Source organism: Spirosoma pulveris, from assembly GCF_054781875.1.
On the sequence record NZ_BAAGTO010000002.1, the window covers coordinates 519,045 to 634,387 of the forward strand.

Annotated in this window: 86 protein-coding genes and 2 pseudogenes (2 of these 88 cut by a window edge); 44 read left to right on the forward strand and 44 right to left on the reverse strand. The window is 51.3% G+C overall.

Annotated elements, in window-relative coordinates:
• Both ACYVJM_RS10415 and ACYVJM_RS10420 read left to right on the forward strand, forming a co-directional pair.
• Positions 1-54, forward strand: a pseudogene (locus tag ACYVJM_RS10415) (HsdM family class I SAM-dependent methyltransferase); it begins 2,112 nt to the left of the window's first position.
• Positions 55-56: 2 nt separating this feature from the next.
• Positions 57-1,565 carry a restriction endonuclease subunit S domain-containing protein gene (locus ACYVJM_RS10420; protein ID WP_461148162.1) on the forward strand — a complete coding sequence of 503 codons (1,509 nt, stop codon included), beginning with the start codon at positions 57-59 and terminating at the stop codon, positions 1,563-1,565.
• 259 nt (positions 1,566-1,824) lie between these two features.
• Here ACYVJM_RS10420 and ACYVJM_RS10425 read toward each other — a convergent pair.
• Positions 1,825-1,974: pseudogene (locus tag ACYVJM_RS10425) on the reverse strand (Gfo/Idh/MocA family protein); the annotation flags it as partial.
• Between the two features lie 68 nt (positions 1,975-2,042).
• On the opposite strand from ACYVJM_RS10425, the gene ACYVJM_RS10430 reads away from it, so the two are divergent.
• Positions 2,043-2,291 (forward strand): UPF0175 family protein, encoded by a 249-nt coding sequence (locus ACYVJM_RS10430; protein WP_461148163.1) that lies wholly within the window; start codon positions 2,043-2,045, stop codon positions 2,289-2,291.
• Positions 2,263-2,730, forward strand: a complete 468-nt coding sequence (locus ACYVJM_RS10435; protein ID WP_461148164.1) for a DUF3368 domain-containing protein — start codon at positions 2,263-2,265, stop codon at positions 2,728-2,730. The genes ACYVJM_RS10430 and ACYVJM_RS10435 overlap by 29 nt, the downstream gene beginning before the upstream one ends.
• 332 nt (positions 2,731-3,062) lie before the next feature.
• On the opposite strand, the gene ACYVJM_RS10440 is transcribed toward ACYVJM_RS10435, so the two are convergent.
• From ACYVJM_RS10440 to ACYVJM_RS10450, 3 genes are all read right to left on the reverse strand, one after another.
• The gene (locus ACYVJM_RS10440; RefSeq protein WP_461148165.1) at positions 3,063-4,238 is read right to left on the reverse strand and encodes a Gfo/Idh/MocA family protein; all 1,176 of its coding nucleotides are present in this window, start codon (positions 4,236-4,238) and stop codon (positions 3,063-3,065) included.
• 4 nt (positions 4,239-4,242) lie between these two features.
• Positions 4,243-5,619 carry a putative oxidoreductase C-terminal domain-containing protein gene (locus ACYVJM_RS10445; RefSeq protein ID WP_461148166.1) on the reverse strand — a complete coding sequence of 459 codons (1,377 nt, stop codon included), beginning with the start codon at positions 5,617-5,619 and terminating at the stop codon, positions 4,243-4,245.
• Between the two features lie 142 nt (positions 5,620-5,761).
• Entirely contained in the window at positions 5,762-7,177 is a 1,416-nt protein-coding gene (locus tag ACYVJM_RS10450) for a Gfo/Idh/MocA family protein (protein WP_461148167.1), read from the reverse strand.
• A gap of 210 nt (positions 7,178-7,387) precedes the next feature.
• Between ACYVJM_RS10450 and ACYVJM_RS10455 the strand changes: the two genes are divergently transcribed.
• From ACYVJM_RS10455 to ACYVJM_RS10475, 5 genes are all read left to right on the forward strand, one after another.
• Complete coding sequence (locus ACYVJM_RS10455) at positions 7,388-8,770, forward strand: OmpA family protein (protein WP_461148168.1); 1,383 nt, start codon at positions 7,388-7,390, stop codon at positions 8,768-8,770.
• A 111-nt stretch (positions 8,771-8,881) separates the two neighbouring features.
• Positions 8,882-9,067, forward strand: coding sequence for a hypothetical protein (locus ACYVJM_RS10460; RefSeq protein ID WP_461148169.1), 186 nt, complete (start codon positions 8,882-8,884; stop codon positions 9,065-9,067).
• A 181-nt stretch (positions 9,068-9,248) separates the two neighbouring features.
• Positions 9,249-12,701, forward strand: a complete 3,453-nt coding sequence (gene ileS / locus ACYVJM_RS10465) for an isoleucine--tRNA ligase (protein ID WP_461148170.1) — start codon at positions 9,249-9,251, stop codon at positions 12,699-12,701.
• 195 nt (positions 12,702-12,896) lie between these two features.
• Positions 12,897-13,298 carry a hypothetical protein gene (locus tag ACYVJM_RS10470; protein WP_461148171.1) on the forward strand — a complete coding sequence of 134 codons (402 nt, stop codon included), beginning with the start codon at positions 12,897-12,899 and terminating at the stop codon, positions 13,296-13,298.
• An 89-nt stretch (positions 13,299-13,387) separates the two neighbouring features.
• Positions 13,388-15,712, forward strand: coding sequence for a metallophosphoesterase (locus ACYVJM_RS10475; protein WP_461148172.1), 2,325 nt, complete (start codon positions 13,388-13,390; stop codon positions 15,710-15,712).
• A 48-nt stretch (positions 15,713-15,760) separates the two neighbouring features.
• Here ACYVJM_RS10475 and ACYVJM_RS10480 read toward each other — a convergent pair whose 3' ends face one another.
• From ACYVJM_RS10480 to ACYVJM_RS10495, 4 genes are all read right to left on the reverse strand, one after another.
• A complete protein-coding gene (locus tag ACYVJM_RS10480) occupies positions 15,761-16,654 on the reverse strand; it encodes a 1,4-dihydroxy-2-naphthoate polyprenyltransferase (protein WP_461148644.1) in 894 nt (297 codons plus the stop codon).
• A 102-nt stretch (positions 16,655-16,756) separates the two neighbouring features.
• On the reverse strand, positions 16,757-17,377 hold the full coding sequence (locus ACYVJM_RS10485; RefSeq protein WP_461148173.1) for a glutathione peroxidase: 621 nt from the start codon (positions 17,375-17,377) through the stop codon (positions 16,757-16,759).
• Positions 17,378-17,444: 67 nt separating this feature from the next.
• Positions 17,445-19,244, reverse strand: coding sequence for an arginine--tRNA ligase (gene argS, locus ACYVJM_RS10490; protein ID WP_461148174.1), 1,800 nt, complete (start codon positions 19,242-19,244; stop codon positions 17,445-17,447).
• Between the two features lie 72 nt (positions 19,245-19,316).
• On the reverse strand, positions 19,317-21,710 hold the full coding sequence (locus ACYVJM_RS10495) for a penicillin acylase family protein (protein ID WP_461148175.1): 2,394 nt from the start codon (positions 21,708-21,710) through the stop codon (positions 19,317-19,319).
• Between the two features lie 264 nt (positions 21,711-21,974).
• On the opposite strand from ACYVJM_RS10495, the gene ACYVJM_RS10500 reads away from it, so the two are divergent.
• The gene (locus ACYVJM_RS10500) at positions 21,975-22,520 is read left to right on the forward strand and encodes a hypothetical protein (protein ID WP_461148176.1); all 546 of its coding nucleotides are present in this window, start codon (positions 21,975-21,977) and stop codon (positions 22,518-22,520) included.
• A 70-nt stretch (positions 22,521-22,590) separates the two neighbouring features.
• Here ACYVJM_RS10500 and ACYVJM_RS10505 read toward each other — a convergent pair whose 3' ends face one another.
• Entirely contained in the window at positions 22,591-23,184 is a 594-nt protein-coding gene (locus ACYVJM_RS10505) for a hypothetical protein (RefSeq protein WP_461148177.1), read from the reverse strand.
• A 208-nt stretch (positions 23,185-23,392) separates the two neighbouring features.
• Between ACYVJM_RS10505 and recQ the strand changes: the two genes are divergently transcribed.
• From recQ to ACYVJM_RS10525, 4 genes are all read left to right on the forward strand, one after another.
• A complete protein-coding gene (gene recQ, locus ACYVJM_RS10510; protein WP_461148178.1) occupies positions 23,393-25,516 on the forward strand; it encodes a DNA helicase RecQ in 2,124 nt (707 codons plus the stop codon).
• Between the two features lie 188 nt (positions 25,517-25,704).
• A complete protein-coding gene (locus tag ACYVJM_RS10515) occupies positions 25,705-26,772 on the forward strand; it encodes a lytic transglycosylase domain-containing protein (RefSeq protein WP_461148179.1) in 1,068 nt (355 codons plus the stop codon).
• A gap of 238 nt (positions 26,773-27,010) precedes the next feature.
• Complete coding sequence (locus ACYVJM_RS10520) at positions 27,011-28,255, forward strand: lytic transglycosylase domain-containing protein (protein ID WP_461148180.1); 1,245 nt, start codon at positions 27,011-27,013, stop codon at positions 28,253-28,255.
• Positions 28,256-28,383: 128 nt separating this feature from the next.
• Entirely contained in the window at positions 28,384-29,628 is a 1,245-nt protein-coding gene (locus ACYVJM_RS10525) for a lytic transglycosylase domain-containing protein (protein ID WP_461148181.1), read from the forward strand.
• A 4-nt stretch (positions 29,629-29,632) separates the two neighbouring features.
• On the opposite strand, the gene ACYVJM_RS10530 is transcribed toward ACYVJM_RS10525, so the two are convergent.
• The 5 genes from ACYVJM_RS10530 to ACYVJM_RS10550 form a co-directional block, all read right to left on the reverse strand.
• A complete protein-coding gene (locus ACYVJM_RS10530) occupies positions 29,633-30,670 on the reverse strand; it encodes a DUF4249 domain-containing protein (protein WP_461148182.1) in 1,038 nt (345 codons plus the stop codon).
• A gap of 2 nt (positions 30,671-30,672) precedes the next feature.
• Positions 30,673-32,973 carry a TonB-dependent receptor gene (locus ACYVJM_RS10535; RefSeq protein WP_461148183.1) on the reverse strand — a complete coding sequence of 767 codons (2,301 nt, stop codon included), beginning with the start codon at positions 32,971-32,973 and terminating at the stop codon, positions 30,673-30,675.
• A 230-nt stretch (positions 32,974-33,203) separates the two neighbouring features.
• Positions 33,204-34,520, reverse strand: a complete 1,317-nt coding sequence (locus ACYVJM_RS10540; RefSeq protein ID WP_461148184.1) for a cryptochrome/photolyase family protein — start codon at positions 34,518-34,520, stop codon at positions 33,204-33,206.
• Positions 34,521-34,645: 125 nt separating this feature from the next.
• Positions 34,646-34,993, reverse strand: coding sequence for a hypothetical protein (locus ACYVJM_RS10545; RefSeq protein WP_461148185.1), 348 nt, complete (start codon positions 34,991-34,993; stop codon positions 34,646-34,648).
• 465 nt (positions 34,994-35,458) lie between these two features.
• Positions 35,459-36,166: a GNAT family N-acetyltransferase gene (locus tag ACYVJM_RS10550; protein WP_461148186.1), complete on the reverse strand. Its 708-nt coding sequence runs from the start codon at positions 36,164-36,166 to the stop codon at positions 35,459-35,461.
• A 366-nt stretch (positions 36,167-36,532) separates the two neighbouring features.
• On the opposite strand from ACYVJM_RS10550, the gene ACYVJM_RS10555 reads away from it, so the two are divergent.
• From ACYVJM_RS10555 to ACYVJM_RS10565, 3 genes are all read left to right on the forward strand, one after another.
• Positions 36,533-37,876 carry an MFS transporter gene (locus ACYVJM_RS10555; RefSeq protein ID WP_461148187.1) on the forward strand — a complete coding sequence of 448 codons (1,344 nt, stop codon included), beginning with the start codon at positions 36,533-36,535 and terminating at the stop codon, positions 37,874-37,876.
• A gap of 81 nt (positions 37,877-37,957) precedes the next feature.
• Positions 37,958-38,755, forward strand: a complete 798-nt coding sequence (locus ACYVJM_RS10560; protein ID WP_461148188.1) for an ion transporter — start codon at positions 37,958-37,960, stop codon at positions 38,753-38,755.
• 71 nt (positions 38,756-38,826) lie between these two features.
• Positions 38,827-40,818 carry a DNA polymerase III subunit gamma/tau gene (locus ACYVJM_RS10565; protein WP_461148189.1) on the forward strand — a complete coding sequence of 664 codons (1,992 nt, stop codon included), beginning with the start codon at positions 38,827-38,829 and terminating at the stop codon, positions 40,816-40,818.
• Positions 40,819-41,011: 193 nt separating this feature from the next.
• Here the strand turns inward: ACYVJM_RS10565 and ACYVJM_RS10570 are convergent, their stop codons facing one another.
• From ACYVJM_RS10570 to ACYVJM_RS10580, 3 genes are all read right to left on the reverse strand, one after another.
• The gene (locus ACYVJM_RS10570; protein WP_461148190.1) at positions 41,012-42,688 is read right to left on the reverse strand and encodes a RagB/SusD family nutrient uptake outer membrane protein; all 1,677 of its coding nucleotides are present in this window, start codon (positions 42,686-42,688) and stop codon (positions 41,012-41,014) included.
• A 57-nt stretch (positions 42,689-42,745) separates the two neighbouring features.
• A complete protein-coding gene (locus ACYVJM_RS10575; RefSeq protein ID WP_461148191.1) occupies positions 42,746-45,799 on the reverse strand; it encodes a SusC/RagA family TonB-linked outer membrane protein in 3,054 nt (1,017 codons plus the stop codon).
• A gap of 318 nt (positions 45,800-46,117) precedes the next feature.
• A complete protein-coding gene (locus tag ACYVJM_RS10580) occupies positions 46,118-47,236 on the reverse strand; it encodes a tetratricopeptide repeat protein (RefSeq protein WP_461148192.1) in 1,119 nt (372 codons plus the stop codon).
• Positions 47,237-47,335: 99 nt separating this feature from the next.
• Between ACYVJM_RS10580 and ACYVJM_RS10585 the strand changes: the two genes are divergently transcribed.
• The 11 genes from ACYVJM_RS10585 to ACYVJM_RS10635 all read left to right on the forward strand — a co-directional run bounded on the left by ACYVJM_RS10585 (position 47,336) and on the right by ACYVJM_RS10635 (position 56,367).
• On the forward strand, positions 47,336-48,577 hold the full coding sequence (locus ACYVJM_RS10585) for a M16 family metallopeptidase (RefSeq protein WP_461148193.1): 1,242 nt from the start codon (positions 47,336-47,338) through the stop codon (positions 48,575-48,577).
• Between the two features lie 18 nt (positions 48,578-48,595).
• Complete coding sequence (locus ACYVJM_RS10590) at positions 48,596-48,949, forward strand: nucleotidyltransferase domain-containing protein (protein WP_461148194.1); 354 nt, start codon at positions 48,596-48,598, stop codon at positions 48,947-48,949.
• Positions 48,946-49,188, forward strand: coding sequence for a HEPN domain-containing protein (locus tag ACYVJM_RS10595; protein ID WP_461148195.1), 243 nt, complete (start codon positions 48,946-48,948; stop codon positions 49,186-49,188). Before ACYVJM_RS10590 ends, ACYVJM_RS10595 begins: the two co-directional genes overlap by 4 nt.
• Entirely contained in the window at positions 49,185-49,664 is a 480-nt protein-coding gene (gene ispF, locus ACYVJM_RS10600) for a 2-C-methyl-D-erythritol 2,4-cyclodiphosphate synthase (RefSeq protein WP_461148196.1), read from the forward strand. Before ACYVJM_RS10595 ends, ispF begins: the two co-directional genes overlap by 4 nt.
• A gap of 33 nt (positions 49,665-49,697) precedes the next feature.
• Positions 49,698-50,825 carry an amidohydrolase family protein gene (locus ACYVJM_RS10605; RefSeq protein WP_461148197.1) on the forward strand — a complete coding sequence of 376 codons (1,128 nt, stop codon included), beginning with the start codon at positions 49,698-49,700 and terminating at the stop codon, positions 50,823-50,825.
• Positions 50,826-50,899: 74 nt separating this feature from the next.
• Positions 50,900-52,000 (forward strand): mandelate racemase/muconate lactonizing enzyme family protein, encoded by a 1,101-nt coding sequence (locus ACYVJM_RS10610; protein ID WP_461148198.1) that lies wholly within the window; start codon positions 50,900-50,902, stop codon positions 51,998-52,000.
• Between the two features lie 7 nt (positions 52,001-52,007).
• Entirely contained in the window at positions 52,008-52,574 is a 567-nt protein-coding gene (locus tag ACYVJM_RS10615; RefSeq protein ID WP_461148199.1) for a GNAT family N-acetyltransferase, read from the forward strand.
• A gap of 60 nt (positions 52,575-52,634) precedes the next feature.
• Positions 52,635-53,276 carry a cysteine hydrolase family protein gene (locus ACYVJM_RS10620; RefSeq protein ID WP_461148200.1) on the forward strand — a complete coding sequence of 214 codons (642 nt, stop codon included), beginning with the start codon at positions 52,635-52,637 and terminating at the stop codon, positions 53,274-53,276.
• Between the two features lie 110 nt (positions 53,277-53,386).
• Complete coding sequence (locus ACYVJM_RS10625; RefSeq protein WP_461148201.1) at positions 53,387-54,433, forward strand: aminopeptidase; 1,047 nt, start codon at positions 53,387-53,389, stop codon at positions 54,431-54,433.
• A 36-nt stretch (positions 54,434-54,469) separates the two neighbouring features.
• Positions 54,470-55,261 carry a DUF3108 domain-containing protein gene (locus ACYVJM_RS10630; RefSeq protein WP_461148202.1) on the forward strand — a complete coding sequence of 264 codons (792 nt, stop codon included), beginning with the start codon at positions 54,470-54,472 and terminating at the stop codon, positions 55,259-55,261.
• 236 nt (positions 55,262-55,497) lie between these two features.
• Positions 55,498-56,367, forward strand: coding sequence for a DUF5694 domain-containing protein (locus ACYVJM_RS10635; RefSeq protein ID WP_461148203.1), 870 nt, complete (start codon positions 55,498-55,500; stop codon positions 56,365-56,367).
• Positions 56,368-56,394: 27 nt separating this feature from the next.
• Here ACYVJM_RS10635 and ACYVJM_RS10640 read toward each other — a convergent pair whose 3' ends face one another.
• Both ACYVJM_RS10640 and dnaA read right to left on the reverse strand, forming a co-directional pair.
• Positions 56,395-56,790, reverse strand: coding sequence for a GNAT family N-acetyltransferase (locus tag ACYVJM_RS10640; protein ID WP_461148204.1), 396 nt, complete (start codon positions 56,788-56,790; stop codon positions 56,395-56,397).
• Positions 56,791-57,462: 672 nt separating this feature from the next.
• A complete protein-coding gene (gene dnaA / locus ACYVJM_RS10645; protein WP_461148645.1) occupies positions 57,463-58,872 on the reverse strand; it encodes a chromosomal replication initiator protein DnaA in 1,410 nt (469 codons plus the stop codon).
• A gap of 305 nt (positions 58,873-59,177) precedes the next feature.
• Between dnaA and ACYVJM_RS10650 the strand changes: the two genes are divergently transcribed.
• The 3 genes from ACYVJM_RS10650 to ACYVJM_RS10660 all read left to right on the forward strand — a co-directional run bounded on the left by ACYVJM_RS10650 (position 59,178) and on the right by ACYVJM_RS10660 (position 64,244).
• Entirely contained in the window at positions 59,178-60,527 is a 1,350-nt protein-coding gene (locus tag ACYVJM_RS10650; protein ID WP_461148205.1) for a methylmalonyl-CoA mutase family protein, read from the forward strand.
• Positions 60,528-60,549: 22 nt separating this feature from the next.
• Complete coding sequence (scpA, locus tag ACYVJM_RS10655; protein ID WP_461148206.1) at positions 60,550-62,733, forward strand: methylmalonyl-CoA mutase; 2,184 nt, start codon at positions 60,550-60,552, stop codon at positions 62,731-62,733.
• A 194-nt stretch (positions 62,734-62,927) separates the two neighbouring features.
• A complete protein-coding gene (locus ACYVJM_RS10660; protein WP_461148207.1) occupies positions 62,928-64,244 on the forward strand; it encodes a DUF3472 domain-containing protein in 1,317 nt (438 codons plus the stop codon).
• A gap of 84 nt (positions 64,245-64,328) precedes the next feature.
• Here ACYVJM_RS10660 and ACYVJM_RS10665 read toward each other — a convergent pair whose 3' ends face one another.
• Positions 64,329-66,350: a tetratricopeptide repeat protein gene (locus ACYVJM_RS10665; RefSeq protein WP_461148208.1), complete on the reverse strand. Its 2,022-nt coding sequence runs from the start codon at positions 66,348-66,350 to the stop codon at positions 64,329-64,331.
• 125 nt (positions 66,351-66,475) lie between these two features.
• Between ACYVJM_RS10665 and ACYVJM_RS10670 the strand changes: the two genes are divergently transcribed.
• On the forward strand, positions 66,476-67,345 hold the full coding sequence (locus tag ACYVJM_RS10670; protein ID WP_461148209.1) for a DNA/RNA non-specific endonuclease: 870 nt from the start codon (positions 66,476-66,478) through the stop codon (positions 67,343-67,345).
• Between the two features lie 97 nt (positions 67,346-67,442).
• On the opposite strand, the gene ACYVJM_RS10675 is transcribed toward ACYVJM_RS10670, so the two are convergent.
• Both ACYVJM_RS10675 and gnd read right to left on the reverse strand, forming a co-directional pair.
• On the reverse strand, positions 67,443-68,525 hold the full coding sequence (locus tag ACYVJM_RS10675; RefSeq protein ID WP_461148210.1) for a fatty acid desaturase family protein: 1,083 nt from the start codon (positions 68,523-68,525) through the stop codon (positions 67,443-67,445).
• Positions 68,526-68,674: 149 nt separating this feature from the next.
• On the reverse strand, positions 68,675-69,571 hold the full coding sequence (gnd, locus tag ACYVJM_RS10680) for a phosphogluconate dehydrogenase (NAD(+)-dependent, decarboxylating) (RefSeq protein WP_461148211.1): 897 nt from the start codon (positions 69,569-69,571) through the stop codon (positions 68,675-68,677).
• Between the two features lie 310 nt (positions 69,572-69,881).
• Here gnd and ACYVJM_RS10685 point away from each other — a divergent pair, with 310 nt between their 5' ends.
• The 3 genes from ACYVJM_RS10685 to ACYVJM_RS10695 all read left to right on the forward strand — a co-directional run bounded on the left by ACYVJM_RS10685 (position 69,882) and on the right by ACYVJM_RS10695 (position 70,789).
• Positions 69,882-70,106 (forward strand): hypothetical protein, encoded by a 225-nt coding sequence (locus ACYVJM_RS10685; protein WP_461148212.1) that lies wholly within the window; start codon positions 69,882-69,884, stop codon positions 70,104-70,106.
• A gap of 117 nt (positions 70,107-70,223) precedes the next feature.
• Positions 70,224-70,379: a hypothetical protein gene (locus ACYVJM_RS10690; protein ID WP_461148213.1), complete on the forward strand. Its 156-nt coding sequence runs from the start codon at positions 70,224-70,226 to the stop codon at positions 70,377-70,379.
• Between the two features lie 170 nt (positions 70,380-70,549).
• Entirely contained in the window at positions 70,550-70,789 is a 240-nt protein-coding gene (locus ACYVJM_RS10695) for a hypothetical protein (protein WP_461148646.1), read from the forward strand.
• A 73-nt stretch (positions 70,790-70,862) separates the two neighbouring features.
• On the opposite strand, the gene ACYVJM_RS10700 is transcribed toward ACYVJM_RS10695, so the two are convergent.
• From ACYVJM_RS10700 to ACYVJM_RS10745, 10 genes are all read right to left on the reverse strand, one after another.
• A complete protein-coding gene (locus tag ACYVJM_RS10700) occupies positions 70,863-71,219 on the reverse strand; it encodes a VanZ family protein (protein ID WP_461148214.1) in 357 nt (118 codons plus the stop codon).
• Positions 71,219-71,941, reverse strand: a complete 723-nt coding sequence (gldF, locus tag ACYVJM_RS10705; protein WP_461148215.1) for a gliding motility-associated ABC transporter permease subunit GldF — start codon at positions 71,939-71,941, stop codon at positions 71,219-71,221. Before gldF ends, ACYVJM_RS10700 begins: the two co-directional genes overlap by 1 nt.
• A gap of 47 nt (positions 71,942-71,988) precedes the next feature.
• On the reverse strand, positions 71,989-72,510 hold the full coding sequence (locus tag ACYVJM_RS10710) for a DUF4199 domain-containing protein (RefSeq protein ID WP_461148216.1): 522 nt from the start codon (positions 72,508-72,510) through the stop codon (positions 71,989-71,991).
• Positions 72,511-72,522: 12 nt separating this feature from the next.
• Positions 72,523-73,074, reverse strand: coding sequence for a DUF4199 domain-containing protein (locus tag ACYVJM_RS10715; RefSeq protein WP_461148217.1), 552 nt, complete (start codon positions 73,072-73,074; stop codon positions 72,523-72,525).
• Entirely contained in the window at positions 73,071-74,366 is a 1,296-nt protein-coding gene (locus ACYVJM_RS10720) for a dihydroorotase (RefSeq protein ID WP_461148218.1), read from the reverse strand. Before ACYVJM_RS10720 ends, ACYVJM_RS10715 begins: the two co-directional genes overlap by 4 nt.
• Positions 74,367-74,465: 99 nt before the next feature.
• Entirely contained in the window at positions 74,466-74,849 is a 384-nt protein-coding gene (gcvH, locus tag ACYVJM_RS10725) for a glycine cleavage system protein GcvH (protein ID WP_461148219.1), read from the reverse strand.
• Between the two features lie 107 nt (positions 74,850-74,956).
• Entirely contained in the window at positions 74,957-76,033 is a 1,077-nt protein-coding gene (locus ACYVJM_RS10730; protein ID WP_461148220.1) for an aldo/keto reductase, read from the reverse strand.
• Positions 76,034-76,147: 114 nt separating this feature from the next.
• Positions 76,148-77,302: a BamA/TamA family outer membrane protein gene (locus ACYVJM_RS10735; RefSeq protein WP_461148221.1), complete on the reverse strand. Its 1,155-nt coding sequence runs from the start codon at positions 77,300-77,302 to the stop codon at positions 76,148-76,150.
• Between the two features lie 204 nt (positions 77,303-77,506).
• Positions 77,507-85,132: a T9SS outer membrane translocon Sov/SprA gene (gene sov, locus ACYVJM_RS10740; RefSeq protein ID WP_461148222.1), complete on the reverse strand. Its 7,626-nt coding sequence runs from the start codon at positions 85,130-85,132 to the stop codon at positions 77,507-77,509.
• A gap of 264 nt (positions 85,133-85,396) precedes the next feature.
• On the reverse strand, positions 85,397-86,923 hold the full coding sequence (locus tag ACYVJM_RS10745; protein ID WP_461148223.1) for a cellulose synthase family protein: 1,527 nt from the start codon (positions 86,921-86,923) through the stop codon (positions 85,397-85,399).
• Between the two features lie 202 nt (positions 86,924-87,125).
• Here ACYVJM_RS10745 and ACYVJM_RS10750 point away from each other — a divergent pair, with 202 nt between their 5' ends.
• The 3 genes from ACYVJM_RS10750 to ACYVJM_RS10760 all read left to right on the forward strand — a co-directional run bounded on the left by ACYVJM_RS10750 (position 87,126) and on the right by ACYVJM_RS10760 (position 89,677).
• Positions 87,126-87,926 carry a Rossmann-like and DUF2520 domain-containing protein gene (locus ACYVJM_RS10750; protein ID WP_461148224.1) on the forward strand — a complete coding sequence of 267 codons (801 nt, stop codon included), beginning with the start codon at positions 87,126-87,128 and terminating at the stop codon, positions 87,924-87,926.
• A 151-nt stretch (positions 87,927-88,077) separates the two neighbouring features.
• The gene (locus ACYVJM_RS10755; RefSeq protein WP_461148225.1) at positions 88,078-88,587 is read left to right on the forward strand and encodes a hypothetical protein; all 510 of its coding nucleotides are present in this window, start codon (positions 88,078-88,080) and stop codon (positions 88,585-88,587) included.
• 64 nt (positions 88,588-88,651) lie between these two features.
• On the forward strand, positions 88,652-89,677 hold the full coding sequence (locus ACYVJM_RS10760; RefSeq protein WP_461148226.1) for a WD40/YVTN/BNR-like repeat-containing protein: 1,026 nt from the start codon (positions 88,652-88,654) through the stop codon (positions 89,675-89,677).
• 88 nt (positions 89,678-89,765) lie between these two features.
• Here ACYVJM_RS10760 and ACYVJM_RS10765 read toward each other — a convergent pair whose 3' ends face one another.
• On the reverse strand, positions 89,766-90,752 hold the full coding sequence (locus ACYVJM_RS10765; protein ID WP_461148227.1) for an aldo/keto reductase: 987 nt from the start codon (positions 90,750-90,752) through the stop codon (positions 89,766-89,768).
• A gap of 165 nt (positions 90,753-90,917) precedes the next feature.
• On the opposite strand from ACYVJM_RS10765, the gene ACYVJM_RS10770 reads away from it, so the two are divergent.
• From ACYVJM_RS10770 to ACYVJM_RS10780, 3 genes are all read left to right on the forward strand, one after another.
• The gene (locus ACYVJM_RS10770; RefSeq protein ID WP_461148228.1) at positions 90,918-91,991 is read left to right on the forward strand and encodes a M48 family metalloprotease; all 1,074 of its coding nucleotides are present in this window, start codon (positions 90,918-90,920) and stop codon (positions 91,989-91,991) included.
• 889 nt (positions 91,992-92,880) lie between these two features.
• Entirely contained in the window at positions 92,881-93,333 is a 453-nt protein-coding gene (locus tag ACYVJM_RS10775; protein ID WP_461148229.1) for a LytR/AlgR family response regulator transcription factor, read from the forward strand.
• A gap of 136 nt (positions 93,334-93,469) precedes the next feature.
• The gene (locus ACYVJM_RS10780; RefSeq protein WP_461148230.1) at positions 93,470-93,967 is read left to right on the forward strand and encodes a hypothetical protein; all 498 of its coding nucleotides are present in this window, start codon (positions 93,470-93,472) and stop codon (positions 93,965-93,967) included.
• A gap of 424 nt (positions 93,968-94,391) precedes the next feature.
• On the opposite strand, the gene ACYVJM_RS10785 is transcribed toward ACYVJM_RS10780, so the two are convergent.
• Together ACYVJM_RS10785 and ACYVJM_RS10790 are read right to left on the reverse strand one after the other, a co-directional pair.
• On the reverse strand, positions 94,392-95,132 hold the full coding sequence (locus tag ACYVJM_RS10785; protein ID WP_461148231.1) for a beta propeller repeat protein: 741 nt from the start codon (positions 95,130-95,132) through the stop codon (positions 94,392-94,394).
• Positions 95,133-95,602: 470 nt separating this feature from the next.
• A complete protein-coding gene (locus ACYVJM_RS10790) occupies positions 95,603-98,038 on the reverse strand; it encodes a putative Ig domain-containing protein (protein WP_461148232.1) in 2,436 nt (811 codons plus the stop codon).
• 1,255 nt (positions 98,039-99,293) lie between these two features.
• Between ACYVJM_RS10790 and ACYVJM_RS10795 the strand changes: the two genes are divergently transcribed.
• Entirely contained in the window at positions 99,294-100,328 is a 1,035-nt protein-coding gene (locus tag ACYVJM_RS10795) for an acyltransferase family protein (protein ID WP_461148233.1), read from the forward strand.
• Between the two features lie 462 nt (positions 100,329-100,790).
• On the opposite strand, the gene ACYVJM_RS10800 is transcribed toward ACYVJM_RS10795, so the two are convergent.
• Positions 100,791-100,967: a hypothetical protein gene (locus ACYVJM_RS10800; protein ID WP_461148234.1), complete on the reverse strand. Its 177-nt coding sequence runs from the start codon at positions 100,965-100,967 to the stop codon at positions 100,791-100,793.
• A 561-nt stretch (positions 100,968-101,528) separates the two neighbouring features.
• Between ACYVJM_RS10800 and ACYVJM_RS10805 the strand changes: the two genes are divergently transcribed.
• Positions 101,529-101,891 (forward strand): response regulator, encoded by a 363-nt coding sequence (locus tag ACYVJM_RS10805; protein ID WP_461148235.1) that lies wholly within the window; start codon positions 101,529-101,531, stop codon positions 101,889-101,891.
• Positions 101,892-102,143: 252 nt separating this feature from the next.
• Here the strand turns inward: ACYVJM_RS10805 and ACYVJM_RS10810 are convergent, their stop codons facing one another.
• On the reverse strand, positions 102,144-102,836 hold the full coding sequence (locus tag ACYVJM_RS10810) for a Crp/Fnr family transcriptional regulator (protein WP_461148236.1): 693 nt from the start codon (positions 102,834-102,836) through the stop codon (positions 102,144-102,146).
• Between the two features lie 20 nt (positions 102,837-102,856).
• The gene (locus ACYVJM_RS10815) at positions 102,857-103,465 is read right to left on the reverse strand and encodes an HPP family protein (RefSeq protein WP_461148237.1); all 609 of its coding nucleotides are present in this window, start codon (positions 103,463-103,465) and stop codon (positions 102,857-102,859) included.
• A 101-nt stretch (positions 103,466-103,566) separates the two neighbouring features.
• On the opposite strand from ACYVJM_RS10815, the gene ACYVJM_RS10820 reads away from it, so the two are divergent.
• The gene (locus ACYVJM_RS10820; protein WP_461148238.1) at positions 103,567-105,453 is read left to right on the forward strand and encodes a chloride channel protein; all 1,887 of its coding nucleotides are present in this window, start codon (positions 103,567-103,569) and stop codon (positions 105,451-105,453) included.
• A 259-nt stretch (positions 105,454-105,712) separates the two neighbouring features.
• On the opposite strand, the gene ACYVJM_RS10825 is transcribed toward ACYVJM_RS10820, so the two are convergent.
• From ACYVJM_RS10825 to ACYVJM_RS10850, 6 genes are all read right to left on the reverse strand, one after another.
• A complete protein-coding gene (locus tag ACYVJM_RS10825; RefSeq protein WP_461148239.1) occupies positions 105,713-106,630 on the reverse strand; it encodes a helix-turn-helix domain-containing protein in 918 nt (305 codons plus the stop codon).
• Positions 106,617-107,606 carry an NADP-dependent oxidoreductase gene (locus ACYVJM_RS10830; protein WP_461148240.1) on the reverse strand — a complete coding sequence of 330 codons (990 nt, stop codon included), beginning with the start codon at positions 107,604-107,606 and terminating at the stop codon, positions 106,617-106,619. The genes ACYVJM_RS10825 and ACYVJM_RS10830 overlap by 14 nt, the downstream gene beginning before the upstream one ends.
• 381 nt (positions 107,607-107,987) lie before the next feature.
• Entirely contained in the window at positions 107,988-109,361 is a 1,374-nt protein-coding gene (locus ACYVJM_RS10835) for a PhoPQ-activated pathogenicity-related family protein (protein ID WP_461148241.1), read from the reverse strand.
• Positions 109,362-109,438: 77 nt separating this feature from the next.
• Positions 109,439-110,710, reverse strand: a complete 1,272-nt coding sequence (locus tag ACYVJM_RS10840) for a hypothetical protein (RefSeq protein WP_461148242.1) — start codon at positions 110,708-110,710, stop codon at positions 109,439-109,441.
• 106 nt (positions 110,711-110,816) lie between these two features.
• The gene (locus tag ACYVJM_RS10845) at positions 110,817-112,460 is read right to left on the reverse strand and encodes a SusD/RagB family nutrient-binding outer membrane lipoprotein (protein WP_461148243.1); all 1,644 of its coding nucleotides are present in this window, start codon (positions 112,458-112,460) and stop codon (positions 110,817-110,819) included.
• 21 nt (positions 112,461-112,481) lie between these two features.
• Positions 112,482-115,343 carry the 3' portion of a SusC/RagA family TonB-linked outer membrane protein gene (locus ACYVJM_RS10850; protein ID WP_461148244.1) on the reverse strand. 552 nt of this gene lie beyond the right edge of the window, so 2,862 of the gene's 3,414 nt are visible here — the last part of the coding sequence; its start codon lies beyond the right edge, outside the window; the stop codon is at positions 112,482-112,484.

A 115,343-nucleotide genomic window follows, 5' to 3' on the forward strand; every position in this document is an offset into this window, starting at 1 on the left:
TGGTGTTTGATGCAAGAAAAGCAATTACAGGACATTTTTATCACGGCTAAATAGGTATGAGTAATAGTTATATTAAGACACCAACCGAAATTTCGTTTTCTCATATTGCAGAAAAAGAGTTTACACTTTCTTCTTCACAATATAAAGATTTAGTAATCCCAAATGAAAATTTCCTCTATGTAAGAGATTTTTTATCTAGACCTCTACAAAGAAAAGATTTAGGCATTGAAGTTGGATCTATCAATTACATTGGTAAATCGCCATTTCATTTTTTAAGAACAAAAGCATTACAGTCTCATTCATTTTTATTAGAAGTTTCAAATGAAACAACATTGCCGATAATGCCCAGCTGCTTCGTTAAAATGAATTTAAAAAAGGGAGACTTGATAATTTCCAAAGACAGCAATATTGGTGAAATAGCGATTTTAGATAAAGACTATCCAAATTATATGCTTTCAGGCGCTTTATATAAATTACCTGTATTTGAAAGGAAATACTACTTGTTAGCATTTATTAAGCATAGCATTTTTCGTGAGCAGATAGATTTTATGGTACCCAAAGGCGCGACTATTCGCCACGCTAAAACAATGTTTTTAGATTGCAAAATACCAATTCCAAATTATAATGCGGATGATACAATCAAATTCATTGAACTAGTTACACAAGCAATCATTAATAAGGAAAGGTTAATTAAAGAACGACACTATTCTCTATTAGGAATAATAGAACAAGAACTTATTAGTAATCAAAATCCCAAAAAATTTTCGTTTGAATTACCAAGATTAAGTGAAATTGATGCAGTCGGAAGATTAGATGTTGCGAGGTACTCAAAGGAATATAAGGCATTTGAGCATTTGATTTCAAACTATAAGAATGGAAGCTTTAAGCTTTCAGAAAAGAACTATTCAGTAAAGCGCGGACAGAATTTGCAGATTTCGAATATTGGTGAAAGCTATTATTCCGACAAAAATATTGAAGGCTTTTATAGGCTAGCGGTTTCTTCAAATTTTTCTGAATATTCAACAGTTGAGAAACTAACATACATTGGCAACCCAAATAGATTGACAAATATAAATCAAGGCGAAATCGTTTTTTCAGCTCGTGGTGCACAATTCGGACGAGTTGTCATATATCCTGAAAAAGTTGAAAATGTAATTACAAATATTGACAGCCTTATCATATCGAACCCTGATGCACCAGTTTTTCAAAGCATTTATATTGCTATGTTTTTAAATAGGCTTCGTTGGAATAAACACATTTACAAAATTGCGATTACAGGTTCAGGGGCAAATAGTCTTACTTCATATCAAAGTGACGATATTAATTTCCCAAATTTTCCAGAAGAGAAACAAAAGGAAATTGCTTTAATCTATCACAACCCCGCCAGTAGCTACCAAACAAACACTTTTATATTAGACAACTTTTTAGAGCAGGACAATATTTTTAATGAAACAGCAGGAATTTACGAGTTAGACAAGACTGCTAAACAATTAAAAGAAATCTTAAATAAAGCCATTGACGACATAGCAAATAACAGACAAGTAAACATAAACTTTACCATCTGACAGTCTGTGCTAACAAAAAATTAAGAAAAAAAAGAAGACTGAACACGTAATACGAGTTTGCCGTCAAACGAGCTGACGTACAAAAAAGCCCGCCTGAATGCAACCCCGAACCATTACCTACATCCCTCTGCAAATACTAACATTAAAGAACTCCAGCCTAATTCTATATCTTCGCAGCCCTAAAAAACCAAAGCGTCAGACCAAGCTCAAAAAAAGGAAAGCCTGTCTGACGCTTTTATTTACATGAGATACCGAATCCTTACTTCTTAAAATTCACCACCTGGGCTTGTTTCTGCGCTTTAAGGGCCAGTTCCATTGCCAGGAAGCAATGCTCCTGCGGCATGGCGGTTTCGGTGCGGTTAATCACGTCGTTGACGAGTTGCTCGCCGTAGGGTAGCGGTACGTTGCTGCTATGAGCTTCGAACGTTACACATAAGCGTTTGCCGTTCTTTCGCTTGTTTTGACTATTTTTAGGCTATGAAAACATTGACACTGAACCTGCCGGACACGGTAGATCTCGACGATCAGGAAGCGGTTATGCTGCTGGCAACCAAGCTTTACGAGCAAGGCAGGCTCTCGCTCGGCCAGGCTGCTGAAGTCTCCGGCTATAGCAAACGGACATTTATGGAGCTTTTGGGACGTTATAATGTGTCAATTTTTAATTATGACGCCAGTGAATTGAAAAATGACATAAAGAATGCAGGCGACTATTATATCCGACACTAGTTGTCTAATACTTCTTGACAAAATTGGCGAATTAAGCTTACTACATACAGTTTTTGGGGAAATCGTTACCACACAGTTCGTAGCAGACGAGTTCGGAGAAATTCTTCCCTATTGGATAACCATACAGAATCCAACAAATAAAAACAGTCAACTCGTACTGGAGGCAACGCTCGACAAAGGGGAAGCAAGTGCAATCGCCTTAGCGCTGGAAACAGGCAACTCTCTCTTGATCATTGACGAATCAAAGGGGCGAAAGATTGCCAAACAATTGGGATTGACAGTTACGGGCACACTCGGCGTGTTAGCGCAAGCTAAACTAAACGGACATGTACCATTACTTAAGCCCTTGCTGGAAAAAATTCAACGGACCAACTTTCGCATCAGTGACCAACTCGTGCAGGAAGTTTTAAAGGAGGTCGGTGAGGACGCCTGGCACTAACAGGACGTCGCCAAAAACGGGCAGAAAGTGGGGCAATTAATTCTTTAATTGCATAAATTCTCTTCAGTTACCTTCAACCCTTGCAGGTACTGTCATTCAAGGACTTTCTTTGAGTTAACATGAATAATGGTCGCGTAGCAGACTAATGTTTCCGGGCCGCCGTTGTGGTGGTACAAGCCGGTCATAGTCGCCAATGGCGTGCCGTAGGTACGCAACCTGCACCAATTGTTGCATTCCTACAGCACGCTGGTTGACCCCTAGGAAAACCAAAACGCCAGACCACTCTCCCAAAACGAAAAAGCAGCCTGACGCTTCAATCAAAATAGCAAACCCTACTTCTTAAAATTCACCACCTGCGCCTGTTTCTGCGCTTTAAGGGCCAGTTCCATCGCCAGGAAGCAGTGTTCCTGCGGCATGGCCGTTTCGGTGCGGTTGATTACGTCGTTAACGAGTTGCTCGCCGTAGGGTAGCGGTACGTTGCTGCAGTCGATGTAGCGGGTTTCCTTGTTGTCGGTGATAAATAGGTGGTTGCCGCCGTCGCGCCCGCCGGGGTCGATGTTCTTGCGTAATTCCATAAAGCCCTCGGTGCCCAGAATCGTCAGGCGGCCGTCGCCCCAGCTTTTGAGTCCGTCTGGCGTGAACCAGTCGACGCGGATGTAGCCCATGCCGCCGTCGCCCCGGAGCATTACATCGCCGAAATCTTCAAACTTTGGGTATTGCGGAAAATGGACATTACCCACCTGCGCGGCTACGATATCGGCTTTCTTGGAGCCCGTGAAGAACAGGAACTGGTCGAACTGGTGCGAGGCAATGTCGCAGATGATGCCGCCAAACTTCTTTTTGTCCCAGAACCAGTCGGGGCGGGTTTTGGGGCTCATGCGGTGCGGCCCCAGCCCGATGGTCTGAATCACGTTACCAATGGCCCCGGCTTTCACCAGTTCGCCCGCTTTCACGGTCGCCCGGTTTTCGAGCCGTTCGCTGTACATGATCGAGTAAATTCGCTTCGTCTCTTTCTGCACTTTGCGCACTTCGGCGAGTTGTTCGAGGGTGGTGATACCAGGCTTGTCAGTCATAAAATCCTTACCGGACTTCATCACCCGAACGCCCAGCGGTGCCCGTTCTTCGGGGATGCCGGAGGTTAGCACCAGCTGAATGGACTTATCGTCCAGAATCTCGTTCTCCGATTTTACCTGTTTGGCCTGTGAGAATCGTTTGGCAAAGGGGGCCGCCAGTTCAGGCTCTTTGGCGTAGAACGAAACGAATTCGCCCCCGCCCCGGATCACCGCTTCGACCTGGCTGTTGATGTGTCCGTGGTTAATGCCGATCACGGCAAAGCGAATCCGTGCCGCCCCGACCGGCATCCGGTCGCTGCCCAGCGCGCCCGTCCGCAGAATAGCGGGTGCGCCGATGGTTTCGACGGGCAAAGATGGCAATACGACCAGACCCGCGGCCGTAGCAAGGGTTTCTTTTAGAAAGTCGCGCCGATTGGCGCCCTGTGGTGAGTTCATAAACTTATTTTTTCTTCGCCAGTTCTAACGCCTGCGTGGTTGTGTAATATTTGGCAATCATGTTGGGGACTTCCCAGGCGGGCATTTTACCGGCTTTCAGGTAGTCGATGTACTTCTGCGCCACCCGGCCGAAGTGGGCTTCGTGGCCTTCCTTGTATTTGTCGGGAATGATAACCTCCCAACCCGAGGCTATTTTCTTCACGTCCACACCGGGAAACTCCTGCTGAATTTTCGGTAAAGCCGCTTTCAGGGCCGCGTCGGTATCCTTCGTTCCGGCCACGGGCTCAATGTAGAGCGTGGGCTTGTAGTTCTGCTCGGCTCCTTGTCGGATCACCAGATTGGCTTTAGTGCCCCGCATGATGGAGTAATGCGTATCGCCCGCGCCTTCGGGGGCTTTGTAGGCCCAGGTGACGGATACTTTGGCATGCACACCGCGTAGCGTGTAGTTGATCTCGCCGTTGCTGTACACGCGCAGGATGCTGTCTTTGACCACGTCCTTTTTGAGGTAGTCCGGAAACGCATTCTGTTTGGTAATGGCTTTGAACTGACTCAGGCTCATGTCGGTGGTCCAGCGCCGGGCCGAGGTCAGGCTGATGTCTTTCTGGTAGTCGATCGTCTGCTCGGGGAAGCACTCCCACTGCACCAGATCCACCAGGTGCGTCGTTACGTCGACGATGCCTTCGCCCTGCTGTGCCACATCCATGAACCAGGCCGGACGCGTCAGAATGCTGCCCGATACGTTCTTGTAGAAATGGTGAACGCTTTCTTTGGTCACGGCGGGTTTGTCGGGCGTGCCTTTTTCGAGCGTGCCGAATACCTCGGGCTGGCGCGAGAAGGCCCGTTGAAGCATGGTTGAGATTTCGTACCGCTCGGTCATGATGTCGTAGAGCAGCACTTTGTTTTTCTCGGCCGTGGCAAACGACTCTTTCAGCATATCGAAGTTCGACGCGCTGATAACCATGGGCTTATCGGCCAGCACATTGAACCCGGCCCCGATGGTTTTCTGAATATAATCCGTTTTCAGACGGTTATTCCCCGCCATCACAACCACGTTCCCTTGTTTATCAGCCAGCATTTTATCCAGAAAGTCAGCGCCTTTATAGACGTCTTCCTTCCAGTGCGTGGGATTCTCGGCGCGGGTGTTATAGCCTTCGATTTTGTCGAGGTGTAACTGGAGATCGGGGCCGTCGGGCGCGTATACATGCACCGTTGAGTCGACACCTTCGTACATGGTTTTCTGCACCAGGGCCGCGTGAAAATGGCCGGGGTCCAGCGTAATCAGGCGAAAGTCGGCCATAGATTTCTCACTTTTTTCGGATGACTGACAGGCAGCAAATAAAGCAGCCAGAAACAGGCCGCTAACGGCGGGGGTTAACTTCATTGACCTTGGTTTAAGCTTAAGAATGTTAGTTTTTTTGTCATCCCGATTTTGTCATCCCGACGGAGGAGGGATCTTCGGTAGAATGGCGATTTTTACCTTTTACCGAAGATCCCTCCTCCGTCGGGATGACAAAAAACAAACGCTACTTCGCCGATGCCACCATCTTGATGGCATACGGTGCCCGCTGGGGGCGCGACAGGAGCTTGTTGGCTTCGGGATCGTTTTTGAACTGCTCCTTTTTGGGGTCCCAGTACAGTTTTCGGTTCAGTTTCATGGCCGCGTGGTGCAGCAAACAGGCCGAACACGACCGGTGGCCCACTTCGGCGGGGGCAATCGGTTCTTTGCGGCTCACGATGCTCTCCAGCCAGTTGCCGTGGTGCTCTTTGCTGACGGGCAGATGAATTTCGTTCGGCCCGATCACCGACGTCAGGATTTTAGGGTCGCTGGCGTCAAGTTTCTTGGCGGCATTTTGTTTCGCAATCGGGTCGCTGGCCGTAACGGCAGCATCACCCCGCGACACAAAAATCCAGCCTTCCGTACCTTCAAACCGCACGCCGTTCGCGATCTCGTTCGTCACGATCATATGGACGCCGTTCTCGTACATAGCTTCGGTGCGGAAGATGCCGTGAACATCCCACAGGCCATGTTTTGGAAAGTCGGCTTTGCCCCAGATTTCGACCGGGCCGGTGTATTCGGTGTTCATGGCCCAGTGCGCCGAATCGACGTGGTGAGCGCCCCAGCCGGTAATCATTCCGGCCCCGAACTGCTCACAACGGAGCCAGCCCGGCCGGTCGAAGTCGGCCTGCGGATGCACCCTTTTTTCGGTGTAATACACCTCGGGCGTGGTGCCCAGCCACATGTCGTAGTTCAGGTTTTTCGGGACGGGCATCTGCGGTTCCTCATCGCCCGATGGGTCGCCGGGGAGGCCCACATATACTGTTTTTAGCTTGCCGATCCGACCGTTGCGGACCAGTTCGGCGGCATAACGAAACTGTTCCGACGACCGCTGCTGGCTACCCACCTGCACAATCTGCCCCGATTTCTTCACCGCATCGGCCATCATACGCCCTTCGGCAATGGTCAGCGAAGCCGGTTTCTGCATGTACACGTCCTTTTTGGCGCGAACGGCATCGATCACGATGGGCGCGTGCCAGTGGTCGGGGGTACTGACCAGTACGGCGTCGATATCTTTGTTCAGGAGAAGTTCCCGGTAGTCGGTATAGACCCGAACGCCGTCGTAATCCTTACCGGTTTTCTTGGCATAAACGCCGTTGACGAGTTGTTTGGCGGATTCGGCGCGGTTGCTGTCGAGGTCGCAAACGGCCATAATGCGGGCGTTGTCGTACTGCCAGACACCCGGCATGTCGTGCCCGCGCGAAATACGGCCGGTACCAATGGCTCCTATGTTGATGCGGTTGCTGGGCGCATGTTTGCCAAATACCGAAGCGGGAACAATGGTCGGAAACCCACTGATTATGGCCGTAGAAGCCAGGGTTCCTTTAGCTGTCAGATCGAGAAACTTTCTCCGGGAGACGAGCGATTTTTTATCGGATGCCATAAACAGCAGGGGTTCAGAGTCGTTATATGATACAGTAAGATTAAGCCCACTGATTTTTACTACATCTATGGCCGTTTACTTACCTGTTCATTTTCGTTGAGGTAACCACTCTCCATCCTCCCCGTCTTATGTCTGTATTGAAATGCCTGGAGAACGCGTATATCCTTTGAATACTCCGTTCTTTACGGCTGACATCTCTTTAATTCACCTATGGGTACGTTACACCGCTTCATCATTTTTCTCGTTCTGGCCGGACTAAGCTCCTCCTGCATGCTTGGCTCGTACCCGTCCGGTTACCCATCCGGCGGTGGCCAGCAGTATCCGTCCGGCGGCCAGCAATATCCCGACGATACCTACCCCAATACGGGACCCCAAACCAGAACAGGTCGCCCCGCCGATCCTGGGGTAACGGTAAACAGTATCCGGCTAACGCAGGATTACACCATTCTGAACCTGACCTATACGGATAATAGCCAGCCGAGATACGACCAGAACAGGCGTTTGCTGTCAACGGGCACCATCGGTTTCGACCCTACAGGCTATCTGGTAGCGGCCAATGGAGCCAGAACATTTACCTTCATAAAAGTGGAAGGAATTCCCGTCAGGAGAGAGCAATTTGACCCCAATACCGGAAAACGAGTTCTGGTAGGCATGAATACATTCCCCGGCGACAAGGTTAACTTCAGCTTGTACTTTCAGCGCCTGGACAAAGGTCTCGAGAACTTCGACATTTTCGAGTGTACCAGCGACCAGTATATCTGCTGGAATATTTACAACCTATTTGTTAATAATCCCGCCGATCAGGTCGTGTATACGCCCCCCGTTACACCTACCCCGGTTCCACCCAAACCCGCACCAACGAAAAAGCCAACGACCCTGCCGCAGCCATCCGGCGAATCGGGCGGTGAAATGGAGACGCCCCGAACGGATGCTCCGAAGAAAGAAACGCCCAAGCCAGCCCCCGTACCGACACTCGTAGCGGTATCGGGCATTATTAGCGATGCAAAAAACAAACGGCCCGTTACCGCCACAATCGACTATAAACTTTCGGCTAGTAAACAGGCCATTGACTCGGTACAAAGCTTTGCCTCGACGGGTGCCTACCGGATGAGCCTAAACAAAGGGCAGGTTTATACTTACGTGGCATCGGCGCGGGGTTATCAGTCGGCCAGTGGTGTACTGGATTTAAGCAAAGTGACGGGTGGGCAAAAATTGACACGCGACATTGCCCTGACACCCCTGGCGGTAGGCGACAAGGTTACACTCAAGAATATTTATTTCGAAATGTCGAAGTCAGATCTACTGTCGGCTTCCTTTTCCGAGCTGGATAAACTGGTATCCATGATGCAGGACAACCCCAAAATGAGCATCCGGCTCGAAGGGCATACCGACATTATCGGCGACCACGATAAGAACCTGCAGCTCTCCCGCGACCGGGTCATTGCCTGCCAGCGGTATCTGGTTCAGCAGGGCATCGACATCGACCGCATCCAGACCATCGGCTACGGAGATACACGCCCGATTCTGACAAAAGGCACCGACGAAGAGCGTAAAGTAAACCGCCGGGTCGAGTTTGTCATTCTGGCGATCTGATGGCCGTTCTGATGTACCCTGGCAATCGACGTCGGAAACGGCGGAGACTTAACCAAAATTGAACTATTTGGTATTTTTAGCCGTAGTTCGACAAAGGTAAACACTTCTACCATGACAGTCGCCGAAGAATTAATACAAGAAGGACGCGAACTGGAACATCGCCAAAATGAGATCAAGTTCATCACCGCTATGCTGAAGTTGAACTATAATGCCATTGCAATTGCCTCGGCGACCGAGCTGCCGCTGGATGAAGTAAAGGCTATTATTAACGAAATTAACCGCCCCAACACCCCATAAGGTTTGCACCGGGTTATCCATATCCCTGAAGCGAACCACCGAGGTTCGCTTTTTTGTTGACTATCAACAGCGCTTTGCCATCGGGAGGTAGCCCGCCTATGCCATCTATTTCCCTATCTTTGCACTTATTTTTTAACCGCGCCCGTGGCTTCCGTTGTCAAACACCGACCAATTGGCGCGTATGATCCTCTCAGACGTGACGTATCAGCAATATGAGTCCCTCGATTATGCGCAGATCGCAGCCGAGGTTTTAACGTACTGGAACCAGAATGAGGTTTTCGAACAGTCGGTTTCCATCCGCGAAGGGAAGCCAAGCTTTACCTTTTATGAAGGGCCACCGTCGGCCAATGGCGCACCGGGTATTCACCATGTAATGGCCCGGACGATCAAGGATATTTTCTGCCGCTACAAAACGCTCAAAGGCTTTCAGGTCGAGCGAAAAGGCGGTTGGGATACGCACGGTCTGCCCATTGAACTACAAGTAGAAAAGGAGCTGGGTATCACCAAAGATGATATCGGCAAACCCGAATCGGAAGGTGGCATCAGCGTGGAGGCCTACAACCGCAAATGCCGCGAAACGGTCATGCGCTTCACCGACCAATGGAACGACCTGACCCAGAAAATGGGCTACTGGGTCGACCTCGAAAATCCGTACGTCACCTATAAAAACGAATACATCGAGTCGGTCTGGCACCTGCTGAAAAAGCTGTACGACCAGAATCTGCTCTACAAAGGATACACCATCCAGCCCTATTCGCCCAAGGCCGGTACGGGCCTCAGCTCGCACGAACTCAACATGCCCGGCACCTACAAGGATGTTCGGGACACCACCATTGTCGCGCAGTTTAAGGTGAAACCCAGCGGTAAGTCGGGCTTCCTGTTCTTCGACTCGGCCGATGCCGATATATACATCCTGGCCTGGACTACCACACCCTGGACATTACCCGCCAACTCGGCCCTGACTGTTGGAGCCAACATCGACTACGTGCTGGTAAAGACGTTTAACCCCTACACACACATTCCGGTGCATGTGGTGCTGGCCAAAAACCTGGTCGGTCGCTGGCTGAACGAGAAAGCGCAGGTCGATTCGGTCAACAGCCCTGCCTTCGACGCTTATTTGCCGAATGACAAAGTAATCCCCTGGGCCCTGGTCTCCGAGTTTAAAGGCCAGCATCTGGAAGGTATCGAGTACGAGCAATTGATGCCGTACGTGCAACCCGACAAACCCGCTTTCCGGGTCATTCTGGGCGATTTCGTCACGACCGAAGACGGTACGGGTATTGTGCATACCTCGCCAACCTTCGGTGCCGATGACTTTCGGGTCGCGCAGGCGGCTGGCATCCCGGCAATCATGGTGAAGGACGAAACCGGCAAGGATGTCCCAATTGTGGATAAACACGGTCTTTTTGTGAAAGAGATCGGTGAGTTTGCCGGGCGGTATGTGAAAGAGGAATATTATTCAGACGAGGAGCGCGAAGACCCGGACTTCAAACCGACCGACGTGCTCATTGCCATCAAGCTGAAGGAAGAAAACAAAGCCTTCCGGGTCGAGAAGTACGAACACCCCTACCCGCACTGCTGGCGCACCGATAAGCCGATCCTGTACTACCCGCTCGATAGCTGGTTTATCCGGACGACAGCGAAGAAGGACCGGCTCGTTGAACTGAACAAAACCATCAACTGGCAGCCCGAAAGCACCGGCACCGGCCGCTTCGGCAACTGGCTGGAAAACCTTGTGGACTGGAACCTCAGCCGCAGCCGTTTCTGGGGCACTCCCCTACCGATCTGGCGCAGCGAATCGGGCGAAGAAGTGTGCATAGGCTCGGTTGAAGAACTGGTTGAAAAGAGTAAACTAGCGAATGAACGAATGAGCGGATGGATTCAGGAAGGCAAAACTGAATACCAGGCCCATATCGATAAGAATCAGGCTTTTTTAACGGCTTATGCCGATGGCTCATACGATCTGCACCGCCCTTATTCGGACGAAATCTATTTCGTTTCGGAGAGTGGTCAAATCATGCAGCGCGAATCCGACCTGATCGACGTTTGGTTCGATTCGGGCGCGATGCCGTATGCCCAATGGCATTACCCGTTCGAGAACGAAGACGTATTCAAAAAAGCGTTCCCCGCTGATTTCATCTCCGAAGGTGTCGATCAAACGCGGGGCTGGTTCTTTACGCTCCACGCCATTGCCGGTATGCTGTTCGATTCAGTAGCGTTCAAAAACGTGGTGTCGACGGGGTTGGTGCTGGATAAAAACGGCAACAAAATGTCGAAGCGGCTGGGCAATGCCGTGAATCCCTTCGAGACATTGGACAAGTACGGAGCCGATGCCACGCGCTGGTACATGATTACCAACGCCGAGCCCTGGGATAACCTGAAATTCAATACCGATGGTATTGGCGAGGTACAACGGAAGCTGTTCGGTACCCTGTCGAACACCTATAACTTCTTTGCGCTCTACGCCAACCTCGACCAATTTACATTTAGCGGACGCACCGTGCCCGTGGCCGACCGCCCGGAACTCGACCGATGGATTCTGTCCAAACTGCAATCGCTGATGCTGGACGTTGAGGAGCAGTTCGACAGCTACAACCCAACCAAAGCGGGTCGGCTGGTACAGGATTTTGTGAACGATCAACTGTCTAACTGGTACGTTCGGTTATCACGCCGGCGATTCTGGACCGGGGCCGCACCCGACGGCGGACTGACCACCGACAAACGGGCGGCTTACGAAACCCTTCACGAATGTTTATCGACGGTAGCCCAGCTCATGTCGCCCATCGCGCCGTTCTACGCCGACTGGCTGTACCGGAATTTAAACGAAGGCGCTACCTCGGTTCACCTGACCGATTTCCCGGCGGGCGACCATACGCTGATCGACGCCGAACTGGAGCGTTCGATGGAACTAGCGCAACAGGTTTCGTCGCTGGTGCACTCGCTGCGTAAAGGCCACAAGCTGAAAGTTCGGCAACCCCTGAGTCGCGTACTGGTTCCTGTGCTTAGCACGGACACACGCCGGCAGATCGAGCACGTTACGCCGATCATCATGTCGGAGGTGAACGTGAAGGCAGTTGAATTTGTGGACGACGCCAGCGGTATTCTCAAGAAGAAAGTAAAGCCGAATTTCAAGGCTCTGGGGCCTAAATTCGGAAAGCAGATGAAAGACGTAGCCGCCAGCATAACGGCTATGAGTGCCGACGAGCTGAAGGGGCTGGAACAAACCGGCGAATTCGTTATTCCATCGCTCAATCAGTCGATCACCCTGGCCGACGTCGAGATTCTCACCGAAGATATTCCGGGCTGGCTGGTGGCCAGTGAAAACGGCATCACCGTGGCGCTGGACGTAACCCTGAGCGATGAACTGCGGGGCGAGGGCATTGCCCGCGACTTTATAAACCGGATTCAGAATCTGCGTAAAGACCGGGATTTCTCCGTAACGGACAAGATCCGGATTACACTGGAGAACAACCACGATGTGCTGGCGAAAGCCGTTGAAACCAACAGCGATTACATCCGGCAGGAAGTGCAGGCGATTTCGCTTGATCTGGTGAACGACCTGAACGGGTCGCCCGCGGTTGCCGAAATAGAGATGGACGAGTTTCAGTTACGCGTTCTTGTCGACAAAGCCTAGCTCAGTCAGCACGCTGGTCTGAACTAGTTAAAAGTCATCCCATCACCGGGATGACTTTTTTGTTTTCAGGGAAGCCCAGGCGCGAATGGGTGCCGATTACCAGCCGCAAACGCCAGCTATTTTACAACGGCACGAATGTTGTACACAGGCCATATACCAGATTCAATAAAATAGATACATTAAATCTCTACTGCCTTGGTTGACTATCTACGCACTACCTTACACTCCTTCATTAATAATTATCAGGCTGTTATGTGGCGGCTGCGTGAGTGTTCGCTCAATGATGAACAGTTGGGGATTGCCGTTGGCTTGAGCGGGAACGCCATCCGAAACCGACGCTCTAAACCGGACTTATGGAAGCTGTCGGATGTTGAACGGCTCGCCAACCACTTTACCCTGCCGGTAACCGCCTGTGTTCAACTGAATCAGGTTCTTCTCGACCTGCCCAATGCGTTGAAGAACCTTCCTGCCGAGGAGCGAAGACGAATTGAGCGTCAACTGCTCTTCAAGATAAACCAATTGGAGTCGTACAACCAGAGCGACTGGCCGGTCCGGTATTTACTCCGAATGCATCAGGCGCTGGCAAATAACAGGTAGTCAGTAGGTTATGCGCAAAGTAAGTAGCCAAATCAATAGGATGTTTTTGACTACTAGTGTACTTTTACGGTAGATTTTGATACCACCGTATGAAAGCTACCTTTTACTTACCCATAAGTGTTCTATTCTTTATCAGTATACCGGTCATAGCACAACTGCCCAAATTGGTGCGTGGCCCCTATTTACAAGTCGTTACACCAACCTCCGTTGTCGTTCGCTGGCGGACAGACCAGCCTACTACCAGTCGCGTCTGGTATGGTAAGTCTACCGGGGCTTTGACCGACAACATTCGTGAATCGCAGCCAACGCTCGATCATAGCCTGACCATCACGGGTTTACAGGCGGCTACGCGCTATGCCTACTCGATTGGCTTCGATGATACGCAACTGACAAGCGGGTCGGATTACTACGTAAAAACAGCCCTGCCAACCGGCGATACCAGACCGGTACGTTTATGGGCGTTAGGGGATTTTGGTAGTGGCTCGGAAAACCAGCGAAACGTCTACCAGGCTTACCAGAAAGCGACCACCAACCGCCCGGCCGACCTCTGGCTCTGGCTCGGTGATAACGCTTATTCTTTCGGCTTCGACGATGAATACCAGCAGTATGTCTTTTCCGTTTACCCACAAACGCTACGCAACACACCGCTGTTTATAACGCCCGGCAATCACGATTACGCCGATAGTGAAACCAACTTCAACATCCCTTACTACAAGCTATTTTCTTTCCCGGAAAAGGGTGAAGCCGGTGGTGTCCCCTCAGGGTCCAAATCTTATTATTCAGCCGACTATGGCAACGTTCACCTCGTTTCGCTCGATTCGCAGGGCAGGCCAGATGGGCAATTTCGACTGTATGACACTACCTCGACGCAGGTTCAATGGTTAAAACGCGACCTTGCTGCCAATAAACTCCCCTGGACAATTGTCATTTTCCACCATCCACCATACAGCAAAGGGGGGCACAACTCCGATACGCAGCTATCCATGAAGCTCTTGCGGGAAAATTTAACCCCCATTCTGGAGCGATACGGGGTTGACCTGGTGCTGAACGGGCATAGCCACGGTTACGAACGAACTTACCGGATCAAAAATCTTCGGGGTTTGGCGAATACGTTCAATAAAGCAATTAACATAGCCGAGACGACAACAGGGCGCTATGATGGATCGCCCAACTCCTGTCCCATTCTGACGAAAGGCCAGGGAACAGTTTACATTGTAAACGGGTCGGGCGGACAGTTAGGCGGTCAATCGGTTGATTTTCCGCATCCGGCGACCGTCTATAATAACACAACGCTTGGGGGTTCGATGCTGCTGGATATAACTGATAACCGGCTGGATGCGCAACTGGTGATGGCGGATGGGTCTGTACAGGATAAGTTCACCATCATGAAGAACGTCAACACAACAGCCTCCTTAACGGCCGAATACGGTGATACACTTCAGCTGACAGCTTCCTGGCTGGGTGACTACCGATGGCCGGACGGCAAAACCACCCGAAGTATACGGTATGTAGCGGACCAGTCGGGCACTATTCCGATCGCCGTAACAGACAACCGCCAATGCCTGACCGACCAGTTCACCATTACCGTACAGCAACCGCCAAAACTTACTACCAAAACTGTTGGGGCAGTTGCCCTATGTGCCGGGAGTACCATCGCCCTCACCGCTATGCTTGAGAACACAACCAAAGCCGCTGGCTGGCAATATGAGGTGCTTCTTTCGAATGCATCGGGCAGTTTCATACCCGAGCAAATCGTTGGTTCAGGCGCGTTGGAAACGCTGAAAGCAACGCTACCCGCTACTGCATTACCCGGAACAGGGTATAAGCTGTGCATAAGACCCCGTGGCATTCCTTACGTTCAGCTTGTGGCGAGCGATGCGTTTACGATAAAACCTCTACCAACAGCCACTTTATCCGGTTCTACAACCCTGGCGCAGGGACAGCCGGTTTCCTTAACGCTCACCTTTACGGGGGATGGCCCCTGGCGGGGTAGCCTATCAGACGGTACGCCATTTTCTAGTAGTGCCAACCCTACGATCCTGACGTTACAGCCCGAAAAAACTACCCTGTATACAATAGCGAGCGTCGAGAATAGCTGTGGCATTGGCAGCACGTCGGGGGGAGCTACGGTAACAATACTTCTTCCAACGGCCGAAGAAGCGTTTGCAGGAGGACAGCTAACCATTTATCCCAATCCAGCTCACGAATCGGTTTTCGTTCAATTATCGACAACGCAGAAGAAAGATGTGAGTCTAACGATGCTCGATGCGCAAGGGCGTTCTGTATTTCAGAAGCAGTTTGGGCCGGTTACGTCAGTCTCAGAATCCATTCAACTGCCCGCTGCAACGGGCGTTTACCTGCTAACGATCCAGGCCGGGCAAAATAAGGTAATCAGAAAAATAGTGAAGCAGTAAGGCCCTGGACACGCTGGCGCGGCCCGGTTGCCGGGCCGACGCTCGGTACTACAAGATCTGCCCTATACCGAACAGGATGACAAACAAAAGGGTGGTGAGGGCCAGTTGGCCCAGCCGGGCGTTTAGCTCAACGGGGCGGTTGTGCGTAGCGACAGCGCGACCGTTCAGAAAAAATAACGGGAAGGCCAATACGTAAAGGTATCCCACCGCCGACGAGTCTGTAAGAAACGAGTAAGCTACGGCACAGGCCATACCGGCAATGAGTAATCCCCAATGATAGCGAATAGCGCGTGGCAAACCGAGTCGGGCCGGAATGGACCGTTTACCCGTCATAGTATCGGTTTCGATATCGCGGATATTATTGATGTTCAGTACACCAGTGGCAAACAGGCCAACACTCGTGGCAGGCAGTAACAGTAACGGGCTGAACGAGAGGGTATATAGAAAGTACGTACCCAGAACACCCACCCAGCCGAAGAAAATCAGCACGGCGATATCGCCGAAACCAGCGTATCCGTATGGGCGCTTGCCGTTGGTATAGCCAATGGCAGCGGCAATGCTAAGCAGCCCGAGCACGAAGAAAAACCAGAAAATTTTGGGTTCTACCGTATAAAAGGCCACCATCAGCAACCCAATCCCGCAAACCAGGGAAAGAGCCGCCATCAGGATAATCCCCCGAAGCATGGCTTCTTTGGTAATATCGCCGGTTGCTACGGCCCGACGGGGACCCACCCGAAGTTCGGTGTCTTTACCGGAAACAGCATCGCCGTAGTCGTTGGCGAAGTTGGAAAGTATTTGCAGGAAGATCGTTGTCAGGGCAGCCAGCACGGCAATTCTCCAGTCGAAATGCTCTTTGGCGAGAGCCAGAAAACTGCCCAGAATAATGCTGGCCAGGGCCAGCGGTAATGTACGCGGCCGGGCAGCCGCAATCCAGCTTTTCATCATTTTGAAAAGCGAAAGAGTAAAAGAGTGAAAAAGTGAAAGTACGATCGGCCAAATTTAGGCTTCGCTCTTTCGCACGTTCACTCTTTTACTCTTTCACTATTAAATTCCTACTGCTTTTTTAAACTCTTCGTCGGTTGGCTTTACTTTCGAAGCAAAGAAGTTCGTCAGTTCACCTTTTTCGTTGATAACGTATTTGCAGAAGTTCCAGGTGGGCGCTTTGTCATTCCAGCCGTTCATCGACTTGTCCGTCAGCCACTTATATAATGGAGCCTGGTCATCGCCCAGTACCGATACTTTTTCGAACATCGGGAAGGTTACACCGTAGTTCTTCTGGCAGAAGGTAGCAATTTCGTCGCTGCTGCCGGGCTCCTGGCTACCAAAGTTGTTGGCAGGAAAACCAAGTACAACGATCTTGTCGCCGTGTTCTTTGTAGAACTTCTCCCAATCGGCATACTGTGGGGTGAAACCGCACTTGGATGCTACGTTCAGGATAACCACCTTTTTGCCTTTGTAAGCTTTCAGGGCTACCGGCTTGCCATCCAGTGATTTTACAGTGAAATCGTATAAACTTTTAGCCGGGGCGACCGCGTTGGCGGGGGCTGCAATGGCTTCTCTTTTGTTGCTGAAGATACCTTTGACGAGTGTTGAGAATGACATAAAACTGGTGAGGGTCGCAATCACGACGACGCCGATTAAGGTAAAAACTAAATTCTTTTTCATGGTTAGTTTTCCGTTTTGGTAGAATTTGGCAATAGCGATTTAAAGGTACTGAATTAGAATTGACTAACTACATTTTCTCCGGTACTTCTATGCCCAATAAACCCATTGACTTACGAATAGTTTCACCAACCAGTTTCGATAAAACAAGGCGGCTGTTCAGCTTCACCGTATCCGTTTCTTTCAGGATGGACAGTTTATCGTAAAACTGGTTGAATGTCTTCGCCAGTTCGTAAGCGTACTGCGCAATATAAGACGGTGCATAAGCGGCTCCGGCTTCGGCAATTCGCTGCGGGTATTGGCTCAGCAAAAACACCAGCTGCTGCTCAATATCATCCAGCGCGGTGGTGGTAACCCTACCGTCCAGCGTCGTACCGGTTTCGGTAGCTTTCCGCAGGATGGACTGAATCCGGGCGTGAACGTACTGAATGTAAGGTCCCGTGTTGCCGTGCAAATCCACCGACTCCTCCGGATTGAACTGCATTCGTTTCTGCGGGTCGACTTTCAACAGATAGTACTTTAGTGCTCCCAGACCCAGCATTTGAAACAACGCTGCTTTCTCCGCATCGCTGAACTCATCGAGTTTACCTTTAGCCGCTTCATCGGCCGCGTTTGAGGCTGCATTCGTTGTTTCCTGAATTAGATCATCCGCATCGACAACGGTACCCTCGCGCGACTTCATCTTACCCGTTGGCAGGTCGACCATACCGTACGACAAATGGTATAATTCATTGGCATACGGCCGACCCAACCGGCGCAAAATGGCAAACAGTACGTTGAAATGGTAGTCCTGCTCGTTACCAACAACCCAGATCTGACGGTCGCTGTTGAAGTCCTGCTCCTTCAGTTCGGTCGTACCCAGGTCCTGGGTGATATAGACCGATGTACCATCCGCCCGTAACACCAGCTTTTGGTCCAGCCCTTCCTCGGTTAAGTCAATCCAGACAGAGCCATCATCTTTACGATAAAAGACCCCCTTCCGGATTCCTTCTTCCACAATTTCTTTCCCGAGCAGATACGTATTCGATTCGTAATAGACCTTATCGAAGCTAACGCCGATGGTTTTGTAGGTAACGTCGAAACCGGCGTATACCCAGGTATTCAACTGCTTCCAGAGCGCTACCGTTTCGGGGTCGCCCTGCTCCCAAAGGCGCAGCATCTGCTGGACTTCCTGCATGAGTGGCGCGGTCTTCTCAGCTTCTTCCTTCGGCGTCCCCTGAGCTACCATCTCCTCCACCTGCGCCTTATACGCTTTGTCGAACAGCACGTAGTATTTACCGATCAGGTGATCGCCTTTCAGACCCGACGATTCCGGCGTTTCCCATTGGCCCGACGCATCGGCACCAAACATCCGGTAGGCCAGCATAGACTTGCAGATGTGCACCCCCCGATCGTTGACGATGCAGGTCTTGACGACATCGTAGCCATTTGCCACCAGAATCCGGCTTACAGAATCGCCCAGAAAGTTGTTCCGCAAGTGGCCCAGGTGCAGTGGTTTATTAGTATTTGGCGAAGAAAACTCAACCATTACCGATCGCCCTTTTGCGGGCAGCGTACCAAACGAGGCATCGTTGGCCATATCGTTCAATACCTCAACCCAGGCGGCATCGGCAATGCTGATGTTGAGGAATCCCTGTACAACATTGAATTTGCTGACAACCGAACTGTTGTCGACCAGCCAGTTACCAATGGCCTGGCCAATTTGAGCAGGGGCCTGACGAAGGCTTTTGGTGTACGGAAAGGTAACGAAGGTGTATTGGCCTTCAAACTCTTTTTTAGTAGGCGAAAGTTGCACCTCCCCGGCATTGCCCGGGTAGAGTTCGGCAATTGCCCGTATAATATCGGCTTGTACGATTGACTGAGTATCCATTACCCGCAAAAGTACGAAATGTAAGGAAGAGTAGCGCGGACGGTGCGCCGTTGCGGTGGAAACCCGCGCTGCTTACGGCGTCAGCACCGTTGTTCCCTCAGCAACCGTCTTGATTTTTTCCTTCGTAAAGAACACCGGAAAATAGTTGTTCTCTGCCCAGATTGGAAATAAATCGCCGTAGTGCGGACTTTCGGGGTTGCCGGACTGGCCGGGGGTATTGATGCCCAGTGTCTTATCCCAATCCTCCGTGTCGACCAGAATACGGAACGAAGCTCCGTGCGTCTGGTTCAGGTCATTGCCTGTGGCGTTTACCGTTTCGGCGTACCCACCGCGCGCTACGGGTCCGAAATTTATTTTCTGTCGCATGGCTTTATCGACCAGACTACTCATCGGGTGCGTAATCGTGATGTGCTTATTTTTGCGCTGCCCGTACGACCAGTCGTCCATGTCGGAACCAAGCCGGGCGGTGAGTTCGGCCAGGGCTTTGTCAAGGCAGGTTAGTAATAAATTGTCGCGGGCCGGGGTAGGCATGAGCAAAGCATCGTAAACACGCTTGGTGGGCAAGCTTTTAAAATACGGCTGGGCTACTTTGGGCACTTTCTCCTGATAGACAGCCTGTTTCAACTGATTTTCCCAGGCTACATAAATCGAAGCGGCAACGGAATTAGGCGTCAGCTTATAATCCCATCGGCGCAGGTAACTCAACGCCTGCTCGGTACGGTCGTTGGGCGACGCCAGATTTTGCAGTAACGGCACCAGCGTCCGGGCCGGAATAGACAGGTGATCGGCCTGCAACGCCATAAAGTCGACCATCGTTTTCCGGGTTCCATCGTTCAACACCTCTTCGATCCGGTGCGCCCGCGAAGGACTCGACCAGGTCCAGCCCAGTGCATCCCGGTGCGGATAATTGGTGGCGGTCAAATTATTATTGGCCGTGGCCACGTAGCCTTCGGGTGGATTAAGCTTATTCGGCAACTGATCGATGGGCAGGAAACCGCTCCACTCGAACCGGCCGTCGCCAGGTACCGGCACCAGCCCTGTGAAGTTTTTTCGAATGGGTGCCAGCCCTACCGACTGCCAGCCGATGGTGCCGGTTTTATCAGCCCAGATCATGTTTTCGCCCGGTACCCGACTGTACAGACAGGCCTTTCGAAACTCGGTCCAGTTCCGGGCCTGATTCATTCGCAAGCTCGCCAGGTACGGCGCGGAGCCGATCTCTAACCCACCCGACCGAACGGCATAAGCTTTGTGATGCTGCACATCCTCAAACACTACCGGGCCATGAAGCGTGTACTTGAGCGTGGCTGTAACCGGCTTTCCACCTTTTACGGGGATGGTTTCGGTGAGGGTTTTCATTGTCAGCCAGCGATACGCGGCCCCTTTGCCTTTGTAGCGGTACTGATTCGGATTAGCTGGATTAGTCTCGTAGACGTACAAATCTTCGTTATCTGTTTCAAAAATGGTCAGGCCCCAGGCGCCGTAGTCGTTGTGCCCAATGGACACGCCCGGCAGCGTGGGTTCGCCAGCCCCAACCACATTCCAGCCCGGCCCATTGAGGTGAACCCAGTACCGAAGCGAGGGCGTCGACTGTGCCCGGTGCGGATCGTTGGCAAGCATTGGGTACCCACTGGCCGATTTATCACCCGAAATAACCCAGTTGTTGGAGCCAATGTATTGTTTGTCCGCGTCCAAACGACGGTTCAAACTTGCCTCCTCTTCGTCTTCTTTAGTTGACTGCCCTTTAAATTTAAGCGGCAGTCGGTAGGCTTCGTAAAGCTCCAGAATCGGCTGAAACAGTTCGTCGCCGTCTACATGAAGTGTTAGATCGGGGGCCGGTGATGGTGCATTGGGTAAAGTGGACTGTGGGTGAAACCATTGCAGCTCGCGCAGCTTTTCGGCCCCGATCAACTTGACCAGCCGCCCGTAGTTCAACTCCTCCCGAACGTTGTACATCAGTCCCTGGTGACGGCTGATGACGACCTCGGGCGTCCATAAGCCGGGCTTTGTATCGAGCACCCGAAACTCGAAGGGTAACTTTTCAGGCGTTTTCAGGATTTCAGTAACGTAGGCATTGATTCCCGCTACAAAGGCTTTGACAATCTGCGGTCCGTGCGGATGATAATGCAGCAGCTCTTTATCTATATCGGCGGGGGTTGCGTTGGGTTTGTACCGAAACAGGCGGGTGCCAATGTCCCGTTTTACTTCCTGCGGCCCAAGCAATTCGGCAACTGTCCCGGTAGCCTGCCGACGCCAGGTTTCCAGTTGAAACAACCGGTCCTGAGCCGCCGAATATCCCTGGGCAAAGAATAGATCGTGCTCGTTTTTGGCATAGATATGATTGACGCCCCAACGATCGCGGATAATTTCAACGGGTTGCTGCAGCCCGACCATGCGCATCGTCTGGCTGGATTGCGACTGGCAACACAAGGGTAACAGTATAGTCAGTAGAAGAAGTGATTGACGCATACGCATGGTTAATTTATGGGTAAGATAACCAACAATCGCCATTCGCAAAGCCTAAAGAGCATTTTGCAATAGAAACAAAGCCAAGTAATCGAGTAGAATTAGCGTATGTTTTAGTAACCACAGAGGCACGAGGAACGTAGAATGTAACTAACTGAATTCTAATCACTTAAGATGCGGTTTGAGTTGATCACTTTTACCACCTCAACTCCGGATTCTTTGTGCCTATATGATTAAATTCCATTATGCACTTATCTTGTTGTATCAATGCATAAAAAAGAAAAAAACGTGATAAAAAATGGCGCTTTCATATTCGCCATCAGCTTTCTGATGACGCTGACAGGCTGCTCGAATGTTTACATACAGTCCAACGTAAGCCGGGATGAGAAGACGGACTTTACCCGCATTCTTATAGTGTCGAACTTGACCAGTGCCGGGCCTGCCTACCTGGCCTCGTTCCAAACGGCTTTTCCGAAAGGCTATCAGGTGTGCAGCGTATCGAACAGTCCGCTTTCGTTCGATAGTCCGCAGGAGGCTATCCAAAAACAGCAGCAAACTTGCCAGAGTGAAGTAATGCTCACTATTGATTTCAATCGAAACTACTTATCCGGATACGGAAAATACATTTCATCGAACGATGAACTGTTGCTGCAACTGATCAACATTTCGAACGGAAAGCCCTTCTGGAAAGCGGTGGTCACAACGAGCGGAAACAATGAAGTACCGGCAAACCGGGTAGTGAACCAGCTTATTAAAGATGGGATCGTTAAAGGAGCTCTTCCATTTGAGAAATCGTACCGATCCGACTACTAGCTTCAGATAAATGAAGGGGTCAGGCTGTACACAGCCTGACCCCTTCATTTATCTGCCTGTCGAGACAGCATCATTTTACACTGCTCAGGTACGTCTTGTTTCCGTTCTTGTTGATGTAATATTTGCCACCCCGCGGGCCCGTCATGACTTTCTCACCGTTCGGGCCTTTCTGCGACGGGTCGACCGGGGCTTTGTAATCAGCCGGTGTCGCCTTCTCTTCCTTCGGCATGGCTGTTTTTGCTGACTTGCTCAGTTTATCATCTTTCAAACCTGAGTTATCGCCCTTTTTAGAGGATTTATCAGGTGCTGCCGTAGCGACAGGGGCGACGGTTGCATCCGTTCCAGCTTTCTTGGCGGCTTTGGCAGCCCTTGCAGCCGCCATGCGGTCATTTACAGCGGCCTGCTTTGCCGCGTCGGTTGTGCTGACGTCTGCTTTCGCGCTGTTTTTAGCTTCCTTAGCCGTCTCTTTAGCCGCTTTCTTCCCCTCTTTTGCTGCGTCTTTTGCCGCTTTCGTTTCTGCTTTGGCAGCTGCTTTCGCCGATGCGTCGGCTTCGTTCATTTCTTTTTTCGCCTTATTTTTTGCGGGTTTGCTGTCCTGGCCGAAACCGTTCATCGCAACAAGCATCGTTAAAGACAGACACAGCGTTATCAGTTTAGTTTTCATAGTGATAGCATTAGGGTTTATAGATGACTACATCTTTGCGCTGATTAGACGTAGGAAGGCGCACAAAATCACATATCTACTACAAAAACGACCTAAATTTTTCTTAAATTTGACATAAGAGGTAGTAAACTGTTAACCAGAAAGGATAGACTTGTTCTGTAGTCAATTTTAGATGTGGGTGTGCCTGGCATCGCCCGCTATTACATCAATGACCGTTCCAATATCAAATACCCAGCAACCCGCCGATTACCTCAAACGCTATTATGGCTATGACCGTTTCCGGCCTATGCAGGAAGCCATCATCAAGTCCATTCTGAGCGGTCGTGATACGGTGGTGCTGATGCCAACGGGTGGTGGCAAGTCGGTCTGTTTCCAGATTCCGGCCCTGATGCTGCCGGGTCTGACGGTGGTGGTTTCACCGCTGATCGCCCTCATGAAAGATCAGGTAGGGGCGTTACACATGAACGGTATCCAGGCCGCTTTCTATAACAGCACCCAAACCAGTAAGGAACAGCGCGAAATTGAAAACGACTGCATCAACGGCAAACTCAAACTCCTGTATGTTTCGCCCGAGAAGCTGCTCACCGAATCGTTTTTTCAGTTCCTGAGCCTGACCAATCTCTCCCTTTTCGCCATTGACGAAGCACACTGTATTTCTTCCTGGGGGCACGACTTCCGGCCGGAATATACCCAACTGCACGTCCTGAAAGAGCAGTTCCCAACGGTGCCAACCATTGCGCTGACGGCAACGGCCGATAAACTTACCCGGCAGGACATCGCTACCCGGCTGGGTATGCACGACCCGGCTATTTTCGTGGACTCGTTTAACCGGAAGAACCTGAGTTTGCAGGTCCTCCCCGGCCAGAACCGTATCCAGCAGATTATCCGGCTGCTTCAGCAGAAACCCGATACTTCGGGAATCATCTACTGCCTGAGCCGAAAGTCGACCGAATCCCTGGCGGCCAAGTTGCAGGAGAAAGGGTTCAGCGCGGCATTTTACCATGCCAAGATGGACCCGGAAGATCGCTCTAAAACACAGGAAGCATTCCTGCGCGACGATGTTCGGATTATGTGCGCTACGATTGCGTTCGGGATGGGGATCGACAAATCGAATGTGCGGTGGGTCATTCACTACAACATGCCCAAGAACATCGAGAGCTTTTATCAGGAAATTGGCCGGGCGGGGCGGGATGGCGCGGCAGCGCAAACCGTCCTGTTTTACAGCTTTGCCGATGTTGCGACCTATAAGGACATGCTGGCCGAAAACAACCCGGCCAATCTAGGCCTGCAGTTAGCCAAGCTGGAAAGGATGCAGCAGTACGCCGACGCACACACCTGCCGCCGGCAAATCCTTCTGTCCTACTTTTCGGAAGAACTCCCCGACCCTTGCGGCAACTGCGACGTTTGCCGTGATCCGCGCGTGACCTTCGATGGGACCATCCTGGCTCAGAAAGCCCTTTCGGCCATTATCCGCACGGGCGAACGGGTGCCGATGAACCTGCTGATCGATATTCTGCGCGGCTCCCGCAGCCAACAGGTACTGCAGGGCGGTTACGACCAGGTAAAGACGTATGGGGCGGGCCGCGATATTCGGTTCGAGGACTGGCGGAGTTACATCCATCAGCTTATTAACATTGGCGTTATTGAGATTGCCTACGAACAGCACTACGCCCTCCGGCGCGGCATCCTGGCCGACCAGGTGCTGTACAAAGGGCGAAAAATTGACCTTGTCCGTCCCGACGACGCACCCAAACCGGTTGTTGAGAAAACCCGGACGAAGACCGAAACCCAACGCGACGACCTGTTCGAACGGTTGCGGATCCTGCGCAAGCAACTCGCCGACGAGCAGAATGTACCGGCTTACGTTATTTTCACGGACACCACGCTCGAAGACATGGCCCGGCAACGCCCTACTACACCCGATGCGCTGCGTAATGTAAGTGGTGTTGGCGAACGAAAACAGCAGCTCTTCGGCAAGCGCTTTCTGGAAGAGATTGTGGGGTATGTACGCGGACGTGTGGAGGCTGGCCAGAAGCCCAAAGGGTCGACCCAGCTTATTACCCTCGATCTGTACAACAACGGCCTCACCATAGAGGAGATTGCCACCGAGCGGCAACTCACAACCGGGTCCGTGGCTGGGCATTTGGTGCAGTTGGCAAAGTCGGGCTACGATATTGATTTAATCTCCCTGATCGACCCTTTCGAACGGCGGGAAATAGAGAAGGCCATTGCAACTGTGGGTATGGAAGAAGGCCGTTTAAAGCCCGTTTTCGACTATCTGGAAGGTCGATACGATTATGGCAAATTAACCTTGGTTGCCGGGCTTTTATAGAAATAAAATCCTGTTTTTGGCAGTGCCGTTGGATAATTCTTAGACAACTATTTGGCAAGTCCCCAAAAAACAGTTAAGTTCGTATATAAAACCAGCACAGACCCGTTACTCAGGTACGGGTTTTCGTGTCTGTATGTGTCACAACAACTAATGTAATTTTGATAAAAGAGGTAAGTTTTTCACTGCTCATGGCCGCCATAAAACCGGGTATCGGTATGTCGGCCCTCGCGCTCCCGAATATCGGAGCCGACACGAGCCGGTCGCTGCTGTCATCAAGTGGCCTGAACAACCCCGAACTACTCGTCGTTGACTCGACAAAACGTGTATTTCCAATTTATTTCTGCGGAGAAGAGGTTCCGGTCGATGAGCCCCGCGTGTCGCGACGGTGGCTGCAAACCCTTCGCCTGTACGGTGCTCAGCAGGATTTTCTGATTGACCTGCGCACCAGAGCATCTACTTTCTTTCCCATCATTGACCCAATTCTTCGGAAATACAAGATTCCCCGCGATTTCCGGTTTATGCCGCTGGCCGAAAGTGCTCTCGATAACAGCAGCGTATCGTACAAAGGCGCATCGGGCTATTGGCAACTCATGCCCGAAACGGCCCGGGAACTGGGCTTAACCGTAAACAGCACAGTCGATGAACGTTACAATCTACAGAAAGCAACGGTTGCCGTTTGTCGGCACCTTCACCAACTTTATCGGGAGTTAGGCTCCTGGACACTGGTTGCAGCTGCTTATAACGGAGGGATCACCCACGTCCGCAATAAGATGGAGCAGCAGGGCCAGTCCAATTACTTCCGGCTTCGGCTGCATCGGGAAACGAGTCACTATCTGTTCCGGATTCTGGCTTTTAAGGAGTTACTCACCAATCCCCGCCAGTACACGCTGCTGGTTAGTGGCGCTACTATTGCCGAGCTTATCAAGCCTTTGCCAAGCTGGCATAAGCCACTTGCTTTGCCGAAGAAGGTGAAAGATGCGCCAACAATCGAATTGGTTGATGAAGAGTTTATGAACACCTGGGGACCACGTCCCAATACGGCTCTAACGCAGGCTCCATCCGATACACAACAGCTTATTGCACAAGCTGCAACGGCAAAAAACATTCCAAACACAGACCTTGAAAAACAAGGCAGCCATTTGCCCATTAAAAAATTAATGATGGGCCTGATGGTGCTCCGGTTCCGTCGACCCCGTTTCCTGGAATGGAAGAAGGGTGAAGGGATTCGTCCACTGCATTTCTGGGACTGGTTGTAGTCTATACACTTCCTGTTACCTGAAAGCCGCTTGAAAAGCGGCTTTTTTTTGTGCCTACACCACAAACAAACGAGAAATCGGCACTAAAAAATAAATAAATCTCCAGAAATGAGACTGTCGTTGGCATACTTATTGACCGTTATTAAACTTATCTAACTGGTTAAATACCAGATGTAAACACATTACGACAGATTAACTTTTCCAACAATCCGTCATCGACTAAAATTGTACTTGACCGTTGATAAACTTAGTAGCCCCACTTCTGCTAGCGACTGCACTGGTTGTGGCCAGTGTTTTATCGCCTTATACACCCCGGTATACGCCGGCGGCTTCCGTTGATGCCTCCGTCTACGCGGCACCAACATTTGACCCGGTTCTGCGAACCCTGTTACCTCCCGTTTATTTTTGCGGAGAATCGGTCCCCATTCATGAAGAAGTTATAGCCCGGCGGTTGGTCTCGGCGCTGGCGCGTAATGCATCGCAGAATCAGGCTTTTTTGCGCATACGTCAGCGGGCAGCCGTTTTCTTTCCGGTTATCGAGCCCATCTTGTCATCTCATGCTATTCCCCAGGACTTTAAGTACCTGCCACTCGTTGAAAGTGCTTTGCAGGGGTTTGCGGTCTCGCCCAGAGGGGCTGTCGGGTATTGGCAATTTATGCCCGCTACCGCCCGCGAGCTAGGACTGACGGTCGAAAAGGGTGTCGACGAACGGCAAAATCTTATTAAATCGACCCATGCTGCCTGCCGGTATTTGCGGTACCTGTATAATCGGCTGGGGTCCTGGACGCTGGCAGCAGCCGCTTACAACAACGGTATAGGCGCTCTATTGAACAACATCCGCCGACAACAGCAGCGGGACTACTACTACCTGCGCTTAAACGCCGAAACGGGTAAATACCTTTACCGGATTCTGGCCTTCAAAGAGTTATTTACCAACTGCCGCTCTTACCAGCACCTTATTCCGGAGCAAATGCTGGCCTCCCTCACCAGCCCTTTACCGTCGTCATTAGATGAACAGGCCGACGACGATGAAATATTGATTCCTCAGGCTGTGATGGACGAGGCCACGAAGGTGGCTGTGGCTACGCCCATTGACGATAAGCTGAATCGGGCAAAAGGGCAATTAATGGATATTCCGTTGCCTAATGCAGCGGATGTTTTTCGGGGCGGCATCAAAGCAAAGCTAACAGAGCCTTCTGGTTTACAGCGCGAGGAGATCTGGATCTTTCACCTCATCCGCGACGGCATCGCGGGCGGTCAGGATGTAGAGGAAGGTGATATTTTATACGCTGTTATTGAGGATATCGACCCAAAGACCAACAGAGTTTATCTGCGCTCCGATCGAATCTATTCGGCTAGCGAGAAGCAAACCTATTCGCTCGCCTTATCAGCCGTAGATGCCTCAACCGGGCGAATTGGCATCAACCTATCTGACCTGACCCGGTTGAAATCGGGCTGGATACTAACCTGGAAGTCGCTTTAATCTCAAAAACCTAGGCCACTTTTCTAACAGCCGGTACGTCATCCTATTGGCTTTTACGAACTAAACAGCGGTGGGGCACCGTTATTTAAGCGTTCAACAACTGGTCGTTTGTTTTGGCACTATCCACTATGCGCATCGTTGTACTGCTGTTAAGTGGCTTACTACTGAACAGCCCTACCTGGGCGCAAAAAAAGACGAGTTCGGCAAAAAGCAGCAAGTCCAATCTTCCTTCTCCCCACAAACGCTCGCTAACCGGACCGAGTCGCCTGCATTTCTGTGGTGAAGTTGTACCAACAGAACAGGGTACCGTTTCGGCCAAGCTGGCCTTCGCCATGGCGAGTAGTTCGGGCTATGCACGTCGCCTGAATGCCCTGAAGGCTCGGTCGGCTCCTTTTTTCTCCGTCATCGAGCCTATTCTTGAGCAGTATAATATACCCAACGATTTCAAATATCTGCCCCTGATCGAGAGTGCCTGGCAGGCAAATGCCGTATCATCGGCCGGAGCGGTTGGCTACTGGCAGTTCATGGACGATACCGCACAGGACATGGGGCTGTCGATCGCCCCAGGCCATGATGAACGCACAAACCTGCTCAAGTCGACTGAGGCAGCCTGCAAGTACCTCAACTTCCTCTACCGAAAACTAGGCTCATGGACGCTTGTAGCAGCTGCTTACAATGGTGGCGTGGGCATGGTTCAACGCAAGATTACCAAAGTGGGCCATCGTGATTATTATACCATGGCGATGAACCCCGAAACGGGCTATTATCTGTACCGGATTCTGGCCATGAAACAGCTGTTCACCAATCCATCCTATGGTATAGACGCAGTGGGCCTGATGCTGGCATCGGGGGTCAATGCCTATGAGCAGGAACGTGAACAGGCCCGACGGATGGGCTGGCTTCAGGACCAGGAACCGGTCGTAAGTGGTATTCCGGTTGAGTCGATGCCCAGTCTGGATGCTTCGTTCAGCAGTCAGACGCCAACCATCCGACACGAAGTGGTCGTCATGGATAGCTTATTGAACAAATTGCTCAAAAACACCTCCGGCAGCCCCTCTGTTTATGTGGGCGACGTGGCCACGCGGCTGGTGCAGGCGGGTCAGATAAAAATTGGCCAGAGCTGGTCATTTGCGCTCACCGAGACGGTACAGATTGAGGAAAGTACCCTCAAAGCAGGCGATATGCTCTACGCGATCATCGATGACATTGACACCTACGGTAACGTCTTCTTCCGGGCTACCAAAGCCATATCGGCCCAAACCAAAACGACCATTCCGCTTACCCTTATCGCACTGAACCCAACAACAGGATTGGCTGGTATTCCGCGCCCCAAAGTAGTGAAGCCCGGCTGGGTTGTGCAGTGGAAACTGTAATTTCTCACCAGCCCTCAGGCTCAATAAGGGGGGTATTTCGACCGTATGTATCCCGACAATCGCCCGGGGGGATTAGCTGACTGCTGATAAAACTGACCAGGGCCGGGTAAAAAACAACGCTGGGGTACTCCTGTTGCCGAAGCCGGCGTCGGGTAACCGACGTGACGGCAAAGTAACCTCTGGCTAAATCAGTTGCATCACTGGCATTCACGAGGTTGCCCGTAACCGGTGCCGGTAAGGGATCGAAGATACTCCCGGTGCGAGCGTTCTGTTGCTGGTAAAGCTTCCAGAACTGGTAATTCGTTTGCGTGATGGCGTACTGCTGAATTTCAACCAATTGGGGCGCTACCGTATAAATTGGTAGTTGCAGCACAAACCGGTTACGCACCGTATTTCCGTTGATGGCCTCATCACTGAATACATTTACACTATTGGTCGATACCGTTGTCCAGCAGCGATTATTGCAAAGGTTGGGGCTCCCCAGACTGCAGGGTACGCCTACCGATAGCCGATTTGTATAGCCGTAAGCCGTCCAGCGGTAATAATTCTGCTCACCAGCCGGATCAGTTGTATTCGCTCCGTACGAAAATGCATAGGGAATGGCCAGATTTCCGGTCTTAATCAGCCTGGCCGAAACACTGTCGATTTGTGGCACAGCAGGCATCCGTTCCGCTTTGGTCACATAACGCCTGCCATCGGTCAGTGTCACCGTCAGGCTATAGGCCCGGCCAACTTGCCCGCGAAAGGTGGCGTCGGTGGTCTGGTACAAACCGGAACCGGTCGATGCAAAGCGGGTGGAACGTCCCTGATCGTCGGCAAGGACAACCTGCGCACCAACTACGTACTGATCGTTAACATTCTGCCCGTCCTCGCCACCGTATTTACCGGTATAGGTCAGCCGAACGGTATACGGGGGCGCTTCATTGGTAATCTGACCTTCGACCACCAAACGGGGAGCCTCCGTCCGAATGGGCAGTTGAACCTGATCAATACAGGCCGCCAATACGATCAGAAGAAGTATGTAGCTGATAAACTGACGCATGGCTAGAAAAAGAAATTATAGGCGATGGATGGAATCATCGTACCAAATACCGACAGCCGGTACGACTCAGTTCGCTGGTTAAAGCGGGTAAAATAAATGGAGTATGGGTTCTTGTGAGCGTACAAATTGTAGATGCCGAGTGTCCAGATGCCGTAGCGTTTCTGCGCTTTATTGAAGCGGGTATCTTTGGAGAAAGCAACATCCAGCCGGTGATAATCGGGAATTCGGTCGGCGTTCCGGCGGGAGTAATCCTGCACCGGCTCACCATTATACGTATATTGCCCGTCAGGGTACGTCGCCGGAACACCGGTATAATAAACGAAATTGCTCGAAAATGACCAGTTATGCGGCATAGACCAGCGGGCCTGTACATTAACCGTATGGGGCCGATCAATATAGGCCGGATAATAAGCACCGCCATTGATGCGAAGGGCATCGAAAGGCGTTTGCACCGCAATCAGCGAACGGGCATAGGTATAGTTAAGCTGCCCGGTCAGCCGTCCGCTCGTCTTGTTGAGGCCAAACTCAACCCCGTAGGTTTTTCCAGCGGCCTGAACCAGGGCCGTTTCGAGTTTCGGATTCAGGATAAGATTGGCCCCATAGCGGTATTCGATCTGGTGCTGAAGTCGCTTGTAATAGCCTTCGACGCTTAACTCAAGTCCGTTATCCAGCAAATTCTGGAATACCCCCAACGACACCTGGTCGGCAATCTGGGGCGCCTGGTAGCGGTCGCTCAGCTTCCAGAAATCAAGGGGCGTAATGGCCGTTGTATTGGAGATAAGATTCAGATACTGACGCGTTCGACCGGCACTGGCTTTGATGGCCGTATTCTTGGCCAGTTGTACGCGCAGGGCCAGTCGAGGTTCAAAACCGCCATACGCCTGCGCCACCTGACCCGAATGGTACAGCACCGAGTCGGTCACGGTTTCGGGCGACGACGGCACATTCTCTGCGTAGCCGTAAACGGTTTGTGCCCCCAGCAACGCAAACGCCGAATAACGCAGCCCCGCCATCAGCGTAACGGTGGGCATCAACTCCCACTCGGTATTGATGTAGGCACCAAGTTCACGGCCCTGTTCGGGGTTGATCTGTTTCGGATTTATACTCGACTGGTCTCCCGCTGGCAGAATGGCACCGGTCTGAATACGGTATAAAATCCTATTTACCCCAACCTGTAGTTTATGGCGCTTGTTGATCGTATAAAATAAGTCGGCTTTTCCTTCCCGCTGCTCGATATGCGATGTAAAGCGAAACTCCAGATTGGGCGTTATCCCATCTACATTCAATTGATAACCACTGTACAGAGCGGCCAGATTGAGCTGAACATTAGGCTTAAGCAAATAACTCCAGCGACCCGTTAGCACGTTCGACTGCCAGCCATAAAGAGTATCGCCCGGAAACCGGAAGTCATCCTGGCTCCTATAGGCTGATATCGAAATGGTGTTCCGTTCGTCAGGTGTATACGTCAGCTTCAGATTACCATCGAAGAAGAAAGCCCGGCTATTTTTGACACTTGCCGTTGGAAATAACTGTAGTAGGTAATTCGGAAAGGCAATGCGCCCGCCGGCCAGCAACGTCAGCTTTTTCGTGATCGGCCCGTCCACCACTGCCCGGATGCTCACCGGACTTACCCCACCCGATACACGCCAGCCGTCCTTATTCCCGTTTCGGGTACTCATCAACAACAGCGACGACACCCGCCCGCCATACTGAGCGGAAAAAGCCCCTTTGTTGAGGCTCACATCCTGCACCATGTCGGGGTTGATGTTTGTGTAGAAACCCAGCAGGTGCGAAGTATTGAACAGGGGGGCCCCATCGACCAGTACGAGGTTTTGATCGGCCCGTCCACCGCGAACGTTGAAGCCACCCGCCCCTTCGCCTGCCGTGGTAACACCGGCCTGTAAAGCAAGTGCTTTAAGAATATCGGGTTCACCCAGCACCACCGGCATCCGTTTCAACTCGGGCATGCTGAGCTGAATCTGCCCCATTTGCACATCTTTAATGTTTTTGTCCTTACGCAGGGCGCGTACATCAACCTCATCCAGCTCTGTAGAGCGGGGCTGCAGGTAGTATTCAACCCGTTTATTGAAATCCAGAACAATCGTTTCACGACCGCGGAAATAGCCTACGGCCGATACATAGGCTGTGAGTAGCCCCGGCGGATGGGTCATCAAAATGACACCGGCACTGTCGGCTCGCCCGCCCAATTTTGTTTCAGCAATAAATATACTGGCACCGGGAACCGGCTTTTTAGTGATGCCGTCCCGCACAATAACACTCAGCCGAAGTCGCTGCTGGGCCATAGCAGACGAGCATAAAACCAGAAAGCAAACAAAATATAACAGGAGTAGCCGTAACCTCATGAGGTTGAGTCGTGAAATAGTCTGGAAGAAAGAGGTGTAATCTACAAAAACCTGTGCATACGAACATTCACTGGCTTTAGTTTTCGGTTACTGGCGCGGGCCTTTGTCGCACGGCGGGGTGCCTGTGCGACAAAGGCCCGCGCCAGTAACCACAAGTACGCGCCACGCTCTTACTTCACTTTTGCCAGTGCTTTTCGATAGGTATCAATAGCGCGTTGCCGGGCCATGGTGTGGTCAACCATCGGTTTGGGGTACGATGCCTGATCAACTTCGGGCACCCACTGACGAATATAGGCGCCCTTCGGGTCGAAGCGCTGGGCCTGGGCGGTTGGATTAAAGACCCGGAAATAGGGAGCCGCATCTGTACCCGAACCGGCTGCCCACTGCCAGCCGCCGTTATTCGCAGAGAGGTCATAATCGCGGAGTTTTTTACCGAAATAGGCTTCACCCCAACGCCAGTCGATGAGCAGGTGCTTACACAGAAAACTGGCGGTGATCATCCGAACGCGGTTGTGCATCCAGCCGATGGTGTTTAGCTGCCGCATACCGGCATCAACAATCGGGTAACCCGTTTGGCCCCGGCACCATTTATCGAACTCATCTTCGTTATTGCGCCACTCGATCTGGTCGTACTCCCGCCGAAAGGAATATTGTTCAACGTGCGGGAAATGGTCGAGCACCTGAAAGTAAAAATCCCGCCAGCAGAGTTCGCTCAGAAACGTTTGATCGTCGGCCTCCTTTGCCTGCCGGGCCAGCTCCCGAATACTGATCGTACCGAAGCGCAGATGTATGCTTAGCTGGCTGGTGCTGTGGGGCAGCGCCGGAAAATCGCGGGTTTTGTTATACGAATCAAGTAATTTATCGGCTACCGTCCGATCCGGGAAAGGCTCCCCTACCGGCTGAAAATCCATCTCTTTCAGCGTAGGTACGGCTTCGGGTTTGGTTTGCCAGAACTGCTTTCTATACTTTTCGGCAGGATACGACTTCAGGTAAAAGTCTGTCAGGGCCGCCTTCCATTTGCGGCTGTAGGGCGTAAAAACGGTGTAAGGTGTATTTTTCCCGGTAAGCACTTCGTCGCGTTCGAAAAGTGTCTGATCCTTACTGGTGTGAAAGCCGATGCCATTTTCGGCCAGCAACCCGGCAATAGCCTTGTCGCGGTCTTTAGCATACACTTCGTAATCATGATTGGCAAATACATCGCCGATCGTGTACTGCTGAATCAACTCTTTCCAGACATCAACCGGCTTCCCGTAGCGTACAAGGATGGTCGATCCCAGCTTTGCCAGTTCATCGTGCAGTCGGTTTATTTCCTGAACCAGAAATTCAACCCGCCGGTCGAGACGGTCTTCGAGAGCGTCGAGAATAACACGGTCGAAAATAAAAACCGGAACAACGGGACGGCCACTTTTGAAAGCATGGTATAAAGCAGCATTATCGTGCAGACGCAAATCGCGCCGGAGCCAGACCAGCGAGAGCGGTTGAGACATAGGATTGGGTGGGTTTGTTTACTGGCTAACCCATCGTGAACCAAAAAAGTTAAGCCACAAAAAAGTCGGCCGTTATCAGGTATAGGAACTCCTGACAACGACCGACTTTTTATTGAGTGATGTGCTTATTCTGGCTGGAAACGAAGCCGAACCGTATGCAGCTCGCCCGAATCGTTACCATATCCATTTATCTTCTTGCCCGTTAGCTGGCGAATCAGGCTATTGTTGAGTTGCTCATTTTTACTGAATACCTCCAGTTGGCAAAGCTCATTGGCCGCATTTACCTTAAACTGGATCACAACGACACCCGCCTGTTGAGTTGGCTTAAGCGCATCGGGATACGAGACGTATTTCGACAACTGATTCTCCAGGGTTGCCTTGGCGGCCTTGGGTTTACTTGTTGTTATCGGCGCAGCGTAGGCTTGCGTTGCCAGGAAGCCTACCAGCATGAGAAGAGCTAAATTCTTTTTCATGACTTCAATGTGATTAAATGATTGAACAAATACCCTCGTCTTTACGCAGTTCAGATCTGTCGGCGACTAATGTTACCCTAATATTACGCTAATATTATCTAAATATTACCATTGCAGCGGATATATGACGGCTAATTTTAAAGCTAAATTTAACCATTAAACACTGAACCGAATTTTATTTTAAAAAGAAGCATATTTATAAATTTTATACTGCTAAGCAGCCTTTCAACATCAACTAATCAAGATATAGTTTCTAGGCCCTATGTTAAGCCAATGTTAACAAATTGTTAATTCTTGTTTTTTAAGGTAATAAAGACAGCGATTGTCGGGCTGGCAATTAATAGATATCGATCTGTCGAGGGGTTAGCTATAGGATTACGAAACCCCGCAAGCGGGTGAAAGTGGTTAAAACAGAAAAGCCCGGAAATCTCTTTCCGGGCTTTTCTATATAATTAATACTATTGCTCAGGCGGTTTCTAATTCACGGTTACGCTGCATTCGCGAGCGTTCCGAGGGGCTGATACGCATAAGGATACGGTTTTTAATGCGCATCCAGCGTTCGTATAACTTTGACTCTTTCAGGAAATTCCATTTCTCGTCTTTCTGCTCCTTTTTGTGCTCTTCCGGATCATACTGCATGCCCGTACAGAGACAATGTTTCCGATTGGTGCGCGTCAGGATATCGAAGTTCGTGCAAGTCTGGCACCCTTTCCAGAACGCGTCATCGGCAGGTAGTTCACTCAGGGTTACGGGCTGGTAGCCGAGGTCCGAGTTGATTTTCATCACCGCCAGACTCGTTGTGATCCCAATGATCTTGGCCGTTGGGAACATCTTCCGCGATAGCTCAAACGCCTTGGCTTTAATGCGCGTGGCAATACCGCTTTTGCGATAATCCGGATGCACAATCAAGCCGGAGTTTGCCACGAACTTGCCGTGTTCCCACGTTTCGATATAGCAAAAGCCAACCCATTCGCCGGAGAGCGTCATGGCTACAATGGCTTTACCTTCCAGCATTTTCTCCATCACATAAATGGGGGAGCGCTTGGCAATACCGGTTCCCCGGGCTTTGGCACTCTCTTCCATTTCATGGCAGATGGTTTCGGCTAACCGCAAATGATTTTCATTCGCGACCTGAACGATATATAAATCGTTAACTATTTCGGGTGTGATCATTGTCGTTTATTGGGCGGTTGTAAAGCCGCAAAACGGAGACAGCGTAATCCGTGCTGATTTTAGATGAATAAAACGAGAAAAAAGGCGGAAATAGTTTACCACATAGGCAAACAAAAAGATATAGTCCTTTCGGACCTAAACCGAAATGGCGTAGTATGGAAGAAAGTCGGTAGATAAACGAGCTTTGCCATTGGTTCTGCGCTGAAAACGCGGACAATGTTAGAGAGATTATCCGGGTCTTGCAATAAAATAACGGTTTTTTTACAGGATAGTTCGGGAATTTATAAAACATATTTATTAATCGTCCTGTCGTATATGTTTGGTTATTGATGCTTTAATCTGTCAACGAATAGATTAACCAGACTTGTGGTAACAGCCCTCCCTCCCTCTTCGTATCCGTTCACCCTAAGCCGCAGCCGGTGGCTGCGGTATACCGTCTTTTTTTACCTGTATGTCATGCAGGGAATTCCGGCGGGTTTTTCACTGACAGCCCTGGCCAACTACCTCACAGCCGAGGGCGTAAAACCATCGGTTATCGGCACATTTGCCGCCGTTGTCGGTTTGCCCTGGGCGTTTCAGTTTGTGTGGGGACCACTCATCGACCGTTATCAGGGATCGTCTATGGGTCGCCGGAAACCGTGGGTGGTGGGGGCGCAATTCCTGGCTTTTCTGGCATCGCTGAGTCTTCTATTCGTTCAGAACCCCGTTACGCACATTGGTACGCTGGCCTGGTTTTTCTTCGCCCACAGCATTTTTGCCTCGGTCCAGGATGCCAGTGTGGATGCCATGGCGATTACGGTCATCGCCGACGATGAGCGCGGGCGCGTCAATGCCTTTATGCGGGCGGGTTTCCTGATTGGTACCGGCGTTGGAGCCGCTGTATTTTCTCAGTTGCTCCGTCGCTATGGCTTTTTCAATGCTGCCCTCTGTCAATCCCTTTGCCTGCTAATCTTAACGATCATCACCTTCTTTGTCCGCGAACAACCCGGCGATCAGTTATTACCCTCCTTCAATCGATCGTCTGCAACAGCCCGGCCTGACACCCACCACCGGGCAGCCTTGCCTGACCATAACTTCCGGTGGCTGTTTACGCAGTTGTTCAAAGGACTGTTTTCCAGACAGAGCCTACTTTTATTTGGCGCTATCGTGGCGGCATACGTAAGTATCAGTCTGTTTTCGAGGGCTTATAATTATCAGCTGATTCGTGTGCTCGGCTGGGCCGACACATCCGTATCGGTGCTGACCGGCACCTATGGTATGCTCGTAGCTACAGGAGCCGCGCTGGCCGGAGGCTATATCGCCGACCGCATTAGTCCCCGGCGGCTGCTGGTGATCGTACTGGCCGTTGTAGCGGTTTACCTGATCAGTTTCAATAGCCTGTCAACGCACTGGATTCAACAGCAGGTGGCCCAGGTGGGCCTTGTTGCTTTGTACTTCATGGACCCCAGTATCAGCGTTGCAGCCATGCCTGTGTTGATGGCTATCTGCCGAAAAGGGGTGGAAGGATCCCAGTTTACCACCTATATGGCCTTTGTGAATCTATCCGATATCATTGGTGCTTACCTATCGGGACATGCGCTGGATTATGTCTCTGCACCAACCATCGGTCTTTTGGCAGGTGCACTGGCCACCGTGGCAGCCGTGACTATTTTCTTCACTGTACGGCATTACAGACCAGGAGATGTCGCCAGCGAACAAGCTCTCCGATAACTAACACCTTCGCACCGAACGCAGTACAAGTTGGGCCTTTGCTTAGTAGCTTGCAGAACGACCGACCGTTCCGTTCTTACTATGCTAAACTTCCGCAGATCGTTATACCGGGTTCTCGAAACCTCGGCAGGAAAACGCCGGGGAATGAGCCTCGCCTTCAACCTGCTTCTGATTACTATTATTACGCTGAATGCTATTGCTATTGTTCTCCACACCGTACCTGAATACGACCGAAGGTTTGCAGTTGTCTTCACCGACTTCGAAGTATTCTCTGTAATTTTTTTTACCATTGAGTACGTGCTGCGCATCTGGGTCTGCGTCGAGAACGAAAAGTACAACCACTGGTTTTGGGGACGCTTGCGCTACATTTTCTCTACCAGCGCCATCATTGATTTCCTGGCTATCTTCCCTTTCTATTTTACCCTCTTTGCTACCGACCTGGCCATTGTTCGTATCCTGCGGCTATTTCGTATTTTCCGGCTCTTCCGTATTTCGCGCTATTCCCACGCTTTCCGCATGATTCAGAGTGTGGTAACGGATAAAAAGGAGGAGTTGATTCTTAGTACAATGCTCGTCATTTTCATGCTGATAATCGTGTCGAGTGTGATGTACTACGTCGAGCACCCGGCCCAGCCCGATAAGTTTTCAAGCATTCCGGCGACCATGTGGTGGGGGGTTACCGCCATGACAACCGTTGGCTACGGCGACATCCACCCAATAACGCCCTTGGGTAAACTGCTGGGTGGTATTACAGCTATTGTAGGTATTGGGCTGTTTGCCTTACCAACCGGTATTCTGGTATCCGGCTTCAACGAACACATCCGCGACCGCAAAATCCCACAGCGAAAAGTATGTCCCCATTGTGGGAAGGAAATTTGATTTGATATTTGGTGGCGTCAATCCAACAAAACCACATTTGCCTTTCACCCCCACCGTTGCTAACTTTGACTATGGAAAATTTCGTGGTCTCGGCCCGCAAGTATCGCCCGGCTACCTTCGACACGGTCGTTGGGCAGGAACACATCACTACCACATTAAAGAACGCGATCAAGACCAATCACCTGGCGTCGGCGTTTTTATTTTGTGGACCGCGGGGTGTCGGCAAAACCACCTGTGCCCGGATTCTGGCCAAGACAATCAACTGCCAGAACCTGACTGCCGAAGGTGAAGCCTGCGATACCTGCGAATCGTGCGTGAGTTTTAACCAGAATGCATCCTTCAATATCCATGAACTGGATGCGGCTTCCAATAACTCGGTTGAAGATATCCGTAACCTGATCGATCAGGTGCGCTACCCGCCCCAGTCAGGAAAGTACAAGATCTATATCATTGACGAGGTTCACATGCTCTCGTCGGCGGCTTTCAACGCTTTTTTGAAAACGCTGGAAGAGCCCCCTACCTACGCCATTTTTATTCTGGCCACAACCGAAAAGCACAAAATCCTGCCAACGATCCTGTCGCGCTGTCAGATTTTCGACTTCAACCGGATTCAGCCGCAGCACATCGCCAGCCATCTGGCAAACATTGCCGGTAAAGAAGGTATTACTGCCGAAACGGAAGCCCTCGACCTGATTGCCCAGAAGGCAGATGGCGGCCTGCGCGATGCCCTGTCGATGTTCGACCTGAACGTGACCTTTGCCGCCGACCGGGTCATTCGGTATAAGGAAGTGCTGGACAACCTGCACATTCTCGATTACGATTATTATTTCAAATTAACGGACCTGTTACTGGCGGGCAAGCTCCCGCAAAGTCTGCTGACGGTCGACGAGATTCTGCGGAAAGGATTCGATGGGCACCAGTTTATTGTGGGCCTGTGCCGCCACTTTCGGGATCTGCTCGTTTGTAAGGATGCGGCTACCGTTCAGTTACTGCAGGTAACGGAGAATGTCCGCAAGCAATACCTCGACCAGGCTATGCGGGCTCCCATGTCGTTTCTGCTGTCGGCGCTGAGCCTGGGCGGGCAGTGCGATATGAATTACAAACAGGCCAAAGACCAACGGCTACACACCGAACTCTGGCTGATGAAGCTGGCCAACCTGCGCAATCTGCTCAACTGGGACGCCATGCCCGAGTTGAGCCTACCGCAGAATGGAACGCACTCGACCGAACGCTTTTCTACCCCGGAACCGGGGGACGAAAAAAAAAACGGCGAACAACAGTCCCGGCAAGCGCCAACTAACCCTCAACTAGTCGAAAGTCACCCCATCACGAGCGAACCCGTAAACGGCTATCAGCCGACAAACGGCGTTGCCACGAATGGGCAACCTCAATCAAATGGCTATGCCGTTGCGGCTAATGGAAATGGTCATTTGGCTTCAGCCCCGGCGGTAGCCTCACCAGTGGCGGTGGTAACTCCGGTTACAACGCCCGACCGACCAGCCAGCCTAATCGATTCGGCTACGGCTCTGCCTACAGCGAAAGTGATGCCAGAGGTTCGGACGAAACCACAGATCGCTCCGCCCCAGCGGCCTGCTACCAGCCGACTACGGTCGACGGTTCCGCTGACCACGGGACCGGTTCAGCCGTCAGCCGATGCCGTGGCGGAGGTCATTTCGACGGCTCCAACCCGGCCGGATAAACCGTTTACGTTTGATGATTTACAGGCGGTATGGCGTGCTTTCTCGAAAATAAGGCATCAGCAGAACGATTCGGCCTCGGAGCAACTCATTCTCAATCGGGATATTGATCTGAAAGGAACAACTATCCATATTACGCTCGACAACACGCTGCAAGTGGGTTACCTGACCGAGGTAAAACCAGAGTTATTAGGCTACCTCCGTACCGAATTGCAGAACAGCCAGATTCAGCTGGAGCACCAGGTGACGGTGCAGGAAGTTAAAAAGATGATTTACAGCTCGCAGGATAAATTCAATTACCTCGCCGAAAAGAACCCGGCCCTTCACGAGTTAAGGAAAGTACTGAACCTGGAAGTTGATTACTGACCGCCGGGCCGCCCGGCGGGATTTTAGCAAGATTCGAAGGATTAAACAAGATCAGCGAACAGGCTCTACCTGATTTCTGCTCCTGTTTAATCCTTTCACATTTTGAGGGAGTATCTTCAGACGCACTCCTTATCTATTGATAGCCGAGAATCTTGTTTAATCCTTCAAATCTTGTTCAAATTTCGGCTCAGATTTAGTAGCTATCGTTCTGTTTCAAATAACCCGGCAGGTTCGATGCGCCGTCGATAGCGGTTTGCGGAATGGGGAACACCCGCTTGAACTTATCGGTATTGGTCTTTTCGGTCCATAGCCCTTCGTACTTGCCAAAACGAATCAGGTCTGTCCGGCGCACCATTTCCCAGTACAACTCGAAGCCACGTTCGCGCAGCAGCAGATCGAGGTTCATGGCGGTTAGAGCGGGAGCTGGCGTTGAGGATTTGCGCGATGCCCGAACCAGATTTACATCCGCCAGGGCGCTGGCCACATCATTGCTTTTACGGAGTTTAGCCTCCGCCCGCATCAGATACACATCAGCTAAACGCACGATGGAAATATCGGCATCACCAAAGTTTCGTCCCGACTGCGATTTTTTACTGAATTCATACTTCAACACCCGGTAACCGGTGTTATAATTACTACCCGCCACCGAAAAGTCAACCTGCTCCGTAAAGTCAACAGCTAGTGTGGGCCGGTTGCGGGTCACGCTAAAGAGCTTACCAACTTTATAATTGCTGCCACAACGCGTAAAGGCACCATTAACCCGCAACAGACCATACTGCTGTCCGCGTAAGATTCCCCGGTTATAATTGAAATTAGCATCGCTAATGCACGAATCGGCCGGAATAGTCCAGTTCTGCTTGAAAAAGCGAGGATCCGTACCAGCCGGATCAAGAGGAGCGTAAGCCGATGTCCAGCTGCGGTAGAAATCAGGGGTGATGGCTGGCCCGTCGGTACCATTAGCAGCCGGGTAAGCCGGGAGAGGGAACTGGTCGCCCGATAGCGAGAAATAGGCCAGACGGTTATGCCCATTCAGTTCAGCGCGCTGGTCAACCGCGAAGATCAGTTCTTTATTGTCGTGATTGTCGGAGTTAAAAATGGAGAAATAATCGTTTGACAACTGATACTGTCCTGAGCTGATCACCTTATCGCAGTATTCTACCACCTTATCCATATCTTCCGGCTTAAAGGTAAAGCTGGCAGCATACCGATCGCGATACACGGCGGCATTCAGATACAGCCGCGCCAGCAGGCCCCATGCGGCTCCTTTGGTTAAGCGTCCGGGGCCAACTGTGGTCAGCAGGCTGGGTTCAACGGCCAGTAATTCGTTTTTCACGTACTCATAAGCCGGTTCGCCCCGGAGCACCTGAGAAATACCCTGCGGGTCTTCTTTTACGAATACCACGCCAAATAGATCCAGCAGCACCATGTTATAATAAGCCCGCATGCCCCTTGCTTCGGCCAGATAGGTTTTGGCATTCGGGTCATTTACGGTAGGCAGCGCGCTCATGGCCGACACCGCCCTTGATACCTCCTGCGTCAATAACAACCAGGTGCTGCGCAGGTTAGGGTCCGTACTGGTGTGCGTATGCTGGTGCATAGCGACGTAGATACCATTATCGCCCCAGTCGGTACCACCCCGATAAGGCAAGATGGCTTCGTCGGTGGAAATTTCCTGGATGGTAAAATAGTTCGTATGGTTGAAAATGTCGACCAGACGAGCATATACCGGAGCAATGTTGCCATCCGCCAGTTGTTTGTCGGTCTGGCCGGTAACTGACGACTCGTCCAGCACCTGCTCGACCAAGTTCGTACAGCTATCCAGAAAAAGCAGGCTGAGAATAGCCAGCGAGCTGAGAAATATCTTTTTCATAGTATAATACATTGGTTATCAGACGACGTACTAAGGTCTACCAATCAATGGCATAGGTTAAAAAGTGAGATTTAAGCCAAACACAAACGAACGCGCTTTGGGATAGCTGAGGTAGTCAATCCCGTACGACGAGATCCCATTAACCGTCCTATCTATGTTTACTTCGGGGTCATAGCCCTTGTACTTCGTGATGACAAACAGGTTCTGGCCGGTTACCGAAAGCCGGATATTAGAAATCCAGCGGTTCATCCCGATAGTACGGGGGCTCAGGTTGTACCCCAGCGACAGGTTATTGAGTCGGAAGAAACCACCGTCACGCAGGAAGCGCGTTGAAACAGGAGCCGGGTTATTGATCGACTCATTTGGTTCGCCAACCGCTTCAGCCGGGCCGTTCAGGCCTTTTACCAGCCGCGCTTTGTAGAAGAAAGCGTTAGCCGTGTTGTCGTAAAGTTTGTTGCCCGATACCCCGTTAAAGTTGGCCGTCAAATCGAAGCCTTTATAAGCCGTGCTGAAATTAAGGTTGAACTGGCGGGTTGGCAAAGCACTCCCAGCCGCAATCCGGTCTTTGTCGGTCCCGCCGATTCCATCGCCGTCAATGTCGCTGAAGCGGTTCACCCCTTTATCGTCAACACCCAGGTATTCGCGCAGGAAGAACGTCCCGATGGGTTGTCCGTTCACGTAGCCGTTTACCGTAGCCGATGTTAAGCCGGGTCCCGATGCTGACCCCGATGTGATGACCGTGTAAGGAGAATTATTGACCACATTTTTAATGAACGTAACGTTACCGCCAATATCGAACCGGAACCCGCTGTTTGCTGTATACCGGTAATTCAGGTCAAGTTCAAGACCCTGGTTGGTAATGCTCATGTTCGGCACGTTGGTCCAGTAGGTGGAAGCGGGCTGAATCGGATCGGATGGAATGACTTCGAGCAGAATCTTGCCGGATATCTTACGGAAGTAATCGACGGAGCCCGTCAGCGCCCCCCTGAACAAACCAAAATCGAGTCCTAAATCGGTTTGGGTCGACACCTCCCACTGAATGTCCGGATTGGCCAGACGAGTGTAGGTAGTACCTGCAGGATAGTTGGTCGATGCATCGAGCGGGTAACTGGTTGACGCCGATACGTTCGACGTAAACAGGGCCTGTGTAATCTTCGACGGAATTTCCTGATTACCGGTTTGTCCCCAGCCAGCCCGCAGTTTCAGATCCGAGAATGGCCCGGATTTGAGGAATCCTTCCTCAGACAGCCGCCAGCCGCCCGAGAACGAAGGGAAAACACCGTACTTATTGTTTGCGCCGAATTTGCTCGATCCATCGGCCCGAACAGTGGCCGTGAACAGATACCGATCCTTGTAAGCGTAATTGACCCGTGAGAAAAACGACTGCAGTTCGTTAATGATCGCATAACCGCCGGGGCGGTTATTAGCCAGCGTCAAATCCTGACCCAGACCGGGGTTGTTGGCGGGTTCAATGGGCGACACCGGAAATTTGTTGATGCTCCAGTTGCGTCCCTGTATCGTAAATTTCTGATACGAATGCCCCAGCAAAGCCGTCAGGCTATGATCGGTCCAGTTTTTGGTGAACGTGAAGTAGTTTTCGACCAGCACGTTCCGGTTGTTCAGGTAGGTAGCGTCCAGACGGCCATCCTGCTGGGGAACTGTACTGGCATACACTTGCTGATCGCGGGTGGAGCTGGAGTTATCGACGCCCAGATTTAGCTTGTACACCAGATTATTGGTGATCTTATACGATGGTGATATCGAAGCGACAACCCGGTTGATGGTTGTCACATCCTTATTCAGGTCCAGTGCCAGCAATGGGTTGGTGAAGGCCTGATAGCGGGCCGGATTACCATTGGCATCACGAGATGGATACGTTGGGTTGGCCGACAGGGCCGCTCCGATAATCCCTTCGATGGGCGGACGCTCGTTGACTGTTTGCGAAGCCGTCATGTTCACATCCAGCACCAGCCGGTCTTCCATGAACTTCTGCGACGCGTTGAACCGGGCGGTATACCGTTTGAGGCTACTGTTTTTCAGGATACCCTGCTGATCCTGCACCCCAATGGAACCATAGTAGGTCAGCCGGTCGGCGCCACCGCCAAAGGACAGATTATGATTCTGCGTGATGGCCGTCCGGCTGATTTCGCGTTGCCAGTCCGTTGAGGCTTTCTGGTCATCGACAACACCCCCCAGAGCGGCCACCTGATTTTTGTACTCATCGGCAGAAAATAGCGGCAGCGGACGGGCCATGTTCGAGATGCCTACATTCGAGGAAAGGGTGAGGTTTGTTGCACCCGCTTTGCCTTTTTTGGTCGTGATCAGGATCACGCCATTAGCACCCCGTGCCCCATAAATAGCCGTTGCAGAGGCATCTTTAAGCACGTCGATGGATTCAATGTCCTGCGGATTCAGAAAGTTGAGTGGGTTGGTAGCACCTCCCGTACTCGAATTGTCGAGTGCGATACCATCCAGTACGAAGAGCGGGGTACTACCCGTCCGAACGCCACCCGGCCCACGTACTGTAATATTCTGCACGCCCCCCGGCTCGCCACTGGCCGAGGTAACATTTACACCGGCTACCTTACCCTGCAAAAGCTGTTCGGGGGAGTTAATGATGCCCCGGTTAAAATCTGTGCTTTTGATTGTTTTGAGCGATCCGGTCACGTCTTTCTTGGTGGTGGTACCGTACCCGATAACAACAACCTGCGACAGCTCCGAAGCCGACGCTTTCAATGACACATTGATAACCGTTTGGTTACCAACCGGCACATCCTGCGAAATGAAGCCGATGAACCCGAATACCAAAACAGCATTTCCATTGGGCACCACTAGCTTGTAATTCCCGCTGGCATCTGTCGTTGTGCCCTTCTGGGTACCTTTCAACACAACATTACAACCTGCGAGGGCTTCGTTGGTGGTCGCATCCGTAACTCGGCCGCTGATCGTTATATCGGCCGTCGGTGTTTCATCTGCCTTATATGCGCTGGCAGTAACAGCCAGTGCAGGTCGTTCGGCATACGTCATCAATGAACTGAATGCCAGTACACAATACAACAGAAGCCGCCATCTGGTAGTAAAGGGCGGTGAAGAGGGGTAAAAAAACGTCATAGTGTTGGTAATTAATGTGTGAGCGCAAAATTCCTTCTATTAATGATTTTTTTTCAAGAGAAGGAATAAGCATAAAAAAAATTTAAAATACTCACTCATTGCTACACTTACGCCCATTTTGAGTACATACGTCACATAAAAGGCGTTAAATGAGCGGGAAAGAGGTTTTTGGACAGGGAACTCCCTATACGATATGGCCATTATACGAAAAGGTCCATCAGGCTTTTTTGCACTGATGGACCTCCTATATTACGGTAATGTTACTCAGCTCGATCACCGGTTGAATCCACACGATCTGGCGATCATGAACTTTTACACTTATCCTTTATACGCTTTCGCTTCACGGATCAGGGCTTTGTACTGCGCCAGCGTAAGTGCCTTTCTGTAGTAGCTTCTAGCCCTGTTTTTATCGTTGTTGCGGTCAGCTATGCGCGCCAGACCGGCATAGGCGAAGGCGTGGTATTCTTTTGTGTAGGGGTCGTTGAACGGCATCCGAAGGGCCATTTCATAAGCTTCAGCTGCTTCTTTATCGTTTTTATCTGCGTATTCAGCCAGCATGCCGGTGAAGGTGTGGACCGCCATGGGAACCAGCTTGTTCGGCGTATTCTTTAACCGCAGCACATACGGGCGAGCTTCGGCGTATCGGCCCGCCAGCAGAAGTGATTCGGCCCCGAGCATGCCAAACAGGGGATTGTCAGGATACTTATCGGCCAGGTATTTGGCATAAACAACCGCCCGACCGGGGTTCATCTCATATTTCAATAAGACATGCGCCAGATAATAATTGGCTACCGGACGCATGAATAACGCTTTTTTGGCGGCCACCTCCATCTGAAGCAGCCCTTTAGCCATATCACCTGACTCAAAGAAAACCAGAAACGGCTTTACAATGGAATGATCCATTGGGTAGCGTTCTATGTAATAGTTATAAAGCCCGGTTGTGAAGTAAAAATCGGGGTTCTTATTCATCAGCACAAACCCATCCCGGAGGTAGTTATACGCCTTTTTCGACTCGCCAACGGCTTTCAGCGATTCGTTACTATTGTGATAAAGGGAAGCCATGTAGCTATGCGCCGTTAGGGCAAAAAATACGCCTTCAGGGTCGTTCTCGTCTCTATCCAGCATTTTCCGGGCCAGCGCCAGCCCCTGCTCAACGGCCTGCGTAAACTGTGCCGTAGCGCCCTTGTTTTCATGGATCGGCAGGTAGTGCAACTCTAGTTCGGTAGCCCGTAAAATAGGTCCGATCGGGTGCTGCGGGAAACGACTCTGAAGTTGCCGGATCTGTACGTCCGCTTCGGCAAAGTCGAGATTGTAGATGTTGTCGAGCGTTTTCAGAACCGTTTGCTGAACGGCCGGATCGGTCAGCACCTGCGCCGGCGCCGTAAGGGAAAGTACCAGACCGCTTAAAATGAGCAGCGTATTTTTTAAAATTGACAAAGTGGTTGATGAAATTACGTCGTTTGATTCTATACGCCCAGAACCTTACTTTTGTTCAATACGTAGTACGTAGATAAGACTACAAGGAACCGCTTTTCGATGATTCATTACGAAAAATTTGTATTAGATAATGGCCTTCAGGTATTCGTCCACGAAGACGAATCGACGCCCATGGCGGCCGTTAATATACTGTATAATGTAGGCTCTCGCGATGAAGACCCGACCAAAACAGGCTTTGCGCACCTCTTCGAACACCTCATGTTTGGCGGTTCGCGGCACATTCCAAGTTACGATGAGCCCTTGCAAAAAGTAGGCGGTGAAAATAATGCGTTCACCAGCCCCGACATTACCAACTATTACATTACCCTCCCCGCGGCCAACCTGGAAACGGCCTTCTGGCTCGAATCGGACCGGATGCTGAGCCTTTCCTTCGACCCGCAGGTGCTGGACGTTCAACAGAAAGTGGTTATCGAAGAGTTCAAGCAACGGTATCTGAACCAGCCCTACGGCGATGTATGGCTGAAACTCCGGCCGCTGGCCTACCAGCAGCACCCTTACCGCTGGGCTACCATTGGCAAGGATATCAGCCACATCGAAAATGCTACGCTGGACGATGTAAAGTCGTTTTTCTTCAAATACTATCTGCCCAACAACGCGATTCTGGTTGTTGCGGGCAACGTTACCGTTGAGCAGGTGAAGCAGTTATGCGCCAAGTGGTTTGCACCTATTCAGGCTGGTGATCCGTATGTCCGCCAACTTCCGGCAGAGCCAACCCAAACAGAAGCACGGAAGCTGGAAACATCAGCCAAAGTACCGCTGAACGGCCTGTACAAAGCCTACCATATGCCAGGCCGTTTCGAAGCCGGTTTTTATTCTGCCGACCTGATGGGCGATATTCTGGGCCGCAGCAAATCATCCCGCCTGTATCAGCAGCTACTCCGGACGAATCCGCTGTTCAGCAGTGTAAACGCCTATATTACCGCTTCTGTCGACCCCGGCCTGCTGGTTATTCAGGGTAATTTAAACAAAGGCGTTTCGCTGGAAGAAGCCGACGCGGCCGTGGAATCGGTAGTGCAGGAATTTATCGATCAGGCCGTACCGGCCGATGAACTGGCCAAGGTAAAAAACCAGGCCGAAGCGACACTCGCCTTCTCGGAGGTCGAACTGCTAAACCGCGCCATGAACCTGGCCTATGCAGCCAACGCAGGCAACCCCGATTTCGTGAACCAGGAAGCCGAACAGATTCAGGCCGTCACGCCGGATACCATTCAGGCAATGGCCCGTCAGGTGCTCCGGAAAGACAATTGCTCGACATTGTATTACCGGCAGGCAGAAGCCTGATCAAGCCCAAAGATCATCATGGAAACGACCTATCAACCGAAAGCCCTATCATCCGAGCAACTTCAGGCGTTATCGCAGGACGTGAAGCAGGCACTTACGAAACTGTATGGTGACCGTCTGGCTCAGGTGATTCTGTACGGGTTGTATGCCGGGAGTGATTACCGGGCTGAATCGGATATTGCTTACATGGTGGTCCTAAATGATATGGACGTACGGGCAGCTAATGAGATCAAGTTTAAGATCGACACTGTACATGATCTTTCAGGAAAGCACCATACGTTAATATCCGTCAAGCCTGCTTCCTTAAAAAAATACCGGCAATCAGAGTTGTTTCTCTATCAAAACGTTCGCCGGGAAGGACAGGTAATATGAATGAAAATGTAAATGCCTACACGCTTCTGGCTGAAGCATGTTTAAGGGACTCCCGATATTTACTACGAAACAAAAGTTACCGTAGTGCGGCAGGACGCGCTTATTACGTTTATTTTGATGCTGTTCGAGCTCTGCTCGCCAGTAGAAACGTATCTATAAAATCGCATTCAGCTATAAAAATGCTGCTTGGTGAACATGTTGTTCAATCAGGATTAGTTGACAGATCAGATGCTAAATGAAAATACGAGTAGGACAAGGATATGATGTACACCGGCTGGAAGAAGGCCGCGCCTTCTGGCTGGGTGGCATCCAGATTCCGAGTACGTTTGGCCCGGTGGGTCATTCCGATGCCGATGTGGTGTGCCACGTACTTTGCGATGCCCTCCTGGGGGCCGCCAACATGCGCAACATCGGCTACCATTTCTCCGACAAAGACCCGCGCTGGAAGGGCGTCGACAGTAAATTGCTGCTGGCCGAAGTGCTTCGGATGGTACGGGAAGCGGGCTATAAAATCTCTAATGTCGATGTAACGGTGGTGTTGCAGGAGCCGAAACTCAACCCACACATTCCAGCCATGAAAACCTGTCTGGCCAGTGTTATGGCTATTCCGGAAGACGATATTTCCATCAAAGCCACCACCTCCGAGCACATTGGCTTTGTGGGCCGGGGTGAAGGCATTGCGGCTCATTGTGTGGCGCTTATCTTTAAGGATTAGTTTTAACGACAACCTGTCAAAGACAATCTGTCTATGAAATCACTGATTTACCTTCCTGCTCTCCTGCTGGCTGGCCTGGTTGCCTGCGGGCAGTCGAAGCCGGCTCAACCTGATATGCCCCTGGGCTTCGAGGAATATGATCCTGTTTCGACCCTGAAAGTGCCGGAGCATAAACTGACCCGTTCGAAATTCCCGTTCATCGACGTCCACAATCACCAGTGGGATATGGACAAGGCAAACCTGAAGCCGCTGCTGGCGCAGATGGACAGCCTTAACATGGGTATTATGGTCAATCTCAGCGGCCGGGGCTGGGGCAGCGTGGCACAGGGAACGCAGTTTTTCGACAATGCGATGGCGAATGCGGCTAAAGCAGCGCCCAAACGACTGGCAATGTTCACCAACCTTAACTTCGACGAGATTGGCCGGAAAGGCTGGACGGAAGACGCGGTTAAATTGCTCGAAGAAGACGTAAAAAAAGGGGCTCGTGGCCTCAAGATCTTCAAGAATCTGGGTCTGAACAGCAAAGACGAATCAGGGCAGCGCGTTCGGGTCGATGATCCGCGCCTTGACCCCATCTGGGCGAAGTGTGGCGAACTGGGTGTTCCGGTGCTGATTCACACCGCCGACCCCAAGTCGTTCTGGGACCCGATGGACCGCTACAATGAGCGGTGGCTCGAACTCAAATTACATGGCGGTCGCCGACGTGCGGCCAACGACCCCGTGCCTTGGGAACAGCTCATTGCCGAGCAGCATAACGTGTTTCGAAAGCATCCTAAAACGACCTTCATTGCCGCCCACATGGGCTGGTATCCCAACGACCTGAACAAGCTCGACAGTTTAATGACGGTTTTCCCGAACATGAACGTCGAAATCGGGGCCGTCATTGCCGAACTGGGCCGCCAGCCACGTGCCAGCCGAAAATTCTTCGAGAAATACCAGGACCGGATTCTGTTCGGGAAGGATAGTTGGGTACCGTCCGAATACGCCACTTATTTCCGCGTTCTCGAAACCGATGATGAGTACTTTCCTTACCACAAAAAATACCACGCTTTCTGGCGGATGTACGGCATGGGGTTACCGGATGAAATCCTGAAAAAAGTCTACTACAAAAACGCACTGCGGCTCATTCCCGGTCTGGACAAGAGCCAGTTTCCAAAATAATGTCCGGGCCAGGCTCCAGCTTGGCCCGTGATGAAAATTCATATGGCCAGGCTCCAGCCCGGCCCGGACGTTCGATGAAAATAACCCAAATATCCCTTTACCAGTACAACATTCCGCTTAAAGCGCCTATCGCTATTTCGCTTGGTACGATTGAGAACGCCCGCAATATTCTGGTTGAGATACAGACCGACGAAAGCATTACGGGCTGGGGCGAAGGGTCTCCTTTCTGGATGATCGTTGGCGAAACGCAGGCATCCTCACTGGCGGCTGCCGACGATATGGCAAAACTTCTGATCGGTCGTGACCCGCTCGATATTGAGGGTTGCCTGACGGCCATTACCCGCTATTTACCCGGCCATCCCACCACGCGCTCGGCTTTCGATATGGCGTTGTACGATCTGGCCGCCAAAACCGCCAGAATGCCGCTCTACCAGTTTCTGGGCGGCACAAAAAAAACACTCATCACCGACGAAACCATTTACATCAGCACGCCGGAACGCATGGTGGAAGACGCCCTCCGTATTCAGAAGAAAGGAGCCGATGCCATAAAAGTTAAACTGGGCACGAACCTGCGCGACGACATTGCCCGCATCAAAGCCATCCGGGAGGCCATTGGCGACGCGACGCCCATCCGTACCGATGCTAACCAGGGCTGGGATGTGGTAACGGCGACCGGCGTCTTACGCGCTATCGGCGACTGGAACGTGCAGTATTGTGAGCAGCCCATCAAACGGCACGATATTGCCGGATTACGGCAGATTCGGCAGAAGACAACGGTACCCATTATGGCCGATGAAAGCCTGTTCGACTCCGTTGATGCGATCCGGCTCGTGCGGGAAGAAGCCGTCGACTATTTCAATATCAAGCTCTCTAAAAGTGGTGGTATTTTCGACGCCCTGAAGATAAACGCCATTGGCGAATCCGCCGGAATTCCCTGCATGATTGGGTGTATGTCGGAGTCGAGACTGGCATTAACGGCTAACGCCCATTTTGCAGCCGCCCGGCAAAATATTCGTTTCTACGACCTGGATGCCTGTTTTGAACATGCCGAAGATCCCGTTTATGGCGGCATCACCTATACCGGTTATCAGATTGAGCTTCCCGACACGCCGGGAATCGGGGCCGAGATAGACTCCGTCTTTCTCGCTGGATTACCACGCAAAACCATTTCCTGACGTTTACATGCTCACCATCACCACCGTTCAGTCAGCCGCCGACGTCCAGGGCATTCTCAACCTGCAACAGGCCAATCTTCGTAAAAACGTACCGCTCGATGTGCAGCTCGCCCAGGGCTTCGTGACGGTCGAGCACGACCCCGCTGTGCTGACCCGCATGAACCAGGCAGCCCCCAGCATCATTGCCAAAGATGGCGATAAAGTAGTGGGGTACGCCCTGACGATGCTGCCCGAGTTTGGAAGCGACATTCCGGAACTGCTCCCTCTTTTCGCCCTCATCGACTCGCTGACGTATCAGGGCAAGCCCCTGAGCGCATTTCCCTGGTACGTCATGGGGCAGGTTTGCGTAGCTGATGGGTACAGGGGGCAGCGCGTGTTCGACCGGATGTACCAGCACCACCGCGACGTGTACGGCGAGCGTTTTCGGTTGCTTATCACAGACATTTCGGCGAATAACACCCGATCGTTAAAGGCCCATAGCCGGGTTGGCTTTGAGCGTATTCATGAGTTTCACGATTCGGCCATTGGCGAAACCTGGGTGGTGGTGATCTGGGACTGGCAAACCCTTGGGTAAGTGGAGTAAACGACAGGCTTATCGGGCTTTTGGACGTAATCAACTTAAATCAGAAACGCAATGAATCCGCAAAAAACAGCCGTTGTCCTGATCGAATATCAGAACGATTTCACGTCGCCGGGCGGAAGCCTGCACGATGCCGTTAAAGGGGTGATGGACACCACCAACATGCTGAATAATACGCTCGATTTAGTCGCCAGAGCCCGCGAAGCCGGGGCGATCATTATCCATTCGCCCATTAGCTTTCAGGAGGGTTATTTCGAGATTACAAAGCATCCGTATGGCATTTTGAAAGGCGTGGTGGACAGCCAGTCGTTTCGGAAAGGCTCGTGGGGCGTTGAGATCATTGATTCGATGGCCCCTCAATCCGGTGATATTGTGCTGGAAGGCAAACGCGGTTTAGATGCGTTTGCCAGTACAAACCTCGATTTTATCCTTCGCAGCAAAGGCATCGAAACCATCGCGCTGGGCGGCTTCCTGACCAACTGCTGTGTGGAGTCGACCATGCGGTCCGGTTATGAAAAAGGCTTTGAAGTGGTTACCCTGACCAACTGTACCGCTACTCTCAGTGAAGAGGAGCAGACGTTTGCCTGCGCCAAAAACTTCCCGATGTTTTCCAAACCCATGAGCCATACCCAATTTCTGGATGAGCTGACCGGCGAGACGGTTCAGGAAGTCGAAACACGGGGCTATTCGGCCTAAAACACATACAGTACGTTTTTCATTAACCTATAAGGTCCCGGAGACCTTGTAGGTTTTTTCATATAGCATGGGCTCATTTTTTATACTTTTGTATTGAATTATTCCAACCTATGATCAAAAAAATTGCTCTTGTCTCTGTAGGGGTTTTACTGGCGGTAGTTGTCTGGCAATGGGAGCTGGTTAGCTATGGCTGGATGCAGGCGAAGGGACAGGTTCAACTTTTATGGAATACAAAACCCGTAACCGATGTACTGGCAGACCCGGCTTACCCTGACTCGACAAAGCAAAAAATAGAACTAATCCGGGAAATCAAGCGTTTTGCCATCGACTCGCTTGGGTTGGATAAATCGGGTAGTTACGAATCTTTTTACGATCAGCAGGGAAAGCCGATCCTGTGGGTAGTCACTGCCGCAGAGCCGTATCAACTCATTGCAAAACAGTGGCATTTCCCTATAATCGGTACGTTTTCATACAAAGGTTTTTTCGAAAAAGACCGGGCTGATTCGGTTAAAGCGGAGTTGCAACGAGCGGGATTCGATACGCGTATCGGTGAAGTATCGGCTTGGTCAACATTAGGATTTTTAAATGACCCGATCCTGTCCAGCTTTTTGGATAGGCCCGTCGGGAGCCTGGCCGAATTGATTATTCATGAACTGACCCACGGTACTTTGTTTATCAAAAACAGTCTTGAATACAATGAAAACCTGGCTGATTTTGTGGGTGAATACGGAGCACTACGCTTTCTGGGTCAGAAATACGGCAAAAACTCAGTACCCTACCGTGACTATTTAGCCACAAAAGTGTTTTACGAAAAATACGATGAGCATATATTGCACGGCACCCGAATGCTGGACAGTTTATATAAATCATTTAAACCAACCACGCCAACGGTAGTCAAAGACTCGTTGAAGTGGCAAACCATCCGGCAAATCGTTGTTTCGTCGGACACGATCAACGATCAACGGACGGCTACACAGGCACGCTCAGTAAAAAAGCGGTCCTGGGGAAAACTAAACTTACCGAATAATGCGTATTTCATTGGTTATCTGACCTATCGAAAACAGCAGAATCGGTTTCGGCAGGAATTTGAGAGTCGGTTTGGCGGGGATTTCAAACGGTATTTAACCTACCTGAAACAAACCTATCCATCACTATAAGCATAAGCAAAGCCCGGCAGTTGGGCGGTTGTTCGTATGAAGAAGTTAGTCATCAGCATCGGTATTTTATCTGCACTAAGCGCAGGCTTTGTGGCTATGAATGCCTATCGTCGCGTGCACAACACCAGTTTTGGTCCGGGCGAACACCTGGAGTATCGGGTACACTATGGGTTCATCAACGCAGCGGAAGCCGTGGTAGATGTTAGCCCAACGCTTTACAAAGTCAACGAGCGGCCCTGTTATCGTGTCAATGTGGACGCCCGAACGCTGGGTGCTTTCGATCTCGTTACGCGCATCCGGGATACCTGGCGGTCATACATTGACACCTCGGCCATTCTACCGCAAAAATTCTATACCAATCTCCAGGAAAACAGCTATCGTAAGGAAGAAAATATTACGTTCAACCACGAAGCGAACACGGTAAAAGCCGAAGAACGTACCGAGAAGGACGTTTTTAAGGTACCCGATAACGTTCATGATCTCATCAGCGGGTACTATTTCCTGCGCACCATCGACTTTAGTAAACTCAGCAGCGGACAGGTTATTGAAGTACCCGCTTTTTACGACGACACGGTCTACAACATGAAGGTGCGCTACCGCGGTAAAGACGTTGTTAAAACGAAGCAGGGCAAGATCAATGTCATTAAACTGAATCCGGTTCTGCCGCAAAACAAACTCATTAAGGAAGAGGAATCTATCCGGATTTTCGTATCCGACGATGCGAATAAAGTGCCTATTAAAGTAGAAGTAGACTTTTTTGTTGGCTCTATGGAAATGGACCTCAAGCGCGACGGTGGTTTAAAGCAACCACTACGCTATTACAAATAAAGATAGTCAGTCCTGATCGAAACGGGGTCATACATGTCTATACTGTATGACCCCGTTTCTATTTGTATTACCAGATGAAAACTCCGCTGGCCTGGAGGTATTCTTAAGACCATTTGGTAACTACTGCTACTTTATCTTACCCTGACAGACTACATTCGCCATTCCGTGATGATCAATATACCCAGTCGGAGCAATCCGCGAATGCGAGCATCAAACTTGGATTTTTGTTTTAATATATGACTCATTTGTACCACAAGCTTCTCTTCTTTTTCGGCCTGTCTGGCCTGCTGGTTACCACTAGCAACGCCCAAAATAAACCTGCTATACAAGTTATGCTCGTAGGCTTCGACCATCTTAGCCAACTGTATAACCAGCAGCCTAAATCAGATGTATACAGCACCAAAAAACAGGCCGAGATCAACCAACTCAATACCTGTTTTCAAGCGTATGCTCCCGATATGATCATGGTTGAGGTCGACCCCGCCGAACAGCCCCAGATTGACAGTCTATATGCGTTATATGCAGCAGGAAAAGTGGCATTGGACGCCTTGCCCTCGGGGCGTAGTGAGACCTATCAGGTTGGTTTTGCACTGGCGAAGCGCTTAAAGCACAAGCGCGTCTATTGCGTGGATCATTACGAAGCAACATCGCAGTCGCTGCTGACTAAAGGGACCAACATTGACCTTTATCAGCAAGCCCTGCAACAGTTTCAGGGACTTGCCCGTCCATTGAAAAAGCAGGTTCAACAGGACAGTTTATCGGTGTACGAGTACATCCGTAAGCTCAATCAGCCAGCCATGATTACGCTGACGCATCGCCTGTTTTATAACTTACCGGCTCTGGTAGTTGATGGAGAATTCTCAAAAACAGCGACAAACACTATGGATGTCAGCCATATTGATAAACGCTACATCGGTGCCGAGTTTATAAGTCTTTTCTACAATCGAAACCTGAAAATTTATAGTAACGCCCTGATCAGCCAGCGTCAGTACCAGGGCAAGAAACTAATGTTGATCTTTGGACAACCGCATGTGGGTGTGCTGCAGGAACTCTTCCGGGAAAACCCCGACTACAGCCTGGTATCGCCTTTGAACTATTGCAAATAACCAGTTTCAATAGTTAGTCCGACTTGGCTAGTCTAGCTTTCTCAGCCGTACCCAGCCAGCCCGCAACAAACGTTCGAGCTTACTCAACCGGCTCCAGCGCATGGCCCAAAAAGGCTCTTCAATGGCACCGAAGCTTCTATAAAATTCGCGAATGGACGGCTTTTCGGGACTTTCGAAGTCGAAAGTCAGGCTCTGCCCGGCTTTCTCCTGAATCAGCTGATCAATGAGTATTGTGCGGGCGTTTGCTCGTCGACCAGTAGCTGATGCGGCATTGAACAGGTAAATGATACGCTTGCTATCGCAGATAAAGAGCGCTCCTGCTTCAATTTTGCCATCACAAACGGCATAACGCAGCCTGAACAAACCCCGACTGTACAACGACTGAGCCAGCCTTCTGAATATAAAATAGGCCCAGTCCGCCACGCCCCCGTCAATGGCCCACCGTGATTTTCCCGGAACAACGTGAGCAGCGGCTCAACATCACTTGACTCAATAATGGCCCACCGGTTATCCAGTTCAAACGTACGTTGAGCCCGGCGGAGGTTTAGTCTGCGGTCGCGTTTGTAGCTGCTGTAGATGGCTTTATACCCGAGAGACAGGTCAATGACATGAGTAGTTCGTAGCTGAGCGGTAGAAAATGGCAGATAGACTCCGGGCAGCTGACGTATGCAATACAACGAACCGTACCGGAACTGCCCGATCATATATTGTAGAAATAAGTCGGTATCCGGCAGTTCATCAGCGCTGAAGACGGATAGGAGCGGGCAGAAAAACGGCTGATGCACGACCCATTCGTATGGCATACCGGCTACGACCTTTCGGCGCAGCGGAACGGGCATAACGGCGCAATACGATCCCACTTCATTAACCTCCACAAGGCCAACCCATTTCCAGTTGGGTGCAGGCAGTACGGCATCCAGATACCAGGAATAGCCGTAGACACCCGATTGCGGTGAAGTTGCGACGCAGGCATCCCAGGCGTTGGTGTCGAGTTTTGAGCGGGGAATTGCTTTCAGCATGATTAACATGCTGACGAACAAAGCGACAAAAAGTATCCTTTCGAGGGAGCACTTGGCTTCGGCAGCCCGTTTCCGCTTATTTAAACTGACCCTTCAGTTTCTCGATAATGTCGCGGGTTTCAGCATGTTTCGCCACCAGATCACTCACCGTCTGAATGGCGTGAATAACCGTACTATGGTCGCGCCCACCGAAATGGTAGCCTATGGATTTCAGCGACAAGTCCGTTTTCTCTTTGGCCAGATACATGGCAATTTGCCGGGGGTGAACCAGTTCACGCTTCCGGCTTTTTGCTTTCAGGTCGGCAATGGTCACGTTGTAAAAGCTGGCAACGGCTTCCTGTACCGAGTCGATCGTTACTTCCCGATCCGAATCGACGACAATATTTCGCAGCGTTTGCTTGGCCAGCTCTAGGTCAATTTCCCGGCGGTTCAGCGACGCCTGTGCCATCAAGGACACAATGACCCCCTCCAGTTCCCGAACGTTCGTATTGACACTATGGGCCAGATACTCGATCACATTATCGTCAATGTAAATGCCTTCGGCCTGAAGTTTTTTCTGGATAATAGCGATGCGCGTTTCCAGATCGGGCGTTTGCAGATCGGCGGACAGGCCCCACTTGAATCGCGACAGCAACCGGTCTTCGAGGCCATCCAATGCTCTTGGCGCCCGGTCGGAGGTCATGATAATCTGCTTCCCGGACTGGTGTAGATGGTTGAAGATGTGGAAGAAGATCTCCTGCGTTTTCTCTTTCTTTTGCAGGAACTGCACATCATCGATGACCAGCACATCGACCTGCATATAAAAGGCCGTAAAGTCGCGGATACCGTCGGAACGAACGGCGTTCAAAAACTGATTCGTAAACTTCTCCGATGTAACATACAGGACAAACTTCCCCTGGTTGTTATTCTTGATGAAGTTGCCGATGGCCTGCACAAGGTGCGTTTTACCCAACCCAACTCCGCCGTAGATCATGAGGGGATTAAACGACGTAACACCGGGCCGCTCGGCAACGGCGTACCCCGCCGAACGCGCCAGCCGGTTGCAGTCGCCTTCCACGTAATTATCGAAGGTATAGCTTGGGTTCAGGTACGAGTCCAGCGTCAGCGAATCGAGGTCTTTGAGCTGGAACGGGCTTTTCAGAATATCGGGGTTGACGTTATCCGGTTTGGAGGTATGGGTCGATTTGGTAGTAGGCACATTGACCGTGAGCGGTCTGTTCTGCTCGTTACCTTTGTCGACAATAATAGAGTATTCAAGCTGTCCATCCCGTCCAATAGCGGTGTCGAGGGCTTTGCGAAGGGCGTGTACAAAGTTCTCTTCCAGCCACTCGTAGAAGAATTCACTCGGCACCTGAATGGTGAGCACATGGCCGTTCAGTCGCAACGGAACGATAGGCTCAAACCAGGTATTAAAACTCTGTTCGGGGACGATCTCCCGTATAACATTCAGACAGCGGTTCCACACCGTCGTTACTTCACGCTGCATGCCGGTCTGAGGAGTTACATTCACGAGTTTATACTTCTGTTACGTTGGGGTCGTCAAAAAAGGGAGACAAATGTATGAAAATATCTGACCGTCTGGTGTAGAAGCGGTCACGTTTTTCTGAGCATTCGGTCTATCTTCTGATGATAAGCTAAAATTACGCGATTCAGCCAGAAGGGCAAGGGCAGAAGAACATCCCTTTGAATAATACAACAAGGAATCACGTTTCATCACTTAGAAACCTGTTGTCAACCCTGAAAAATAAGAAAAACAGTACTTTTACGGTTATCATATCCTAAACATATCGAATGGCGTCTTTTTTCTCAACAACGTTCCCTCCAGCCGACAAATCAGACTGGATGGCTCAGGTGCTGAAAGAGCTCAAAACAGCTCAAACCAGGGAAGAGGCCATGGACAGCCTTCGCTGGCACAGCCCGGAGGGGTTTAGCGTAGACCCATACTATACCGCCGAGGATCTGATTCAACTCCCATCTATCCAGGCAATTCAGGCGGCTCAAAAACAAACGCCCGGCTGGTTCAATGCACCGGAATACCTGGTTGCTGGTGATAAGCAGGCTAATGCATACCTGCGGGATGTACTTACCCGTGGTGCCGATGCGCTCGTGCTATCCATGCCACCCGGCCAGCCCGATTGGACGACCGAAGGCCTCTCCCGCTTGCTGAACGGCATAAAGCTGAGCGAAACGCCTGTTTTTGTCCGGTTGCCTGCCGAGCAGACTGCCCCATTCGTTCAGGTTCTCAGAACCGTAGCACCTTACCAGCTGAAAGGCGGGCTCTTGACCGACACCAGCAAGGCGACAGCAACAATTACCCGCCAGACACTCGATTCGCCCCAGTTTCGTACCATCTGCGCCAGTGGTCACGCATTTCATAACGCCGGTGCCACCGCTTCGCAGGAGCTGGCTTTTACCCTGGCTTCGCTAACCGACACCTACGACCAGCTGACCGACAACGGCCTGACCCTGGAGCAGCTAATTCCTAAAACGGTAATTTCGCTGTCAGTGGGTACCAGTTACTTTCTGGAAATGGCCAAACTACGCGCCCTGCGTGTGTTGCTAAGTCGCCTGGTTGCTGCCTATTCATTAGCGGTTCCCGGTTCGTCTTTTTTTGTACACGCCCAAACGTCAACCTTTTACGACGCTGCGGCCACGCCAAATACCAATTTCCTCCGCGCCACCACAGAAGCCATGGCCGCTGTCATTGGCGGGTGCGACGCCCTGACGGTACACCCCTATGATACGGTTTCAGGCAGTTCGACCGACCCCGACTTTTCGGCTCGTATTGCCCGTAACGTGTCTATTTTATTGAAAGATGAATGTTATCTGGACAAAGTTGCCGATCCGGCATCCGGGTCTTACTACATAGAAACCCTTACCGGCAAGCTGGTTGAAACCGCCTGGACCTTGTTTAGATCCCTGGAAGAAAAAGGTGGGTTCGCGAAGGCACTGGCCAGTGGATTCATTTCGGCCGAACTGGACAAAGCGTATCAGGAAAAAGTGGAAACGGTTCGAGCAGGTAAGGTACTGGTAGGCGTCACGAAATTTCGGTTCGATGAGCCGGGCTCGTCAGCCTACACTCCTCCGACAGCCTCTGAAATGGCATTACCCACCCGTCGATTAGCCGAAACGTTCGAATAAACTCAAGGTAACCACACCCCGCATGAGACCCGATTTCACAACGATACAACATCCTCAAACGGTTGGTACGCCCCCACCCGACGATCAGCTATCGTCAATTCGCTCCGACCGGGCGTTTCCGACCGCCGAGGGCATTAAATTGAAGCCGCGTTTTACCGTTGCCGATCTTTACGAAGCCGATCACCTCGATTATGCCGCCGGCATTCCGCCTTTTTTGCGGGGCCCGTACGCCAGCATGTACGTTCGGCAGCCATGGACCATTCGCCAGTATGCCGGTTTCTCGACCGCCGAAGCGTCAAATGCGTTCTACCGGCGTAATCTGGCAGCGGGTCAGAAGGGCTTATCCGTAGCCTTTGATCTGGCGACTCATCGGGGTTACGACTCCGACCACCCGCGGGTGGTCGGTGATGTGGGTAAAGCCGGGGTAGCGATTGATTCGGTCGAAGACATGAAAATCCTGTTCGACCAGATCCCCCTCGACCAGATGTCGGTGTCGATGACGATGAACGGGGCCGTACTGCCCATTATGGCCTTTTTTATCGTAGCTGCCGAAGAGCAGGGTGTTTCGCCGGAAAAGCTATCGGGCACCATTCAGAACGACATTCTAAAGGAGTTCATGGTACGGAATACCTACATTTACCCGCCGGAGCCGTCCATGCGCCTTGTGGGCGATATCTTTTCGTACACGGCGCAGTATATGCCGAAATTCAACTCCATCAGCATCAGCGGCTACCACATGCACGAAGCCGGAGCCCCCGCCCAGCTTGAACTGGCGTATACCCTGGCCGATGGACTTGAGTACATCCGAACAGGCTTACGGTCAGGAATGGGTATCGACGATTTTGCTCCGCGTTTATCCTTCTTTTGGGGTATTGGCATGAATCACTTCATGGAGATTGCCAAGCTGCGGGCCGGTCGACTGCTCTGGGCCAAAATCGTAAAACAGTTTGACCCGAAAAACGCAAAGTCACTCGCTTTACGCACCCATTGCCAGACATCCGGCTACAGCCTCACCGAGCAGGACCCGTTCAACAACGTAGCCCGCACAACCATTGAAGCGCTGGCCGCAGTGCTGGGTGGCACGCAGAGTCTGCATACCAACTCGCTGGATGAAGCGATTGCGCTGCCAACGGATTTTTCGGCGCGCATTGCCCGAAACACCCAGCTTTATTTACAGCACGAAACCGACATCACCCGCGCTGTCGATCCCTGGGGCGGGTCGTATTATGTCGAATTTCTGACCAACGAACTGGTTGAGAAAGCGTGGGCACTTATTGAAGAGGTAGAGCAACTGGGGGGCATGACCAAAGCCATCGAAACGGGCTTACCCAAGCTCCGGATCGAAGAAGCCGCGGCCCGGAAACAGGCCCGAATCGACTCGGGCAAGGATGTAATTGTCGGCGTTAATCGGTACAAACCAGCTTCGGAAACGGAAATAGAACTGCTCGACATCGACAACAAAGCCGTACGCGAAAGCCAGCTAAACCGCTTAAAAGACATTCGAAAAAAACGAGACAACGAAAAAGTCAGCCAGGCACTGGCCGCCATTACCGAAGCAGCCAGCACGCCAAACACCCCAGAGCCCGCTGCCCAAACCCCGCGGCCCAAAACCCAGAACCTCCTCGCCCTCGCGGTGGAAGCGGCCCGGCATCGGGCTACGCTTGGTGAAATCTCCGACGCTATGGAAAACGCTTTTGGCCGTCACAAGGCTACCATACGGGCCGTGTCCGGCATCTACTCCGCCGAAGTGTCGGACGATGAGAACTTCCGGATCGCCCGCAACATGAGCGACAAATTTGCCGAACTCGACGGTCGGCGCCCCCGAATTCTGGTGGCTAAGATGGGCCAGGACGGTCATGACCGGGGGGCTAAAATCATTGCGACCAGCTTTGCCGACCTCGGCTTCGATGTCGACATGGGGCCGCTGTTTCAAACGCCCGAAGAAGTAGCCCGACAGGCGGCCGAAAACGACGTGCATATTGTGGGCGTATCAAGTCTGGCTGCGGGGCATAAAACGCTGGTGCCGCAACTCATCGACGAACTGAGAAAGATTGGCCGCGACGATATTATGGTCATTGCGGGGGGTGTTATCCCGGCGGGCGATTACCAGTATCTGTACGATGCGGGCGTTAAAGGCGTATTTGGTCCCGGCACAGTAATTTCTGTAGCGGCCCAGAAGATCCTGGCCGAGTTGATGACGGAGTAAGCTTATGGTTGCCGTGCGTTACTATTTACTAATTTCTCAAACCATCTAGGTAGGGCTTGCCGGATGGCCTCGTTTAGGAGTATCATTCTGATCCGGGAAGGAAACTAACGAATGGTTTCGGAAAAGCCCATTGAAGAATTGATCATGCGACTGCCTTGCCAGTCAGCTTCCTGAGTTATTTTCCCTTTCCCGCTATGACTGTCCGCAACCGGCTTTTATTTGTTTGGTTACTTCTATTCATTTCCCCTTGTTTCATCACGTCCGTTGCCGCCCGCAACAGTCACGAACCGAACGAAATACGGGTTCCGATTGGCGGTAATAGCTGGGTAACGAATGTGACGAGCAGCCCGGATGCTATTTCGAAAGACGGTCTGACAAACTGGTCTGGCCCGGCCAATACAGTTGAGACGTATGTACGGTTTGCGAAGACAGGAGCCGTAAACCTATCCATCAACCTGCGCGTCTCCACCGGCAAGAGCCGATTGCGGATCACCTTGTTTGGAAAGTCGAAGGATGTTGATGTTCAGGGAAACACATTTACGGATTACCCGCTCGGCCAGTGGACGATTCCGAAAGCGGGTTATGTAAAACTGGTTTTGCAGGGTATCAGCAAAACAGGCACAACCTATGCCGATGTAATCGATTTTGGCATTAGCGGACAGGCAGTAGACGAGCACACGGCCTTTGTACGTACCAACGAAGGCAACTTCTTCTATTGGGGTCGGCGGGGGCCGTCGGTTCATCTGCGTTACCCCATTCCGGACGGTGTCGATGCCGAATGGTTTTACAATGAGGTAACGGTACCGAAAGGCAATGATATTATTGGGTCGTATTACATGGCCAACGGCTTTGGCGAAGGGTATTTTGGGATGCAGGTCAACTCACCTACCGAACGCCGAATTCTGTTTTCGGTATGGAGTCCGTTTCAAACTGATAACCCCAACCAGATTCCGGCCGATCAGAAAATCCTGCTGAATCGCAAAGGTGCGGATGTGATCACCAATGAGTTTGGTAACGAAGGCTCCGGCGGGCAGAGCTTCCTGCGCTACAACTGGGTAGCCGGACAAACCTACCGGTTTTTATTGCATGCGCAACCCGAGTCGGGTGGGTACACGACCTATACAGCCTATTTTATGCCAGTTAATGGAGCCAACTGGCAGTTGATCGCCAGCTTTAAACGGCCTAAAACAACAACTTACCTCAAGTCGCTTTATTCCTTTCTGGAAAACTTTACGCCCGAAACGGGAAATGTTTCCCGTGAGGTTGAATTTGCCAACCAGTGGGTCAGAAGTAAAGAAGGACATTGGCAGGAACTAATCCATGCGCAGTTCACAGGCGATAATACGGCCCGAAAATCGTACCGGATGGATTATGCTGGTGGCCTGCGCCCCAATCAGCGATTTTTTCTGCGTAACTGCGGCTTCTTCGATACTTACACACCCCTTAAAACGGATTTCGCCAGACAGGCTCAACATCAGGCACCAACGATAGCGCTGGACGAGCTTCCCTAAGCATAGCGGCATCTTAACAAAAAGCCTGATTTCGGGCTGAAATCAGGCTTTTTGTTAAGATGCCGCTATACCTTCAGAGACAGGTTAATACTTATTGATTATTGAATCGGGCAGCACCTGCACGTCGATTCCCGTAGCTTTCATCAGATTCATGCGGTTGTTCTGACCATCGACATAGGCCGGGTTCACTACCATTGATCGATTGTAGTAATAGGAGGCCAGTTCCAGTTTTTGCCGGTTGTTCTGCGTCAATCCTTCACCCTGGTAAATTACGCCCAGATTATTGTAAGCCGGTGCATAGGCATTGGCTGCCCGGATTGTCTGCTTGTAATAGTATTTGGCCGAGTCGACGTTAGGTGTGATTTTCTGAAACACGTAGGCCATCGAGAAATACGCTTCACCGAAGCTCGGATAGATGCGAGTCGATTCCTGAAGATGGTCGAGTGCCCAACGCCCGTGCTTATTGGCATGAGCAATGTTTGTATCGATCAAAGCCTGGGCTTTCTTGATCTGCTCCGGTGTTGGCTTAGGCTTAATGGCGTTCGTTGCATTGGCAATGGAATCGGCTTTGGCGCGGTCTTTCAGGCCTTTTTCAATCCACTCGTTCGCCACGTGCCGCTGTACCTGGCAACTGTTGGGCGCATAGGGAAGAGCCGAGTTGAACAGAATGAAGTTATTCTCCCAGTCGCGGTTACGCTCAACGGTTTTAAATGAGTACAAGCCCGCTACAACCGCCATAAGCCCCAGCAGGGGTGTATACCGAACCAGCTGCGATTGGGCCGAGGGCTCACTCGCGTCGACCGGGTTACGGACCAATAGCTTTCGCAATCCCCACACAAGAACAAAGGCAAAACCCATGACGGCGGCATAGGTAAATCGCTCGGCGAAGATACCGCCCCGAATCCAGATAAAGCCCAGTCCCGGTGCCATGGTAACGAAGAACCAGAAAATGCCGAACCCCCAAAGCGTACGTTTAACAAACCCTTTCCAGGTCAGCCAAAGCAGTCCGATAAAGGTGAAAAAACCGGCCCAGGTCAGCAAATCACCCTTACCGCCCGATGGAATCACGTTGTACGAATAATCATAGACCAACGGATGCGGCAAGATGAGTAAGCGGATGTAATATTCCAGAAACTTGAACATAGTCGACTTTTGGGTCTTCTCAAGGGCGTACGGATAGTTAGCCCAGTCGACGGGGGGCGTACCGCTGAGGGTACCGATCATTTTCTGTTTCTGGTAGAAGAACAGAGCCGCCACAATCAGGAATGGCCACAGGCTGATGAGCGAATTCCAGAGATTCCGGCGGGCAAACCAGTACTGCATGGCCGGAATCAGGGCCAGGCTAACGATAGACGATTCTTTGGACAGGAAAGCTAGATAGAGCGCTACGCAGGCGCCAATAATCCAACCCTTTTGCGTCGTTTCGAGATACCGCCAGTATGATAGCAACATGAGCGCGATGAATAGGAAACTCAAAATCTCATCACGTCCTTTGATGTTGGCTACGATTTCGGTGTGTAGTGGATGGGCAATAAAAACCAGCCCGATCAAGAACGCCATAATGGTTTGATTGACGAGCCATTTCTGCAGTAGTATACCTATCACCAGGCCCGTGAGGCCGTACAGACCCGCATTGATCATGTGACTGATGTTCGGATTATCTTTGAAATACTCCTGCTCCAGAGCAAAGGTGATCAGCGATAAAGGCCGGTAATAACCCAGCGAAATATTACTGAAGTGCCAGAATTCGGTGCGAAGCAAGTCGGGAATACCGGCAATACCTCTTTTCACAAACAGGTTCTGCCCCACAGCTGCAATATCATCAAGCGCATACTGATGACCGAAGGTGTTGATATACAGGGCAACACCCAGCAGTGCCAGCACTACGGGAGGCCACCATTTAACCTGCCGATCTTTAATAGGCAGGTCGGTAGTCTGATCTGTTGGGTTTGGCGAGCCGGTTCGTACCACCGGGCGCTGGCCGGGTTCGGTTGCGCGGGGTCGACCAGCACTGCCGGTATTTGCCAAAGCAGGTTTAGGAGTGACCGTTTTGTCCTGGGGCGGCCGAGGATTCTCGTAGCCCTGCGATTGCTTCTTTTTAGCCATAACAGCGGGTATTCGTCAATTGGGTTGGCGCTGATTCTTTCCTTTGGCAGGCCTTACGGTCAACGTAGAGAATCAGTACATTTATGGATTATTTGTAAAGTTCAGCAAGAATGTCAGTAAAATCAATGAAAGGTTTTGATCAACTTAAAACAATAACCTGGGCGCTGGGTCTGGGCCTGTTGCTCAACGGTTGCGTTAGCGTTCGTCCGTCGTTACCGGGCACGAACACATCCACCGTTCTCAGCCGAACCGATAACCTCGCCCTGGGCAACCCAAGTAACGCATCCAGCAGTGATCCGGACAATTACCTCATCAGCCGACCCCAGTACACGCTGTCGTACAGCCGTAGCCGGGGCATTGCCAACTGGGTGAGCTGGCACCTGAACACGGCCTCGAAAGGCGATGCCAAACGAGCAGACCTTTTCCGCCCTGACCCGGCTTTACCGGCAGGCTGGCCTGCTGCGCGCACGTCCGATTACACCAACTCCGGCTTCGACCGGGGGCACCTGTGCCCTTCCGACGACCGGGATGCGACGCCCGAGGATAATGCCGCTACCTTTTTCCTTACCAACATCGTGCCAGAAGCGCCACGACATAATCGTGAAGTGTGGAAAACACTGGAAGAATATGAACGGCAGCTCATTGGCAATGGTAACGATGTTTACATTCTGGCCGGTACAAGTGGTACGGGCGGTACGGGTCAGAATGGGTTTGCCACCTCCATTGCGAACGGCAAACTAACGGTTCCGGCCATACTCTGGAAGATATTGATTGTGGTTCCGGCCAATGGTGACAGTACCTTTCAGCTCACCGAAAATACCCGCGTTATTGCCGTATCCATTCCAAACACGCAATCCGCTGCCGATAAGCCCTGGCGTGCCTACCTGACCACCATTGACGCCATTGAAAGCATGACCGGCTACGACTTCCTGTCGACAATACCCATTGATGTTCAACTGGTTATTGAGAAACGAATTGACGGCGGCAACAGCTGACAGGTGCAAACAAAAAGAGGCTCAAAAACACAGATAACCAGGCGTTCCCTTCATCAATGTGTTTTTGGGCCTCTGTAACCAGATAGCTCGCGAATATTCAGGCTGTTGCCACGCTCACCTGGTTCATAGCAACGTCCATTTTTACTGGTATTCGCTGCGTCCGGCGACGCAATAACGCAATTGCATCGGCATTGTCGGTAAAGGTGTTATTGATGTTGACCATGTGTTGAGCCAGCACATCATACTTACCCCGCATCAGCAGGAAAAACACCTGGCCAAAGTCAAGCCCGTCAAAAATAATTGCTTTGTTCTGGGCGTATTTATCGATTGTTTTCAGGAAAAAAGTGGGGTGTTCAGTCCAGTGCATGGCCGGGCGAACGTGGTGGCTGATGTGATAGCCGTCATTCCAGCACTTCTTGTTATACTTTACATTGATACAGGTGATGCTGTTTTTGTAGGCATTCCCGGGATCTTCACCATCGACAAACGCGTGCTGCGTCCAGTTGCCGAGCATGGCAACCAGGCGGTAAATAACAAGCGGCAGCAAAAACACCAACACCGTAGCGGGCCAGTTCACAAAACATAAAATCACGCAAATGACAGCAAATACGATCTCGCCCGTGAGCGCGCGGGTAGCTAGCTTACCCCGGTTTTTCAGCCGCAGATAATCCAGCAGGTTTCGTACACCTACGACAAAGAAACGGCCGAAATAAGCCAGAAAGCTCCGATAGCTGTCGCGCTGGAACGTCATCGTGCTGCTGTCATCATCTTCAAGGTTATTTTCGGGATGGTGCATGCCGATGTGGTGGCTGTAATAAGTTTCGGGTGTATGGCCGAAAAAAGGAGCCAGTATCCAGGGGAGGTAGTTATTCATCCAGCCATACTCCGGCTTAAAAAACGGACGATGGCTCGTGCAGTGCAGCATCAGCCCAAAGGGCCCCTTGAACCTGAAATTACTGATAAAAAAATGGACGGCCGCTACAGCCCACCAGATCCAGCCGGTTACGAAAGGCATAAACAGAAGTACACTCAGGGGAATAAGCGTCAAACTAATACGGAGGGTGAGGTAAATAAAGGGCAGATCCCGCTCGTCTTTTATATACTTGAGGAAAAAACGATCTATCGTAGTGTAATCACGACCCTGGAAAGTGGGGTCATGCAGTGTGTCTAGTACCTTCATGAAAGCGTACGTTGAATTTAAGATAAGATATCCACGAATAAAGGTTCAGGCAGTCTCAGGCCCATAGCGAACTCGAAACTGCCTGAACCTTTCTATACTGTCAACGAAATTAAGGCATTTTAATTTGATAGTACTTTATGGAGAAAAATTTATTTTTTCTCAACAGCGTGCCCACCGAACTCATTTCGTAAAGCAGCAACTACTTTACCTGTAAAGGTATCGTCCTGTAGGGAGCGATAGCGGGTCAGCAGCGACAGGGCAATAACGGGTGTTGGTACGCCTAAATCGAGGGCCTCTTCGAGTGTCCACCGGCCTTCACCCGACGAGAACATACGCCCTTTTATCGCATCGAGTTTAGGGTCTTTAGTAAAGGCATCCTCGGTCAGTTCCATCAACCAACCGCGAATAACCGATCCATGGCTCCACATTTTGGCAACAGCAGCGAAATCGAATGGAAACTGACTTTTTTCCAACACCTCGAATCCTTCGGCAATGGACTGCATCATACCGTATTCGATGCCGTTGTGCACCATTTTAGTGAAGTGACCACTACCCGCCGGACCTGTATACAGATAGCCGTCTTCTACCGATATATCTCGAAAAACGCCATGCAGCGGCTCAATCACGTCTGGGTCGCCCCCAACCATTGTACAAGCTCCGTTCAGGGCTCCGCTAATGCCTCCACTGGTACCGCAATCGAGGAAACCGATGCCTTTCTCTTTGAGGTAAGCATGCCGCCGAAGTGAGTCTTTATAGTGCGAATTACCGCCATCAATAACCACGTCGCCCGCTTGCATAACGGTCAGTAACTGCTCAATAACATTATCAACTAATGGACCAGCTGGAATCATCAGCCACAATACCCTTTTCTCAGGCAGTGACGTATACAGGTCTTGTAAGGTGCTTACTCCCTGGGCTCCTTCGCCCTTGATGGCCTCGACTAACGTTTCGTTAATATCGTAGCCAACAACCGTATGGCCATGTTTTACCAGGTTACTGACGAGATTAAACCCCATCTTTCCTAAACCAATAAATCCAATATTCATAACAATCAATGATTTGAGCGTTTAAGTTGGCGATTTTTTCGGTAACGCCTGGCCCCTGTTCCACCACAAATTACTTTCCCCTGCCCTATGGTACCGCCAGGCATCAGAATCCCTGTTGGCTGGCTCGTGGACCCGTGGTTGTATATGGCCCTCTATAGACAACACGGATAAACCTTATTTGTTACCTACTACTATTTGAAAATTTATTTTATTTTTGGTATACATATATGTATGCCTTTAGCCATTAATTGTATCAATGGAAAGATAAATCAGCTAGTATACTTAAATCAACACCTAACCGTAAAGTCCTGTGCGAACAGTATCCATACCCCTGCTCTTCCTTTATCTGACCACTCAAATGCAGTTGTCCTTTGCTCAGCAAACACAAAAGGCAACGGACTATTTCAACGATGGCCTTCAAAAAAGTGCCGCAAAAGACTATCCGGTTGCCCTACACGCCTTCACGATGTCTATTCTTCAAAACCCCGAGAACGGTCCGAGTTATTACAACCGGGCACTGACCAAATTAGCCTGAACGATATACAGATGGCCAACTTAGGCGTTGACTTAGCCATTGAATTTACCCCCGGCGATGCCAACGCATACTTATAGCGGGGCGTAAACCGCACGCGCCAGGAAGATTTTCGGGGCCATGCAGGATCTTAACCGGGCGGTTAAGTTGAACCCAAACGATGCGTTACTGTATTACAACCGGGGGCTCTGTCGGCAACAAATCAATTACATGAACAGCGCGCTGTCCGACTTCCATAAAGCCCTAACCCTGGCCCAAACGATGTTGCCCTACTGATAACCAGAGGAAACTGTAAAATGCAGTTGAACGATTACAAAGGGGCACTGGTCGACTACAGTCTATGTCTTGAAAAGTCACCTAACAGATCGCAGGCACTGGCAGGGCGTGGATAGACCCGATTCAAACTGGATGACTATAAAAATGCAATAGTCGATTTTAACCGGGCCATTGAGCTAAGTAAGGAAGACGCAGAACTTTATTATCGACGCGGGCTGATTAAAACCAGACTAGGTGAGTTTGAAAACGCACTTACTGATTTTGACAAGTCCATCGAGATAACTGTTGTCAACACCACCAATTCTGAGCCGGTCAGGGGGAATGGGCTATTTGCCGGCTTACAAAATTATCAGTGCCAAGTGCAATGCGGTCTCCCGACCAACAGCTATGCACTAACGGCAGATTACTGACTAAGGCTTCATCAAAAAAGGCCCGATGCTGTTGTTAGCATCGGGCCTTTTTTGATGAAGCCTTACCCAACGATCAATACTCGACCTTTACCACTTTTTGAATAGCGGGTACCAGCAGCAAGCCAATGAGAACACCCACGAAATCGGCCGCCAGATCCACCCAGTCTCCGCTGCGGTTGATGGGCAATACATATTGAAGAACTTCAATTAGTGCGCCAAAAAGCAGCCCCGCCACCATAACCGTAATGAACGGGAAGCCCGTTATGCGCCAGAGTATGGCAAACAGGGCAAATATGGATAAATGCTGCCCCTTATCGTTCCAGGTCAATAATTCATCCGGCAAATCGGCATGGGGTGTCAAACAGCCGATAAGCATTATAATCGTCCAGGCAATGGCCATCCATCGCACTAAAGTCGGAGTAATTTTCATCAGGTTGATTTCAGCCTGTTGGCTGTCAGAAGAAGAAAAAGAATAATAAGACTGAGTAGATACACAACGTTGCGGGTGTCGATGATACCCCGGCCGAGGGACCGGTATTGTTCATCCAGCGCAAAGAGCGATAAGTAATACGAAAAGCTGCCGAACAAGGGCAATCCCGCCAGGGCGCTCAGGCCTACATACAGCAAAAAACAAAAGAATACGCCCAGCACAAAGGCCACTACCTGGTTATCATTGAGCGAAGAAGCCCACAAGCCAATGGCGACAAACACGCCCGCCAGCAACGCTAATCCAATGTATGACCCGAATACGCCCGCCGAGTCGATATTACCGACGGGTGACCCAAGCTGATACAGGGTAACATAATACAATAAGGTGGGGAGCAGTGTGACCACAACAAGCAGCCAGCTCGCCAGAAACTTACCGCCTACTACGCCCCACCGACTGACGGGTTTGGTGAGCAGCCATTCCAGCGTACCCGCCCGCACTTCGTCGGCGATGGAACGCATGGTGATGGCGGGCACCAGAAACAGCATGACGTAGGGCGTCAGATTAAAAAAAGTACCCATATCGGCATACCCATTCTCCAGCAAACTCGTATCCGGAAACACCCAGAGCAAGAGCCCTACGGCTGTCAGGAACACGCCCATGATGATGTAGGCGATTGGCGACGAGAAAAATTGATTGACCTCTTTACGGAAAATAGCCAGCACAGATAGAACTCGATTTACAGTTCACCACAAAACGGGTATACAAGTACTTAGTCAAACGGATTTGCTTTGTTCCGGCGTATAAACGCAGCCACAATCAGCGATAAAAGAAAGCCGACAATTAACGTTCCGAATACGCCTGCAATGAACGTAAAACCCGGTGACTGGAACTTCTCGGACATTTCCATAGCCTGATCAATGGCTTCGTCGGACATAGACCCTTGTTCTTCGAGCTTCTCGCGGGCCTGCTCCAGGGCGCGTTGCTGCACCGTTGGGTCGATAACGACATTGTAGAAGGTCGTGAAAGCCGAGGAGAGCAGCCCCCCCACAGCCGAGGTAAGGGCTCCCAAACCGAGCCCTTCGCCGTAGGTCATGTAGCCCCCGTTCAACGACCGGAACTCCCGCATCGAAAGAATCAGAAAGGCAACCATTGCCCCTAAAGTCAGCCCGCTGAACAGCGGATTGGTCGCCTGATCGGTGAGGTACATGATCAGAGTAATCGCCATCAGTACGAGGCCAAAAATAACACCCCATTTCAGGGCCACACGAGCGGTAGACGGTTGTTCTTCCATAAGAAATTGGTTTTACTGCATGATGCTGTAATCCTGCTTGCGAAAAATAAGCGAAATGATCAGAACGGGCAGCACGGCCAACGCTGTTTTTTTGGTAAGTTCGTCAGGCAACAGCACGCCCGGCTGCATGGTCGATACTTTTTCCCACTGCTGGGCAAAGGTTTCCGGACCAAACTGATCGGTGATCTGCTTTTTACCCTCCAGCAGCAACTTCTTGGAATTCGTGACGTATTCGGCAAAAACACCCGGATCGATCTGCGTCACAAAGAGGTAAATAAGCCATCCCGTTACCAGAGCCGCTATCGTATTAAGAACGTAACCAATCGTTAAGCCCTCCCACAAATGAAGCCGCCCCTGGCCAATGTGCTTCCGGTAATACCAGACGGTGGCAATGATCATAATGATGTGAATCCCGTAATCGAGAACGCGAATATTTCCGAGCGCCGGTACGCCAATGGCATACAGACCCAGGAAATAAAGAAAGCAAAGAACACCCGTAGCCAGTCCGGCAAGAAGCGGGATTTTCAGCAGCGGATGACTAAAATAATTGAGGATGGATTTCATAAGGTAGTCGTCAATTGGCCGCGATGCACCGTACCGATTACGCGGCCCGTGAGCGTCTGGCCCAGAAATGGTGAGTTTTTCGATTTAGAGAACGTACGGTCGTACGTCCAGCTCCCCGTTGGATCGAAGAGCGTCAGGGTGGCCGGTTGCCCTTCGGCAATGGCCGTTACCGGAAGGCGCAGTATTTGCCGGGGCCGGGTGGTCAGCTTGTCGATGAGCTGTGCCAAAGGTAAGTCCTGATCGTACATGACGGCATTGGCGAAAACCGTTTCCAGGCCAATGATACCAAAATCCGCCTGGTCGAATTCCAGATTTTTGCATTCGGGGTCGTGGGGCGTATGGTCCGATACGATGGCATCGATGGTGCCGTCTTTCAGGCCGTCCCATAACGCACGCACATCGGCCACCGACCGGAATGGCGGGTTTACTTTCAGATTTGTATCGAAGCCCGACAAAGCCGAATCGTCAAAAACCAGTTGATGGGCCGCTACATCACAACTTACCGGACTACCCTGCGCTTTGGCCTGCCGTATCAGCTCCACCGACCGTGCCGTTGAGATCGTGGAAAAGTGCAACACAGAATGAACCGAGGCTTCGCCCTCTGCCCCCTGCCCCATCACGTAGTCCAGTAGCCGCAAATCACGCTCGATCATCAGCTCTTCTGCCAGGGCAGGCATACCTTTCAGGCCGAGCAGCGTGCTCTGAACGCCCTCGTGCATCTGTCCAAAGCGGGTTAGCAGCGTTTCTTCCGGGCGGTTCATGAGCACGCCATTGACCGGCTGTAAATACTGGAGCGTTTTGAGCAGCAGATCGGGGTTCTGAAGCGGGTGATTCCCATCCGAAAATGCAACAGCACCCGCATGATGCAGGTCGAGCATTTCCGTAAAATCTTCACCGGCAGCTTTTTTCGTAACGGCGGCAATGACATGTACGCGTACCGGCTGCCCCTCGGCCATCCGCTGAATATAGGCTAGTGTGCCCTTGGCATCCACAACAGGCTGCGTATTGGGAAGCACGGCGATATCGGTGAAGCCACCGGCGGCAGCGGCCCGGCACACACTGGTCAGGTCTTCTTTGTGTTCGTAACCGGGGTCCTGGGTTAGCACGCGCATATCGACCCAACCCAGGGAGACGTGAAGATTATCGGCTTCAACGACCCGAACGTTCGTGTCGACGGGCAAGCTGTTGCCAATCTGACGAATCAGGCCATTTTCGACCAGAATATCACATACCTGTCCATCGAACGATGAAGCAGCATCAACAATACGGGCAGAACGAATCAGGAGTTGCATGAGTGACGTCCCGGCTGTTTTCAGGAGCAGGAACCGGGTAAAAATGATTGTTTAAAAAAAAGGCCCCTTGCGGAGCCTTCTGGAGTTCAATGCGGTAAATCAGGCACCAACCAATTCCCGATAAGCATCGGCGGTCAGTAAGCCGTCCTGTTGCGACGCATCAGCGGGTTTCAGGCGGATAATCCAGCCCTCACCATATGGGTCGCTGTTTAGAAGTTCCGGCGATTTTTCGATGGCCGGATTCAGTTCAAGGATTTCTCCCTCTACCGGCAGAAACAGATCTGATACGGTTTTAACAGCCTCAACCGCGCCAAAAACATCCCCTTTCGGTAACGACTGACCAACGGTCGCAACATCAATGAAGATAATATCACCCAGTTCGTGTTGTGCGAATTCAGTAATACCAATTACGGCCGTACCGTCCTCTTCTATCCGAATCCATTCGTGATCCTCCGTATAGCTTAGTTCTGCGGGAAAATTCATTGTAGGGAAATTGATTTATGGTCGCAAAATACGACAGATGAGGGCGTATTTGCAAGCGATACCAGCGAGGACGTTCTGCTCAGCTATCTGATTTCACTGATAGTCAACTATTTGGCAGCTACCGTCGATTGGTTCGGTGAGAAATTAGCTGCCCCCAGTCGGTCGTTCCCCTGCCGCTCGATCATCCATTGCGGATACGGCTTCGGCGTAGCACTAACTTCGTCGAGTTGCTGAAGCTGCTCCGTCGTTAAGCGTATGTCAACGGCTTTGATGTTATCCAGCAGCTGATCGGTGTTTTTAGCCCCGATAATGACACTCGTAACGCCCGCTTTTGCCAGCACCCAGGCCAGCGCAATCCGGGCTACCGACACCCCCGCTCCATCTTCGCGGTGCGCTTCGGCAATGGACTGCATCACTTCAATAATGTCGTAGGCACGTTCCTGATTGACGGGCAGGAAGTCGAAGTTGAGCCGCCGTGACCCATCCTCCGGTTTGTTGTTTCGCGTGTATTTACCGGACAGAAAACCACCCGCCAGCGGACTCCAGGGCAAAATCGCCATCTGCTGATCCTGCACCATTGGTACAATCTCATTTTCAAGATCGCGACCGGCAATGGAGTAGTAATTCTGCGTGGAAATAAATTTCGTCCAGCCGTACTTCTCGGCAATACCGTTGGCTTTCATAACCTGCCAGGCCGCCAGATTGGAACAGCCAACGTAGCGTACCTTGCCGCTTCGCACCACATCTTCCAGCCCGCGCATAGTCTCTTCGAGGGGTGTAATTGGGTCAAACCCGTGAATCTGGTACAGGTCGACATGGTCCATTTGCAGGCGTTTGAGGCTATCCTCTATCTGCTGCATAATTTGCAAGCGGCCAAGGCCCACCTGATTTTTGCCTTCACCCATACGGCCCCGCACTTTGGTGGCAATTACGAGTTCATGGCGCGACAGGCCGAGCGATTTGATCGACTGCCCCAGCAACCGTTCCGATTCACCGAAGGAGTATACATTAGCGGTATCGATAAAGTTAACGCCGTTATCAACAGCCGTTTTTACGATGTCGTTGACGGCATCCTGCTGGAGTTCGCCCATGGCTTTCCAGTAGCCATTACCGCCAAAAGTCATGGTGCCGAGGCAAATTTCGGAGACGAGTACACCGGTATTGCCAAGTTGGTTGTATTTCATGAGGTTTATTTGTTTGCTTACATCAACCGGCAACATCCCGGAATGTTAATAGCCCGGCATAGCCTGTAACCCAACGAGACGAAAATAGCCCCCTGCTGGCTCCCGTTAGCGGAATCAAAAAGCTTCGCCCAGTGAAAAGTAGATACCGGTACCTTCACGCGTGATGCCGAGATCGGCGCGAAGGTACACGTCTTTCTTCTGGAAAAACAGGAATCGAACTCCTCCCCCAACCGCCCAGCGTACCCGGTTGAACTGCACCTGACTAACCGTTGGCGCAACGGTGCCGATACCGCCAAACAAGGTGCCGCCCCAGCGTCGGCTAAAAGCGAAAGGCAGCCAGCGTAGTTCAGCCTGCGCGGCCAGCAGATTTTTATCGCGGTATCGGCCGAGGTAGTAGCCCCGCATGGTATTTTCGCCCCCCAGCAGAGCCAGACTATTGAACGGCACATTCCCGTTAATAAACATGCCCGTTGCCTGTAGCGCCAGTATCCGGTTACGATTTCCCAGCGGCCGGTAAAGCCGCCCGTCGAACACCATACGCTGAAACCCGAAGTCCCGGGTTTGCAGCGTATTTCGCAGGACAGCCATTTCCAGAAAAGCACCCTTCCGCACGTTCAGGATGTTTTTTCGATTGTCATAAACCAATGTAACCCCTAGTTCCAGCGTTGTTGACCCGCGCCCACCCAACGGCAAGTCAACAGCAGCCAGATCGTTGTTTTCAAATGAAACACCCTGTAAGCTCTGAAAGTCAACCTCCGGTCCGGCATAGAGGTTTTCAATCACTTTTCGCAGTGCCCGCTGTCGAAACTGTATATAACTGGAATTCACCAGGGATGGTCTAGCTCGTTGGGACTCGGGACCTATGCCGTAGTACAACAGTGGAAATTGCTGATACCGAGCCCGGCCCAGCAGGTAATACGTGTTTTTGTCGGTGTACACCGCATTTTCGAGCTGAACACCAAACTGCCCCCGCAACGTCACGAAACTGTACAGGACGATTTCGCTCAATCGGTTTACCAGCGTGTCGTCTTTGGCGTAATACAAAGAAAAGGCACGTACCCCAATTTCCAGGCTGGTTTCGGGAGAATAACCAGCCGCCGGAAAAACCAACACCCGCGACGAAGCTGCCGACGAGGTATCGTTCAGGGTTTGGTAAATAAACCGGCCTAGTCCGCGCTGGGCAAATTTTGGTATTGACTCCTGGGCCAACACAGGATATACGACAAAAAAAATACCTATCAGGCAACCTGCCACTCGTTTTCCTGCCACGTTTCCATCCCCCTATCGTTTGCCCATGGCTTTCGCCTGAGGAGAGCATTAAACGTCACCATTTTAAGACAGGACGTTTAAAGCTCCTCTCAGGCGAAAGCCATGGTTTACCAGAAAACCAATACGGGAAAAATGTGTTCTAAAGAGCCCGGCTTACTACGTCGGCGGCATTTTTCAGGGTATAAACGGTCTGACGAACCGGCTTTACTCGGCCAGATTAAACTTCACCTGGATACCGCCCGATGTGGTAGCGCGCCGGAAGGAGTTCGATACGAGCGGATCGTTGAACGTACGGTCGAAGTAGAAGTTGAAGTTCAACCGGCGGTTAACGATGTAGCTGATCTGCGGGCGAAGCTGGAAGTTGACGTTGCCAGCCGTAATGATTTGCTCAGCATCCAGTTTCCGCTGAATGGCCCGCGTATCGCGCAGGGTCAGGTTACAGGAGAAGGTCAGGTCGTTCTTCAATCGCTTGACGGCCCCGTTTATCAGGAACGGGATGCGTACATTCTGCCGGGTGAAGCCCACCGAAGCCGTCAGGTCCTTATTGCTCAGTTCGGCCACCTGCGAATTCGACAGATTCAGGGCTACATCGCGGCTCTGGTTGTACTCCAGCCGCCCGCTGATGCGGCTTTTCGTCTGAAACTGTACCCCAATCAGAGGCTGAAATTTCTCCGACATGGTGATGGTACTCATTGCAAACACCGGCACATACTGCCCTAACTGGTTGATGGCTGCGGCCATTGGGTAGCCCTGCACGGCCAGGTTGACATAAGCGGCCGTATAGTCCAGGTTCGAGATGAAGTTCCCAACGCTGTAGGTCGACGAATAGCTGTGGTTGATGGTAAACGCACTGAACTGCTTCCGGATAATGCCCAGCCCCGACAGACCATTGTAGGCAACTGTCCAGTTTGGCAAGGGGAAATTATAGAACGGCGACAGTTGAGCTTTATCAACGGGCTGTCCGCTGTAAGCCGCAAAGAAGGCGGGAATCAGCACATCCTGCGAAGTTTTGGTATATTCTCCTTTTACCACACCTTCCGCATTGGCTTTAGTCAACTTCTCAACAAAAAATTCACGGTAACTCTCAAACCGGTCAAAAATGGGTGATGTGTTATCACCCCGCAATCCTTCAAAGGCAGTCCGGAACGACCAGAACGACATACTGAACTGCCCGTTACGAACCGGCGAGAACGTCTCGAACGAACCTCCCTGCGCCCCCGGCCGGAAGTATTCCTGATACGCATCCGTTCGGTCCAGCCGCCAGTTGATCTGCATCCTGAAATCTTTGAAGGGCTCCAGCGTCGTATTGGCGGTAAACTTTCGGGTAATGTTTTGCTGGAAGGCCGTATTGAGTACCGTACTGGGCGAGAGCCACCCTTTATCGGCCGCTCTGTAGGCGATGTTCGGGTCCTGATTACCCAGCACAAACCCAAGCCCCGGCGCATTCTCGGAACTGACGCCAAACAGTTTCGGCGTTGGCAAAAATCCCGGCAGAATCGTGGACTCCTGCTGCGTGTACGAGAAGTTGATCCCCCGAACCGTTAGCAATGCCCGCGTAAAGTTTTTCAGCACCGTGTTTTCACTCCGGACAATGTCCTCAATGTCGCCGGGGTTACGGGCGAAATTCTTGCGAATGGGCGACGGGGTGTTTGCGAAACGCAGATACCGGATTTTGTTATACAATCGAATCAGATCGACCCGTCCGGTAATGCCCCGCTCGCGGTTGTTACGGATAACATTGCCAAAGGGTACACCCAGCGAATCGACCACGCCATAGGAGTTGGCCTGAAACTGGTACCCAACGCCGTAGATGGCATCGGCGGCAATCCAGTCGAGCAGCGGGATTTTGTCCAGCGGCAATCGATATGTGGCCCGAATGTCCTGCACGAAGTTTTTCATCCGTCCGAGGTTCTTCAGGCTGGTCAGGATGGAGTCCCGCTTGGCCTGGGTGTTAATATCGCCCGCGGGTTCGTCAATGATAGCGTTGGCCTGCGCATGGTAGGTCAGTACCAGGCTGCGCGTGAGGTTCCAGGTGAGGTCGTAATACCGGTTGAAAAGGAAATATTTTTCGTACTGCGGCACAATGCCATTGGTTGTCAGGTCCGAAGAACGTAGCTGCGTCTTAATGAAACTCCGGTCCAGATCGGTGCGAATCGACACCAGCGAAGGCAGCAGCGTCAGGTTAAAATCCTTGAGCCAGCGCAGGTACGGAGCCTCGAAAGACGCCTTGTTGCGGAATGGTTCAAACGCTTTCGGCTGACCGCTGTAGGTGTAGGCAATGCCCCCGCGCGTCTGCTGCTGGAGGTACTCCTGGGTCAGAATATTGGTCCGTTTCGCATCAGTAAAGGCGTATGTGAACGCAAAGTTCTCGAAGTCCCAGAAGTGCGATTTGGCATTCGGGTTGGTCTTTACCTTCCTGACATTCGAGAAATTGTATCCCCGGCGGGTTGTGTTATCCTGCACCAGTTGACGGTAGCTGTCCCGGTCCGATTCTGCCTTTGTCGACAGCGACGTTTGCAGGGGCGTATCGGGGTCCAGCGGATCAAAGTGCGGGTCCACGTTGCGGTGGTCGTAGTTCACGTAGAGCGGGATACGAAGTCCCCAGCTGGCAGGCAGGAACTTATCGACGGCCAGCGCCGACGAGAAGCCAAATTCCGTTGTTGTTTCGAGTGCCCGCTCGCCAATGCGCGTCTGCACTCCGCCGAACCCAAAGGTCGTGATTCGGCCGGAGGCTGTCAGTGTACCAATGTCGGCCAGTTTCATGTTCAGCGACCCGATGGCGGCCATACCTGCGTGCTGGTCGTACCCATAGGCCCGTAGTTCATCTACCCAGACCGTAAAGGATTTGGGCCGCTCGCCGTCCCCTTCTTTTTTAGGGTTGCGAACGCCAATCATAATCGACTGCACCGAGCTTAAATCCGGACTACCCACTACGGTTAGTATGTACCGGTTATTCGCTGATCGTTCCGAGTACGGGAGCGAAGTTCGGCGGGTGTAGAGACGGTTTCGATTGGCTTTCAGATTGATCAGTTCTTCCAGCGCCAGATCCAGTTCATTCGCACTCGGCCAGACTATTTCAGGATCCTGATTGCCGGACGGAGTAGCCACCAGATCGGGAATTTCGATTTCGTAGTAGTTGTCCGTATAATCCGTTCCTACCCGAATAAAGGTAGACACCTGTCCGCTTTCTTTGTCCGGGTTATGCATGTGCACGAACATTTTGAGCCGCTCCCGGAACAGCAGGTTCAAATTAGTATTCCGGAACGCCCCGCGCGAATCGCCATCCCGCAGGTTGGTTACGCTCAGGCGCATGGACTGTTCGTTGAGTTCAACGACGTTCGGCTGGGTATAATCCCGGTCACGAATGTAGCCCGGCGGCACTTTGTAAACGTATTTGTCGCCCCCTTGTGCGCTTGTCTGGGTGCTGCTATTTTCTTCTACGTTAACCGTCGACACCGTGAAGTTGGCATCGTACGGTTCGGGCACTTCCTGCAAGCCACGCTGGGTCAGGTCGCCGGTATACTTACGGTACTGGTTGGCTTCCATCTGCAACTCAGCGAAACGCAGCACGACGGGTTCGGCAAAATCCGTTAGGTACATCCGCATGAAACGCATCGACTTAAAGCCGTTAATGCTGCCCACTTTACGGAGCGGCTCACGAATCGGAATGCGGAACTGGTACCAGGTGACAACGCCCCCCGGTGCTCCTTTTGTCGGCACCGATACCTTATCGACAATGTATTTAGAAGAACCCACTTCCAGCTTACCGGGCCGCAGGTCTATCTCATACTCATAATAGGCTTCATTGTCGTTGACGGTATTATCGATGTTCAGGTCTTCAATATCGGGTAGTGTCGATGATGCGGGGGTCAGAAACTGGTTGGTACTGGTGTTTTCGGGGGAGTTATTCTCCATACCCATAAACCACTTGTACCGCGCCACAATGTATTTCTGCCGATCAGCTTCTTCGCCCAGATAAAATTTAAAATCATCGCCGGAGGGGTCCTGCTGAATCTCCGACAGCACTGCCGGGTCGGTCACGCGTGTTTGAATGGCCCGTAGATAGTTCTGGAAGAACTGCTGTTCGGACGTCACCCCGTTCGGAATAGTAGGCTGGCTGCTTAAGCCGTCCAGACCAATATCCTGCCGGTCGCGGACGCCACTCTGAAACGCATTCGTAACGAACTGCTGCGTGGGCGCTTTCCCCCAGCTGGTAGTCTGAATGCCTCCTATTCTGGGATTGTTGGCCGTATCGGCACTGGCCGGAAAACCATTCTCGAACTCGTACCGGCCGTCTTTAATAACATCTTCCGAAATGTCGCCGAGGTTAAAGACCAGCTTCCCCCCCGTGGTGTTATTGCCATTCTTGGCATCATCGCTGCTGCCCCGTACTTTACCAGCCTCACCGGGTACGAAGGGGTCCATCAGCCAGAACGTTACGTTCTCAATGTTGGCGTTATCGAAATCAATGTCCGATGCAATGGCCCGCGTGACAGCCCCGAAGTTCTGCCTTGGGTTCGGCAGTCTACCGGCCGCATCCAGGTTGGTGTTGTAATTGTACATTCCCCGCTCGGACGGGAAGTACGAAACGTCTAGGATACTTTCCGGCAACTGAACCACCCGCGCCGATCGACCCGGAAATAAATCCTGCGGCAGGAAAGGGCGCTCATAAACGTGGCCGTTTACGTCGTCCAGATCAATATTCGAGGCTACACCCAGCGTACCCGTCGAGCCAAAAATACTGGGGTCGACGGTGTACACCGACATACGGGCGCGGTTGTAGGCAAACGGCAGTGGGTCGGCAAAGGAGCCCTGCGGAAACTGCTGGGGAGTAGCCCCCAATCGCCAGCGGGTGGGCTGACGGGTCAGATCGAAGATGGTACGGGCCGCTTCAAAATCGTCCAGGTAACTTTCGTTCCGCGCCTTTGGGTTCGTACCGGGAAACAGCTGAGCCACTTCGGCATTGAGCTGAATGGCCGACGGTTCTTTTGTCTGTACGCCCGGCAAGGCATCGAGCAGGCGCGTCAGGCCGGGTGCATCTTTGCGGATGTTGGCATTAACGCCCAGAATGGTGTTGTTGACGGGCTCATTGCCAAGCGCCACACGGGTCAGAAAACCGGCGGGTGTCTCTTTCATGTGCATCGCCGTCAGCCCGATGCTAACGTCTCGGTTGATGGCGTAATCCAGCCGGGTACCGATCAGGGTTCGAATCTGGTTCTGGAACAGGTCAGGCTGCTCATAGCTGATGCGAATTTCGCGGCCTGAGTTTGTTACACTTTCATTAATGATCCGTAACCGGCCTATCTGCGCTTCGAGTACGTAATCCTGACCGGCTACCAGCGGCACACCACCCGCCGTTACTGTTACCGACTGCTCGTTGACGCCATACGGTAACTGCACTTCGGCACCATTTCCCGACTGGAAAGAACCTTTCAGAAAAAACTTGTTCTTTTCCGCAATCTGCTGGGCATCGGTCTGGGTGGTTCGGTACAGCTGGTCAAATACGTACTTGGACCGTAAGGTTGCGTCATTGCCCAGCTTGTTCGCCAGGTAAGCGCCAAACGGCTCCAGCGTCGGGAAGATGATCTTCCCATACCGGCTGTCGATGGTGATATTCTCGACATAATCGAAGTTTCCGTCGGGTTGGGCGTCCAGCTGCTGGTTGAGCCGGTCCATGCCAAAAACCTGTACCAGCGGTATATTCTGAATCGGCCCTTCCTGGAGGTTCGGGTTGTCGATACCCGTTAAGTCGTCTTTATAGATGACCCGCAACTGGAATCCCTGTCGGGTAATTTGCGCCGTATTGAGGGAGTAGATGTTTTTCATCATCAGGTTCCACATCGGCAACTGGAGGTTGTTCCGGAGCGTAGCCGACTTCAGCAGTTTCAGCACCAGTACCTCATCGTCCCGCCGGGCCTGATAATCTTCCGTCAGTTCGCCCACTTTATAGCGTCGGCCCTGGTAGGTATACTCATAGGCAACGGCCAGAATCTCGTCGTTGCGGAGGGGCGTTACCAGCGAGATATACCCCAGTTCGGGCTGGAGTTTGTACTCGCGGTCGGTCAGGCGTTTGGCGCCCCGCAGCAGATCGTAGTCCGTTCCTTTGTTGAGTGCGTAGGTGCCCGTTAAAATCTCATTTGCCCGGTCTACCTGACGAAATGGGTTGGCGGTGTTAGCCGTCAGCCGGTTGTACAGGCTGTTGGCCGCGTTATCGGTTGGAGTTCGGTTACTGCGCGAAAAGGGCGGCAGGTTCGGATTGTTCTGTGCGTAAGGATTGCCATCACCCAAATCCTGAAAACCAGCGATATTCCGCAGGGATTCGGTAGTATTCGTTCGGTTCGTCACGTATACTTCTACGCGCGTCACGTTCACCCCGGAGGTTACCTGGGGCAACGTCTTTAACGACGATTCGTAGTTGGCCCGGAAAAACTGCGACAGAAAAAAGTGGCGGTTTTCGTCGTACTGATCGGCCCGGATCTCAAACGGTCGGTTCGACGTTCCGCCCCGCAGCACGATCTCGTTCTTCCGCGACCGCTGTTGCGAGGCCACCAGTGTGGCATTCAGCTTACCAAACCGCAACTGGGTTTTTATACCGAATAGGTTCTGAACGCCCGGAATCAACTGGCTGTTGACCGCCCAGCTGATGTTACCTACTTCCAGCCCTTGCAGGATGCTTTCGTTTTGGGGTACAAAATTGGGCATCGACCCGTTCATGCCCGGCATCCCGGGCAAGTTAGGCGTACCGGGCAGGTTGGGTGTACCCGGCAGGTTGGGAACACCGGGCAGATTAGGCATTCCCGGCAGGCCTTGTCCGGTCCCCAACGCAGGTAAACCACCGCCCGGCCGATAATTAAGTTTGAGGGCGTTCTCGAAGTTAAAGCTGGCTTTGGTGTCGAAATTGGCCAGTACGCCCAGCTTTTCGCCAATCTTGCCATTGAAATTTATACTGATCTGCTCATTGAACAGAAAATTACCATTCCGGCGCTGCCGAACGGGAAGAACCGGATTGTCGATGAATTGATACAGATACCCGAAATCGAGGGTCACAAAGCCATTGGGCTTGAAGTCGACCTGACTACCACCGAAAAGCCGGTCGATAACGGGCGGCAGTTCGAGTTTAGGCACCAGTCCCCGGCCGCTCAGCGCACTTTGCCCATCGCGTTTGGCGCTGTACTCACGCCATATATTTTGTTCTACCCGCTGATTCTGAATCTGGTTGTAAGTAGAGAACGGAATTGTTTCGCTGGGTCGATACGGCAGCCCAAATTGGGAAGGCGGCAGAATAGCCCCCTGCACAGCGGTACCCACAACCGGCGCGGAGCTGGTAGCGGTGTTGCTCATGGGTGCGCCGGACAGGGATACCCCCGACCGTACACGTTCGGTAACGGCAATGTTGCCATCGGGTCCTAATCGAAAATCGGTGGCAACACCTTTGGGGTCGCGAAGAATAAACGGTGATTTGGATGATCGCTCCGAAAACCGCGTGGCGCGTCGGTCGGGCCAGTTAACGGTTGGTCGCCGGTTGGCACTTCGTAACGAACGGATACTGTCATTACGCTCCTGAAGCGCCTGTTTTACGGAGTCGGCGCGTATAATAGCCCGACGGCGTGCGTTGGCGCGTGCCGAATCGGCTGCGGCCTGTTGCCGTCGATTAGTTGCCCCGCGTCGGGCGGGGGTAGTGGCGGGTTGTTCCTGTGCTAAGCTCACACCCAGTCCTACAAGCAACCAGCATCCCATCATAAGCCACCCGTTCGGAACAAACAGGAGCCTGGTGACAGCGGGAATTAAGTGGCTAACGACAGACGTGTGAACAAAGTAAGGGTTCACCATTGAGGGTACTTTATAGTTCAGAATTGGTAGCGTATGGGACTTTCTTCTATCAAACGGCCAAAATTGGCCCAATCGTCTAATTGAATGCCAGATTTTTTATATAGCGGTTTTCTTTCGGTATAGCATATGTATATAGCAAAAGTAGGCATTAAGCGATTGGTATACGAATAAGTGTCACGACGATTTGAAATATTTTTCGTTCGTGAAGCACTCCGTACCTGTCGCTTAATGCCCTACAATTACTAGGCCAGACTGTAAAAAGAGTTAATGAGATTCCTTAACCACTACACTGGTCAAGGGCAATATACGTACTGGTGATGAGCGCCTTACGGCTTGAATAAGCGAATAAATTGTAACCATACCGAAACCCACCATCAGCATGATATGCAGAAAAAACATCCGGAAATCCTGAAGGTAAATAGCCAGCCCTAAGCCAAAAAAGAAGTATAAAGCCAGGAATCCCTCAGCAACAGTTAACCAGCTGATCCGGCGACTAATGTATTTGTTGGCGGCCCAGCTATCGGCAGCCGTCTTTACATTGAACTTGGGCGTCCGGACAAAAGGTGTTTTGCGGCCCATGTACCCTTCAATCACCGCAATGGTGTTGTGCAGTGACAAGCCCATCATCAGGGATGAATACATGGGAAAGTACCACGCCAGCCGGGCTTTGTTCGCACCTTTCAAGAACCATACAGGTATACCGTAAAAAGTAATTAATATCAGCAGGTTGAACTGAAACAGGTTGATCACAACGAACACCCACTCCCACTCCGGGTGCTGGCTGCGAATGTAAATGAGGGGCACACTCATAACCCCCAGAATCAGCACCAGAATAAAGGTGGCACTGCTGAAGAGGTGAAAAAATGCGTGCAGCTTCATCGACAGGGAGACACCCGGCGTTTTCAGGACGTTGACAAAGAGCTTTCGGGCGCATTCGGCAGCCCCTTTCATCCAACGGTATTGCTGCGACTTGAGGGCATTCATGGCCACAGGCAGCTCGGCGGGCGAACCCACATCTTCCCGGTACACGAACTTCCAGCCCCGCAGTTGCGCCCGATAGCTCAGGTCCAGATCTTCCGTCAGGGTATCGCTTTGCCAGCCGCCGGCATCAGCTATGGCTATTTTGCGCCAGACCCCGCCGGTACCGTTGAAGTTAGCCAGTAGTCCGGCGGCATAGCGTCCGCTTTGCTCGACCGTGAAATGGGCATTCAGCCCGAACGCCTGCAATTGCGTAATCAGCGAAAAGTCTTCGTTCAGGTGCTCCCAGCGGGTTTGCACAATCGCTACTTTCGGATCGGCAAAGTGCGGCACCGTTTTTAGCAGAAAATCAGGATCCGGTACAAAATCGGCGTCGAAAATAGCGACAAACTCCCCTTTTGCCAGGGTGAGCCCGTAGGCGAGGGCCCCGGCTTTAAACCCTTTGCGCTCCGGCCGACGGATGTGCTCGATATCGAATCCCTGCTGTTTGTATTCGGCCACTTTTCGGGCTACGATGGCGACAGTTTCATCCGTCGAGTCGTCCAGCACCTGAATATCAAGCTTCTCTTTTGGATATTTGAGCAGCACAACGGCATCGATCAACCGCTCAACGACGTACAGTTCATTATAAACAGGTAATTGAACCGTTAGCCGGGGCAGCGTTTCCGGCGAGTAATTGACCGGCAACTGAGCCATTGCCCGACGCTTCTTTTCTGAACGCAAATAAATGATTATCAGACTTAATTGACCACAGTTATATACGAACAACAGGAGTAATGCCATTGCGTATAGTATCAGGACCAGAATTTCCATATTGACGAAGACGAGACGATAGTTTCATGTGCCACTAATCTAATAATTCAGTAGACTAAGCTAATGAGTAACTGGATAAGCACCCAAATGGTTAGCAAATGGAAGCCTTAGTTAGGCTGTGTGACGGCATCTGTTCACTAAAATTCCGGGAAGGCGTTTGGTGGTCAGGCTCAGAATCAAGTAAAATAGCCTATACTTGAACATGGAAATTTCGTTTATCGGTGCCGGTAATCTTGCCTGGCACCTTGCTCCGGCGCTCGAAAATGCGGGCCACCACATCAATGAGGTCTATAGCCGACAGTTGCAGCACGCCCGCCAGCTGGTCAGTAATTTATATGACGCCCGCACCCATTCGGAGTTGAACTTCGCCGATAGCCCATCGAAATTATTCATCCTGGCCATCCCCGACGATGCCCTCGAACCGGTCTGTTCGCAACTGGTTCTACCGGAAGATGCCATTCTTGTGCATACCGCCGGTGCCCGTACACTGGCCTCGCTGGAACAGTGGATGGCTATTTACAGTGATGTGCCCGTTCAGACCGGCGTTTTTTATCCGCTTCAGACGTTCAGCAAAGGGCAGTCGTTCATGGTGTTCGACGAAATTCCACTCTGCATCGAATCGAGCGACAGCCTAACGGAGGAAACGTTGGTTCAATTGGGTCAGGACATTAGCGATATTGTTTACATCATCACCTCCGAAGAACGCCGGACGCTGCACGTTGCGGCTGTTTTTGCCTGTAACTTCACCAACCATCTGCTCACCCTCGCTCACGACCTTACTGTTCAGGATGGGCTGGACTTCGACCTGCTGCGGCCTATTATCGGCGAAACCTTTCGGAAAGGGCTGGCCGCTCCCGACCCCGCTGATGTACAGACCGGCCCCGCCCGCCGTGGTGATCTGACCACCCTGGAAACTCATTTGACCTATCTAAGCAGTCAGCCAAAACTCTATGAAATTTACCAGCTGCTCACACAAAGTATTCAGCATCAGTACCGCCAGTAATTGACCGGAAATTTTCGCTGATCTTCAAGTTGGCTGTCTACCATAGAGCTGTCAAAAGCCAACACGAAAAGGTTACACTATCCCCTGCAAGCGTTTTTAAAGGGTTTTCGCTGTATTTTAAGTACCTTCGTGCGTCTCAATCGCATTTACTGTGAAGACCTATCAGTATTTAAGAAGTGGTATTCTGGAAGCGTATCTGTTAGGCTCAGCGACAGATGAAGAAAAGGAAGAAGTAGAGAAACTTCTGACTACCGATGCGGATGTGCTGGCTGAATTAAACGAACTGGAAGCCAGTATGGAAGACTACTTCCTGCGGAATGCCGTGCCTCCCCCACCCGGTATCCGGGAGGCCGTTGAGTTGCGCATCAGCCAGACGGAAGTAAAAAAGTGGGAAGAACCGGCTCACACCTACACGGAGCCCAAGTCGACTGAATCCCGGTCAACGGAACCTTCTTATGTACACGTTGAGGTAGATAACACGCACATTCGGGTGCATAAGTACTGGCGTACCGCCTTTATCGCCATTTTCATCCTGTCGAAAGTGTTTTTGATTCTTGGTCTTTATTATTACTTCAAAGCGTCCAGCCAGGCCGATGAAATTGACCGGCTGAAAACCCAGCTACCGCAAACCAGTCCCCTTTCCCGCCCGGCAACACCCTGACCAGCCAGTTGGATGGATTGGCTTTCGCCGGTATTTTCACCATTTTGCCGCCAATACATTCCCGATGAAATACATACTCTTGAGTGTCGTCTTCAGTTTTTTATTAACGCTGCCCGCATTCTCGCAGTGGCAACCGCAATCTGTTGGTACCGATGCCAGCTTTCGGGCGGTTAGTGTGGCCAGCCCGGATGTGGCCTGGATGGGCGGCACGAAAGGCACGTTTGTTCGAACCGCCGACGGGGGTAAAACGTGGCAAACCGGCACCGTTCCCGATGCCCAAACCTGCGACTTTCGGGATGTCCAGGCCGTCGATGCCCAAACGGCTTACCTCATGAGCGCCGGGCCCGCCGAGCAGGGACAGGCCCGTATCTATAAAACGACCGATGCCGGGCTTCACTGGACTCTCCTTTACCAAACCCAGCAGAAAGGTGTGTTTTTTGACGGCATCGACTTCTGGGACGCCCAGCATGGCATTGTCTTCAGCGACCCCATCGATGGCAAATGGTTCATACTAACCACCGACGACGGAGGCCAAAACTGGCAACCGGTGTCATCGTCGGCTTTACCGCTAATGGAACCCAACGAAGCCGCCTTTGCGGCCAGTGGTACCAGCCTCGTAGTGCAGGGCAAGCGAACTGTCTGGATCGCATCGGGTGGTGGCACGTTCGGGCGGGTTTTCCGATCCAGCGACCGGGGGCGTACCTGGACGGTGAGCAACACCCCGCTCCCGGCGGGCGAAGCCACAGGCCTGTTCGGTATGCGCTTTTTCACGAATAAAATCGGCGTTGTTGTTGGCGGCAACTACAAGATGGAACAGTTACCCGGCGCGAACGCAGCCATTACGCGCGATGGCGGGCAAACCTGGCAGTTACTCACCCCCACCGACCCGCCCGGCCTGAAAGAAGCCATTGCCCTGCTCCCCGGCGACCGGCTGCTCACGGTAGGGCCTTCCGGCACGAGCCTTTCTGCCGATCAGGGCCAGACCTGGCAACGACTCGACACCGATGGCTTTCATTCGGTGGCTTGCGCCAAAGGTACCTGTTACGCCGTCGGGGCTAAAGGTAAAGTGGCGGTGCAGCGGTTTAAGTAATGGGCGAAGTAATAGGTGTACCAGCGTGCTGTGGTGTCAGGTCTCAGGACCTGACACCACAGCACGCTGGTGAATACGGACTAATGAATTAATTCCGATCCACAAACTTGTAGTTCGCTTCGTTGTAGCGGTCGCCGGTGTTGGGGTAGGTTGCCAGCAGGGTTTCGAGGGCGGCACTGTCGTGGGGCGTTAGTTCAACATCCACAGCTCCGGCATTATCAAGCAGGTATTTTCTGCGTTTGGTACCAGGAATAGGAATGATGTTGTCGCCCTGCGCCAGCACCCAGGCCAGTGCCAGCTGAGCGGGCGTACAGCCTTTGTTCTCCGCGATTTCGGCAAAGCCCTGCGCCAGACTTTTGTTGTTTTCTTCGTACTCCTTCTGATACCGGGGCAAGGTTTTCCGGAAATCAGTAGCCGACAACTCATTCACGTCCAGTGCGTTGGTTATCAGACCCCGCGCCAGCGGGCTAAACGGCACGAACGATATACTCAAGTCCTTACAAAGCGGCAGAATTTCGGTTTCAACCTCCCGTGTGAGCAGCGAATACTCACTTTGAAGGGCTGAAATAGGATGCACCGTGTTGGCCCGGCGGATGGAGTTTGCCGACGCTTCGGACAACCCAAGGTACCGCACTTTACCCTCTTTCACCAGGTCGGCCATAGCCCCAACCATATCTTCTACGGGCACGTTGGGGTCAATCCGGTGGGCGTAATACAGGTCGATTACGTCTGTTCGGAGTCGTTTCAGGCTGGCTTCCACGGCTATTTTCACGTAAGCCGGTGACCCATCGAACTCCGTCAGTTTCCCGTTCGCATCGGCGCGAAAGCCGAATTTGGTGGCAATGAAGATCTTGTCACGGTTCGGGACCAGCACTCTTGACACCAGTTCTTCATTCTTCCCATTGGCGTAGGCATCGGCGGTATCCCAGAAGTTGATACCTAAGTCGAGGGCTTTTTCAAGAGTGGCAATGGATTCTTCATCATTTGGTTCACCATAGGCGTGGTTCATGCCCATGCAACCCAGCCCGATAGCCGATAGCTCAACGGCTGTATTGCCAAGTTTTCTGTATTTCATAATCTGCGGGTTTTACACGCAAGTTCGTCAAATACCCGCACCGACTAACGCTCGTCAGACACCTTTCCGGCTACTATTCCACAAAACTTTCTCATCGTGAGCCTAAAATAGCGACCTCTCCTTCTTCGTTATTCTGCCGTGTTGAACGATTAACCCCACCCGGTTATGCCTGTGAATGCGGCTCTAGCGTTATCCTCTGTTTTTCTGACAACGGCCCTTGCCGTTCCCTTGTTTGCCCAAACGCCCACTCCCCTGCCGTTTGCATCCGGCGCCTTCATCTGCAGCTATACAGGCGGCAAAGTGAGTCCAGACGTTATCTGCACCCCTACCGCCACCTCAACCCGCCACGCCGAGAATGTCGTTGACCGAATCCTGAAACCCATCGGCCTGATGCGGAACTTCAAAGTCATCGAATGTTCCAATACCGACAACTGCTTTGCCACGGTTCTGAAAGGCCAGCGGTTCATTGTCTATGATGCCGCGTTCATGCAGCAGATCGAAGAGGAAACCGAAACCGACTGGTCGGCGATTAGCATCATGGCGCACGAGATCGGGCACCATTTGCAGGGCCACACCATCGACGGCCGGGGCGGACAGCCAATAAAAGAAATTGAAGCCGATAAATTTTCGGGTTTTGTGCTTCACCAGCTGGGGGCGTCGCTGGAAGACGCCACCGTGGCCGTCAGGGCGCTGGGCGATGAACATGCGACCTCAACGCACCCGGCCAAACCGGCCCGCATTGAGGCCATTCGGAAAGGGTGGCTGGAAGCGGAAGCCATGTACCCTAAAAGCCGAACGGCCATAAAAACCCCGACGGCGATGGTGCCCAAACCTATCAATACGCCACCGGGCAGCGTAGCCGCAACTCGGCCGGTCGTTACACCCGCCAAAGCACCGAGCCAGCCAACCGGCAATCGGGCAATGGTGGGCTGTGTGTCAGGCGATTGTGAGGATGGAACGGGCGTATTCGTCTACCCAACCCGTGAGCGTTACGCGGGCGAGTTCGAAGAAGGGGACAAACACGGAGAAGGAATAGAATATTATGCCGACGGCAAGGTAAAATACAAAGGCAGTTTCCGCGACAACCTCCGTTCCGATTACGGCGTCTATTACTACCGAAACGGCGATAAATACGCAGGCTGGTTTAAGGGTAACGTACCCAACGGCAAAGGCACCTACTATTTCGCCGACGGCGACAAGGTCGAAGCAACCTTTAAAAACGGTCAGCCTGTTCAGTAGAGTCCGGACGGGCTGACTCGTATGCCTTTAGAGAATCCGTATAGCATCAATGGCGTGTTTCATAAGACCGAATGCAACTAATTCCATTTGACAGGTAGTAAAAACGTGTTGTTTCATCATACCCTCCCACCTGAGACCGAGTAACGTGCACGGTTCAATAGTACGACAGATTTTCTACAGAATTAAGCACCAACTTTGTCAGGCTTAGGTAGCGGATTGCCTTAACTTTGCTAGGCGCTCGCTGCTATTCACCAAGTGTTTCCTGCTAACGAAATGACCCTCAAAAGGACAGATTGCTCACTTGACACGCCTGGCCAGCTAGATAACCAGCCCACCCATCTGAGGAGCGTTTTTTTCCATCGGGTGGCCGATTCCAAAGTTCAACGCTTCTGCGTTTACCGAGCGTTCTCAGCTATCAATACCCCTTTTGACAAATCGGACCCTTCGGTGCACCGTTCACCCATGGTAAAGGGTCTTCTTGCCCACGGCCAATGCTCGAGTACTTCGTACCGGCCTGTTGCTGTGCACACAACCTTACTAAGGGCCATACGAGCCCGTTATCTGCCCAATCCGGGTCTTTTCCGGCACCTCCCGCTGGCCTAGCCCGGTCTGCGCCTACTCCTGTTTTTCGGTCAAAGACGGCAGAGCTCCCTAGTGGTCATCAGACCTGAACAGGGGGCTGACTCAACTGCAGCCCGCGGGTTGAAGGGGTGTCTGTTGTTGCACCACAACGCGCTGGCTTTCGGCTTCCATTGGGTCGGAGCGTACCCACTTTCCGCCGTACCGGACAGGCAGCCCCTCTGCTCGGGTTACCTGTCTTTCAGAGACTAAGCTTACGATTTGTTCCACCGCACAGCCGCCTTGGGGGTTGATGCACTCAATGTACACGATGAAACCCATAACACTCGACCAGGGTCTTTTAGCCTTTCCCGGTTACCGCATACCGCAACCCGTGACCCAAATTCCCTGGCTGGAAGGCCAGGGCAACTATACCCGTATCCATCTAAGCGGGCAGAAGACGCCCTTGATGGTCAGCCAAACCCTGAAAGCGTTTGATCGACAGCTTCCTGCGTTTCTGCGGGCTAACCGGGGGGCCTTGATTAACCCCGCTTATGTGCGGGCCGTAACCTGGATCAACTCAAAGCAGATGACCTTAACGCTGCTCGATGGGCAGCTAATCCGGGTGGCTCGCCGTCGGATCGAGGAAATGACCATCAAACTGGCTCTTTACGCTGAAAAGCCCACTGCTGGCCTTAGCCGAGTAAGGCCGGGGTCAATCAGGCGGAGCAGCACAGGGGACAGGAAATCGCTGACTAAAACAAATCTGGGTTCAGCCGGGTAGGGCAAGAGCGCTTTGGCCAGAACCCTACGGTAGCCAACTTGGTTACCAAGGCTGGCTAAACCCGCTGGCTAAAAGGGACCTGAATAAGAGTAGCCTCTAATAAGGCAAGGTTCTGTTGAAGACGATCGTGCTAAAAATGACCGCTCAAGAAGATGTGTTAACCTACGGCGTAAGACCGTTCGCTACAGTCCTGATTTGCTTGCTGCTCCATGCGCTGAGTGTGAGCCTGCCGGCCAGTCTCCTGCTGGCGGATGGAACAGCGCTTCCACGAGTTACGGAATTGCCGCTCACTCTTCAGGAGAGCCTACGGCAAGTTTACGAGGCTTTTATAAACCTGACTGTACATGGCTACTGGCTACCCTACACCATTCCGATACTGGTGATTTATGTAACAGCACCCTTCTTCAAAAAACGGCATTCGGTTTTCTTCTTTATCCTGTTTTGTACGGGGATATGGGCGTTGACGGGAGGTGGGCTCAATGGAGTATTGAATGGATTAGCGAACATGGATTGGGTGAAATGGCCCACCGCCACGAATTGGTGTACTGCCCCGGGCTTTGGGCTTGTGGGGTTGGTGTACAGCCTGCTCTATTGGGAATGGTATATTAAGCGACCACCGGAGAATCACCTTTGATACGCATGAATCGGATTTGGTCTAGTAGGGCTCAAGTGATGGTAACGACTGGAAGACGGCTGACTCATCAGGCATTCGGTGTGAGGAGTCAGCAGGTCATACTGAAAACCCTGTACCGATAAGTATAAAAAATTCGAATAGAGAAAACTTATAGTTACATTTATAATTATTTCTAGAGGAATGACTCTTTCTAGAATATGGATCAATGCCAACAGCCGACTTCTTCTGGGAGTTGGCTGTTTTGCTTACCAAAGACACACGCTAAGCAGGTGGGTTAATCGCTGGTGGCACTTAGATTTGAAAATGGGGCTTACTGGGTTTTAGCTCGTCGAACTAATTCTTTTGGCTTACAGGCACGCCGTGCGATCCCAAAAAGAGCCTGTTCTGCGCTCGATTGCCCGACGTTTAACACAGTTCATCAAAGCTATGGCAAGGGACGCTTGGAAATATAGACCACACCCCGCCCCTGCTTGCTATTACAGAATGAAAAGCTCTCCCCAGAATGCCCTCGACCGCAGACCGCGTCCGTACCCGCAATGTATAATCGTTGTTGATCGTCCAGATACAAGCTTTGTAGTTGATGAAGCTGAGGCAAATCGATACGACGACCATCTGAGGTAATAATGCCTGGTGTTTCAAAGATGCCCGTTGTCGCTGTTGGACCGTCCAGAAAGACTTGATTAATCGTGTAGCTTATGCCATTACTGGCCAGTACGGGATTAATTGGAAAGGGGGCGGTTGTTAAAGGGCTAGGAATGTCAAAAATACGATTTCGCCCCATGTAGGATTGCCACGTCATTCCATCATCAACACTGAAATGCTCAGCTGATGCTAAAGCTCGATACCCAACTAAGGTGGTCATCGTAAATAAAGTATCTTGATTCTGAACAATACCAAATATGCCGATTGATTGCGGAGGAAGCACTTCTTGCCAATGATTACCTTTATCAATTGATCGAAAAACAGCGCGACTTGTGGAGATCAGTAACGTTTTGTCCCAATTTCCCCATACGCCTACAATTTCTTTATCAATAGGGGCCTTTATCGTATACCAGTCCGGGTATTCGGCTAGCACGGTATCTGGCTTAGGAGCGACGCTATCAGATTGAGCCTTTTTACAAGACAAGGCGAGTAGCAGCAGGCCGCAGTAGAGCAAAGTTTTCATGGTTGTTGAGTCTTGAATTGACTGCTTTCAAAAGGTAATAACCGCGGCTTTTACTCTTTACTATAACCAACTGCCAAGTTGCTAATCTACAACTATTCCTTTAATCTAATGAAAGGCTGTCCCCTTGCCTTTCCACAGCGCAATCGGGCCGCTGCGTAGGACTCCTGTAGGTGTTAAACTTTATACTATTCTCCATTTGTGGACAAGTAAAATCATCCTTGTCTCTTGTAGGAGGGTTTACCGAGAATCTGTTGAAAGAGGTAAGATGATGTTTTGCGGGCCATCCAAAGGTACTGTGCATCCAGTAAGGCCCTTTTCAGAAAACAGATACATGGGCCTTCTTTTAAGGGCTAGCCTTTATTAATACTATATTTTAACGATCTGTCAATCTTAGTTCGTCTCCTAAGCCCAAGCGCCCACCTGGAATTCCAGGTGGGCGCTTGGGCTTAGGAGACTGATTGAGTAAGGGCTTACTGCTTCAGGATCTTCACCGTCTGGCTGCGTGTCGGCGTGCTTACCCGCAACAGCAGCACACCAGCCCCCTGACTGTCGATGCGCATCGTCTGGTGCTCCAGGGAGAGCGCCTGCTGAACCTGCTGCGTCTGCACACACCGGCCGCTTCCGTCAAGCAGCTCATAGTGGAGGGACTTGCCCTGGGCTCCGCTGACTTCGACCACCACCTCGCTACCCGTCACCGGGTTGCCCAGCACCCGCACCTGCCAACCACCCTCTACAGAGGGCTCCCCCCGACCGGCAGCCAGTCGAGCTGCTCCCGCATTGGTCACGACAAAGGAGACGCGTCGGGGTAGACCGGCCGCATCCGTACCCCCCGCTCCCGAGTAGGGCGTGGCAACCAGCGTGTAAGAACCCACCTCAGGCGTCCAGCTGGCATAATCCCCCTGATTATCAGTAAACAAGGCGTAGGGGGCTACCGTTTCTACATGCCGACGCGTCTGCCGACCACTTAGCTCAAAGACCACCGAGCCAACCACGGCAGGCTCCGTAATGGCCTGAATGTTCAGATTACGGGTGGGCAGACTCGAGAGGTCCACCTCCTGCCCATCGGTCAACTCCCGGATAGATTGATCGGTGTCGGCGTTGATGAGCCAGAAGCGGGTCAACGGTTGACTGTCCGGCTGGTTCACTACCGTGAAAGCTACGGTAAGTGCGGTACCAACGGCCCCGGTAGCATTCGCCCCGGCATAAGATGTAGCCGTCAGGCTATAGCTACCCACAACCGGCGTCCAGGCATTGTAATTGCCAGCGTTGTCCCCAAACAGAGCGTAGGGAGCCACCCCTTCCACGACCTGATAGCTCTGCTGGCCACTCAGGTTGAAGGAGACCGAGCCTACTACAGTAGGCTCGGTGGCGGCCTGGATGTTGAGGTTGCGGGTGGGTAGCGTGGAGAGGTTGAGCTGGGTACCAGCGGTCAACTCCTGAATGGGTTGATCGGTATCGGCGTTGATGAGCCAGAAGCGGGTCATCTGTTGACTATCCGGCTGGTTCACTACCGTGAAAGCCACGGTAAGTGCGGTGCCAACGGCCCCGGTAGCATTCCCCCCGGCATAGGGTGTAGCCGTCAGGCTATAGCTACCCACAACCGGCGTCCAGGCATTATAATTGCCAGCGTTGTCCCCAAACAGAGCATAGGGCGCTGCGGTCTCCGTCTGCGTTTGGTTTTGCGACCCGCTCAAAACGACGACCACCGAGCCCACCGTGGCCGGATTCGTGTTGGCGCGGATGTTCAGGTTACGCGTGGGAAGAGTAGCCAGGTTAAGCTGCTCTCCAGGGGTCAGTAGTTTAATTTCCTGCTCAGTGTCGGCGTTCATCAGACTGAAACTTACCACCGACTGCGGGCTGCCCGTCGCCGAATTGACCGTCAGCGTCAGCTCATCCGACACCTGACCACCCCGACCGTCGCTGGCCGTTACCCGGATGGCTAGTGAGGTAGCGCTGGGCGGGGTACCACTGAAGGTCCGGCTGCTTCCATTAAACTGGAGCCATGAAGGTAGAGAACTCCCATCCGACAGACTCGCCGAGTAGCTTAAGGCGTCACCATCCGGATCACTGAAGGCAGTTGCGGAAAATGTGTAGTTGAAACCCGTACCCACCTGAGCCGTCTGATCGGCTAGCGGGCTGGCAACCACCGGCGGGCGGTTGGCAACCGGTGGGGTGCCCGAACAGGTCGTTTCCCCCGTCGACAGCGACTGAGCCGTCGAATAATTTACCGACGAGTGGTACAGCACCAGACGATCGATCAGGTGATTCGCCGACCGAGACGATATCTGGAGCTTATACACACCCGGTGTGCTGAACTCAACAATCACGGAGTGCGGGTCGTTGTCGCTGACGAAGCTGCTCCAGGCCCAATCCTGAACACCCGCGTTGAAGTACACTTTGAACCAGCCGTCGGCCCCCGCCCCGTTAGGGTTGGGCGTCTTTCCGCTGCCATAGGGGTACACTTTGCGGGTGCCTTGTTCCCCGTAGAAATCACTTGCGTCGGGGAAGCGCAGCCAGGTGTCGTTGTGATCGGTGAGCACCGTGCCTTTACCCACCTGGTTGCGCCACTGGAAAGTATACTTACCTACCTTGTTGATCTTGATAGTGGTTTCGACGAGACCGGTGCCGGGTTGGGAAAAGTTATCGGCATTGACCCACTCGATGTAACCGTTGCCGGTGTAGCGTGGGGCGGTCGTTTTTTTCTGCCAGCCCGAAGGCAGGTTGAGGTTTTCGGCTTCAATGACGACTAAGCCATCCCTCTCTTCATACGGAGCCGGGCAGTCCGCCAGTTGAGAACTGCCTACCCGGGCCGATGAGCTGGTATTGGAAGTAACCGTTTTAGCCGTAACTGATAACCAGACGCCAAACAAAGTCAAAAGAGTTGAATAAAGGAAACGATGAGTCATGCGTGCTATGCTTATAAAGTGAATAAAATGTAGTTTTAAGCTCCAAGTAGTTAACACAAATCTGCTTTTATTGCCATATAAGAGGATTAATAGACTATGAAATAGGTATTACACAAAATTTTATCCTTTTAACCGCTTTTTAATGACATCTGTTTGGTAACTATTTAATAATTATATACTCAACTGTTACATACAAAAGTAGTGCACCGCACAGGCGGCTACCGTGGCGCGTGCCTGACCGTTATACAGGCTACCCAGGTGAAACAAACTGTGCCTTTTACCCCCATTTACCGAAAGCAGATTAACCTAACTTAGAATCACTCGATCAAGTACCGGTTTGTAAGAGCCGTCAAACGCCATCAGAAGCATAGCATCTGTACTTCTCGTAGTGAACTGGGCATTTCGGTAGGGTTAACCAGCGAATTCCGGATTTCACAGGCTGGTGATTTCACCTTAGATGGACCGCCCGATAGTGGACAAGATAACTACTCAAGATCTTGCCATTACGCTTAAAAGCTGTTGTTGGATCGGTGACCACCGCGCAGTTCCCCGCCAGGCCGCGGTTAGTTTGCTACGAAATCGACCACTGCGGTTGACCGCTGGTCAATGGTCCTGAAATCGCCACTATAAATCGTCTATTTAATTAAAAAAAGGTGGAATTGGGCACCGGATTGGAAAGATTGGTCTACAATCCTGAACGCGACTATCGTTACGCACTAAACTGCTTACAGCTTTGCAGGAGTTACTTATCTACGACAATTATATAGTTAAATGTAGGTAAATATGATTATTACTAAACTCAATACCTTATTCAACCTTTTTAATAAACTACAATAAACTAATTTGAAAAATACACTTTTTAGAATAAAAAAATTAGTTAAAAAAAAGGGTGTTTCTACCCTAAAAAATATACGGTTTAAATAACTTCTTGCTGCCCGTTAACAAGTGAAACTTTTTCAATACGTTATGTCCAGTTGGTTGTGAATAGCGTTAGAGGGCGATAAAATTCAATACTGAGAAAAAACCATCGGAAAACGGAAGTCTATATCCATCCATTTGCCAATCTAAATTTTACCTTTTAAAGATTGTTTATGAAAAGTGGGCTTAAGACAAAAAAGGTTTCTAATGTTATAGTTCACTTAACATTTATTTAAAGAGTATGCCATAGTCAAGACTTAACAGTTTAATACCTCTCAGACGGATTACATTACTTGTAAAATTTATTCAATTCACTCCACCACTATTCAGTCAAATAATGAATGTACTAGAAAAAAGTCCTGCAATTGTCCATCGGTCAGCAGGCGCCGACATCTTAAAAGCATGGTCAATTTTTGCCGTAGTTTTCATACATGGCTCATCTCTAATACCTTATCCACCCTCATTTGTAAACGCTACCACAATCGTATTTCGTTTCTGCGTACCTATTTTTATCTTCTTTTGGGCTTACTTTTCTGAAAGGTCTATTATCAGAAAAGGAAATCCGGGATTATACTTGAGCAAGCGGTTTAATAAGCTTTTAATTCCTTTTCTATTTTGGTCTACTATCTATTTTTTTCTTAATGCAGATTTTAAAATTTTGACATTTACCAAAGCTTTAACGATGCATTGGTTGGGATACGGATGGAGCGGGCAATATTATTTTATTATCCTTTTCCAGTTAATTCTGGCCTATATTGGTATTCGTTACTTTAAAAAATACTTTGTAAACCATCCTGGTATAATAATTTTATTATCAATCTTATTTTACAGTCTTCTAACCTATTCTTCTTTCTTAACAATAGGATCAATTACCAAGATAGGCGATCGCCTGTTTATCTATTGGTTACCTTACCTTTTACTTGGAATAACCTATGCTGCCCGTGGTTTTTCTAAAAAACTGTTTCTCCCGTTAATTTTGGGACTTTTGACACCTCTTCTTATTCCGTTGGAAGTTTATTTATCTCATCAAGGAACTGAGCCTCAATTTGTTTATATGTTGCCAAGCGTATTTATTGCATCGCTGTTGCTGGTGTACGTCTTTATGAATAGTGAATTAAATTTTAATGTATCGAATTCATCTACAAGTTTTCTTATTAACATCATATCAAAAAATACAATGGGAATTTTTTGCTTAAACCCATTAGTGGTAGCAACATTGTCAGCCATATTACCATCACTACACACGCCATTAACTTTTTGGGGCTCTTTTATTATCCTTCCTTTTCTATCTACTTTTCTGGCAATGAGCGCCTGTCTTCTCATTATTTATCTGCTAAAACGGATAAATCTGGGTGTCTTGGTAGACAACTAATTTAATAAGAAAAGTACAGTAAGGCTACCTTCTTGTTTAAAAATTAACGCAACAATAGGCTCCTATTAATTGAATAAATATCGAAATATATTCCCTAAATCAACGAAGTCTTTTATTTGAAACAATACTAACCATTCGAGAATTTACAGCCACGGCATTACGGTTTTCGAATGGTTAATATTGGTCCACGGTAAGATGGATAAACGCTCGTATATCTGACCCGTTACTGAATTGCTTCGTCGCGTAATTAACTCTTGAACTCGAGTGAAATTTTTTAAGTATTATTACTCATTTACATTATGTGCTCATGTAGAGCTTATGATTGGACGGCAAGGCACCCCACCCGTATGATTCTATTGGACTCTTTCGCCCATTTCAAGAAAGTTATCGAGTCTCCTGCGATCAATGGGCCGCGTAGGTGTGTTGATAAAGTTTTACAAAGAACTCCAAACCATTCACCATTTAGCGACGCAGATAATGCCCGCTTCGCTCCAGACTGAGGCCATTCTGATCAATAATGCCCCGGTCGGCAGAGACTTTGACAATACCCATTGATATGCTGATCATTTGCAGTGGGCCAATTATCTTCGCTCCACCCTGCTTCGGTATGATCGCCGATCTTCCAAACCAATCGATCATGGGTCCAGCCAATTAGCCGATAAGTCATTTGTACACTTATGGCACAATAATAAGTCTTGCCCTGATAGATAATAGGTGGCTTGGTGGAACGGCCAACTGGCTGTGAACCGGAAAAATAATGCGATTCAATCATCTGGCTTATTTCGTGTTGAAGTTTACTGGAGGGAGGTGGGGTATTATCTTTACAAGCTGTAAGGGTTACCACTTGCAGAATGATCTGCTAAAAGCAAGAAGGCCATTTCAATGTTGTATTTATACGCAAAACATGTTCTGTCGGTGAATTGGCTTAGCTTGAACTTTCCACCAGCGTTTGCGGAGTGGCCTGGTTTAACTGGCTATCCTACGCCAATCGCAACCGGTGTAGGACTATCCCAAAAAATGGCGCATGCCTACCTTTCGCCTGAGGTCTCTCTAAAGATAAAACGTTGTCATCTACCGGCCCTGGCTGATCAATAATTAGCTGTAACTATATAGGTTTTATATACATATTTATTATTATTGCATAATTATTTAGAAAACATTTTGGTGGAAAAATACACGATACGTAAGCATGTTCTTTTCGTGGATGATGACCCATCGATTCGACTCCTTGTTCAGCACGGTCTGAAGAGACACTTTGATTTGACGATCTGCTCAAATGGACTGGAAGCCTTGGAATGGTTTCAAGAGGGGAATCAGTTGGATATCATCGTAACGGATTTAAATATGCCTTCACTTACGGGTCAGGACTTAATTAAACGAATCCGCAGTTCGGCAAGAGGCCAACACATCCCTATTATTGTCGTATCCGGCGCCACGGAAAGTACAGTACGCGCTACTTGTCGGGAGTTGGGAGCCAATGAGTTCATCAGCAAACCCTTCCTGATGAAGGAGCTACTCATGCGCATTAACGATCACCTTCACTCCGTCGACCAAGCCCCCTAGGTGAAGGATAGTTATTAAGAGCTATTAGCAATACATAGTTTACCGAAACGGCCCGGTTTTAAGAAGCGGACATATGAAATCCCTTTGTCTCATATGGGAGGGTAAAGAGAGACATTGACTTTTAACATCTGTCAAACACCATCAGTCGCCTTTGTAGTCTAAAAGCACTAAAACCAGCTTATCGACGAACCGTCGATGCCGCTACCTTCCTGACAAGAGGTCGTACAGCCGGGATTAGGCCGACTTCGCCGATTAGTGATTGACATAGGTAAGAACGGTTAGTGTTGCTTCGTCCAGAATGGTCAGGCCTTTGTCAGTCTGCTGAATCAATTTATCCGCTTTTAGCTGGTTGAGCATTCGAAAGAAAGTCTCGTAAGTTGTCCCCGCAAACGAGGCCATATCCTGCCGGGAAAGAGCCATGTTTATCCGGCCCGTTTCATCCGTACCAAATTTCCGATGCAACATCAGCAATGTTTCGGCAACCCGTCCCTTCACCTCCATCAGGGCCAGATTACGCATCCGTTTTTCAGCTTCCTGCAACGCATTGGCATAAAATTTCATCAGTTCGTACGTGAGTTGATGATTGGATTGAAGAGAGAGGTTAAAAAAGGGCATTGGAAGAAAGCAGATGGTAACATCGTCCAAAGCCGTTGCCGTAATAGGCAGAATCTGATCATTGCCCAGTGCCCGATAGCCGATCATTTCTCCCTGACGGGCAAAGTTTAGAATAAGTTCTTTTTGCGGACCCCATGCCTGATGTATTTTCACCGTACCCGCATACACAAAATAGACCCCGGCTACCTGACTCCCCTCGGAAAAGATTACCTCTTTCTTTTTAAAGAACAACATTTGGCGGTTACTGCCGATCAGCGGTCGCCAACCGGCCTGGCTGTGTTTACAGAGTAGGCAAGTGCTTAAATCACAGGATATTTTTTGACTTTTCATGGGCTGGTTCGTATGCGGGATCAAGTAGTCGAATCGGCCGAACGACGCCGTTTATACCGCCTACGGTACCTCGAAAAACGGATTGGCTGACTGGGGTAAGACCGATTCTGAGGGATATTGTTAACGATCAGGGCAATACTAAGCAGAATCAGCACGCCAGTCAATACGGGCGTTACTACATAATGAAAGCCTAAGCCTTTAATTTTTTCTGAGCCAATATTGGCGATCAGGGCTGTAGCACCTGCCGGGGGGTGCATGGTTTTGGTGATTTGCATCCCTACAATGGCCAGCGAAACAGACAGAGCCGCCGATAGCCAGAGCTGATCAGGACATAGTTTACAAACACTTACCCCAATGACCGAAGCCAGCAAATGCCCGCCCACTACATTGCGAGGCTGAGCCAACGGGCTATGAGTTGCTCCAAAGATCAACACGCACGAGGCCCCGAATGATCCAATCAGGAATACACTATCCTGCTCAACCAACTTCGAGTCGTTTATTAAGCCTATCGAAGCAATAGCCGTAAAAGCGCCCAGGAACGTCCAGAAATGATCGGCGGGTGCCAACAGGGTCTGTCGGTATATAACATACCGAGCAATCCGGTAATGTCTCCGAATAACAACTTTCATTACGTAATCTTAAAAATGATTTAAATCATAAATTTAGTTTATTTTTTAACTAATTTACCATAAAAATATGACATGTATCATATTTTACCTTATTTACGCTGATGCATCCATCTTCTTCTGGAGCCGGGCCAATCCCGATTTCAACATCATTAAAGCAGGTTATCGCCGAATCGTCAGAGAGCGGTCGTCCTACTGCATCAAAAAGACGAATTCTGATTGTCGCAATGCTGGCCGTAGGCCTGGCCGCCGGTATAGCACTGATTGCCAGAGCACTGGTTAATCTTATCAATCTGGTCTCCAATATTTCTTTTTTTGGTCGCTTGTCCCTTGCCGAGAGTAACCCGGCCGAAAACACGCTGGGTTTGTGGGTAATTGGCTTACCGGTAGTAGGCGGGTTAGCAGTAGGCCTGATGGCTTTCTTCGGGAGCAAAGCCATTCGGGGACATGGGATTCCCGAAGCGATGGAGCAGATTTTAACCAACAAAAGTCGAATCAAGCCAATCATCACTTTTTTAAAGCCCCTCTCAGCGGCCATCTCGATTGGGACGGGTGGCCCCTTCGGTGCTGAGGGGCCCATTATTGCGACAGGTGGCGCTCTGGGGTCTACACTTGGCCAGATGATGACCATCAGCGATACTGAGCGGAAAACACTGCTGGCGGCAGGTGCTACGGCCGGAATGGCCACCATCTTTGGCACTCCTCTGGCGGCCATCTTCCTGGCCATTGAGCTCTTGTTGTTCGAGTTCTCAACCCGATCGATCATTCCCGTGGCACTGGCCTGCATAACGGGAGCTGCGGGTCATCATCTGCTGTTTGGTACAGGCCCGGTCTTTGCCATGTCCAACCCAATCCCCAAAGCGAGCAATGCAGCTTTATTAGCCTATAGTGCTCTTGGTCTGCTGATTGGGGGGCTGTCGGTCGTCATAACCAAGCTGGTCTATTTTATTGAAGATGGCTTCGAAAAGTTGCCTCTTCACTGGATGTGGTGGCCTGCACTGGGCGGACTGGCGGTAGGGCTTATCGGGTATATTTCCCCTGATACCTTGGGGGTTGGTTACCGCAACATCGGCGACCTCTTGTCGGGGTCAATGCCCGTGTCCCTTATAGTATCATTGTGTTTGTTCAAACTTCTTTCGTGGTCCATTTCGCTGGGTAGCGGCACATCGGGCGGCACGCTGGCTCCCCTGCTGACCATTGGTGGTGCCCTGGGTGCGCTGGCGGGGCATGCGCTGGTATTGTTATTTCCCACGCTGGATATCAATTTGCCCCTGGCCGCACTGGTTGGTATGTCAGCGCTGTTTGCCGGGGCCAGCCGGGCGGTGTTAACGTCCATTGTGTTTGCTCTGGAAACAACGTTGCAGGCCAACAGTCTGCTGCCCCTGCTGGCTGCCTGTACGGGCTCGTACAGCATCTCATTTCTGCTGATGGAGAATACCATCATGACCGAGAAAATAGCCCGGCGGGGCACTAAAACACCCAACTCCTACGAACCCGACTGGTTGGAAAAATGGACCGTCGGGGAGGTGGCTACCCCTTGCGATGTCTTCCTGCCCGACCAGAGTACGCTGCCTGAGGTCTATCAACACCTTCGGGAAACGGGCACTGGAAGCCAGCGGTTTGTGGTACTGAATAAAGATCACCACCCCCGTGGCATCGTGAGTTTGACCACTCTCATCGCCTACCCCGATCAAACGGCTCCCCTGCATGTTGTGCTGGCGGCTAATCAGTACCCGTCTATTTCGCCCAACAGTTCACTGAAAGCGGCCATTGATCTGCTGACCAGCCAGCAGGTCGATATGCTAGCCGTTGTAGCGGCCGATGAGCCGGCCATCCGTATACTCGACTACACCAATTTGTTTTCGGCTTATCATAGGGGATTGCATGAAGACACGAATCGGGAAAAACACATTTCGGTCAGAAGTGCCCTGCGAAAACGATTTGCCTGGTATAAAAGGCGTAATTGGTATATAAAGAAACCGTTTGTCTAACGTTTCATGGACGACAGCCCGTTTGGTGCACCCTGAATTGCCTATTCTTATCGTGCCCCTTTATTTTTCAGACTTATGCCAGAAATAGTGATTGACAGTTACTCAAGCAGGTCGTCCAACTAAACGCCCATTTTGGAAGCAGGTAACTGAACGCGATCCTTTGTCTCATGCAGGAACGTTTGGTAAGATTAGGCAATCAACATCACTAACTTAAAATGGTTGCCTAACCGGGCCCGGTAACGTTGTAACCGACCCTAACTTAATGAAACGAAGCTCTAAACGCCAGAGGTGACTGGTTCGTTTTTGTTTTGAACAGCTTACTAAATGATTGTACATGTTCAAAGCCCAATTCGTAAGCAATTTCACTGATAGTCAACTCGCTGGTTGATAGCTTCTCTTTGGCTCTCTCGATCAGCTTTTCGTGAATATGCTGCTGGGTGTTTTGTCCGGTCAGCACTTTTAGCGTACGGCTTAAATATTTGGGGGACACGTTTAACATTTCAGCGATATAGCTCACCGTTGGCAGTCCTTTTGCCACTAAATCGCCATTATCAAAATAAGCATTTACTATTTTCTCCAACCGTTCCAGTAATTGATGACTGGATTTCTCGCGGGTAATAAACTGCCGATGGTAAAACCGGTCGGCATAAGTAAGCAGGGTTTCAAGGTGAGAAATAATAATGGGTTTACTAAACGTATCGATCGTTGACTGGTACTCCTGCTGAATCGTCTTAAGGATGCCCACCAGCAAAGCCTCTTCTTTTTGGGAGAGAAACAAAGCTTCGTTGGCCGAGTAATCCCAAAAGTCATTGTGTTTAATGGTTGTTGCCAGGGGGGTGTTCCATAGAAAATCCGGATGGATGAGCAGCATCCATCCGGATTGATTGAGTTGAGTAATCTGTTTATCGATCGAGAGGCTTAATACCTGGTTAGGTGCTATAAAGGTCAAAATACCCTCGTCATGGTCATAGGTTTGCTGCCCGTACTTCAATTTAACTTCATGGGCATTGACCACCCGTTTAAGAGCAATGCAATAAAAATCACAAACCCAGGTGACCGGTTCAAGCAGGTTTAGACCATCAACGGACGCCAATTCAAGCACACTGATCAAGGGGTGCTCCGGTTTGGGCAACTGCCTGAACTGCAGAAATTCACTGATGGTGTTAAACCGCTTCATGGGGTTCGCTTTCCTTTCTTATCTCAAGAACAATTTTGCCCCGCACGTGTTTGGTCTCACTTTGGCGATGGGCCTCTGCCACTTGTTGCAACGGGTATACCTTGCTCACCACCGCTCTTACTTTACCCTCATTAATTAGCTGGGTGGTACCGCTCAGTGATGAGGTATAGGTTATACTACCACCGCCAACCAACGTCCCGGTGGCGTTCTTTTGAGTGAGTGCGGTCAAAAAGTCGTCCGTAAGGGGTTGGTCCAGTTGCGTACAGACATAGATACCTCCCTCCTTTAGAACCTCAACCGACCTCAGCCGGATGCTCCCGTCGCGAACAGGCGACGCGTTGAATACGAGGTCTATATCGCTCAGCAGCTCCTCAAAACGCTCGGTAGTGTAATTGATCACCTGGTCGGCACCCAGCTCTTTCAGAAAATCAACGTTGTGGGCAGATGCGGTTCCGATCACGTAGCCACCCATTGCTTTAGCAAACTGCACCGCCAGATTGCCTACCCCACCGGCTGCCCCATGAATCAGTACCCGCTGTCCGGGTTGTATCTTACCCAACTCCACGATACCATTCCAGGCAATAAGGGCACAGGAAGGAAGGGCGCCGGCTTCGTTAAAGGTTATATGATGGGGCATTAATGAAAACTGACTTGCTTTGGCGGCAATGTACTCCGCATAACTGCCATCACCGGGAAAATTTGGCACGCCATAGACTTTATCACCCTTTTTAAAACCAGTTACCTGATTACCCGTTTCCTCTACAATACCTGCAGCATCCAGACCCAGGCCCAACGGTAAGGTCAGGAAAGACCGCATCAGCTCATTTCCGCCTTCACGAAAAATGTAATCGGCGGGGTTCACGCTGCTGGCGTATACCTTCACTAAAATCTCATCAGGAGCCGGAACGGGGCGTTCTATTTCGGCCAGTCTCATTACTTCGGGACCACCAAACTCATACACTCGAATCGCTTTCATAGTTCTGTTTTTGTTCATGCAAAGGTCTGCATGAAGGTCAAAACAGATTTAGCCGAAATGCACTTTCGCTTAGTCGAAACGCCTGTAAGTTTCACAGAGTTAGGACGGAGCTCAACGGGTCAGGTGTTTCAGACATGATCTTTACGGCCGGATATGACCCGCTGCTCGAATCATTTCTTACTGTGATGCTCAACGTTAGTACGAATGAAACGCCCAATTTAAGGGCCCATGAAGGTAGCTATCTCCATCTCACGCAGGAGCGTTTGCGGAGACGCTGGTTTTTATTATCTGTCAAACGCCATCCGTCGCATGCGCAACCTGAATCTAACTTCAGCGGCTAAAATTCGGGCTGACCAGTTTTGAGAGCCGGTGGTAAAGTCATTAATTCAGGAAAATCTCGTCGTTGTCGGTCACGAACATCCGGGTGCTTTCCGTATAGGTGCCGCCCGTCGGGGATTTGTACTTCAGATCAACGTAGAACGCCCGGAAACCCGATGCCGGATACATGTCGGTTAGTGTTACAACCCCTTTATTTTTAACGCCCAGGCTTTTGCTTTCCCATTTCTCATCCTGAAAAACCATATCCGTTGAATTGGCCGACCAGATGACAGCGTCCTCGAGCAGATCGGCGGTTGCTTTTACGGTCAGGTTTACTCCTGTTTTTGTCGTCGAAACGGTCCACTGGCAGGCTGGGTAGGGTTGCCGGTTCAGGGTAGTTCCGAAGAACGCGTTCAGGGCTTCCAGCGCCTGCCGTTTGTCGCCCAGATCGTGCCCCACGTTGGGAACGTAATGAATGCGATTCTCGCCCGGTATCTGACCAATGTAATGTTTTACCGCATCGACCGTCCAGTACTCATCGTTGGTGCCCATAATGAGCATTTTCGGCATGGTTAGTTTTTTACGGTACGAGTAAGGGTCGATCATCTGGTTGATAGCCGCCCCTTCCTTGCTGTGTACTGTTTGCGGAATACCAATTTTCACATAGTCTTCGATCTGTTCGCTGTACTTGTTCCAGACTTTCATCTGGTAATCCAGATTGACGGGCATGTTCAAAATATCGATCACCATGGGCGCAATGGCTGCCACCCGTTTGTCGCTCGCACCCGTCAGCCAGGTTGTCCAGCCCCGTTTGGACGCTCCCGACACAACGAAGCGGTTAACGTCTTTGTGCAGTGTCTGTTTAGCTAGTTCCTGCACGGCGTCCATAGCCCGAACGGCGCTCTTCGTCATCGGAAACAGCAGCGGCCAGGAGTAATCCCCGTCTTTTTTGAACTGATGCAGGGTGTAGGAAATCAGGGCATCTTCCGTCAGGTTATCGTACAGCGGCTGGTTGGGTGTTTGCCGAAGTACGGCCACAATGGCCTTATTTTTCGTAGCCAGCGTGCTCATGGCCCGGTTAAAGCCATCCTCGCGACCGTTCCATCTGGGTTCGCCTTCTTTAAGCGAACCGCCCGTGATGAACAGCAAAGCCCCGTCCTGATTGACTTCTTTCGGCACCATTACAGTTAATTGGTGCTTCCAGAGGTGTTCACGCCATTTTTGGGAGGTGAGCATCACTTCGTAGGCCGTAATATCGCCATAGGTGTACGTATCTTTCACTTCCCACTTAAACGACTGGTCGCCGTTTTTGAGATAGCTTTCCAGGGCAGTGGCCGGGGTAATGCCATCGGCGGGTTCGGGCAGGTCGAAGGAAAAAAGTGCGCTGACACCAAGGAGACCGGCGAGGGCAAGGGTTTTGAATCGATTTAGTTTCATGGAGTAAAAGGGTCTCCCGCTCCTTTTCAGAAGCGGGAGACAGGGTTTAGGAAAGTAGTCAGTACAGGGTATTTACGCTATTTATAGTCATCTGCCTTTGGTGAGCCGGCAATTAATTTCAGGGCTTCGTCCATGTAAATCTCAGCCGTGTTTTCGCCCAGACTAGTCCGGCTGATGTACTCGTACCGTTTAAAACTATTGAAGTCTACTTTCGTGAGCATATACCCGAAGGCATCGTTCGTCAGTCCGAACAACAGAGGCACATGAGCGTGCATGTGGCGCTTCAGGTAGTACCCGATGTTCGGCAGGGCTTCGCCGGGGATGGTCAGTACCTGTGCGCTGCCAATAGTAAGGAGATTGACCTGCGTCATCACCTTATCCCCGGCGGCCACAGGATACGTCAACGGTGAGTTCTTGACGATGTACTTCATCACCTCCGACTCGATAGGAAATGTAATGTTACGGGTGGTACAGAATAAGGTAGGGTTCGATTGCGGAGCCGCAGGGGTGATAATGCGCAGGGCTTCGTCGGCCAGCAGCTCGCCAATGCGGGTGCATTCCTCCCAGGTGTTGGCTTCCTTACCACCCTCCCGCCGGTTGTCGGCCGTGACCATGCCGCCCTGAGCGCCGTTCATGAACAGGGCCACGCCCCCCGCTTTCGACTCGATTCGCTGACAAAGCGGACCACATAAATCCGGACTGAGAATTCCCCGGTCCGAGCCGATCACCTCCGGGTGAATGGCGTAGTTCACCAGCGTTACAATGGGCTTCCCGGCGGTTGAGCCGGATGTGCCTACGGCCTGAATAACCCCGCAGCGAGGATCATACAGCGCCGGAGCGTAATAGTTGTAGGCAATTTGCCCTTTGGCATCGCCAACGGCAATTTTCAAGGTGGCCGGACTGGCCGTTGCCAGCGCTTCATTGACGGCATCGGCAATGGCGTGTACGCATTTATCCAGATACGGAAGATCGGCAAACGACTCCCCCTTTTCGTTTGGGAAGCCATAAGCATCAGGGCCACTGTGGGTGTGGGTAGCACCGATCAGGATATTTTCGGGAGGGATTCCCTTGATGAGCGCCCTCGATTTATTGCCCAATACCGACGGCCAGCCCAGGTTATCGACGCTGACGATGGCAATGCGTGTGCCGCCCCGTTCAAAAACGCAGGCCCTGACAAACAACTCCCCTTTTGCCTCAACTGCTTTTTTGGGCGTGCCAATTCCGCCGGAAACAGGCAGCAACGGATTCGGGGTAATCAGCCTTACAGCCGCCCCCGCCTTAAAGACCTGGGCATAAACGGAAACGACCGTCAGGCCGAAACACAGAAGCGCAAAAACGATTTTTTTCATGTAGGCTAAAGCATTAGATAGTTTTTGCGGTGTCCTTATGTGGTGTCAGTTTTTCAAAGCTGATACCACATAAGGACGCCATAAAAACCACCACAAAAACAAAAATCTACCAGGGCTTACCCGTTCCCTGAACCAGCCAGGGCTTCGACCAGGCACTGTTTTTGCCGTCGGATTGAGAGTTTGTGGTTACCTCCAGTTTATCGACGGCGGCTCCGGCATTGGCTTTGTTAAGGTTCAGCTCATCCCGCATGTAATAAAACCGCAGCGGCAACGCTTTTCGTTTGGCCGCGATACCCGCCGACAGGGCCGGTAAACCCGTCCGCCGGTAGTCGAACCAGGCCTCCGTGGCGTTTGTCCAGCTTGCAATCCATTTCTGTCCGATTATCTGCGCCTGCGTACCCTCGTAAGCGACCCCTTTCTGAGCAATGAAAGCAGGGTAGCTGCTGGCAACACCCCAGGTAGTGAGCGAGGCTTTAACCCCGGCTTCGTACTGCGTTTTGGCATCTCCGGCGGCCCAGCCCTTCAGGGCAGCTTCGGCCAGGATGAACCGCACTTCAGCCGCCGACACCAGCCGGGCTTTCAGCAACGAGCCTTTAGCCTGCATGTAGATCTCGTTGAGGTACGATACGTGCGGGTTAACTGATGTCTGGCCCGGTGTTGGGTTGAAGTTATAGCCCGATGGCAGCTGCGACACACTCGGGGGAAGCCCTACGTAGTTCGGGTCGGTATCGACGGGTGTTGACCCTACTTTATCCGGCGACAGGTACCGTACGCCGTTCATGATTTTATCCGTACCGGCGGGCAACTTGGCATCGACAGACAGCGGAATTTCTACCTTTTTCGCCCAGATGGCGAGCCGTGGGTCATTGGTAGCCTGCATCGGTTTGAGCAGGGTCGAACACATCTTTATCCGGCGGTAGTTGCTGCCGCTGATATCAAATACCGTGTTCGACGGCCAGGCATCGCCCGAGTTGTTACCCACAAACGCCATGGTAGCATCGGCCGAGGCATCGTCGATAATTGGGTACTGAGCCGGATTGGCAACGATCTTCTCGATACCCGCTTTGGCCACGTCGGGTTGCTTGGCCGAAATACGCATCAAGTAGCGAAGCTTAAGGGAATTGGCCAGCTTTTGCCATTTGGTCGGATCGCCCCCGTAATACACATCGGCACTTTCCACAATACTCGAATAGGCCGTTTTGGGTTTCGACAGCAAGGTACTGGCTTTGTCCAGATCGGCCAGAATACCCGCGTAAATGGTCGCCTGCTCATCAAATTTAGGCGTAATATAATCGGCCCCGCCGGTTTCACCTTTCAGCGCATTGGTATAGGGCGCGTCGCCCCACAGATCGGTGATGAGGCCGAAGATCATGGATTTCATGACCAGCGCAACCCCCTGCTGAAACTCCATATTGAGCGTAACCGACCGCTGGTAGAGCAGGTCATTGTTGCGGAGCAGGTCGTAGTAAGGGGTCCAGCTTTGGTCGCCCCCCCAGTCGTAATCGTTGTGCCCGTTAAACCAGGCATCTTTCTGCGTGTGCTGAACCACCCCGGCAATGTCCTGAAAGCCAAGGTTTACGAACGCCTTCCCGGTCTCGGTGAGGACCGTAGGCAGAATCAGGTTCGGGTTGACCGTTTCGGGCTGAACGCCGTTGGGGTTTATATTCAACTGGCTCAGGTCTTTGCAGGAAAACAGGAAAGACACAAACAGAACCAGACAGACAGTGTTTTTTTTCAGGATATTTTTCATGGCTAACTAGTTTTGACGTGCTTAGAACGTGAGGCCAAGTTTGAAACCAACCGGAATAACCCAGGGAGTTACGTTGTAGCGTTCGATTCCCTGTTTGAACTGGGTACCCGCCTGCGGACTGGTCTGCGGCTGGAAAGCCATTTCGGGATCGACGTTGATCTTGGCCGCGGTCCAGAGTATAATGTTGCGGCTATAGACCGAGAAACTGGCGTTCTGCAAACCAATGGATTTAACGAATTTGGCGGGCAGGTCGTAGCCCAGCGAAATCTCCCGCAGTTTCACGAACGAGGCATCGAAGGTAGCCGCCCGGGTAAAGCTCCAGGGGTAGTTATCGCCATACGGAATGATCTTGGTATCCGCTCCGCCCAGGTTTTCGGTATAACCGATGATGTTGCCTTTGTCATCGTACTGCGCCAGCACACCCGGATTGAACACGCCATAGGCATAGGTTTTACCGCCAAATTCAAAAGGATAGCCGCCATAAGCACTGGTTGGGCCACCCACAATCGGGAAGTTGTTCCCCTGAATTTTGATGTACTGATCGGCATTATCGACCAGCCAGTTACGAAGCGCATCGCCGGTACGGCCGCCGGGGTTGATCAGATTATCCAGAAACCGCTGCGAACGCAGATCCGATTCCATGTACCGGTACGTCTGCGATACGAAATCGCCACCCGACCGCCAGTCGAGGGACAGGTTGAGTGTGAAGCCTTTATAGGATAGCGAACTCTGTGCGCCCAGAATGAAGTTGGGGTTGAAGTTGCCGATTTTGTTCTTCGATGTCGACGCACTCTTGCTCTGCCAGGAACCGTCGTTATCCAGAATGGGGTACCCGAAATAAGGTGAGTTTTTGTCCGTAACGGTGATGATTTCCGCGTCGTAAATGTCGCCCACTTTATCGCCTACATACGTCCAGGCACCGCCCTTGGCATCGGTCCACAACGTATAGTACGGGATGCTCTCCGCCAGTTCTTTAATGCGGGTCGTGTTTTTGGTGAAGTTGGTGGTCAGGTCCCAGCGCAAGCCACCTTTGTCGACCAGCGTGCCGCCCAGCGAGAGTTCAACACCCCGACTTTCGAGCAAACCGGCGTTGATGCTCTTGGTGGTAAAGCCCGACGACGGTGCAATCTGCGAAGGCAGAATCTGGTTCCGGTTTTCGGAAGTATAGTACGTTCCAGAGAACCGGAGCCGGTTTCGGAACATGTTGTAGTCGATACCCACTTCGTACGATGTAGCGATCTCCGGCTTTAGATTGGGCAGCAGAATCCCGCCCGATTTAGACAGGCGGGTTACGCCATTCCAGGCCCCGGCATCGCCCAGGGTAGCAAACAGGCTGTACGGATTGGCATCGTTACCCACCTGCGCAATACCGCCCCGAATCTTGAACAGATCGACGGTATTGGGCATATGGATCATCTCGTTGAGCAGCACACTCAGCGACGCCGATGGGTAGAAGTACGACCGGTTGTCGACCGGCAGAGTACTCGACCAGTCATTGCGGGCGGTCAGGTCGAGGTAGATCATGTCCTTAAAGCCGAAGTTAGCCATTCCATAGACGCTGTAAATGGCCTTTTTGTACAGGTAGTTGCTGTATTGAAGGTTGTTTGGCGCAATGTTCTGAATGGTGTACAGACCCGGAATGATCAGCCCCGCACCATTTCGGCTGCTGTTGCTTAGATCGGACGACTGGGAATACCGGTTGTTTCCCCCGGCCGATACCACCACGCTCAGCGCATTGAACCGCTTGGTGTACGTGGCCAGGAAGTCGGCATTGCGTTCGTAACGTTTGAGGTTAATCAGCCCATAGGCTCCGTTGGGTTCGCCGGTATAACTCTTGGCAATTTTGGTTTCGCGCTGTTCCGAATAGGTATCGAGTGCGTAACGGCCCATCAGTTTGATCTCGGGTGTAAGCTGCCATTCGGCTTTGAGGTTGCCAAACACCCGGTCGCGGACGTAGCTGTTGTTGACCTCATAAGCCAGAAAGTACGGATTGTTGTAGTTGCCGATACTTTGCGATTTCTGTTGCAGCCCTTCTTTACCGGGCACCCAGTAATCCCGCAGGTCATTGATGTCGATGTGCGAGCCAACGGCATAGGCCCACTGCAGCGGGTTAGTGCCCCGCTCGCCAGCGGGCCGGTTGTTGGAGTTACTCCGGCTGAAGTCCAGGTTCGTGCTCAGCGTCAGTTTATCGTTAATGCGTACCGATGTGTTGATCGCCAGCGTGTTTTTGAACAGATCGGAGTTCGGTACAATACCCCGGCTGTTCATGTTGGAGTACGACAGCCGGTAGGTAACCTTCTCCGAATTATTGGCGATGGATACGCCGTTGGTGCTCGTAATGCCGGTTCGGACAAAATCACGGATGTTGTTGGGATGTGAGACCAAAGGCGTCGGAATTTGCTTGCCATCAGGGCCTACGGGGCTGTTCCACTGGATGGCGTTATAGCCTTTGTCCAGTTCGGGACCAACGCCACCCGCCGAGCTTTCGTCGATTTGCAGAATGCCGCCCGGATAGGGGTTGTTTTCCGGCGTGAAGGGCAGAATACCGGTGGCAAACTTGGAGCCCATTTTCAGGTATTTGTAAGGCTGATCGAAAACGGTATTCGACGTAACGGATACGGTCATCTTCTGCGATTTGGAGCCGCTTTTGGTTGTAATCAGCACCACGCCGTTAGCCGCCCGTGAGCCATACAGGGCAGCCGCGCTGGGGCCTTTCAGAATGGATATGTTCTCCACATCGTCGGGGTTGATATCGGAGATGGCGTTTCCGTAATCGACGCGGTTGTCGTTACCAATCTGGCTGACGTTGTTGAGCGAGTTGGCAACCGGAACGCCATCGACAACAAACAGCGGCTGGTTGTCTGTATTCAGGGATTTGGCCCC

Coding starts and splice junctions, on each gene's coding strand:
- ACYVJM_RS10700 (WP_461148214.1), bottom strand. CDS start 71,219: ATGAAAATTACTCCGACTTTAGTGCGATGGATGGCCATTGCCTGGACG.
- gcvH (WP_461148219.1), bottom strand. CDS start 74,849: ATGAATTTTCCCGCAGAACTAAGCTATACGGAGGATCACGAATGGATT.
- ACYVJM_RS10535 (WP_461148183.1), bottom strand. CDS start 32,973: ATGGCCCAGCAGCGACTTCGGCTGAGTGTTATTGTGCGGGACGGCATC.
- recQ (WP_461148178.1), top strand. CDS start 23,393: ATGACCGTTCCAATATCAAATACCCAGCAACCCGCCGATTACCTCAAA.
- ACYVJM_RS10610 (WP_461148198.1), top strand. CDS start 50,900: ATGAAAATAACCCAAATATCCCTTTACCAGTACAACATTCCGCTTAAA.
- ACYVJM_RS10630 (WP_461148202.1), top strand. CDS start 54,470: ATGAAGAAGTTAGTCATCAGCATCGGTATTTTATCTGCACTAAGCGCA.
- ACYVJM_RS10810 (WP_461148236.1), bottom strand. CDS start 102,836: ATGAAAAGTCAAAAAATATCCTGTGATTTAAGCACTTGCCTACTCTGT.
- ACYVJM_RS10670 (WP_461148209.1), top strand. CDS start 66,476: ATGAAAGGTTTTGATCAACTTAAAACAATAACCTGGGCGCTGGGTCTG.
- ACYVJM_RS10450 (WP_461148167.1), bottom strand. CDS start 7,177: ATGGCATCCGATAAAAAATCGCTCGTCTCCCGGAGAAAGTTTCTCGAT.
- ACYVJM_RS10650 (WP_461148205.1), top strand. CDS start 59,178: ATGGCGTCTTTTTTCTCAACAACGTTCCCTCCAGCCGACAAATCAGAC.
- ACYVJM_RS10635 (WP_461148203.1), top strand. CDS start 55,498: ATGACTCATTTGTACCACAAGCTTCTCTTCTTTTTCGGCCTGTCTGGC.
- ACYVJM_RS10750 (WP_461148224.1), top strand. CDS start 87,126: ATGGAAATTTCGTTTATCGGTGCCGGTAATCTTGCCTGGCACCTTGCT.
- ACYVJM_RS10615 (WP_461148199.1), top strand. CDS start 52,008: ATGCTCACCATCACCACCGTTCAGTCAGCCGCCGACGTCCAGGGCATT.
- ACYVJM_RS10460 (WP_461148169.1), top strand. CDS start 8,882: ATGACAGTCGCCGAAGAATTAATACAAGAAGGACGCGAACTGGAACAT.
- ACYVJM_RS10720 (WP_461148218.1), bottom strand. CDS start 74,366: ATGCAACTCCTGATTCGTTCTGCCCGTATTGTTGATGCTGCTTCATCG.
- ACYVJM_RS10820 (WP_461148238.1), top strand. CDS start 103,567: ATGCATCCATCTTCTTCTGGAGCCGGGCCAATCCCGATTTCAACATCA.
- ACYVJM_RS10485 (WP_461148173.1), bottom strand. CDS start 17,377: ATGAAAAAGAATTTAGTTTTTACCTTAATCGGCGTCGTCGTGATTGCG.
- ACYVJM_RS10590 (WP_461148194.1), top strand. CDS start 48,596: ATGGAAACGACCTATCAACCGAAAGCCCTATCATCCGAGCAACTTCAG.
- ACYVJM_RS10795 (WP_461148233.1), top strand. CDS start 99,294: ATGAATGTACTAGAAAAAAGTCCTGCAATTGTCCATCGGTCAGCAGGC.
- scpA (WP_461148206.1), top strand. CDS start 60,550: ATGAGACCCGATTTCACAACGATACAACATCCTCAAACGGTTGGTACG.
- ACYVJM_RS10785 (WP_461148231.1), bottom strand. CDS start 95,132: ATGAAAACTTTGCTCTACTGCGGCCTGCTGCTACTCGCCTTGTCTTGT.
- ACYVJM_RS10825 (WP_461148239.1), bottom strand. CDS start 106,630: ATGAAGCGGTTTAACACCATCAGTGAATTTCTGCAGTTCAGGCAGTTG.
- ACYVJM_RS10585 (WP_461148193.1), top strand. CDS start 47,336: ATGATTCATTACGAAAAATTTGTATTAGATAATGGCCTTCAGGTATTC.
- ispF (WP_461148196.1), top strand. CDS start 49,185: ATGAAAATACGAGTAGGACAAGGATATGATGTACACCGGCTGGAAGAA.
- ACYVJM_RS10770 (WP_461148228.1), top strand. CDS start 90,918: ATGCCTGTGAATGCGGCTCTAGCGTTATCCTCTGTTTTTCTGACAACG.
- ACYVJM_RS10445 (WP_461148166.1), bottom strand. CDS start 5,619: ATGAAGTTAACCCCCGCCGTTAGCGGCCTGTTTCTGGCTGCTTTATTT.
- dnaA (WP_461148645.1), bottom strand. CDS start 58,872: ATGCAGCGTGAAGTAACGACGGTGTGGAACCGCTGTCTGAATGTTATA.
- ACYVJM_RS10790 (WP_461148232.1), bottom strand. CDS start 98,038: ATGACTCATCGTTTCCTTTATTCAACTCTTTTGACTTTGTTTGGCGTC.
- ACYVJM_RS10575 (WP_461148191.1), bottom strand. CDS start 45,799: ATGACGTTTTTTTACCCCTCTTCACCGCCCTTTACTACCAGATGGCGG.
- ACYVJM_RS10430 (WP_461148163.1), top strand. CDS start 2,043: ATGAAAACATTGACACTGAACCTGCCGGACACGGTAGATCTCGACGAT.
- ACYVJM_RS10435 (WP_461148164.1), top strand. CDS start 2,263: ATGCAGGCGACTATTATATCCGACACTAGTTGTCTAATACTTCTTGAC.
- ACYVJM_RS10565 (WP_461148189.1), top strand. CDS start 38,827: ATGGAAAATTTCGTGGTCTCGGCCCGCAAGTATCGCCCGGCTACCTTC.
- ACYVJM_RS10710 (WP_461148216.1), bottom strand. CDS start 72,510: ATGGAAGAACAACCGTCTACCGCTCGTGTGGCCCTGAAATGGGGTGTT.
- ACYVJM_RS10505 (WP_461148177.1), bottom strand. CDS start 23,184: ATGAAAACTAAACTGATAACGCTGTGTCTGTCTTTAACGATGCTTGTT.
- sov (WP_461148222.1), bottom strand. CDS start 85,132: ATGGTGAACCCTTACTTTGTTCACACGTCTGTCGTTAGCCACTTAATT.
- ACYVJM_RS10665 (WP_461148208.1), bottom strand. CDS start 66,350: ATGGCTAAAAAGAAGCAATCGCAGGGCTACGAGAATCCTCGGCCGCCC.
- ACYVJM_RS10660 (WP_461148207.1), top strand. CDS start 62,928: ATGACTGTCCGCAACCGGCTTTTATTTGTTTGGTTACTTCTATTCATT.
- ACYVJM_RS10690 (WP_461148213.1), top strand. CDS start 70,224: ATGCAGGATCTTAACCGGGCGGTTAAGTTGAACCCAAACGATGCGTTA.
- ACYVJM_RS10545 (WP_461148185.1), bottom strand. CDS start 34,993: ATGAAAAAGAATTTAGCTCTTCTCATGCTGGTAGGCTTCCTGGCAACG.
- ACYVJM_RS10830 (WP_461148240.1), bottom strand. CDS start 107,606: ATGAAAGCGATTCGAGTGTATGAGTTTGGTGGTCCCGAAGTAATGAGA.
- ACYVJM_RS10525 (WP_461148181.1), top strand. CDS start 28,384: ATGCGCATCGTTGTACTGCTGTTAAGTGGCTTACTACTGAACAGCCCT.
- ACYVJM_RS10480 (WP_461148644.1), bottom strand. CDS start 16,654: ATGAAAAGCTGGATTGCGGCTGCCCGGCCGCGTACATTACCGCTGGCC.
- ACYVJM_RS10815 (WP_461148237.1), bottom strand. CDS start 103,465: ATGAAAGTTGTTATTCGGAGACATTACCGGATTGCTCGGTATGTTATA.
- ACYVJM_RS10840 (WP_461148242.1), bottom strand. CDS start 110,710: ATGAAAAAAATCGTTTTTGCGCTTCTGTGTTTCGGCCTGACGGTCGTT.
- argS (WP_461148174.1), bottom strand. CDS start 19,244: ATGGATACTCAGTCAATCGTACAAGCCGATATTATACGGGCAATTGCC.
- ACYVJM_RS10540 (WP_461148184.1), bottom strand. CDS start 34,520: ATGTCTCAACCGCTCTCGCTGGTCTGGCTCCGGCGCGATTTGCGTCTG.
- ACYVJM_RS10570 (WP_461148190.1), bottom strand. CDS start 42,688: ATGAAAAAGATATTTCTCAGCTCGCTGGCTATTCTCAGCCTGCTTTTT.
- ACYVJM_RS10775 (WP_461148229.1), top strand. CDS start 92,881: ATGAAACCCATAACACTCGACCAGGGTCTTTTAGCCTTTCCCGGTTAC.
- ACYVJM_RS10625 (WP_461148201.1), top strand. CDS start 53,387: ATGATCAAAAAAATTGCTCTTGTCTCTGTAGGGGTTTTACTGGCGGTA.
- ACYVJM_RS10495 (WP_461148175.1), bottom strand. CDS start 21,710: ATGCGTCAATCACTTCTTCTACTGACTATACTGTTACCCTTGTGTTGC.
- ACYVJM_RS10800 (WP_461148234.1), bottom strand. CDS start 100,967: ATGATCGATTGGTTTGGAAGATCGGCGATCATACCGAAGCAGGGTGGA.
- ACYVJM_RS10620 (WP_461148200.1), top strand. CDS start 52,635: ATGAATCCGCAAAAAACAGCCGTTGTCCTGATCGAATATCAGAACGAT.
- ACYVJM_RS10715 (WP_461148217.1), bottom strand. CDS start 73,074: ATGAAATCCATCCTCAATTATTTTAGTCATCCGCTGCTGAAAATCCCG.
- ACYVJM_RS10605 (WP_461148197.1), top strand. CDS start 49,698: ATGAAATCACTGATTTACCTTCCTGCTCTCCTGCTGGCTGGCCTGGTT.
- ACYVJM_RS10675 (WP_461148210.1), bottom strand. CDS start 68,525: ATGAAGGTACTAGACACACTGCATGACCCCACTTTCCAGGGTCGTGAT.
- ACYVJM_RS10550 (WP_461148186.1), bottom strand. CDS start 36,166: ATGATCACACCCGAAATAGTTAACGATTTATATATCGTTCAGGTCGCG.
- ACYVJM_RS10455 (WP_461148168.1), top strand. CDS start 7,388: ATGGGTACGTTACACCGCTTCATCATTTTTCTCGTTCTGGCCGGACTA.
- ACYVJM_RS10475 (WP_461148172.1), top strand. CDS start 13,388: ATGAAAGCTACCTTTTACTTACCCATAAGTGTTCTATTCTTTATCAGT.
- ACYVJM_RS10560 (WP_461148188.1), top strand. CDS start 37,958: ATGCTAAACTTCCGCAGATCGTTATACCGGGTTCTCGAAACCTCGGCA.
- ACYVJM_RS10530 (WP_461148182.1), bottom strand. CDS start 30,670: ATGCGTCAGTTTATCAGCTACATACTTCTTCTGATCGTATTGGCGGCC.
- ileS (WP_461148170.1), top strand. CDS start 9,249: ATGATCCTCTCAGACGTGACGTATCAGCAATATGAGTCCCTCGATTAT.
- ACYVJM_RS10730 (WP_461148220.1), bottom strand. CDS start 76,033: ATGAAATACAACCAACTTGGCAATACCGGTGTACTCGTCTCCGAAATT.
- ACYVJM_RS10760 (WP_461148226.1), top strand. CDS start 88,652: ATGAAATACATACTCTTGAGTGTCGTCTTCAGTTTTTTATTAACGCTG.
- ACYVJM_RS10780 (WP_461148230.1), top strand. CDS start 93,470: ATGACCGCTCAAGAAGATGTGTTAACCTACGGCGTAAGACCGTTCGCT.
- ACYVJM_RS10515 (WP_461148179.1), top strand. CDS start 25,705: ATGGCCGCCATAAAACCGGGTATCGGTATGTCGGCCCTCGCGCTCCCG.
- ACYVJM_RS10420 (WP_461148162.1), top strand. CDS start 57: ATGAGTAATAGTTATATTAAGACACCAACCGAAATTTCGTTTTCTCAT.
- ACYVJM_RS10500 (WP_461148176.1), top strand. CDS start 21,975: ATGCATAAAAAAGAAAAAAACGTGATAAAAAATGGCGCTTTCATATTC.
- ACYVJM_RS10765 (WP_461148227.1), bottom strand. CDS start 90,752: ATGAAATACAGAAAACTTGGCAATACAGCCGTTGAGCTATCGGCTATC.
- ACYVJM_RS10845 (WP_461148243.1), bottom strand. CDS start 112,460: ATGAAAAATATCCTGAAAAAAAACACTGTCTGTCTGGTTCTGTTTGTG.
- ACYVJM_RS10835 (WP_461148241.1), bottom strand. CDS start 109,361: ATGAAACTAAATCGATTCAAAACCCTTGCCCTCGCCGGTCTCCTTGGT.
- ACYVJM_RS10745 (WP_461148223.1), bottom strand. CDS start 86,923: ATGGAAATTCTGGTCCTGATACTATACGCAATGGCATTACTCCTGTTG.
- ACYVJM_RS10440 (WP_461148165.1), bottom strand. CDS start 4,238: ATGAACTCACCACAGGGCGCCAATCGGCGCGACTTTCTAAAAGAAACC.
- ACYVJM_RS10595 (WP_461148195.1), top strand. CDS start 48,946: ATGAATGAAAATGTAAATGCCTACACGCTTCTGGCTGAAGCATGTTTA.
- gnd (WP_461148211.1), bottom strand. CDS start 69,571: ATGAATATTGGATTTATTGGTTTAGGAAAGATGGGGTTTAATCTCGTC.